The sequence below is a fragment of the Pseudomonas sp. NPDC012596 genome, assembly GCF_042902325.1.
In the GTDB taxonomy this organism is placed as follows: Bacteria; Pseudomonadota; Gammaproteobacteria; order Pseudomonadales; family Pseudomonadaceae; genus Aquipseudomonas.
The window spans coordinates 1-115343 of sequence record NZ_JBIBEB010000005.1; the positions used below are offsets into that span (position 1 = coordinate 1).

Annotated in this window: 95 protein-coding genes, 1 tRNA gene and 2 pseudogenes (1 of these 98 running past the window's edge); 61 read left to right on the forward strand and 37 right to left on the reverse strand. The window is 62.7% G+C overall.

Annotated features, from left to right (window positions below):
* Positions 1–70: 70 nt before the first annotated feature.
* Entirely contained in the window at positions 71–1024 is a 954-nt protein-coding gene (locus ACFY68_RS07885; protein WP_387525333.1) for an OmpA family protein, read from the reverse strand.
* Positions 1025–1154: 130 nt separating this feature from the next.
* Here ACFY68_RS07885 and pyrC point away from each other — a divergent pair, with 130 nt between their 5' ends.
* Complete coding sequence (gene pyrC, locus ACFY68_RS07890; protein ID WP_387525336.1) at positions 1155–2201, forward strand: dihydroorotase; 1047 nt, start codon at positions 1155–1157, stop codon at positions 2199–2201.
* Positions 2198–2872 (forward strand): ribonuclease T, encoded by a 675-nt coding sequence (rnt, locus tag ACFY68_RS07895; protein ID WP_346614432.1) that lies wholly within the window; start codon positions 2198–2200, stop codon positions 2870–2872. Before pyrC ends, rnt begins: the two co-directional genes overlap by 4 nt.
* A gap of 166 nt (positions 2873–3038) precedes the next feature.
* Here the strand turns inward: rnt and ACFY68_RS07900 are convergent, their stop codons facing one another.
* Positions 3039–3641, reverse strand: coding sequence for a peroxiredoxin (locus tag ACFY68_RS07900; RefSeq protein WP_033702669.1), 603 nt, complete (start codon positions 3639–3641; stop codon positions 3039–3041).
* A gap of 213 nt (positions 3642–3854) precedes the next feature.
* Between ACFY68_RS07900 and ACFY68_RS07905 the strand changes: the two genes are divergently transcribed.
* Together ACFY68_RS07905 and bfr are read left to right on the forward strand one after the other, a co-directional pair.
* Positions 3855–4076, forward strand: a complete 222-nt coding sequence (locus tag ACFY68_RS07905; RefSeq protein WP_346614433.1) for a bacterioferritin-associated ferredoxin — start codon at positions 3855–3857, stop codon at positions 4074–4076.
* 201 nt (positions 4077–4277) lie between these two features.
* Positions 4278–4751: a bacterioferritin gene (gene bfr, locus ACFY68_RS07910; protein WP_346614434.1), complete on the forward strand. Its 474-nt coding sequence runs from the start codon at positions 4278–4280 to the stop codon at positions 4749–4751.
* A 57-nt stretch (positions 4752–4808) separates the two neighbouring features.
* Here bfr and grxD read toward each other — a convergent pair whose 3' ends face one another.
* Together grxD and ACFY68_RS07920 are read right to left on the reverse strand one after the other, a co-directional pair.
* On the reverse strand, positions 4809–5144 hold the full coding sequence (gene grxD, locus ACFY68_RS07915) for a Grx4 family monothiol glutaredoxin (protein WP_387525340.1): 336 nt from the start codon (positions 5142–5144) through the stop codon (positions 4809–4811).
* Between the two features lie 91 nt (positions 5145–5235).
* Positions 5236–7341, reverse strand: coding sequence for a molybdopterin oxidoreductase family protein (locus ACFY68_RS07920; protein WP_387525343.1), 2106 nt, complete (start codon positions 7339–7341; stop codon positions 5236–5238).
* Between the two features lie 366 nt (positions 7342–7707).
* Between ACFY68_RS07920 and argF the strand changes: the two genes are divergently transcribed.
* Positions 7708–8628, forward strand: a complete 921-nt coding sequence (argF, locus tag ACFY68_RS07925) for an ornithine carbamoyltransferase (RefSeq protein WP_387525345.1) — start codon at positions 7708–7710, stop codon at positions 8626–8628.
* On the forward strand, positions 8625–9734 hold the full coding sequence (locus ACFY68_RS07930) for an ABC transporter ATP-binding protein (RefSeq protein ID WP_387525348.1): 1110 nt from the start codon (positions 8625–8627) through the stop codon (positions 9732–9734). Before argF ends, ACFY68_RS07930 begins: the two co-directional genes overlap by 4 nt.
* A gap of 93 nt (positions 9735–9827) precedes the next feature.
* Here ACFY68_RS07930 and ybaK read toward each other — a convergent pair whose 3' ends face one another.
* Positions 9828–10298: a Cys-tRNA(Pro) deacylase gene (ybaK, locus tag ACFY68_RS07935; protein WP_346614437.1), complete on the reverse strand. Its 471-nt coding sequence runs from the start codon at positions 10296–10298 to the stop codon at positions 9828–9830.
* 301 nt (positions 10299–10599) lie between these two features.
* Between ybaK and ACFY68_RS07940 the strand changes: the two genes are divergently transcribed.
* From ACFY68_RS07940 to glpD, 4 genes are all read left to right on the forward strand, one after another.
* Positions 10600–11451 carry an MIP/aquaporin family protein gene (locus ACFY68_RS07940; protein WP_346614438.1) on the forward strand — a complete coding sequence of 284 codons (852 nt, stop codon included), beginning with the start codon at positions 10600–10602 and terminating at the stop codon, positions 11449–11451.
* Between the two features lie 41 nt (positions 11452–11492).
* On the forward strand, positions 11493–12992 hold the full coding sequence (gene glpK, locus ACFY68_RS07945; RefSeq protein ID WP_346614439.1) for a glycerol kinase GlpK: 1500 nt from the start codon (positions 11493–11495) through the stop codon (positions 12990–12992).
* Positions 12993–13094: 102 nt separating this feature from the next.
* Positions 13095–13850 carry a DNA-binding transcriptional repressor GlpR gene (gene glpR, locus ACFY68_RS07950; RefSeq protein WP_233691111.1) on the forward strand — a complete coding sequence of 252 codons (756 nt, stop codon included), beginning with the start codon at positions 13095–13097 and terminating at the stop codon, positions 13848–13850.
* A 176-nt stretch (positions 13851–14026) separates the two neighbouring features.
* Complete coding sequence (glpD, locus tag ACFY68_RS07955) at positions 14027–15556, forward strand: glycerol-3-phosphate dehydrogenase (RefSeq protein ID WP_387525354.1); 1530 nt, start codon at positions 14027–14029, stop codon at positions 15554–15556.
* A 35-nt stretch (positions 15557–15591) separates the two neighbouring features.
* Here glpD and ACFY68_RS07960 read toward each other — a convergent pair whose 3' ends face one another.
* A complete protein-coding gene (locus ACFY68_RS07960; protein WP_387525356.1) occupies positions 15592–19719 on the reverse strand; it encodes an NEL-type E3 ubiquitin ligase domain-containing protein in 4128 nt (1375 codons plus the stop codon).
* Positions 19720–20058: 339 nt separating this feature from the next.
* On the opposite strand from ACFY68_RS07960, the gene ACFY68_RS07965 reads away from it, so the two are divergent.
* The 6 genes from ACFY68_RS07965 (at position 20059) to ACFY68_RS07990 (ending at position 26567) form a co-directional block, all read left to right on the forward strand.
* Entirely contained in the window at positions 20059–20976 is a 918-nt protein-coding gene (locus tag ACFY68_RS07965; RefSeq protein WP_387525358.1) for a glutamate/aspartate ABC transporter substrate-binding protein, read from the forward strand.
* Between the two features lie 142 nt (positions 20977–21118).
* Complete coding sequence (locus ACFY68_RS07970) at positions 21119–21865, forward strand: amino acid ABC transporter permease (RefSeq protein ID WP_346614443.1); 747 nt, start codon at positions 21119–21121, stop codon at positions 21863–21865.
* Positions 21866–22537: an ABC transporter permease subunit gene (locus ACFY68_RS07975; RefSeq protein WP_346614444.1), complete on the forward strand. Its 672-nt coding sequence runs from the start codon at positions 21866–21868 to the stop codon at positions 22535–22537.
* Positions 22534–23268 (forward strand): amino acid ABC transporter ATP-binding protein, encoded by a 735-nt coding sequence (locus ACFY68_RS07980; RefSeq protein ID WP_387525362.1) that lies wholly within the window; start codon positions 22534–22536, stop codon positions 23266–23268. The genes ACFY68_RS07975 and ACFY68_RS07980 overlap by 4 nt, the downstream gene beginning before the upstream one ends.
* 69 nt (positions 23269–23337) lie before the next feature.
* Positions 23338–25242 (forward strand): ATP-binding protein, encoded by a 1905-nt coding sequence (locus tag ACFY68_RS07985; RefSeq protein WP_387525365.1) that lies wholly within the window; start codon positions 23338–23340, stop codon positions 25240–25242.
* Positions 25239–26567: a sigma-54 dependent transcriptional regulator gene (locus ACFY68_RS07990; RefSeq protein ID WP_346614447.1), complete on the forward strand. Its 1329-nt coding sequence runs from the start codon at positions 25239–25241 to the stop codon at positions 26565–26567. The genes ACFY68_RS07985 and ACFY68_RS07990 overlap by 4 nt, the downstream gene beginning before the upstream one ends.
* 53 nt (positions 26568–26620) lie before the next feature.
* Here the strand turns inward: ACFY68_RS07990 and ACFY68_RS07995 are convergent, their stop codons facing one another.
* Entirely contained in the window at positions 26621–27616 is a 996-nt protein-coding gene (locus ACFY68_RS07995) for an alpha/beta fold hydrolase (RefSeq protein ID WP_387525368.1), read from the reverse strand.
* A 196-nt stretch (positions 27617–27812) separates the two neighbouring features.
* Between ACFY68_RS07995 and metR the strand changes: the two genes are divergently transcribed.
* Positions 27813–28730, forward strand: coding sequence for a transcriptional regulator MetR (metR, locus tag ACFY68_RS08000; protein ID WP_387525371.1), 918 nt, complete (start codon positions 27813–27815; stop codon positions 28728–28730).
* On the opposite strand, the gene ACFY68_RS08005 is transcribed toward metR, so the two are convergent.
* Positions 28714–29127, reverse strand: coding sequence for an NUDIX domain-containing protein (locus ACFY68_RS08005; protein ID WP_387525374.1), 414 nt, complete (start codon positions 29125–29127; stop codon positions 28714–28716). The two genes, metR and ACFY68_RS08005, sit on opposite strands and share 17 nt — an antisense overlap.
* Before the next feature lie 209 nt (positions 29128–29336).
* Between ACFY68_RS08005 and ACFY68_RS08010 the strand changes: the two genes are divergently transcribed.
* Positions 29337–33620, forward strand: coding sequence for a DEAD/DEAH box helicase (locus tag ACFY68_RS08010; RefSeq protein ID WP_387525377.1), 4284 nt, complete (start codon positions 29337–29339; stop codon positions 33618–33620).
* Positions 33621–33753: 133 nt separating this feature from the next.
* Positions 33754–35373: an FMN-binding glutamate synthase family protein gene (locus ACFY68_RS08015; RefSeq protein WP_346614452.1), complete on the forward strand. Its 1620-nt coding sequence runs from the start codon at positions 33754–33756 to the stop codon at positions 35371–35373.
* A 41-nt stretch (positions 35374–35414) separates the two neighbouring features.
* On the opposite strand, the gene ACFY68_RS08020 is transcribed toward ACFY68_RS08015, so the two are convergent.
* On the reverse strand, positions 35415–36833 hold the full coding sequence (locus ACFY68_RS08020; RefSeq protein WP_387525379.1) for an amino acid permease: 1419 nt from the start codon (positions 36831–36833) through the stop codon (positions 35415–35417).
* 391 nt (positions 36834–37224) lie between these two features.
* Here ACFY68_RS08020 and ACFY68_RS08025 point away from each other — a divergent pair, with 391 nt between their 5' ends.
* The 3 genes from ACFY68_RS08025 (at position 37225) to ACFY68_RS08035 (ending at position 41748) form a co-directional block, all read left to right on the forward strand.
* A complete protein-coding gene (locus ACFY68_RS08025; RefSeq protein ID WP_387525381.1) occupies positions 37225–40362 on the forward strand; it encodes a transglycosylase domain-containing protein in 3138 nt (1045 codons plus the stop codon).
* An 89-nt stretch (positions 40363–40451) separates the two neighbouring features.
* On the forward strand, positions 40452–40997 hold the full coding sequence (locus ACFY68_RS08030) for a PadR family transcriptional regulator (RefSeq protein WP_387525384.1): 546 nt from the start codon (positions 40452–40454) through the stop codon (positions 40995–40997).
* Positions 40990–41748: a siderophore-interacting protein gene (locus tag ACFY68_RS08035; protein ID WP_387525387.1), complete on the forward strand. Its 759-nt coding sequence runs from the start codon at positions 40990–40992 to the stop codon at positions 41746–41748. The genes ACFY68_RS08030 and ACFY68_RS08035 overlap by 8 nt, the downstream gene beginning before the upstream one ends.
* 101 nt (positions 41749–41849) lie before the next feature.
* Here ACFY68_RS08035 and ACFY68_RS08040 read toward each other — a convergent pair whose 3' ends face one another.
* Both ACFY68_RS08040 and ACFY68_RS08045 read right to left on the reverse strand, forming a co-directional pair.
* A complete protein-coding gene (locus ACFY68_RS08040; protein ID WP_387525390.1) occupies positions 41850–42491 on the reverse strand; it encodes a Pr6Pr family membrane protein in 642 nt (213 codons plus the stop codon).
* A 1-nt stretch (position 42492) separates the two neighbouring features.
* A complete protein-coding gene (locus ACFY68_RS08045) occupies positions 42493–42714 on the reverse strand; it encodes a VF530 family protein (RefSeq protein WP_346614458.1) in 222 nt (73 codons plus the stop codon).
* Positions 42715–42883: 169 nt separating this feature from the next.
* Here ACFY68_RS08045 and ACFY68_RS08050 point away from each other — a divergent pair, with 169 nt between their 5' ends.
* The 7 genes from ACFY68_RS08050 (at position 42884) to cmoB (ending at position 54006) form a co-directional block, all read left to right on the forward strand.
* Entirely contained in the window at positions 42884–44935 is a 2052-nt protein-coding gene (locus ACFY68_RS08050; RefSeq protein ID WP_387525393.1) for a TonB-dependent receptor, read from the forward strand.
* A 291-nt stretch (positions 44936–45226) separates the two neighbouring features.
* Positions 45227–46564 carry a carbohydrate porin gene (locus ACFY68_RS08055; RefSeq protein ID WP_387525396.1) on the forward strand — a complete coding sequence of 446 codons (1338 nt, stop codon included), beginning with the start codon at positions 45227–45229 and terminating at the stop codon, positions 46562–46564.
* Between the two features lie 27 nt (positions 46565–46591).
* Positions 46592–49003, forward strand: a complete 2412-nt coding sequence (locus ACFY68_RS08060) for a glucose/quinate/shikimate family membrane-bound PQQ-dependent dehydrogenase (protein ID WP_387525399.1) — start codon at positions 46592–46594, stop codon at positions 49001–49003.
* Between the two features lie 228 nt (positions 49004–49231).
* Complete coding sequence (gene lon / locus ACFY68_RS08065; protein ID WP_346614462.1) at positions 49232–51658, forward strand: endopeptidase La; 2427 nt, start codon at positions 49232–49234, stop codon at positions 51656–51658.
* Between the two features lie 169 nt (positions 51659–51827).
* Positions 51828–52220: a protease inhibitor I42 family protein gene (locus ACFY68_RS08070; RefSeq protein WP_387525402.1), complete on the forward strand. Its 393-nt coding sequence runs from the start codon at positions 51828–51830 to the stop codon at positions 52218–52220.
* Between the two features lie 89 nt (positions 52221–52309).
* Positions 52310–53053: a carboxy-S-adenosyl-L-methionine synthase CmoA gene (gene cmoA, locus ACFY68_RS08075; RefSeq protein ID WP_346614464.1), complete on the forward strand. Its 744-nt coding sequence runs from the start codon at positions 52310–52312 to the stop codon at positions 53051–53053.
* Complete coding sequence (gene cmoB / locus ACFY68_RS08080; protein WP_387525405.1) at positions 53050–54006, forward strand: tRNA 5-methoxyuridine(34)/uridine 5-oxyacetic acid(34) synthase CmoB; 957 nt, start codon at positions 53050–53052, stop codon at positions 54004–54006. Before cmoA ends, cmoB begins: the two co-directional genes overlap by 4 nt.
* A gap of 70 nt (positions 54007–54076) precedes the next feature.
* Here the strand turns inward: cmoB and ACFY68_RS08085 are convergent, their stop codons facing one another.
* Positions 54077–54280 carry a hypothetical protein gene (locus ACFY68_RS08085; RefSeq protein WP_387525408.1) on the reverse strand — a complete coding sequence of 68 codons (204 nt, stop codon included), beginning with the start codon at positions 54278–54280 and terminating at the stop codon, positions 54077–54079.
* A gap of 231 nt (positions 54281–54511) precedes the next feature.
* Here ACFY68_RS08085 and ACFY68_RS08090 point away from each other — a divergent pair, with 231 nt between their 5' ends.
* Positions 54512–55186, forward strand: coding sequence for a heavy metal response regulator transcription factor (locus tag ACFY68_RS08090; protein ID WP_387525411.1), 675 nt, complete (start codon positions 54512–54514; stop codon positions 55184–55186).
* Positions 55183–56565 carry a heavy metal sensor histidine kinase gene (locus ACFY68_RS08095; protein WP_387525414.1) on the forward strand — a complete coding sequence of 461 codons (1383 nt, stop codon included), beginning with the start codon at positions 55183–55185 and terminating at the stop codon, positions 56563–56565. Before ACFY68_RS08090 ends, ACFY68_RS08095 begins: the two co-directional genes overlap by 4 nt.
* Before the next feature lie 114 nt (positions 56566–56679).
* Here the strand turns inward: ACFY68_RS08095 and pdxJ are convergent, their stop codons facing one another.
* The 10 genes from pdxJ to rpoE all read right to left on the reverse strand — a co-directional run bounded on the left by pdxJ (position 56680) and on the right by rpoE (position 66584).
* Entirely contained in the window at positions 56680–57402 is a 723-nt protein-coding gene (gene pdxJ, locus ACFY68_RS08100; RefSeq protein ID WP_387525869.1) for a pyridoxine 5'-phosphate synthase, read from the reverse strand.
* A 60-nt stretch (positions 57403–57462) separates the two neighbouring features.
* Entirely contained in the window at positions 57463–58146 is a 684-nt protein-coding gene (gene recO / locus ACFY68_RS08105) for a DNA repair protein RecO (RefSeq protein ID WP_387525417.1), read from the reverse strand.
* Positions 58147–58197: 51 nt separating this feature from the next.
* Positions 58198–59100, reverse strand: coding sequence for a GTPase Era (gene era, locus ACFY68_RS08110; RefSeq protein WP_387525419.1), 903 nt, complete (start codon positions 59098–59100; stop codon positions 58198–58200).
* Complete coding sequence (gene rnc, locus ACFY68_RS08115; protein WP_346614472.1) at positions 59093–59782, reverse strand: ribonuclease III; 690 nt, start codon at positions 59780–59782, stop codon at positions 59093–59095. The genes era and rnc overlap by 8 nt, the downstream gene beginning before the upstream one ends.
* Positions 59783–59943: 161 nt before the next feature.
* Positions 59944–60798, reverse strand: coding sequence for a signal peptidase I (gene lepB, locus ACFY68_RS08120; RefSeq protein ID WP_346614473.1), 855 nt, complete (start codon positions 60796–60798; stop codon positions 59944–59946).
* Positions 60799–60803: 5 nt separating this feature from the next.
* Entirely contained in the window at positions 60804–62603 is a 1800-nt protein-coding gene (lepA, locus tag ACFY68_RS08125; protein ID WP_346614474.1) for a translation elongation factor 4, read from the reverse strand.
* Between the two features lie 183 nt (positions 62604–62786).
* Positions 62787–64226, reverse strand: coding sequence for a DegQ family serine endoprotease (locus ACFY68_RS08130; RefSeq protein ID WP_387525423.1), 1440 nt, complete (start codon positions 64224–64226; stop codon positions 62787–62789).
* A gap of 176 nt (positions 64227–64402) precedes the next feature.
* Positions 64403–65368, reverse strand: a complete 966-nt coding sequence (locus tag ACFY68_RS08135; RefSeq protein ID WP_387525426.1) for a MucB/RseB C-terminal domain-containing protein — start codon at positions 65366–65368, stop codon at positions 64403–64405.
* Between the two features lie 12 nt (positions 65369–65380).
* Positions 65381–65971, reverse strand: a complete 591-nt coding sequence (locus tag ACFY68_RS08140) for an RseA family anti-sigma factor (protein ID WP_346614477.1) — start codon at positions 65969–65971, stop codon at positions 65381–65383.
* Between the two features lie 31 nt (positions 65972–66002).
* Entirely contained in the window at positions 66003–66584 is a 582-nt protein-coding gene (gene rpoE / locus ACFY68_RS08145) for an RNA polymerase sigma factor RpoE (protein WP_003252049.1), read from the reverse strand.
* 436 nt (positions 66585–67020) lie between these two features.
* Between rpoE and nadB the strand changes: the two genes are divergently transcribed.
* Entirely contained in the window at positions 67021–68625 is a 1605-nt protein-coding gene (nadB, locus tag ACFY68_RS08150) for an L-aspartate oxidase (protein WP_346614478.1), read from the forward strand.
* Between the two features lie 73 nt (positions 68626–68698).
* On the opposite strand, the gene ACFY68_RS08155 is transcribed toward nadB, so the two are convergent.
* Both ACFY68_RS08155 and ACFY68_RS08160 read right to left on the reverse strand, forming a co-directional pair.
* A complete protein-coding gene (locus ACFY68_RS08155; RefSeq protein ID WP_387525438.1) occupies positions 68699–69157 on the reverse strand; it encodes a protein YgfX in 459 nt (152 codons plus the stop codon).
* Entirely contained in the window at positions 69141–69395 is a 255-nt protein-coding gene (locus tag ACFY68_RS08160) for a succinate dehydrogenase assembly factor 2 (RefSeq protein WP_346614480.1), read from the reverse strand. Before ACFY68_RS08160 ends, ACFY68_RS08155 begins: the two co-directional genes overlap by 17 nt.
* 133 nt (positions 69396–69528) lie before the next feature.
* Between ACFY68_RS08160 and ACFY68_RS08165 the strand changes: the two genes are divergently transcribed.
* Positions 69529–70470 carry a YgfZ/GcvT domain-containing protein gene (locus tag ACFY68_RS08165; protein WP_387525441.1) on the forward strand — a complete coding sequence of 314 codons (942 nt, stop codon included), beginning with the start codon at positions 69529–69531 and terminating at the stop codon, positions 70468–70470.
* A 31-nt stretch (positions 70471–70501) separates the two neighbouring features.
* A complete protein-coding gene (locus ACFY68_RS08170) occupies positions 70502–71308 on the forward strand; it encodes an HDOD domain-containing protein (RefSeq protein WP_387525444.1) in 807 nt (268 codons plus the stop codon).
* An 87-nt stretch (positions 71309–71395) separates the two neighbouring features.
* Here ACFY68_RS08170 and ACFY68_RS08175 read toward each other — a convergent pair whose 3' ends face one another.
* Complete coding sequence (locus ACFY68_RS08175) at positions 71396–72775, reverse strand: sensor histidine kinase N-terminal domain-containing protein (protein WP_346614483.1); 1380 nt, start codon at positions 72773–72775, stop codon at positions 71396–71398.
* Positions 72768–73439: a response regulator gene (locus ACFY68_RS08180; RefSeq protein ID WP_346614484.1), complete on the reverse strand. Its 672-nt coding sequence runs from the start codon at positions 73437–73439 to the stop codon at positions 72768–72770. Before ACFY68_RS08180 ends, ACFY68_RS08175 begins: the two co-directional genes overlap by 8 nt.
* A 199-nt stretch (positions 73440–73638) precedes the next feature.
* Between ACFY68_RS08180 and ACFY68_RS08185 the strand changes: the two genes are divergently transcribed.
* From ACFY68_RS08185 to ACFY68_RS08205, 5 genes are all read left to right on the forward strand, one after another.
* Positions 73639–74928 carry an OprD family porin gene (locus ACFY68_RS08185; RefSeq protein ID WP_387525449.1) on the forward strand — a complete coding sequence of 430 codons (1290 nt, stop codon included), beginning with the start codon at positions 73639–73641 and terminating at the stop codon, positions 74926–74928.
* 32 nt (positions 74929–74960) lie between these two features.
* A complete protein-coding gene (locus tag ACFY68_RS08190; RefSeq protein WP_387525452.1) occupies positions 74961–75941 on the forward strand; it encodes a Bug family tripartite tricarboxylate transporter substrate binding protein in 981 nt (326 codons plus the stop codon).
* A gap of 139 nt (positions 75942–76080) precedes the next feature.
* Positions 76081–76539 carry a tripartite tricarboxylate transporter TctB family protein gene (locus ACFY68_RS08195; protein WP_387525455.1) on the forward strand — a complete coding sequence of 153 codons (459 nt, stop codon included), beginning with the start codon at positions 76081–76083 and terminating at the stop codon, positions 76537–76539.
* Positions 76540–76542: 3 nt separating this feature from the next.
* Positions 76543–78057, forward strand: coding sequence for a tripartite tricarboxylate transporter permease (locus ACFY68_RS08200; RefSeq protein ID WP_387525458.1), 1515 nt, complete (start codon positions 76543–76545; stop codon positions 78055–78057).
* Positions 78050–79096 carry an AbrB family transcriptional regulator gene (locus ACFY68_RS08205; RefSeq protein WP_387525461.1) on the forward strand — a complete coding sequence of 349 codons (1047 nt, stop codon included), beginning with the start codon at positions 78050–78052 and terminating at the stop codon, positions 79094–79096. The genes ACFY68_RS08200 and ACFY68_RS08205 overlap by 8 nt, the downstream gene beginning before the upstream one ends.
* 2 nt (positions 79097–79098) lie before the next feature.
* Here ACFY68_RS08205 and ung read toward each other — a convergent pair whose 3' ends face one another.
* Positions 79099–79791, reverse strand: a complete 693-nt coding sequence (gene ung, locus ACFY68_RS08210; protein WP_387525464.1) for a uracil-DNA glycosylase — start codon at positions 79789–79791, stop codon at positions 79099–79101.
* A 126-nt stretch (positions 79792–79917) separates the two neighbouring features.
* Between ung and ACFY68_RS08215 the strand changes: the two genes are divergently transcribed.
* Entirely contained in the window at positions 79918–81024 is a 1107-nt protein-coding gene (locus tag ACFY68_RS08215; RefSeq protein ID WP_387525466.1) for an enoyl-CoA hydratase/isomerase family protein, read from the forward strand.
* Between the two features lie 30 nt (positions 81025–81054).
* Here ACFY68_RS08215 and ACFY68_RS08220 read toward each other — a convergent pair whose 3' ends face one another.
* Positions 81055–81495 carry a hypothetical protein gene (locus ACFY68_RS08220; protein WP_387525469.1) on the reverse strand — a complete coding sequence of 147 codons (441 nt, stop codon included), beginning with the start codon at positions 81493–81495 and terminating at the stop codon, positions 81055–81057.
* A gap of 211 nt (positions 81496–81706) precedes the next feature.
* Here ACFY68_RS08220 and ACFY68_RS08225 point away from each other — a divergent pair, with 211 nt between their 5' ends.
* The 5 genes from ACFY68_RS08225 to ACFY68_RS08245 all read left to right on the forward strand — a co-directional run bounded on the left by ACFY68_RS08225 (position 81707) and on the right by ACFY68_RS08245 (position 85576).
* Positions 81707–83197 carry a diguanylate cyclase gene (locus ACFY68_RS08225; protein WP_387525472.1) on the forward strand — a complete coding sequence of 497 codons (1491 nt, stop codon included), beginning with the start codon at positions 81707–81709 and terminating at the stop codon, positions 83195–83197.
* Entirely contained in the window at positions 83190–83420 is a 231-nt protein-coding gene (locus ACFY68_RS08230; protein WP_387525475.1) for a cysteine-rich CWC family protein, read from the forward strand. Before ACFY68_RS08225 ends, ACFY68_RS08230 begins: the two co-directional genes overlap by 8 nt.
* A 32-nt stretch (positions 83421–83452) precedes the next feature.
* On the forward strand, positions 83453–84145 hold the full coding sequence (locus tag ACFY68_RS08235; RefSeq protein ID WP_387525478.1) for a pseudouridine synthase: 693 nt from the start codon (positions 83453–83455) through the stop codon (positions 84143–84145).
* Between the two features lie 345 nt (positions 84146–84490).
* A complete protein-coding gene (locus ACFY68_RS08240; protein ID WP_387525481.1) occupies positions 84491–85381 on the forward strand; it encodes an alpha/beta fold hydrolase in 891 nt (296 codons plus the stop codon).
* 121 nt (positions 85382–85502) lie between these two features.
* Positions 85503–85576: transfer RNA gene (locus tag ACFY68_RS08245), tRNA-Gly, on the forward strand.
* Between the two features lie 112 nt (positions 85577–85688).
* Here the strand turns inward: ACFY68_RS08245 and ACFY68_RS08250 are convergent.
* Positions 85689–86756 carry a glycerophosphodiester phosphodiesterase gene (locus tag ACFY68_RS08250; RefSeq protein ID WP_387525484.1) on the reverse strand — a complete coding sequence of 356 codons (1068 nt, stop codon included), beginning with the start codon at positions 86754–86756 and terminating at the stop codon, positions 85689–85691.
* Between the two features lie 112 nt (positions 86757–86868).
* On the opposite strand from ACFY68_RS08250, the gene ACFY68_RS08255 reads away from it, so the two are divergent.
* From ACFY68_RS08255 to ACFY68_RS08270, 4 genes are all read left to right on the forward strand, one after another.
* Positions 86869–87879, forward strand: coding sequence for a DUF4917 family protein (locus tag ACFY68_RS08255; RefSeq protein ID WP_387525487.1), 1011 nt, complete (start codon positions 86869–86871; stop codon positions 87877–87879).
* Positions 87880–88549: 670 nt separating this feature from the next.
* Entirely contained in the window at positions 88550–89938 is a 1389-nt protein-coding gene (locus tag ACFY68_RS08260; protein WP_387525489.1) for a saccharopine dehydrogenase C-terminal domain-containing protein, read from the forward strand.
* A gap of 16 nt (positions 89939–89954) precedes the next feature.
* Complete coding sequence (locus ACFY68_RS08265; RefSeq protein WP_387525492.1) at positions 89955–90686, forward strand: hypothetical protein; 732 nt, start codon at positions 89955–89957, stop codon at positions 90684–90686.
* Entirely contained in the window at positions 90683–91594 is a 912-nt protein-coding gene (locus ACFY68_RS08270; RefSeq protein ID WP_387525494.1) for an EamA family transporter, read from the forward strand. Before ACFY68_RS08265 ends, ACFY68_RS08270 begins: the two co-directional genes overlap by 4 nt.
* 86 nt (positions 91595–91680) lie before the next feature.
* On the opposite strand, the gene ACFY68_RS08275 is transcribed toward ACFY68_RS08270, so the two are convergent.
* Complete coding sequence (locus ACFY68_RS08275) at positions 91681–92895, reverse strand: class I SAM-dependent methyltransferase (protein ID WP_387525497.1); 1215 nt, start codon at positions 92893–92895, stop codon at positions 91681–91683.
* 99 nt (positions 92896–92994) lie between these two features.
* Positions 92995–93611, reverse strand: a pseudogene (locus ACFY68_RS08280) (TPM domain-containing protein).
* Between the two features lie 187 nt (positions 93612–93798).
* On the opposite strand from ACFY68_RS08280, the gene bglX reads away from it, so the two are divergent.
* From bglX to ACFY68_RS08310, 6 genes are all read left to right on the forward strand, one after another.
* On the forward strand, positions 93799–96093 hold the full coding sequence (gene bglX / locus ACFY68_RS08285; RefSeq protein ID WP_387525500.1) for a beta-glucosidase BglX: 2295 nt from the start codon (positions 93799–93801) through the stop codon (positions 96091–96093).
* A 133-nt stretch (positions 96094–96226) separates the two neighbouring features.
* A complete protein-coding gene (locus ACFY68_RS08290; RefSeq protein ID WP_387525503.1) occupies positions 96227–97984 on the forward strand; it encodes an ATP-binding protein in 1758 nt (585 codons plus the stop codon).
* Positions 97978–99303: a sigma-54-dependent transcriptional regulator gene (locus tag ACFY68_RS08295; protein ID WP_387525506.1), complete on the forward strand. Its 1326-nt coding sequence runs from the start codon at positions 97978–97980 to the stop codon at positions 99301–99303. The genes ACFY68_RS08290 and ACFY68_RS08295 overlap by 7 nt, the downstream gene beginning before the upstream one ends.
* Before the next feature lie 225 nt (positions 99304–99528).
* The gene (locus tag ACFY68_RS08300; RefSeq protein ID WP_346614505.1) at positions 99529–100848 is read left to right on the forward strand and encodes an MFS transporter; all 1320 of its coding nucleotides are present in this window, start codon (positions 99529–99531) and stop codon (positions 100846–100848) included.
* Between the two features lie 422 nt (positions 100849–101270).
* Positions 101271–101597: a hypothetical protein gene (locus tag ACFY68_RS08305; RefSeq protein WP_387525509.1), complete on the forward strand. Its 327-nt coding sequence runs from the start codon at positions 101271–101273 to the stop codon at positions 101595–101597.
* Positions 101598–101715: 118 nt separating this feature from the next.
* Positions 101716–102321 carry a flavin reductase family protein gene (locus tag ACFY68_RS08310; protein WP_387525512.1) on the forward strand — a complete coding sequence of 202 codons (606 nt, stop codon included), beginning with the start codon at positions 101716–101718 and terminating at the stop codon, positions 102319–102321.
* Between the two features lie 12 nt (positions 102322–102333).
* Here ACFY68_RS08310 and ACFY68_RS08315 read toward each other — a convergent pair whose 3' ends face one another.
* The gene (locus tag ACFY68_RS08315) at positions 102334–102567 is read right to left on the reverse strand and encodes a hypothetical protein (protein ID WP_346614509.1); all 234 of its coding nucleotides are present in this window, start codon (positions 102565–102567) and stop codon (positions 102334–102336) included.
* A gap of 56 nt (positions 102568–102623) precedes the next feature.
* Entirely contained in the window at positions 102624–102917 is a 294-nt protein-coding gene (locus ACFY68_RS08320) for a putative quinol monooxygenase (protein WP_387525515.1), read from the reverse strand.
* A gap of 202 nt (positions 102918–103119) precedes the next feature.
* Between ACFY68_RS08320 and ACFY68_RS08325 the strand changes: the two genes are divergently transcribed.
* Positions 103120–104040 carry an AraC family transcriptional regulator gene (locus tag ACFY68_RS08325; RefSeq protein WP_346614511.1) on the forward strand — a complete coding sequence of 307 codons (921 nt, stop codon included), beginning with the start codon at positions 103120–103122 and terminating at the stop codon, positions 104038–104040.
* A gap of 6 nt (positions 104041–104046) precedes the next feature.
* Here the strand turns inward: ACFY68_RS08325 and ACFY68_RS08330 are convergent, their stop codons facing one another.
* The gene (locus ACFY68_RS08330; RefSeq protein WP_387525519.1) at positions 104047–105684 is read right to left on the reverse strand and encodes a 5-guanidino-2-oxopentanoate decarboxylase; all 1638 of its coding nucleotides are present in this window, start codon (positions 105682–105684) and stop codon (positions 104047–104049) included.
* 114 nt (positions 105685–105798) lie between these two features.
* On the opposite strand from ACFY68_RS08330, the gene ACFY68_RS08335 reads away from it, so the two are divergent.
* On the forward strand, positions 105799–106674 hold the full coding sequence (locus tag ACFY68_RS08335) for a LysR substrate-binding domain-containing protein (protein ID WP_387525522.1): 876 nt from the start codon (positions 105799–105801) through the stop codon (positions 106672–106674).
* A gap of 9 nt (positions 106675–106683) precedes the next feature.
* On the opposite strand, the pseudogene ACFY68_RS08340 reads toward ACFY68_RS08335, so the two are convergent.
* Positions 106684–107169 (reverse strand): annotated as a pseudogene (locus ACFY68_RS08340) (NAD(P)-dependent oxidoreductase); the annotation flags it as partial.
* 182 nt (positions 107170–107351) lie between these two features.
* On the opposite strand from ACFY68_RS08340, the gene ACFY68_RS08345 reads away from it, so the two are divergent.
* Complete coding sequence (locus tag ACFY68_RS08345) at positions 107352–107525, forward strand: hypothetical protein (protein ID WP_387525525.1); 174 nt, start codon at positions 107352–107354, stop codon at positions 107523–107525.
* A 20-nt stretch (positions 107526–107545) separates the two neighbouring features.
* Here ACFY68_RS08345 and ACFY68_RS08350 read toward each other — a convergent pair whose 3' ends face one another.
* A complete protein-coding gene (locus ACFY68_RS08350; protein ID WP_346614516.1) occupies positions 107546–108415 on the reverse strand; it encodes an oxaloacetate decarboxylase in 870 nt (289 codons plus the stop codon).
* Between the two features lie 454 nt (positions 108416–108869).
* Between ACFY68_RS08350 and ACFY68_RS08355 the strand changes: the two genes are divergently transcribed.
* Positions 108870–110333, forward strand: coding sequence for an MDR family MFS transporter (locus ACFY68_RS08355; protein WP_387525528.1), 1464 nt, complete (start codon positions 108870–108872; stop codon positions 110331–110333).
* 59 nt (positions 110334–110392) lie between these two features.
* On the opposite strand, the gene ttgR is transcribed toward ACFY68_RS08355, so the two are convergent.
* Positions 110393–111025 carry an efflux transport transcriptional regulator TtgR gene (ttgR, locus tag ACFY68_RS08360; protein WP_346614518.1) on the reverse strand — a complete coding sequence of 211 codons (633 nt, stop codon included), beginning with the start codon at positions 111023–111025 and terminating at the stop codon, positions 110393–110395.
* A 259-nt stretch (positions 111026–111284) separates the two neighbouring features.
* On the opposite strand from ttgR, the gene ttgA reads away from it, so the two are divergent.
* Together ttgA and ttgB are read left to right on the forward strand one after the other, a co-directional pair.
* On the forward strand, positions 111285–112439 hold the full coding sequence (gene ttgA / locus ACFY68_RS08365; RefSeq protein WP_387525532.1) for a toluene efflux RND transporter periplasmic adaptor subunit TtgA: 1155 nt from the start codon (positions 111285–111287) through the stop codon (positions 112437–112439).
* Positions 112440–112442: 3 nt separating this feature from the next.
* Positions 112443–115343, forward strand: the 5' portion of a protein-coding gene (gene ttgB / locus ACFY68_RS08370; protein WP_387525535.1) for a multidrug efflux RND transporter permease subunit TtgB. The gene runs 252 nt beyond the window's last position; 2901 of the gene's 3153 nt are visible here — the first part of the coding sequence; its start codon is at positions 112443–112445; its stop codon lies beyond the right edge, outside the window.

The window sequence follows — 115343 nt, forward strand, 5'->3', positions numbered from 1 at the left end:
GATCTCATAGGCGCCACACCCCTCAAGGCATGCACTTGGTGCCCCCTCGATCCCCGCTCCCCCCAAAAAATCAGGATGCTTTCACCCCTGGTGCCGCCGGTGCGGAAGCCGGACCAGCCCCAGCCCCAGCCCCACTCGCCGGCGCCGCAACCGGTGCCGGCTTCTCCACCGGCACCACACGATCCAGCTCGATATTGACCCGCCGGTTGCGTGCGCGGTTCGCGGCACTGTTGTTCTTCACCAGCGGATATCGCTCACCATGGAAGCGTACGGTGATCTGATCTTCAGCAATACCGTGGGCCTTGAAGTAATCAGCGACCGCCAGCGCACGGCGCCGCGACGTATCCCGGTTGGTCAGGCGGTTGCCACTGTTGTCGGAGTGACCATTGAGTTCGATGTGGTTGACCGTCGGATCAGCCTTGAGATAGTCGAGAATCACATCCAGCCGCGCACGGGCCGAAGCGTCCAGATCAATCCCGCCCCCGGGGAAACCGACCTGAGTCTGGCGAACCTGATCGTAATTCATCGCCAACATCTTGCCGGCACAGGCCTGATAGTCACTGTAGGCCTTGGCGAAGCTCACCGGCAGCACACGGACTTCCATCGGCCGCCCCGCTTCGCCGGTATAGCTTCGCACCACCGTACTGCGGCCATCGAGCAACCCATTGATCAGGCGGCTTGCCTGGCCTTGGGACGAACTGAACAGGACACCGCTGCGCGCCAGGCGCACCGCTCCCAGGTTGATGTCACCACGCCCGGGTTGCCACGGTGCGGCAGCGGCCAGCAGCGTGGCAGACCCGGCACCCAGCACATTACTGGTCGAACGCAGCTGGAACACCGGCTGCTCACCTGCCCTGCGCACGAATTCGCCACTGCCAAAACCGTCGATCGGCTGGATCAGGCGGCATTCGAACTGGTCACCCTCGACTTTCCAGGCGATGTTCTCCATGCGGGTCTGGAAGGTCAATGCACCAGCCGGCAGGCTGGCGATCAGGGTCAACAGGGCTAGGTAACGCTGGCGCACGGGCGGCTCCACTAATTCTGACGGCTTACAGGCAGGCTATCGGACGCATGCCGGAAAACTTGATAGCCGTGCTCGGCACGGGGTTTTCCGGTAGCATTGGGCCCTGAGTTCGACCCGCCTGGAATCCCCAATGTCCGATCGCCTGACCCTCCTGCGTCCCGACGACTGGCACATCCATCTGCGCGATGGTGCCGTCCTGCCCCACACCGTTGGCGATGTGGCGCGTACCTTCGCCCGTGCCATCATCATGCCCAACCTGGTTCCACCGGTACGCAATGCCGACGAAGCTACGGCCTACCGCGAGCGCATCCTTGCTGCACGCCCGGCCGGCAGCCGCTTCGAGCCGCTGATGGTGCTGTACCTCACCGACCGCACCAGCCCGGAGGACATCCGCGCGGCCAAGGCCAGCGGCATCGTCTACGCCGCCAAGCTGTACCCGGCCGGCGCGACCACCAACTCCGATTCCGGCGTCACCAGCATCGACAACATCTTCCCGGCTATCGAAGCGCTGGCAGAAGTCGGCATGCCGCTACTGGTGCACGGTGAAGTAACCCGCAGCGAGATCGACGTGTTCGACCGCGAAAAGCGCTTCATCGACGAGCACATGCGCCGCCTGGTCGAGCGCTTCCCGTCGTTGAAAGTAGTGTTCGAGCACATCACCACGGCCGATGCCGCGCAGTTCGTCACCGAGGCCTCGGCCAACGTCGGCGCGACCATCACTGCCCAGCACCTGCTGTACAACCGCAACCACATGCTGGTTGGCGGCATTCGCCCACACTTCTACTGCCTGCCGATCCTCAAGCGCAACACCCACCAGGTGGCGCTGCTGGACGCGGCTACCAGCGGCAACCCGAAGTTCTTCCTCGGCACCGATTCGGCCCCCCATGCCCGTCACGCCAAGGAAGCTGCCTGCGGTTGTGCCGGTTGCTACACCGCTTATGCGGCCATCGAGATGTACGCCGAAGCCTTCGAACAGCGCAATGCGCTGGACAAGCTGGAAGGTTTCGCCAGCCTGCACGGCCCGGCCTTCTACGGCCTGCCGGCAAACACCGACAGCATCACCCTGGTGCGCGAAGAGTGGACTGCCCCGGACAGCCTGCCGTTTGGCGAGCAGACCGTGATCCCGCTGCGCGCCGGTGAAAAACTGCGCTGGCGCCTGCTGGAGGACAACGCGTGAGCGAAGACCTCTACGAAGACGACCAGGAAGGCCAGGCCGGTAGCGGCTCGCGTCACCCAATGGCCGAGCGCTTCCGTGGCTACCTGCCAGTGGTGGTGGATGTCGAGACCGGCGGTTTCAACAGCGCCACCGACGCCCTGCTCGAGATCGCTGCCGTGACCATCGGCATGGACGAAAAAGGTTTTCTGTTCCCTGAACACACCTACTTCTACCGTGTCGAGCCATTTGAAGGCGCCAACATCGAGGCTGCCGCACTGGAGTTCACCGGCATCAAGCTGGACCACCCGCTGCGCATGGCGGTGAGCGAGGAAAGCGCGCTGACCGACATTTTCCGTGGCGTGCGCAAGGCACTGAAGGCCAATGGCTGCAAGCGGGCGATCCTGGTCGGCCACAACAGCAGCTTCGACCTGGGCTTCCTCAACGCCGCGGTGGCCCGCAACGATCTGAAGCGCAACCCGTTCCACCCGTTCTCCAGCTTCGACACCGCCACCCTGGCTGGCCTGGCGTACGGCCAGACCGTGCTGGCGCGTGCCTGCCAGAGTGCCGACATCGACTTCGATGGCCGTGAGGCGCATTCCGCGCGTTACGACACCGAGAAGACGGCCGAGCTGTTCTGCGGCATCGTCAACCGCTGGAAGGAAATGGGCGGCTGGCGCGACTTCAACGACTGAGTTGAGGCCCTCATGGCCGGCAAGCCGGCCCCACAGGTGCTGCGCAATGCTCGAGCCTGTGGAAGCCGGCTTGCCGGCGATGGGGCAAGAACAAGCACTGGGAAGCCTCGGCATCCAGGCATAAAAAAACCGGCCACGAAGGCCGGTTTTTTTATGCGCTTGGCAATTACAGCTTGCCAGCGTTCTCGCTCAGGTAAGCAGCAACGCCTTCTGGCGAAGCGTTCATGCCCTTGTCGCCTTTTTTCCAGTTGGCCGGGCAGACTTCGCCGTGCTCTTCGTGGAACTGCAGGGCATCGACCAGGCGCAGCAGCTCGTCCATGTTACGGCCCAGTGGCAGGTCGTTGACGATTTGCGAACGGACCACACCATTGGTGTCGATCAGGAAGGCGCCACGGAAGGCCACGCCGCCTTCGGACTCGACGTCGTAGGCTTTGCAGATTTCGTGGGTGATGTCGGCCGCCAGGGTGTACTTCACCTGGCCGATGCCGCCGTTGTTGACCGGGGTGTTACGCCAGGCGTTGTGGGTGAAGTGCGAGTCGATCGACACGCCGATCACTTCGACGTTGCGCGCCTGGAAGTCCGGGATGCGGTTGTCCAGGGCGATCAGCTCGGACGGGCAGACGAAGGTGAAGTCCAGCGGGTAGAAGAACACCAGGCCGTACTTGCCCTTGATGGCCGAGGCCAGGTTGAAGCTGTCGACGATTTCGCCGTTGCCCAGCACAGCCGGAACGGTGAAGTCGGGGGCTTGTTTGCCAACGAGTACGCTCATTGTAATCTCCTGATGAGGGTGAAAAACCGTTTGCCGGGCCAAGCGGGCTTGCCCGACATCCAACAAAGGCCGCCCATCATACACGGCTTCTGATGACAGGCCGAATCCAACCACCGGTCGCTCAAGCACGCGGGCTCCGACGAAGTGTTTTGACAAGCATTCTCATTACCATTACTCTCCCCACATCGACTCAACCAGCGATGGTCCGACTTTATGTATGTGTGTCTTTGTGTCGGCGTGACCGACGGACAGATCCGCGATGCGATCTATGAAGGATGCTGCAGCTACAAGGAAGTTCGAGCCGCGACCAACGTCGCCAGCCAATGTGGCAAGTGTGCCTGCCTGGCCAAGGAGGTGGTGCGTGAGACGCTCACCAAGCTTCAGGTCAGCCAGCAAGCCGCCCTGCCTTATCCGGTAGAATTTACTGCCGCTTGATAACGCCAATTTTGAAGAACCGGGCCTCGTGTCCGGTTTTTTTATGCCTAGAATTCAATAAGTTAGCTCTCCAACGCGGTTCACAAACATTCTTATTCCTATTAATTTTCACTTATTATTCAAGAACTTAGGTTTGACAGCCCTAAGTATCAGGCTCAAACTTCTCTGTATTGGCACACTTCTACAGGGCAGGAACCCGCAATGAAAGGCGACGTAAGCGTCATCCAGCATCTCAACAAGATCCTCGGAAACGAGCTGGTCGCGATCAACCAGTACTTCCTGCACGCCCGCATGTACGAAGATTGGGGCCTGAACAAGCTCGGCAAGCACGAGTACAAGGAATCCATCGATGAGATGAAGCACGCTGACAAACTGATCAAGCGTATTCTCTTCCTCGAGGGCATCCCTAACGTTCAGGACCTGGGCAAGCTGCTGATCGGCGAGCACACCAAGGAAATGCTCGAGTGCGACCTGAAGCTCGAACAGAAAGGCCTGGCCGACCTGAAAGCCGCCATTGCCCACTGCGAAACCGTCGGCGACTTCGGCTCGCGTGACATGCTCGAAGACATCCTCGAGTCCGAGGAAGAGCACATCGACTGGCTGGAAACTCAATTGAGCCTGATCGACAAGATCAGCATCGAGAACTACCTGCAGTCGCAGATGGGCGAAGAGTAAAATCAGCGCCCAATAAAAAACCCGCCATGAGCGGGTTTTTTTATGCCTGCCGGAAGGTCAGGCTTCGGAAGTTTTGGCCTTGGCGGCGGCTTCCTTGATCAGGGTCTGCAACTCGCCATTCTCGAACATCTCGAGAACGATGTCGCTACCGCCGACCAGTTCACCGGCGACCCAAAGCTGCGGGAAGGTAGGCCAGTTGGCGTACTTGGGCAGGTTGGCGCGGATTTCCGGGTTCTGCAGGATGTCGACGTAGGCGAACTTCTCGCCACACTGCATGACGGCCTGCGAGGCACGGGACGAGAAGCCACACTGCGGGGCATTCGGCGAGCCTTTCATGTAAAGCAGAATGGTGTTGTTGGCAATCTGCTCTTTGATGGTTTCGATGATATCCATGTAGCACCTCGGCTGAACTTTCCGACACGGTCGTCGGCACGGTGACGCATTGTATCGGAAACCCAAGCGCCGTGCTCGGCCTTGCCAAGCCTCAGGCGGCCTCCACTTGCACGGGCACGCCATTGAGCGCTGCGTTACCGGAAACGGCATCGCGCAAACACTCATCGGTCAGGTCATTGGCACTGACACCAGGCTGCGCCTGCGCGATCTGCATGTGCACGCCCTGGCGGCCATGGCCGAAACCATGCGGCAGGCTGACCACCCCTGGCATCATGTCCTCGCAAGCCTGCACCTCGACCTCCAGGCTACCGGTACGGGAGCGGATGCGTACTCGCTGGCCATCCTCCAACTGCCGCTGCAGCAAATCTTGCGGATGCATGAGCAACTGATGGCGCGGCTTGCCTTTGACCAGCCGATGGAAGTTGTGCATCCAGGAGTTGTTACTGCGCACATGCCGCCGACCGATCAGTAACAATTCGCCCGGCCCAGGTGGGGTTTGTTGGGAAAGCCGGCGCAAGTCATCCAGTACGGCCTGTGGGGCTGCTTCCACTGCCTTGCTCGCGGTCGCCAGGCGTGCCCCCAGATTGGCGCGCAACGGGCCCAGATCGAGGCCATGCGGGTGTTCATCCAACGCTTGGAGGGAAAGCTTCCAATCACTCTCCTCGCCATACCGCCCTTTACGCAACGCCAGGTCGATCATTTGCGCCGGTGCAAGGGTCGGCTTGAGTTCCAGCCCTGCGCGCTGGGCAAAGGCTTGTGCCAGGCCGACGAAGATTTCCCAGTCGTGCAGGGCGCCTTGCGGCTTGGCCAGGATCGCCCGGTTGAAGCGGGTGACATTACGCACCGCCAGCAGGTTGAAGGTGCTGTCGTAATGGTCGTTTTCAAGCGCCGACGTAGAGGGCAGGATCAGGTCGGCGTGGCGGGTCGTCTCGTTGATGTAGAGGTCGATGCTGAGCATGAACTCCAGCCCCTGCAAGGCCGCATCCAGCTGACGACCATTGGGCGTGGAGAGCACCGGGTTGCCAGCGACGGTCACCAGGGCCCGTACCTGCCCTTCACCAGGCGTCAGCATTTCTTCGGCCAGGGCGGCCACGGGCAATTCGCCAGCGTATTCGGGCAAGCCTGAAACCCGGCTCTGCCAGGCATTGAAATGGCCACCCGAGGTGCTCGCCACCAGGTCCACGGCGGGTTCAGTGCACAGCGCTCCGCCTTCGCGGTCGAGGTTGCCCGTCACCAGGTTGATCACTTGCACCAGCCAGTGGCACAGCGTGCCGAATGCCTGGGTCGACACGCCCATGCGGCCATAACAGACAGCTTTGTCGGCGGCGGCAAAATCGCGCGCCAGCTGGCGGATGCAGGAGGCGTCGATGCCGCAAAGCGCACTCATGGCCTCGGCGCTGAAAGGCGCAATCGCTGCCTGCACGTGCTGCAGCCCGTTGACCGGCAAATGCGAGCCGCGGGCCAAGCCCTCGTCGAACAGGGTGTTGAGCAGCCCGGACAGCAAAGCGGCATCGCCACCCGGGCGAATGAACAGGTGACGGTCCGCCATGGCCGCCGTTTCGCTACGCCGCGGGTCCACCACGACCAGCTGTCCGCCGCGTGCTTTGAGGGCTTTGAGGCGCTTTTCCACGTCTGGCACGGTCATGATGCTGCCGTTGGAGGCCAACGGGTTGCCGCCAAGAATCAGCATGAAATCGGTGTGGTCGATGTCCGGAACAGGCAGCAGCAGGCCGTGGCCGTACATCAGGTAGCTGGTCAGGTGCTGTGGCAGTTGGTCAACCGACGTGGCGGAAAAGCGGTTGCGCGTTTTCAGCAGGCCCAGGAAGTAGTTGCTGTGGGTCATCAACCCGTAGTTGTGCACGCTGGGGTTGCCCTGATAGACCGCCACGGCATTACGCCCATGGGCCTGCTGTATCGACCACAGCCTGTCGGCCGCCAGGGCGAAGGCTTGCTCCCAGCTGATGGCCTGCCACTGGTCGCCAACCCGCCGGTGCGGTTGACGCAAGCGGTCAGGGTCGTCCTGGATATCTTGCAGGGCCACTGCCTTGGGGCAGATGTGGCCGCGGCTGAACGGATCCAGCGGATCGCCCTTGATCGAATTGATACGCGCGCGGCCTTCGTCATGGCTGACATCGATGTTCAGCCCGCAGATCGCTTCGCACAGGTGACAGGCACGGTGATGCAGGGTCTTGGTCATGGCCGCCTCTGCCTTTAGTTGTTATCCGAAGCCGACTATGCGCCCTGCCCTTGCCCCCTGCCAGCGCGCTTCGTGGTGTGAATCCCCCGACATCAGGCACACGATTTGCGACAGCCATTTGCCAAATCGCCAGCAAGCCGTGTACAACCCCCTGTAGCAAATAAAAAACAGCGCAGGCTCAATGGGTAATTACACCCTTTGCAACAGAGCCGCTGTTTCCCCTCTTGGTTTCAGGCGACATTTAATTATAGTATTGCGCCTTTCCCTATTTCGTCCGCCCCGTGCGGCTTACGCCGCAGGTCACTCCCGTTGTCAAAAAAAACCATACGGTCGACCTGCATACCGTTGCAGATAAGGTAGTCAATCATGAGCGCTAGGCACTTTCTCTCCCTGCTGGATTTCACCACCGACGAATTGCTCGGGGTGATCCGCCGAGGCATCGAGCTGAAGGACCTGCGCAAGCGCGGCGTGTTGTTCGAACCCCTGAAAAACCGCGTTCTGGGCATGATCTTCGAAAAATCTTCGACCCGCACCCGGGTGTCGTTCGAGGCTGGCATGATCCAGCTCGGCGGCCAGGCGATCTTCCTGTCCCCGCGCGACACCCAGCTGGGCCGAGGCGAGCCGATCAGCGACAGCGCCATCGTGTTGTCGAGCATGGTCGATGCGGTGATGATCCGCACCCACGCCCACAGCACCCTCACCGAATTCGCCGCCAACTCGCGGGTGCCGCTGATCAACGGCCTGTCCGACGAGTCGCACCCGTGCCAGTTGCTGGCCGACATGCAGACCTTCCATGAACACCGCGGCTCGATCCAGGGCAAGACCGTGGCCTGGATCGGCGACGGTTTCAACATGTGCAACTCGTACATCGAAGCTGCCCAGCAGTTCGACTTCCAACTGCGCATCGCCTGCCCGGAAGGCTACGACCCCGATCCACGCTTCATGGCACTGGGCGGTGATCGCGTGCAGCTCATCCGTGACCCGCGTGAAGCCGTCCGCGGTGCGCACCTGGTGACCACCGATGTCTGGACTTCCATGGGTCAAGAGGAGGAAACTGCACGGCGCCTGGCGCATTTCGCGCCTTACCAGGTCACCCGCGCTCTGCTCGACCTGGCGGCATCCGACGCCCTGTTCATGCACTGCCTGCCCGCCCATCGCGGTGAGGAAATCAGCCATGACCTGCTCGACGACCCTCGTTCGGTCGCCTGGGACCAGGCTGAAAACCGCCTGCATGCACAGAAGGCCCTTCTCGAATTCCTTGTCGAACCGGCTTACCACCACGCATGAGTCAACCTCTACTGCTCAACCTGCGCGACCTCGCCTGCGGCTACGGCGACCAGCGCATCGTCCAGAACCTCAACCTGCACCTGAACGCAGGCGACATCGGTTGCCTGCTGGGCTCGTCGGGTTGCGGCAAGACCACCACCCTGCGTGCGATCGCCGGCTTCGAGCCGGTGCACGAGGGTGAGATCCAGCTGGCCGGCGAGGTCATTTCCCGCGCCGGTTTCACCCTGTCCCCGGAAAAACGCCGGATCGGCATGGTGTTTCAGGACTACGCACTGTTCCCGCACCTGACCGTGGCGCAGAACATCGCTTTCGGCATCGCCAAGCACCCGCAACAGGCGCAGGTGGTGGAAGAAATGCTCGAGCTGGTCAAGCTCGGTGGCCTGGGCGGGCGTTACCCGCACGAGCTTTCCGGTGGCCAGCAGCAGCGCGTTGCCCTGGCCCGGGCGCTGGCCCCCGAACCGCAACTGCTGCTGCTCGACGAGCCGTTCTCCAACCTCGATGTGGAGCTGCGCCGGCGCCTCAGCCATGAGGTCCGCGACATCCTGAAAAGCCGCGGCACCAGCGCGATCCTGGTCACCCATGACCAGGAAGAAGCCTTTGCGGTCAGCGACCACGTGGGCGTATTCAAGGAAGGCCGCCTGGAGCAGTGGGATACGCCCTACAACCTTTACCATGAGCCGCAAACCCCGTTCGTTGCGAGCTTCATCGGCCAGGGTTACTTCATCCGCGGCCAGATGAGCAGCCACGAATCGGTCAATACCGAACTCGGTGAGCTGCGCGGCAACCGCGCCTACATCATGGCACCGGGCAGCTCGGTGGACGTGCTGCTGCGCCCAGACGACATCGTGCCTGCCGCAGACAGCGCGCTTCGGGCGAACATCGTCGGCAAGAGTTTCCTCGGCGCATCGACCCTGTACCGCCTGCAGCTGCCCACCGGTAGCCAGTTGGAAGCGATATTCCCAAGCCATATTGACCACCAGGTCGGTGAAGCTGTCGGGATTGCCGTGAAGGCTGATCATCTGGTGCTGTTCCCGGTGCCGGGCAGTGTTGCGGCCCAATTGCCGCGCCAGGAGAACGGGGTTCGTCGGTACAGCTCGGCGACCTGATCATGTAACTGGGGCCGCTTTCGCGGCCCATCGCCGGCAAGCCGGCTCCCACTTGTACAGTGGTCTCCTTGAGAAAACGCACTCTTTGTGGAATCAGCCCCGGCCGATTCCGGCAAACGTGCCCTGGGTATGTGCGGCCAACACCGCAGCTGCCAACTCCACTTCCAATCCACGGCGCCCAGCGCTGACATGGATAGTTGCAAAGTTTTGCGCCGAATCATCGATGAAGGTGCGCAGGCGCTTCTTCTGCCCCAACGGGCTGATGCCCCCGACCAGGTAGCCTGTGGCCCGCTGCGCCGCTGCGGGGTCTGCCATCTCGCATTTCTTCACGCCCGCGGCATGCGCCAATGCCTTGAGGTCCAGCGTGCCCACTACCGGCACCACCGCCACCAGCAATTCGCCCTTTTCGCTGCTGGCCAGCAAGGTCTTGAACACCTGCTGTGGATCCAGCCCCAACTTCTCCGCTGCCTCCAGGCCATATGACGCCGATTTAGGGTCATGTTCGTAACTGTGCACGCGGTGCTCGGCGCGGGCTTTTTTCAGCAAATCGAGGGCGGGGGTCATGCAGGGCTCCGGTCTAGGACAGATCGGCGGCTACTTTAGGACAATTCCCACAACCCAGCCAATTTATGCCCTACGCGCCTCTCTAGCACGCGGACTCAGCAACGCAAATACCGTCCAGAACGTGACCGGCCGTTCACTTTCGACCTTTGACATAAGCGTTTCTTGTCTATATTTTTTCGTTTCTGAATAAATGGTGCACTTATAAGGTGCATTCCTACATCTGCCTGAGGTCAACAGGGATAGACACCAGGCTTTGCTGTCGAGCGCCCACGCGCCTCACAACAAAAAAAACGAGGTCACAATGACGACTGCTCTACGCGAACCCACGCTGTCCAGCCAATGCCTGGCCGAGTTCCTCGGCACGGCGCTGCTCATATTCTTCGGCACCGGTTGTGTCGCCGCGCTCAAGGTAGCGGGCGCCAGCTTTGGGCTGTGGGAGATCAGTATTATCTGGGGCGTCGGTGTGAGCATGGCGATCTACCTCACCGCCGGCATTTCCGGCGCGCACCTGAACCCGGCCGTGAGTATCGCACTAACGCTGTTTGCTGGTTTCGACAAGCGCAAACTGCCGTTCTACATGCTGGCCCAGGTGTGCGGCGCGTTCTGCGGCGCAGCGCTGGTCTACACCTTGTACAGCAGCCTCTTCTTCGATTTCGAACAAACCCACGCCATGCTGCGCGGCAGCACTGAAAGCCTTGAACTGGCCTCGGTGTTTTCCACGTATCCACACCCTTCCCTCACCACTGGCCAGGCCTTTCTGGTCGAAGTGGTGATCACCGCGATCCTGATGGCGGTGATCATGGCCCTGACCGACGACAATAACGGCTTGCCCCGCGGTGCCATGGCACCGCTGCTGATCGGCCTGCTGATCGCCGTGATTGGCAGTGCCATGGGCCCGCTGACCGGCTTTGCGATGAACCCGGCCCGTGATTTCGGGCCAAAACTGATGACCTTCCTGGCCGGCTGGGGCGAAATCGCCTTCACTGGCGGCCGGGACATCCCGTATTTCCTGGTTCCGGTGTGTGCACCGATACTGGGCGCTTGCCTGGGCGCCGCGACTTATCGCGGCCTGATCGCCCGCAACCTGCCAGTGGCGCAAAACGCGAACCCTGAGACAAACGACAATCGCCAGGGCGATACTCAAGCCAACTGATGCTTGTGCCCTGACCCCCTATTTTTGCAAGGCCTACGACCATGACAGACACCCAGGATAAGAACTACATCATCGCCCTGGACCAGGGCACCACCAGTTCGCGGGCGATCATTTTCGACCGCGACGCCAATGTGGTCGGCACCTCGCAGCGCGAATTCGCCCAGCACTATCCGCAAGCGGGCTGGGTCGAGCATGACCCGATGGAAATCTTCGCCACGCAGAGCGCGACCATGGTCGAGGCGCTCGCCCAGGCCGGCATCAGCCATGCCCAGGTGGCAGCCATCGGTATCACCAACCAGCGTGAAACGACCGTGGTGTGGGATAAAGAGACCGGCCGCCCGGTGTACAACGCCATCGTCTGGCAGTGCCGCCGCAGCACCGAAATCTGCGCCCAGCTCAAGCGTGACGGCCACGAAGCGTACATCCGCGAAACCACTGGCCTGGTCACCGACCCGTACTTCTCCGGCACCAAGCTCAAGTGGATCCTCGACAACGTCGAAGGCGCCCGTGAGCGCGCCGAGCGCGGCGAACTGCTGTTCGGCACCATCGATACCTGGCTGATCTGGAAGTTCTCCGGTGGCAAGGTGCATGTCACTGATTACACCAACGCCTCGCGTACGCTGATGTTCAACATCCACAGCCTGCAGTGGGACGAAAAGCTGCTGGAAATCCTCGGCATCCCACGCCAGATGCTGCCCGAGGTGCGTCCGTCTTCCGAAGTCTATGGCCACACCAAGAGCGGCATCGCCATCGCCGGTATCGCCGGTGACCAGCAGTCCGCGCTGTTCGGTCAGATGTGTGTGGAACCCGGCCAGGCCAAGAATACCTATGGCACCGGCTGCTTCCTGCTGATGAACACCGGCAACAAGGCGGTCAACTCGTCCCACGGCCTGCTCACCACCATTGCCTGCGGCCCGCGTGGCGAAGTGGCCTATGCCCTGGAAGGCGCGGTGTTCAATGGCGGCTCAACCGTGCAATGGCTGCGCGACGAACTGAAGATCGTCAACGACGCCCTCGACACCGAGTACTTCGCGAGCAAGGTCAAGGACAGCAACGGCGTCTATCTGGTACCTGCCTTCACCGGCCTCGGCGCCCCTTACTGGGACCCGTACGCCCGTGGCGCGCTGTTCGGCCTGACCCGTGGGGTCAAGGTCGACCACATCATCCGCGCCGCGCTGGAGTCGATCGCCTACCAGACCCGCGACGTGCTCGACGCCATGCAACAGGACTGCGGCCAACGCCTGTCCGAATTGCGCGTCGACGGTGGCGCGGTGGCCAACAACTTCCTCATGCAGTTCCAGGCCGATATCCTCGGCACATGCGTCGAACGCCCGCAAATGCGCGAAACTACAGCGCTGGGTGCTGCCTACCTCGCGGGCCTGGCCTGTGGTTTCTGGAGTGGCCTGGACGAGCTGCGCGACAAGGCGATCATCGAGCGCGAATTCAGCCCGCAGCTGGACGAAACGCAAAAAGAGAAGCTGTATGCCGGCTGGCGCAAAGCGGTCGACCGTACCCGTGACTGGGAAGATCACGACGCTTGATACATAGGCAGGGGCCGCCTGGCGGCCCCATCGTCTACTGGCCGTCATCCGCTTCCTGCGGCATCATTGCAGAATTTGTCCGGCAGCCCATAAGGACCGCCCATGAATCTGCCCCCACGCCAACAACAAATCCTCGAGCTGGTGCGCGAACGCGGCTACGTCAGCATCGAAGAAATGGCGCAGTTGTTCATCGTCACCCCGCAAACCATTCGCCGCGACATCAACCAGCTCGCCGAACTCAACCTGTTACGCCGCTACCACGGCGGCGCGGCCTATGACTCGAGCATCGAGAACACCGCCTATGCCATGCGCGCCGACCAGATGCGCGACGAAAAGCAACGCATCGCCGATGCCGTAGCGCGGCAGATCCCCGACCATGCCTCGCTGTTCATCAACATCGGCACCACTACCGAATCCATCGCCCGGGCTTTGCTCAACCACAGCCACCTCAAGGTGATCACCAACAACCTGCACGTGGCCGCAATTCTCGCTGCCAAGGATGATTTCGAAGTGTTGGTAGCCGGTGGCACGGTGCGCCGCGATGGGGGTGTGGTCGGCCAGGCGAGTGTCGACTTCATCAGCCAATTCAAGGTCGACTTTGCCCTGGTCGGTATCAGCGGCATCGATGAAGATGGCAGCCTGTTGGACTTCGACTACCAGGAAGTACGGGTATCCCAGGCCATCATTACCAACGCGCGCCAAGTCATTCTGGCTGCCGACTCCAGCAAGTTCGGGCGTAATGCCATGGTGCGCCTGGGTTCGATCAGCCTGGTCGACTGCCTGGTGACCGACCAGCCGCCCACGCCTGCTCTGCATCAATTGCTCAACCAGTACAAGATTCGGCTGGACGTGGTCTAAGTCGCAGACGGGCCGTTCAAGCGGCCCCGATATTTTCGAAATTGTTCACTTTGTTGCCATATGATCAGTTTTTTCTATGAAGACTGACTGGCGACTGGCTTTCTGTTGCGTTAGTATTTTCGAAAACGAACATCAATGTTCATATTCGATGTGAACAGCCCCAGGAGGCCTTGCCCGTGTCCCAGTCCGTTTCGTCCCAGCCACCACTCGCCGACTGCTATGACCTCGCCGTGATCGGCGGTGGCATCAATGGCGTGGGCATTGCTGCCGACGCCGCCGGGCGTGGGCTTAAAGTGTTCCTGTGTGAAAAGGACGACCTTGCACAACACACCTCGTCGGCCAGCAGCAAGCTGATCCACGGTGGCCTGCGCTACCTGGAGCACTATGAATTCCGCCTGGTGCGCGAGGCGTTGGCCGAGCGCGAGGTACTGCTGGCCAAGGCGCCGCATATCGTCAAGCCAATGCGCTTCGTGCTCCCGCATCGGCCGCACCTGCGCCCGGCCTGGATGATCCGTGCCGGCCTGTTCCTCTACGACCACCTGGGCAAGCGCAAGCGCCTGGGCGCCTCGCGCAGCCTGCGCTTTGGCCCGGGCTACCCGCTCAAACCGGCCATTACACGCGGCTTCGAATATGCCGACTGCGCCGTCGATGACGCCCGCCTGGTAGTACTCAACGCCATGGCCGCCCGCGAACACGGTGCTGACATTCTCACCCGCACCCGCTGCTTGCGTGCCGAACGAGTCGACGGCCTCTGGCAGGTCGACTTGCAACACGCCGATGGCAGCCTGCAGAGCATCCGTGCGCGCGCGCTCGTCAACGCCGCCGGGCCGTGGGTCGCCAGCTTCATCAAGGACGACCTCAAGCTCGACGCGCCGTACGGCATTCGCCTGATCCAGGGCAGCCACCTGATCGTGCCGCGCCTGTACGAAGGCGACCACGCCTATATCCTGCAGAACGAAGACCAACGCATCGTCTTTTGCATCCCGTATCTGGACCGTTTCACCCTGATCGGCACCACTGACCGCGAGTACAGCGGCGACCCGGCCAAGGTGGCGATTACCGAGCAAGAGACCGACTACCTGCTAAAGGTGGTCAACGCGCACTTCAATCATCAGCTGAGCCGCGGCGATATCCTGCACACCTACTCTGGCGTGCGGCCGCTGTGCAACGACGAGTCGGACAACCCGTCCGCGGTCACGCGTGACTACACCCTCGCGCTGTCCGCCGCACAAGGCGAGGCGCCGTTGCTGTCGGTGTTTGGCGGCAAACTGACCACGTACCGCAAGCTTGCCGAGTCGGCCATGGCAGAGCTCAAGCCGTTCTTCACCCAGATGGGCCAAAGCTGGACAGCCCACGCAGCGCTGCCCGGCGCTGAAGGCATGAGTACGCCCCAGGCACTGGTCGAAGAACTGCTCTCACGGCATCAGTGGCTGGCCCCGGACATCGCCAAGCGCTGGGCCGTAACCTACGGCAGCCGCACCTGGCAACTGCTCGAAGGGGTAACCGGCCCGGACGATCTGGGCCAGGCGATTGGCGGTGGCCTGTTCACCCGGGAAGTGGATTACCTGCGCGAAATCGAATGGGCCGTCAGCACCCAGGATATCCTCTGGCGCAGGACCAAACTGGGGCTATTTACCAGTGCAAGCGAACAGCGCGCGCTGGCCGATTACCTGGCTCAGCGTGACGCCCGCAGCAACGCTGCCTGAACCTTGCGCGGCGACCGCCTGGCGGTCGCCCGCGCTCACCCCTCCCGCTCGTATGCCTCCTTTGCCAACTCCAGGTAAAGAGCGCGTTCTTCGCCATTAAGCGCTTCCATCAAGGCTGCGGCGTGCTCGATGTACTGTTGTTCGCCCGTCTCCCCAGCCTGGCGCTCATAGGCCTCCAGCTGTTCATGAAACGGCGCAGCCAGGGCTTCGAAGCGCTCGGGGTAGCGATTGCGCACATAGCCTTGCCAGAACTCTCGTTGCGCCAGTGCCTGGCTCAGCACGTCGGTGTTCTCGCCGGCGAGGACAGTTGTGCCCGCACGCGTAATCTGCGTGGAACTCACACCGCTGTGCTCGATGTAATTCATGTGCCGCGGTTGGGCCGGCAGGCCGAGCCTGTCAGCCAGATAAACCCGGTAGGCCAGGTAAACCTCGATGTCATCCACGGCGGCGTAGGGGTTCTGGCGCATTTCCTGGATATGCCGAGCGGCAATGCTGTCCACCTCATCTAGGCGATAAAGCGAGCGCCCCAGCCTCAGCAATGTCGCTTCGGCCCGCCTGCCCCCTTCCCCTGCCGCATGCAAGGCAATATGGGCTCTGACTTCCAGTTGGCTGAGGATCAGCAACAGGCGGTCTTCACAGGTTCTGCGGCCCTGCGTCTGCCAGAACACCGCTTCGCGCACATCGGTGTTATCCGCGCACAGTTCGAGGATGCGCCATACCCTGGCGCGGTAGTAGCGCGAGTGATCGAGGAAGTCATCTGATCGTGCAAAATCCGCTAGAAAGCGAAACAGGTCCGTCGACTGCGACTCCTGGGACAACTGCGTCCAGATCTGCGTGCGCTGGGAGCGCATGGCATCGTCGGCGGCGCCCATCCATCGTTCCAGCAAGGTGCTGTCGGCAACAGCGTGGCGATAGGAGTCGTTGCGGTGGGTGGCCGCAACAGTGCTACTGCGGGCCACCAGTGCTTCACTGGCTTCGTCCAAGGGGTTGTCATGTACTGAGAGCCGCTGCAGGCGATTGCGCAGGCTGCGCAAATCCCCGTTCAGCTGGCGTATCTGGTTCTCGCGAACATCCACCAAGCCTCTCCAGGGCATCTGCGCCTCCTCTGGCAAGGCCTCCAGGCCGGTTGCACGCAGCGACACCTCGCGTAAATGAGGCAACCCAGCCAACTCGGGAACCTGGCCCAGCGGGTTATAGTTCATATCCAGTCGCTGAAGCATCGAAAGGCTTGCCAACCTTTGGTTGCCTGCAGCATCAACGGTAATCCGGTTACCCGCCAGTCGCAGCGAACGCAACTCGGTCAAACGCTCCAGGCCTACCGGCAAGGTGGTCAACTGATTGTCCCGCAAGTCCAGCTCGCGCAGGTGGGAGAACCTACGCAAAAAGTCTTCATCAATCTGCTCAAGGCTCATGTTGCGCAAGGTCAAGCGCCGAACATGGCCGAACTCGATGCCGGCCGGCAAGGTCGGCAAACTGCCCACCTGTTCGCCATCGATATGCACCACGAAGTCGTCACCGGCAATGCCAGCAGTCTTGCGCCGCCAAGCGCGGCGGATCTGGTTGGCCACGCGTCGCCGCCTGAGCCCATCCACGAAGCTCACACGCTGCCCCTGCCAGGTATCCAGCGCCCCACGCAGGTTTTCCAGCTGCTGCTGGAGACTGCTCAAGTGCTCCCAGAGCCCGATACGACGACGCGTCAGTTCGCGCAGGTAAGCGTCCAGCTGTGCGTCGGTCAAGGTCGGAAAGATGTCATGGATGCCGCGGCGAATCGCCTGGCGACTGCTCTCGCCGCCGCCACTCAATGCGTAGCCGCTGCGGCCGTCGGCCATTCGCTGCGGCGGTCGATAGCGCTCTGCGATAGGCTGCAAGCCCATTGATCTCGCGGTTTTTTCACGATCGACGCTGGCGTGTCGAGAGAGCCTTTGGCCAAGTTCAGTGGCCGTCAGTTGCGGACCGCCAAGCGCCACCTTCTGAGCGTCCTCAACGGTGAGCAGCAAACAGGGCAACAAGCCCGTGGCTGGGCCTGCAGGGGTGGGTTCACCCAAGTGATACCCCTGCTGAGTCTGGATGATGCTTGTGATTTGCGATGCGTCGTCGGCGCCCTTCGACGCCAGCAGACGACCGCCCGACTCCCCAAGGCGCAACTCAATCCGCACCGACGGCGGCCATGGCGCCAGTTCATCGATCAGTTCCAAAGCCAGGCGCTGGGTATCGGTATTGACCGCACCTTCGTACTCGAACCCCATCAGTGCGCGATCCAGCCGACTCTCGCGCAAGAACCAGCGTGCACGCTCGGCCATGGCCATTGGTACACGGCCACTGGCCAGCAGCGCCTCTATTTGCTCACCGCTTGCATGTTCGAGGATTTCTTCGGTGCCACGCACGGACAAGCCTGGGAATGCCCTGAGCAGTACGGCCCCGGCCGCAGAGGGCGTACCTTGCCAAGTCGCCAGCTCTCGTTCGAACGCGTCGCCACGCAGCAGCGGATTAACTGCATGGCATTCATAGCGTGCGTGGGCATCGAACAGCCGTGCAGGGGCTGGCAGCTCTTGCAGGTGCAGATGGCGCAGTTGATCGTGGTCGAGCCCGGTAATGCGAAGAAGCGTTTCCGCGGTCTGGTCGGAAGCTTGCGCGAAGTCCCCGCCAAATCTGCGCAGCAGCGGGCCGCCGCCATCGAGGTGATGGGCCGAGACCTGCCAGGCCGCCAACCTGGAGCGGCCTTCGCCCTCGTGCAAGGGCGTGAGCGCATCGACAAACGGCACCCGCTCGAGCACCCGGCCCACCCCCGCGACCCCGACACCCACCAGGGCTCCGACAGCAACGTTCTCGGCCACGCCAAACAGGTGGTCCAGTGCCCCTTGGCGGTCGCCAATCTGCCAATCGGCATAGCCTCTGTAGACTTCGCTGACCACGTCCACCGCAGCCACGGCGAACATCACCTCTCCTAGAACCGGAATGAACAGTGCAGCCAGGTTGAGCGCATCGAGCCCCGCGCTCTTGAGCGCTTCCAGCCGCTGATGGCGTTCGATGGCGGTTTCGTCAGCAGTGGGTACCGCAAGAATTCTTGCATCATCAAGCATCTTGTCCACCTGCAAGCCACGCAAATAGGCGAACAGCGGCGTTTCGATGGCGAAGTTGCGCCCATCCAGAACAGCTGGCGCTCGCACGCTGCTGGCTTCGATCAGGCGCTCCAGGGTGGCGGTGAAGGTCGCCCGATCACGCTCACTGATGAAACGACTGAAAAAGGATCGGTAGTGAGGCGCGCGGAGCTTTTTGGCCAACGACAGATAGAGGGCGTCCCACGAGGCGTGTTTGGCCACCGGGCGATGCGGGTCCTGCGGTACCCAGCAGATGATCCCCTCCAGCGGCCCCTCGGCGCTCTCGCGCAGCTCCAGGGTGACGAGCCCATGGATACGTTTGCCCAACAGGAACAACTGGCGAGGTGTGACGATACCGGGCACCGCCGGCACGATGGGTTTGCTTGCAATGACAGACAACAAGCGCAGGTAGTCGCCTTCGTCCAACTCGGCCTTGATCCTTGCCATGCGCACCGCGACGTCCAGCTTGGCACGCAGACTCTCTTCCAGCATGCGCTCCACCGCCACACGAGCGAAATCCTTCGGCGCCGTAGGCCTGCTCTTCGGAAACAGTTGCGCACGCAGCAGCTGCTGATACTGCCCACCGATATCCAGCGTTCTGCAGCACCGGGCAAACGCCTCGAACGCCATTGGCAGTCGCACCTTGTCAGCGTCTTGCAGATACGCTCGCCGATGCAGTGACGGCGAGGTCTCACTCTCGTGAAAGTTGTGCAGTGCTGCTGTCAGCAAGGGTTGCACGCTGTGCAGGGTTCTCCAGGGCGTATGCAGGCGCGGCGCGGCGCTGGGCATCGGCACATCTTGCTCGATGCACACCTGCATGGTGCGCACATTGACATCGGCCAGCCCCCCGTCACGCAATGCCTGCTCCAGCAGCGGCGTGGCAAATGCCTCCAGGCTGGGAATGCCTGCCAAGGCGTTTCTTACATTTTCCGCAGCAGCCTGCTGATGACGCAGCGCCCTGTGCAATGTCAGAAGAAGGTCGACATTGGCGCCTTTCAACCAATCTGCAAGCTGGCGGGCAATGAAGGCATCGACGGAATCGGAAGGGATGGGAATGACGGACACGATATGAGCTCCTGATGATGAGGCAGCAAGCTCAACATTTGCCGTTCATGCCAAGGTGTTACTTAAAGCTGACGCACAGGGCTACCGGGCAGACCTCATTCGGATTGCCGAACGAGAAAAACCCACGCATTCGGTGTTCCGACCACGGATCAAACTTCAAAAACCTTCATATAGGGTTCATGCCCAGGCTTTGCGGGGGGTTATGATCATTGGCAGAGCTTGGCACGAGTCATGCTCTACACTTGGAAGCCGAATGCACACCGCTTCATGCTGTATTCGTTGAACGAAAGAGTCCGCCAACGGCTCCATAAAAAAAACAAACACGTCGAGGAAAATTTGATGCGTATCGTTCGTCAATTGCTGGGCGCCGCCATCGCGGCTGCAGTCATCGCTTCGCCCGCCATGGCCGAAGAGCTGACCGGCACCCTGAAGAAGATCAAGGATTCGGGCACCATCACCCTGGGCCACCGCGACTCCTCCATTCCGTTTTCCTACCTGGCAGGCAAGCCGGAACCCGTGGGCTACTCCCACGATATCCAGCTGGCCGTGGTCGACGCCCTGAAGAAGCAACTGGGCACCGACATCAAGGTCAAGTACAACCTCGTCACCTCCCAGACCCGCATCCCGCTGGTGCAGAACGGCACCGTGGACCTTGAGTGCGGCTCCACCACCAACAACGTCGAGCGCCAGCAGCAGGTCGGCTTCTCCGTCGGTATCTTCGAAGTCGGCACGCGCCTGCTGACCAAGGTCAAAGATGGTCAGCCATCGTATAAAGACTTCCCGGACCTGGCCGGCAAGAACGTGGTGACCACCGCGGGTACTACCTCCGAGCGTATCCTCAAGGCGATGAACGCCGACAAGCAGATGAAGATGAACGTGATTTCCGCCAAGGACCACGGAGAAGCCTTCAACATGCTCGAAAGCGGCCGCGCCGTGGCCTTCATGATGGACGACGCCCTGCTGGCCGGTGAAATGGCCAAGGCGCGCAAGCCAGCGGACTGGGTCATCACCGGCACCCCTCAGTCGTACGAAATCTACGGCTGCATGGTGCGTAAGGAAGACGCTGCATTCAAGAAAGCGGTCGACGAAGCCATCATCGCCTACTTCAAGTCGGGCGAGGTCAACAAGAGCTACGACAAGTGGTTCATGCAGCCCATTCCACCTAAAGGCCTGAACCTGCAGTTCCAGATGAGCGATGAGCTGAAAAAACTGATCGCCGAGCCGACCGACAAGGCCGCGGACGAGAAGAAGTCCTGATCCTCAGATAGTGGCCTGGTGCGCAAGCGCACGAATCAATTCTACAGGCCACTCATTAGTGTCTAACCTTTCATCCGAGGGCGCATGCCGCCCTTGGATGCTCGAAGGTGCCCGTGAAACAACCGTCTGAGGGGAAATCCCGATGAATTACAACTGGGACTGGGGCGTGTTCTTCAAGTCCACCGGCGTGGGCAGCGAAACCTATCTGGACTGGTATATCACCGGCCTGGGCTGGACCATCGCCATCGCCATCACCGCCTGGATCATCGCGCTGCTGCTGGGGTCTGTCCTCGGGGTCATGCGTACCGTGCCCAACCGCTTGGTATCTGGCATCGCCACCGCTTACGTGGAGCTGTTCCGCAACGTGCCACTGCTGGTGCAGCTGTTCATCTGGTACTTCCTGGTACCCGACCTGCTGCCCGAAGGCCTGCAGGAATGGTTCAAGCAGGACCTCAACCCGACCACGTCGGCGTTGATCAGCGTGATCGTCTGCCTTGGCCTGTTCACCGCCGCCCGCGTCTGCGAACAGGTGCGCACTGGTATCCAGGCGCTGCCCAGGGGCCAGGAAGCCGCCGCACGTGCCATGGGCTTCAGCCTGCCGCAGATCTACAACAATGTGCTGCTGCCGCAGGCCTACCGGATCATCATCCCGCCGCTCACGTCGGAGTTTCTCAACGTCTTCAAGAATTCCTCGGTGGCGTCGTTGATCGGCCTGATGGAGCTGCTGGCGCAGACCAAACAGACCGCAGAATTTTCCGCCAACCTGTTCGAGGCGTTCACCCTGGCCACGCTCATCTACTTCACCCTGAACATGGGGCTGATGCTGCTCATGCGCGTGGTCGAGAAGAAAGTCGCGGTGCCGGGCCTGATTTCCGTGGGGGGCAAGTAAATGGAAATGGATTTCAGCGAAATCATCCCCGCCCTGCCCGCCCTCTGGGAAGGCATGGTAATGACCCTGAAGCTGATGGTCATGGGAGTGATCGGCGGTATCGCGCTGGGCACCATCCTGGCATTGATGCGCCTGTCGTCGAGCAAGCTGCTGTCGCGGGTAGCTGGCGCTTACGTCAACTATTTCCGCTCGATCCCGCTGCTGCTGGTGATCACCTGGTTTTACCTGGCGGTACCGTTCGTGCTGCGCTGGATCACCGGCGAAGACACCCCGGTGGGTGCCTTCACCTCTTGCGTGGTCGCCTTCATGATGTTCGAGGCGGCGTACTTCTGCGAGATCGTCCGTGCCGGCGTGCAGTCGATTTCCAAAGGGCAGATGGGCGCGGCGCAAGCGCTGGGCATGAACTACGCGCAGACCATGCGCCTGATCATCCTGCCCCAGGCCTTCCGCAAGATGACCCCGCTGCTGTTGCAGCAGAGCATCATCCTGTTCCAGGACACCTCGCTGGTATACACCGTGGGCCTGGTGGACTTCCTCAACTCGGCACGCTCCAACGGCGACATCATCGGGCGCTCCCATGAGTTCCTGATCTTCGCCGGGGTCGTCTACTTCCTCATCAGCTTCTCCGCTTCGTGGCTGGTCAAGCGCCTGCAAAAAAGGATCACCGTATGATTTCCATCAAGAACGTCAACAAGTGGTACGGCGACTTCCAGGTACTGACCGACTGCAGCACCGACGTCAAGAAGGGTGAAGTGGTAGTGGTGTGCGGCCCTTCGGGCTCGGGCAAGTCCACCCTGATCAAGTGCGTCAATGCGCTGGAGCCGTTCCAGAAGGGCGACGTCGTGGTCGATGGCACCTCGATTGCCGACCCGAAAACCAACCTGCCCAAGCTGCGTTCGCGGGTGGGCATGGTGTTTCAGCACTTCGAGCTGTTCCCGCACCTGACCATTACCGAAAACCTGACCATCGCCCAGCGCAAGGTGCTGGGCCGCAGTGAGGCGCAAGCCACCCAGAAAGGCCTGGCCCTGCTCGAGCGTGTCGGCCTCAGCGCGCACGCCAAGAAACACCCCGGCCAGCTTTCCGGTGGCCAGCAGCAGCGTGTGGCAATCGCCCGCGCGCTGGCAATGGACCCGATCGTCATGCTGTTCGACGAGCCCACCTCGGCGCTGGACCCGGAAATGGTCAGCGAAGTACTGGACGTGATGGTGCAGCTGGCCCACGAAGGCATGACCATGATGTGCGTGACCCACGAAATGGGCTTTGCCCGCAAGGTTGCCAACCGGGTTATCTTCATGGACAAAGGCAGCATCATCGAAGACTGCACCAAGGAAGAGTTCTTCGGTGACCAGAGTGCCCGCGACCAGCGCACCCAGCACTTCCTCAGCAAGATCCTGCAACACTAAGCCGGCCACAGTTTCCGCTGCCCCGGGTTGCTCCGGGCAGCGGATGCTGGTCGTGACAAGGCCACTGTGATGAAATGCGACCCCTCGCTACTTCTCCCTGCCAAGCCTGCCGTGAAATCCCGCCTGATCCGCCAATTGTTGCTACCGCCCCTGGTCATCCTGTTGATGGTCGGTTTGGGCCTGGCTGGTTATCTGATCAGCGAAAGCAACGGCATCCGCGCCCTCAGCGAAAACGGCGAACGCCAGCTGGAGCTGCACGCACGCACGGTCGAAAGCGAAATCAGCAAGTACACCTACTTGCCGAGCCTGCTGGAGCTGGAAGACAGCGTGTCGCTGTTGCTCACCAACCCTGATGGCGCCAACCGGCAGACCGTCAACGAATACCTCGAAGGCCTCAACCGCCGCAGCCGCAGCCGGGCGATCTTCGTCCTCGATACCAATGGCCGGGTGCAGGCCACCAGCAACTGGCGCGATGCCGACTCGTTCCTCGGTGAAGACCTGTCATTCCGTGCCTACTTCCAGACCGCCGTGCGTGGCGAACCGGGCCGCTTCTACGGCATCGGCAGCACCACCGGCGAAGCCGGCTACTACCTGGCCCATGGCCTGGAAGAACATGGCAAGATCATTGGCGTGGCGGTGATCAAAGTGCGCCTCGACACCCTTGAGGAGCGCTGGCAGCGCGCCCGCCTGGAAGCCTTCGTCAGCGACGAAAACGGCATCATCATCCTCTCCAGCGACCCTGCGCGGCGCTTGAAATCGGTACGCCCGCTGACGCCGCAAATCAAGGAGCGGCTGGCGCGTAGCCTGCAATATTACTGGTGGCCACTGAACGAGCTGCAGCCGCTGGCCCGCGAGACGCTGGCCGATGGCGTGGAGAAATTGACCTTCCCGGCCAACAGCGAAACCGCCCACGGCAAACCCCATGAGGTTGCGTACCTGGCGCAAACCCGGCGCCTGGTGGATACCCCCTGGCATTTCACCCTGCTCACCCCTTTGCAGGACTTGCGCCGCGAATCAATGGTGCAAGGCATTCTGGTCGGCGTGGCGTTCGCCCTGCTGGCCATACTTGGCATCGCCTGGAACGAGCGGCGCAAGGTGATCGCCACCCGCCTGGCCGCGCGCGAGGCGCTGGAAGAAGCCAACAGCCAGCTGGAGCGGCGCATCGCCGACCGCACCGCCGACCTGCGCGCCAGCAACGAACGGCTCAAGGGCCAGATTCGCGAGCGCCGCCACGCCGAACAGACACTGCGCCATGCCCAGGACGAGCTGGTACAGGCCGGCAAGCTGGCGGCCATCGGGCAGATGTCCACCAGCATTGCCCACGAGCTCAACCAACCGCTGGCGGCGCTGCGCACCTTGTCCGGCAATACCGTGCGTTTCCTCGAGCGCGGCGCGCTGGAAACCGCCAGCACCAACCTGCGCACCATGAACGACCTGATCGACCGCATGGGCCGCATCACCGCCAGCCTGCGCTCGTTCGCCCGGCGTGGCGACGACCGCGGCCAGGCCTCGCTGGCCAAGGCTGTCGAGGCCACCTTGCAGGTGTTGGCCAACCGCATCAGTGGTTGCCACCTGAAGCTGCACAGCCAGTTCGACGACCAGCAACTGGCCATCGACCAGACCCGCCTGGAGCAGATTCTGGTCAACCTGATGGGCAACGCCCTCGATGCCATGGCCACCCAGCCGCTGCCTGAGCTGTGGCTGGAAGGCGAGCTGCAAGGCGACAAATACCGCCTGCGGGTGCGCGACAATGGCCACGGCATCGATGCCGAAGCGCGCAAGCACCTGTTCGAACCGTTCTTCACCACCAAGCCGGGCGAACATGGCCTGGGCCTGGGCCTGACCCTGTCGGCGAGCCTTGCCGCCGCAGCCAAAGGCAGCCTCAACGTCGAACACCCAGCCAGCGGCGGAACGGCCTTCGTCCTCGCTCTGCCGCTGGTCTCCCCCCCTAACGAATCGGCAGAGCAACCATGAACCAAGCGCCTCTTACCGTCCTGATCGTCGAAGACGACCCGCATGTGCTGCTCGGTTGCCAGCAGGCGCTGGCCCTGGAAGACATCGCCTGCGAAGGTGTGGGCAGCGCCGAGCAGGCGCTGGAACGTATCGGTGATGACTTCGCCGGTATCGTCGTCAGCGACATCCGCCTGCCGGGCATCGACGGCCTCGAATTGCTCAACCGCCTCAAGGCGCGCGACCGCAGCCTGCCGGTGGTGCTGATCACAGGTCACGGTGATATCGACATGGCGGTGGGTGCCATGCGCAACGGCGCCTACGACTTCATGGAAAAGCCCTTCTCGCCAGAGCGCCTGGTCGATGTGGTGCGGCGCGCCCTCGAACAGCGCGGGTTGTCGCGTGAGGTGCTGGCCCTGCGCCGCCAGCTCGCCGAGCAGAGCAGCCTGGAGGGCCGCATCATTGGCCGCTCGCCAGCCATGGAACAGCTGCGTGAACTGATCGCCAACGTCGCCGACACCTCGGCCAACGTGCTGATCGAAGGCGAAACCGGTACAGGCAAAGAGCTGGTTGCCCGCTGCCTGCACGACTTCAGCCGCCGCCAGAGCCAGCCGTTCGTCGCACTGAACTGCGGCGGCCTGCCGGAAAACCTGTTCGAAAGCGAAATTTTCGGCCACGAGGCGAATGCCTTCACCGGTGCGGGCAAGCGCCGCATCGGCAAGATCGAGCACGCCAATGGCGGCACATTGTTCCTCGATGAAGTCGAGAGCATGCCGATCAACCTGCAGATCAAACTGCTGCGGGTATTGCAGGAGCGTACCTTGGAGCGCCTGGGCTCGAACCAGAGCATTGCGGTGGATTGCCGGGTGATTGCCGCCACCAAGGCTGACCTCGATGCCCTTGGCCAGAGCGGGCAGTTCCGCAGCGACCTGTACTACCGCCTGAACGTCGTGACCCTGGAACTGCCACCGCTGCGCGAGCGCCGCGAGGATATTCTGCAGTTGTTCGAGCACTTCCTGCAGCAGTCGGCGCTACGCTTCGATCGCGAAGCGCCGACCCTGGACAGCCAAACCCTGTCGCGCCTGATGGCCCACGACTGGCCAGGCAACGTGCGTGAACTGCGCAATGTTGCCGAGCGCTATGCCCTGGGCCTGCCGGCTTTCAAGAAAGGCCCTAGCGGCGGTGCCAGCCAAGGCCTGGGGTTCGCCGAGGCGGTTGAAGCGTTCGAGCGCAACCTGCTCAGCGATGCGTTGCAGCGCACGGGTGGCAACCTCAGCCAGGCCAGCCAGGATCTGGGCATGGCCAAGACCACGCTGTTCGACAAGGTGAAGAAGTACGGGCTTGGCTGAAAACAGGTGCCCTCTGCTTCGCGGGTAAAACCGCTAAAAGAGCGACGCTGATATCACAGGCCGGCAATGTGCGTAACGTCCTGGCGATGTGACTGCAGGTAAGGCAACACCGCCCCCAGCAACGGCGCCTTGAACGGCTCCTGGAAGCGGTGCGCCAACCCCGGTATCAGCCGCAACTGGCTGCCCTGGATATGAGCCGCCAGGTGCACACCATGCATCACCGGCAACAATGGATCGGCCGTGCCATGCACCACCAGGGTCGGTACGCGCAATGCGTTCAGCAACGCCACCCGGCTAGGTTCGGCGAGAATCGCCATGATCTGGCGCTTCGCGCCCTCGGGGTTGAACGCCCGGTCGTAAGCCACCGCAGCCTGCTCCAACAGCGCAGCCCGGTCATCGCGCACCTGCGGGCTACCCAGCGCCGCCAGCAGGTCGGCCTGCTGTTCGATCGCCACCTCGCGATTGGGCGCACTGCGCCGGGCCAGCAGCTGCACCAGTGCAGGGTCCGGCGCGGGCAGGCCTGCTGCGCCGGAGCTGGACATCACCAGGGTCAGGCTGCGCACCCGCTCCGGTGCCATCGCTGCCAGGTGTTGGGCGATCATTCCACCCATGCTCACACCCAGTACATGGAACTGGCGTATGCCCAATGCATCCATCAGGCGCAGCCCATCACCCGCCATGTCGGTCAACGTATAAGGTGCGGCAACTGGCAACCCAAGCTTGTAGCGCAGCAGCTCGACGGTCAGGTTGGCCGAAGGGGGCAGCTGGTTCCAGCGCGACAGGCCGACATCGCGATTGTCGTAGCGAAGCACCCGAAAGCCCTGGCGGCACAACGCCTCGACCACATCGTCCGGCCAGTGGATCAATTGCCCACCCAGCCCCATCACCAGCAATAACGCCGGGTCACGGGGCGCACCGACGCTCTGGTAAACAAGGCTCAGGTCACCCAGTTCGGCCCGTTGAACCGCTACGTGAGCATCACAGCGCTGATCGGCAAAGCTCGCCGGAACGCTGACCATAAAGAACAAAAACAGCAGTAAAGCCCGCATGAAAGAAACACCAGAATGCAGATCCCCAGTAGAGCGCGAGTCTGATGAATTTAATTCAGCCGCGCTGCCACAGTTCGGTGACAGTTTGATGAACCCTGCCAAGCGGTGCGGCCGAAGGTCCAGTCGACAGCACGCCCAACATGAGGGAAACTCAACTCATTCCTTGTTAACTCAAATTTTTCTCTCGGAGCCTGCCGTGCTGGAGATGCGCCACCTGAAAACCCTTCACGCCCTGCGCGAGGCCGACAGCCTGGTGGAGGCCGCTGAGCGCCTGCACCTGACCCAATCGGCGCTGTCGCACCAGTTCAAGGAGCTGGAAGAGCGCCTGGGCCTGCCGCTATTCGTGCGCAAGACCAAGCCGATCCGCTTCACCAGCGCCGGCCTGCGCCTGCTGCAGCTGGCCGATGCCACCCTGCCGCTGCTGCGCGGCGCCGAGCGTGATATCGCCCGCCTGGCCGGCGGTACAGCGGGGCGGCTGCACATGGCCATCGAATGCCATAGCTGCTTCCAGTGGCTGATGCCAACCATCGACCAGTTCCGCGATGCCTGGCCTGAAGTCGAGCTGGACCTGGCCTCGGGGTTTGCCTTCGCCCCTCTGCCTGCCTTGGCCCGCGGCGACCTGGACCTGGTGGTGACTTCCGATCCGCTGGACCTGCCCAGCATCACCTATGTGCCACTGTTCACCTACGAAGCCATGATTGCCGTGGCCAACCAGCACCCGCTCGCCAGCAAGCCGTTCATCGTGCCCCAGGACCTGCTCGACCAGACCCTCATCACCTACCCGGTGGAACGCGACCGCCTGGACATCTTCACCCGCTTCCTGGAGCCGGCCGACATCGAGCCGGCCGCCGTGCGCACCTCGGAGCTGACAGTGATGATGATGCAGCTGGTAGCCAGCGGGCGCGGGGTATGCGGGATGCCGCATTGGGCGCTGCACGAATACAGCTCGCGCGGCTACGTCAAAGGCAAGCGCCTGGGCGAGAAAGGCCTGTTTGCCACGCTTTATGCGGCGGTGCGCACCGACATGCTTGATGCGCCGTACATGCGCGACTTCCTGCTGACCGCCAAGGACACGTCGTTCGCCACCCTCGATGGGGTCAGCGCGGTACGCTGACGGCCTGGCGGTACAACGGCAGTATCAGGTCGCGGGTCAGCGGCGCCAGCGCCACTGCCAGCGCCTGGTCTGCAGCCACCCAGACCACCTCTTCGATTTCTGCTGCCGGCACCACGGCCTCGGCAGTGTCGACGCGAAAAAGCTCAGCGTGCACTTCAAAGCCCGGCTCGTTGGCAGCCGGTGCGCTGAAGGCGCCCATATGTGCGGCCTGCGCAGGATCGATGCGCAGGCCAAGCTCCTCATGCAGTTCACGCACCAGCGCCTCTACCGGCGACTCGCCCGCATCGATCTTGCCACCCGGCTGCATGAAGGCCTGGGTGCCGCGCTTGCGCACCAGCAGGGTGCGACCTTGAGGGTCGATGAGCAGGGCCGCGGCGATACGGATGATGTTGGGCATGGGTGGGCTCGCTGGAAAATGGCGGAGGGAGGATCCCATGGGCTTGTGGGCCTGACAAGGCAGGCCCTATCGCGGGTAAACCCGCTCCTACAGATTCTTCGCAATCCCTGTAGGAGCGGGTTTACCCGCGATAGGGCCTGCGCAGACAGAAAAATCTCACAGACGAACGGCCCCTTGCCAAGCCGCCGCCGAGCCGCCATAACCATGACATGAACCTGCCCGCCCATCAGCACCCGGTGCTGGAGCTGTTCCACCCCGCCGTCGGCACCTGGTTCCGTCGCCATTTCGCCACGGTCACCGACGCCCAGGCCCGTGCCTGGCCATTGATCCACGCCGGGCAGTCGATGCTGCTGGCCGCACCGACCGGCTCGGGCAAGACCTTGAGTGCCTTTCTCGCGGTGCTCGACGAATTGTTCCGCCAAGGCCTCGAACACGGCGGCGAATTGCCCGCGCAAACCCAGGTCGTCTACGTTTCGCCGCTCAAGGCGCTGTCCAACGACATTCGCCTGAACCTGCAGACGCCACTGGAAGGCATCAGCCAGGCGCTCGAAGATCAGGGCCTCAAGGCGCCGCGCATCAGCACCGCGGTGCGTACCGGCGACACGCCTCAGAAAGACCGCGCGGCCATGCGCAAACTGGCGCCGCATATCCTGGTGACCACGCCGGAGTCGCTCTATGTGCTGATGGGCTCGGCCTCGGGCCGCGCCGGCCTGGCCAGCGTGCACACGGTGATCATCGACGAGATCCATGCCCTCGCCGGCAACAAGCGCGGCGCTCACCTGGCGCTGACGCTGGAGCGCCTGCAGGTGCTGTCGGGGCGGCCACTAAGGCGCGTGGGTCTGTCCGCTACCCAGCGCCCGGTCGAGCGCGTGGCGCAGTTTCTGGTCGGCCATCAACGGCCCTGCGCGATCGTCGATATCGGCCATGCCCGCCAGCGCGACCTGGCCCTTGAAGTGCCGCCAGTGCCCTTGGGCGCAGTCATGGCCACGGACGTCTGGAACCTGGTTTACGACCGCCTGGCAACCCTCGCCCGCGAGCACCGCACCACGCTGGTGTTCGTCAACACCCGGCGCCTGGCCGAACGCATCACTCGCCACCTCGGCGACCGCCTGGGCAAGGAGGCCGTGGCCGCGCACCACGGCAGCCTGGCCAAGGAGCTGCGCCTGGACGCCGAGCAACGCCTGAAGCGCGGCCAGTTACAGGTGCTGGTGGCCACTGCGTCACTGGAGTTGGGCATCGATATCGGCGATGTCGACCTGGTCTGCCAGATCGCTTCACCAGGGTCGATTGCCGGCTTCCTGCAGCGGGTCGGCCGCTCCGGCCACCAGGTGGAGGGCATCCCCAAAGGGCGCTTGTTCCCCACCTCGCGCGATGACCTGATCGAATGCACGGCCCTGCTCGACTGCGTGCGCCAGGGCGAACTTGACCGGTTGCATATCCCCAAGGCCCCGCTGGACGTGCTGGCCCAGCAAATCGTCGCCGAAACCAGCAACCAGCCCTGGCAGGAACAGGCGCTGTTCGACTGCCTGCGCCAGGCTACGCCCTATGCCGAACTCGACGTCACCCATTACCAGGCGCTGCTGCGCATGCTCGCCGAGGGCTACAACGGCCGCCTGGGCGTGCGCAGCGCCTACCTGCACCGCGATGCAGTCACCGGCACCTTGCGCGGGCGCCGGGGTAGCCAGCTGACCGCGCTGACCAGTGGCGGCACCATCCCCGAGACCGCCGACTATGCCGTGCTGCTGGAGCCGCAGGCGCTGAACATCGGCAGCGTCAACGAAGACTTTGCGGTGGAGAGCATCGCCGGCGATATTTTCCAGCTGGGCAATGCCTCCTACCGCATCGTGCGGGTCGAACCCGGCCGGGTGCGGGTGGAGGACGCCCATGGCCTGCCGCCGACCATTCCGTTCTGGCTGGGCGAGGCACCGGGGCGCAGTGATGAATTATCCGCTGCGGTGGCCCGCCTGCAGGCACGCATCGATGAACAATTGCGGCTGAGCGGCGGCGATCCCGCCCCCGTGCTGGCGTGGTTGCAAAGCGCTTTAGCGCTGGACCAGGCCTGTGCCAGCCAACTGCTCGACTATCTTGGGCGCACCCGTGAAGTGCTAGGCGCCCTGCCCTCGCAACAGACCTTGATCATGGAGCGTTTTTTCGACGAGTCTGGCGGCACCCAGCTGATCATCCATTCGCCCTATGGCAGCCGCATCAACCGCGCCTGGGGGCTGGCGCTGCGCAAACGCTTCTGCCGCACGTTCAATTTCGAGCTGCAGGCTGCGGCCAGCGAGGACGCCATCGTGTTGTCGCTTTCCACCAGCCACAGCTTCGATCTGGACGAGGTCTGGCGCTACCTGTCCAGCCGCAACGCCGAAGCGACGCTGGTCCAGGCACTGCTCGACGCCCCCTTGTTCGGCGTACGCTGGCGCTGGAATGCGGCGGTAGCGATGGCGCTGCCGCGCTTCGTCGGCGGGCGCAAGGTTGCCCCGCAGATCCAGCGCATGAAGAGCGAAGACCTGATCGCCGCCGTGTTCCCCGACCAGATCGCTTGCCTGGAAAACATCGCCGGGGAACGGCAGATCCCTGATCACCCGCTGGTCGAGCAGACGCTCGACGACTGCCTGCACGAAGCCATGGACAGCGAAGGCTGGCTAGCCCTGCTACGGCGCATGGAAAACGGCGAAGTGCGCCTGCTGTGCCGCGACTTGCCTGCGCCATCGCCTCTGGCCTCGGCCATTCTCAATGCCAGGCCCTACGCCTTCCTCGACGATGCCCCACTGGAAGAACGGCGCACCCAGGCGGTGCTCAACCGGCGCTGGAACGAGGTGCACAGCGGCGATGACTTGGGTGCGCTGGATGCCGACGCCATCAGCGCCGTAGAGGCTGAAGCCTGGCCGCAGCCCGGTGGCACCGACGAGATGCACGAAGCGTTGATGAGCCTCGGCGCCATCAGCCAGCGCGAAGTGCAGGCCAACCCGACCTGGGCGCTGCTGCTCAGGCAGTTGGCCAAGGCCGGCCGGGCGCTGCGCCTGCCCGCTGAACAGTTGTGGCTGGCCCGTGAGCGCGTGAACCTGCTGCAAGCGCTGTATCCCCACGCCCGCCATGAGCCCGACCTGGACATGCTGCCCGGGTTCGATCAGGCCCTCGACCCGGACAGCGCGTTGATCGAGTTGCTGCGCTCGCGCCTGAGCGGCCATGGCCCGCTGACCCTGGCGCAGATCGCCGAACCGCTCGGCAAGCCTGCAGCGGCCGTCGAACAGGCCTTGGCCCGGCTCGAAGCTGAAGGGTACGTGCTGCGTGGCCACTTCAGCCCTGGCCAAACTCAGCCGCAATGGTGCGAACGCCACCTGCTCGCGCGCATCCATCGCTACACGGTGAAGCGCCTGCGCCGGGAAATCGAGCCGGTCAGCCTGCAGGACTTCATGCGCTTTCTGTTCGACTGGCAGCACCTGGCAAATGACGAACGACTTCGCGGGCCGCTGGCGGTAGCCGAAGTGCTCGAGCAGTTGCAAGGCTTCCCGGGCGCCGCTGGCGCCTGGGAGGCGGAGCTGCTGCCAGCGCGGATCAAGGACTACAGCCGGCACTGGCTCGACGATGCCTGCCGCAGCGGGCAGTTTGCCTGGAGCCGGCTGGCAACAACGGTTTCCAGCAATACCTTGGCGAGCACGCCGCTGGTGCTGCTGCCCCGGGAACACTTGGCGCTCTGGCGCAGCCTCGCCCCCCTACCTGCACTGGAGGGGCTGGGCCCGCGTGCCCAACGCGTGCATGAAGTGCTGCAAGCGCATGGCGCACTGTTCTTCGACGAGCTGACACAGGAGGCCCACCTGCTGCCCAGCGAGCTGGAGGCAGCCTTGCAGGAGCTGGTCGGCTCCGGCCTGGTGGGCGCCGACAGTTTCACCGGGCTGCGCAGCCTGATCACCCCGGCGGCGAAACGCACATCGCGCAACAGCAGGCGTGGCCACCCGCCGATGTCCAGCAGCATGGCCCACGCCGGGCGTTGGGCGTTGTTGCGCAGGGGCAGTGCCGCGCTGGATGAAAGCCAGCGCCTGGAACACATCGCCCGCAGCCTGCTGCGTCGTTATGGGGTGATCTGCTGGCGGCTGCTGGAGCGCGAAAGCGATGTACTGCCCGCTTGGCGCGATCTGCTGCGCTGCTATCACCGGCTGGAGGCACGCGGTGAGATTCGGGGTGGGCGCTTCATCGCGGGGTTGGCCGGGGAACAGTTTGCCTTGCCGGAGGCCGTCGGGTTGTTGCGCCAGGTGCGCCGGCGAGCGCTGGACGGCGCGCTGGTGCTGGTCAGTGCCAGCGACCCGCTGAACCTGGTCGGGTCTTTGTTGCCTGGGGCGAAAGTGCCGGCTGTCAGCGGCAACCGCTTGCTGTACCGCGATGGCGTGCCGGTGGCGGTGCGGGTGGCCGGGCGGTACGCGTTCCTGGCGGATGGGCCGGCGCATGAGCAACAAGCGTGGCGGCAGAAGTTGCTGCGCGATACATCGGAGTGAGGCCGCCAGTAGCAGGCAGCCGGCGCGAATGATTTTCGATACCCCGAATTTAATTTTCAGCGTGGCCCAACCGGGCTATGGTCGGGGTTTGCCCCAGGCCCTGAGCCTGACCGCGCCATCGTAAGGACCCCGTATGAGCCTGTCACTTCTCAGTCGCTATGCAGTGTTTGCCGCGTGTGTGTTGTTCACCCTGGCCAGCCTGCCTTTCCTCCACCACGAATGGCTGTGGCCGTTCACCCTGACCACCGCCGTGCTCAGCCTGATCGGCTTGTTTGACCTGCTGCAGCAGCGCCACGCGGTGCGCCGCAACTACCCGATCCTGGGCAACATCCGCTACCTGGTCGAGGGCATCCGCCCGGAAATCCGCCAGTACCTGCTGGAGGCCGACAGCGACGCCCTGCCCTTCTCCCGGGCGCAACGTTCGCTGGTGTATGCGCGGGCCAAGAACGAAGCCTCGGACAAACCGTTCGGTACCCTGATCGACGTCTACGAGTCCGGTTTCGAATTCATCGGCCACTCCATGCGCCCGGCACCGCTGGCCGACCCTGCGAGCTTTCGCATCATCGTCGGCGGGCCACAGTGCAGCCAGCCGTATTCGGCGTCGATCTTCAACATTTCCGCCATGAGCTTCGGCTCGCTCAGCGCCAATGCCATCCGCGCCCTCAACCAGGGCGCCAAGCTGGGCAACTTCCACCATGACACTGGCGAAGGCAGCATCAGCCCCTACCACCGCGAACACGGCGGCGATCTGGTCTGGGAACTGGGCAGCGGCTACTTCGGTTGCCGCACGGCAGACGGCCGTTTCGACCCCGAGCGCTTTGCCGCCCAGGCGCGCAGCCCACAGGTGCGGATGATCGAGATCAAGATGAGCCAGGGCGCCAAGCCCGGCCACGGCGGCATCCTGCCCAAGCACAAGGTGACCGAGGAAATTGCCGAAACCCGCGGCATCCTCATGGGCGAGGACTGCATTTCGCCGTCGCGCCACAGCGCCTTCTCCACGCCCATCGAGATGATGCAGTTCATCGCCCAGCTGCGCGAGCTGTCCGGCGGCAAACCGGTGGGCTTCAAGTTCTGCCTGGGCCACCCGTGGGAATTCATGGGCATCGCCAAAGCCATGCTGGAAACCGGCATCCTGCCTGACTTCATCGTCGTCGACGGCAAGGAGGGCGGCACCGGCGCGGCGCCGGTGGAGTTCACCGACCATATCGGCGTACCGCTGCGCGAAGGCCTGCTGTTCGTGCACAACACCCTGGTCGGCCTGAACCTGCGCGACAAGATCAAGCTCGGCGCCAGTGGCAAGATCGTCAGTGCCTTCGACATCGCCAGCGTGCTTGCCATCGGCGCCGACTGGGCCAACTCGGCGCGCGGTTTCATGTTCGCCATCGGCTGCATCCAGTCGCAAAGCTGCCACACCAACAAATGCCCGACCGGCGTTGCCACCCAGGACCCGCTGCGCCAGCGTGCGCTGGTGGTGCCGGACAAAGCCCAGCGGGTGCTGAACTTCCACCACAATACCCTGCGCGCGCTGGCAGAGATGCTTGCCGCAGCGGGCCTGGAACATCCGGCGCAGCTGGAAGCCAAGCACCTGGTGCGGCGTGTTTCGGCCACCGAGATCAAGCTGTTCTCGCAGATGCACGTGTTCCTCAAGCCGGGCGAGTTGCTGACGGGCGAAGTGGACGGGCAGTTCTATTCGCGGATGTGGCAACTGGCCCGGGCGGACAGCTTCGAGCCCAACAGCGAAGTGGCAGCCTGAAAACCATGGGGGCCGCTTTGTGCGGCCCCCGTGGCTTCAGATCAGGAGGCGGTGCGGGCTACCGCTTGGTGATCCTTCGGCGCCAGGCGGAAGGTGTAGTACAAGGCCGTCAGCAACACCAGGAACGCCGGGCCGATATACAGCGCCACGCGGGTATCCTCGAAGTACGCCATCAACCCCACCACCAGCACCAGGAAGGCCAGGGCCAGGTAGGAGCTCAGCGGCCACAGCCACATGCGGTATTTCAAGGCCTTGCTCTGGGCGGTAGAGAGCCCGGCGCGGAACTTGATCTGCGCCAGCAGGATCATCACCCAGGTCCAGATCGCCCCGAAGGTGGCTATCGAGGTCACCCAGACGAATACCTTCTCCGGCACCAGGTAATTGGCCAGCACGCCCAGCAGCAAGGCACCGATCGACAGCAGCAGCGCATTGCGCGGTACCCCGCTTTTAGAGGTGCGGGCGAACGTGGCCGGCGCCTGGCCGTTCTGCGCAAGGCTGTAGAGCATGCGGCCGGTGCTGAAGATACCGCCGTTGCAGGACGACAGTGCGGCGGTAATGACGACGAAGTTGATGATGCCGGCGGCAGTCTTGATCCCCAGGCGCTCGAAGGTCATGACGAACGGGCTGCCTTGGCTGCCGATCTCGTTCCACGGGTAGATCGACAGGATCACGAACAGGGCGCCGACGTAGAACAGCAGGATGCGCCAGAACACCGAGCCGATGGCCTGGGGGATGGTTTTCTGCGGGTTGCGCGCTTCGCCGGCGGTGAGGCCGATCATTTCAACGCCCAGGTAGGCGAACATCACCATCTGCAGCGACATCAGCACGCCGGTCACGCCATTGGGCATGAAGCCGCCATTGCCCCACAGGTTGGAGATACCGACCGCAACACCGTCGTTACCAAAGCCGAAGGCGATGATGCCGATGCCTCCCAGGACCATGGCGATGATGGTGACGATCTTGATCAGGGCGAACCAGAACTCGAACTCGCCAAACGCCTTGACCGCGATCAGGTTGACCGCACCCATGCTTCCCAGCGCCGCCAGCGCCCAGATCCAGCGTGGCACGTCGGGGAACCAGATGCCCATGTAGATGGCCACGGCGGTGATTTCGGCGACACAGGTCACCAGCCACAGGAACCAGTAGTTCCAACCGGTCAGAAAGCCCGCCAACGGGCCAAGGTAGTCCTGGGCATAGCGGCTGAACGACCCGGCAACCGGGTTGTGCACGGCCATCTCGCCAAGGGCGCGCATGATCACCAGGATCGCCAGGCCGCCAATAATGTAGGAAAGCATGATCGCCGGGCCGGCCATTTCAATCGCTTTGGCCGAACCAAGGAAAAGACCGACGCCGATACAGGCGCCCAGTGCCATCAAGCGAATGTGACGTTCGCCCAGTTCACGCTTTAGCGGGCCGCCTTGTGCGGTCTCGCCATGGGCAGGGTGGTTGCCGACTGGCATAGCAATACAACCTCATTTTGTTATTGGATTTGACCTTCGTGCAGCAGCGGCCATGCCGGTAGGCGTGGCGGTGGCTTGCCAGGCTGGCCTTGTGGGCCGGCCCGTATACCGGAATAGAGCGGCCGGCAAGGCGAAGGGGCCGAGCAGTATAGGAAGCCCGCCGTAGGGCTTTTCACTGTTAATTCGTAGAAATTTGGCGAGAAACCGGGGCCAGCTGGCCTGCCTCACGCCTGTAGCAGCCACCCTAGCAATATCGCTGTATGAAGAAACCCACACCAAAGCCGCATATCCCACATTGCATTTCTGCAGTTCTTACAAAATTTTCACCTCCTGCCGTCAACGTCTAAGCTTCAGACAAGCAAGACGAAAATACCTGGCCGGATTGAAGACTATGGGCGCACTGTGGCAATCGGAACCAACCAGAACGGAAGCAGCCGAACCTCCTCTGGACCAGACGCCACAGCCGAAGTCCCCCCGTCAGCGCCGGCTGTGGTGGCGGCTGATACTGCTGATCCTGGTGGTGGGCATCATTGCCATCGGCTTCGCCGCCTATGACGAATTCCGCACGTCCGACCTGCAATCGCGGGAATTCAGCAGGCTGGCCACCACCCTGACCTATTCGCTGCAGCCCGGGCCCAGCGATGCCATCGTCTACCCGGGTGAAGGGCCGTTCGACAAACGCCTGGGTTACAGCGCGCTGGGCGAGTTCTTGCCGCGCCTGCTCAAACGCGACTACCTGATCAGCGAGCAGGTAAAGTTCTCGCCGGCGTTGATGAACTACGTCGATCACGGTTTGTTCGCACCCTATATCGAGAAAATTCAGGCTGGCCTGTCGATCACCGATTGCCGTGGCGACACGCTGTATCAGTACAACTACCCGCAACACCTGTACCCGGACTTCGCCGCCATCCCGCCGGTAATGGTCAACAGCCTGCTGTTCATCGAGAACCGCGACCTGCTCGACCCGAAAGACCCGAAGAACAACCCGGCGGTCGACTGGCCACGCTTTGCCAAGGCTGCCTACAGCCAGGTCGCCAAGTACCTGGCGCTGCCCGGCCAGTCCGCCGGCGGCAGCACCCTGGCCACGCAGCTGGAGAAGTACCGCCATTCGCCGGATGGCCTGACCGTCTCCGGCGCCGAGAAGATCCGCCAGATGATTTCCGCCAGCGTGCGCGCCTACCAAGGTGGCCCTGATACTACCGAGGCCCGCCAGCGCATCGTGCGCGACTACCTCAACAGCGTGCCGCTGTCGGCGGTGCCGGGCCACGGCGAGGTGCACGGCATGGCCGAGGGGCTGCGGGTGTGGTACGGCGCTGATTTCGACCAGGTCAACCAGGCGCTCACCTCGACCGCGACCGACGCCGACAGCATGGCCGCCCGCGGCCTGGCGCTGCGCCAGGTGCTGTCGCTGATGATCGCCCAGCGTCGCCCTTCGCATTACCTGTCAAAGGGCCGGGTGGAGCTTGCCGAGCTCACCGACTCGCACATCCGCGTGCTCGCTGCCAACGCCATCATCGACCGCCCATTGGCCGACGCGGCCCTGGCCAGCAAGGCGGTCTATCGCGACTGGGTAGCACAGCCGACTATCGTGCCAATCATCACCAACAAAGGCATCAGCCTGGCGCGCAACCGGCTGGCGGCGATGCTCAACCGCCCGTTGTACGACCTCGACCGCCTCGACGTCTCGGCCACCAGCACCTTGCAGGCCGACCTGCAGTTGCAGGCCAGCCAGTACCTGAAGAACCTTTCCGACCCGGTATTCGCCGCGCAGATGGGCCTGATCGGCGAGCGCCTGCTGACCACCAAGACCACCGACCAGGTGCGCTACAGCTTCACCCTGTTCGAGCGCACCGCTGATGGCTCGCGGGTACGGGTGCAGACCGACAGCACCGACCAGCCCTTCGACATCAACGAGGGCAGTAAGCTGGAACTGGGCTCGACGGCCAAGCTGCGGGTACTCACCACCTACCTGGAGATCATTGCCGAACTGCACGACAAGTACGCCGGCAAACCCGCTGCCGAATTGAAGAAAGTCGACGTTGCAGAACTGGACCGCATCTCCCAGTGGTCGCTGGAATGGCTGGCGCAGAACAGCAAGAACCAGAGCCTGGACGCCATGCTCGACGCCGCCCTGGAGCGCAAGTATTCGGCCAACACTGGCGAGGCCTTCTTCACCGGCGGCGGCATGCACGTGTTCAACAACTTCCGCAAGGAAGACAACAGCCGCAACCCGACCCTCAAGGATGCCCTGCGCGAGTCGATCAACCTGCCGTTCATCCGCCTGATGCGCGACCTGGTGCGCTACGTCACCTACCAGCAGCCGTACAACCGGGTACCGCTGCTCAAGGACGACTCCGACCCGCGCCGCCAGGAATACCTCGCACGCTTTGCCGACAAGGAGGGCACCAACTACCTGATGCGCTTCTGGAGGAAGTACCAGCGCAAGACCTCGCAGCAACGCCTGGACACCTTCCTCGACAGCATGCGCGTCACCCCGCAACGCCTGGCGGCGGTGCACCGTTATCTGTTCCCTGAAGCCGGCCAGGAAACCTTCAACGCCTTTGTCCGCGCCCACAGCAAGGGTGACAAGATCGCCCTGGGCAAGCTCACCGACGGCCGCCTGGCGGAGATGTACGAAGGCTACGGCCCCGGCAAATACGACCTGCCCGACCAGGGCTATATCGCCAAGGTCCATCCACTGGACCTGTGGTTGCTCGGTTACCTGCTGAAGAACCCGAGTTCCACGCTGACCGAAATGGTCAACGCCAGCCGTTTCGAGCGCCAGGAAGTCTATGGCTGGCTGTTCAAGAGCCGCTACCAGGGCGCCCGTGACAGCCGCATCCGCACCATGGTCGAAATCGAAGCCTTTACCGACATCCATCAACGCTGGAAACGCGTGGGCTACCCGTTCGACCACCTGGTGCCGTCGCTGGCCACCGCCATTGGTAGCTCCGGCGACCGCCCGGCAGCGCTTTCAGAGCTGGTGGGCATTATCCAGAACGACGGCGTGCGCCTGCCCACCCTGCGTATCGACACCCTGCACTTCGCCGCCGACACCCCGTACGAAACCAAGCTGAACAGCGACCCCGACCGTGGCCAGCGGATACTCCCGGTGGAAGTGGCCAGGGCGCTAAAAGGGGCAATGTCGCAGGTGGTCGACGCAGGTACCGCGCGGCGTATCTCCGGCAGCTTCAAGCTGCATGACGGCACCCCGTTGGTGATGGGCGGCAAGACCGGCACCGGCGACAACCGCATCGAAAGCTTCGGTGCCGGCGGCCGGCTGATCGGCTCGCGCTCGCTTAACCGGACCGCCACGTTCGTGTTCTTCCTGGGCGACAACCACTTCGGCACGCTGACGGCCTTCGTCCCGGGGCGCTCGGCCGAAGCGTTCAAATTCACCTCGGCGCTGCCCGTACAGGTGCTCAAGGGCATGGCACCGATCCTCATGCCGTACCTGGAGCCAGGCAACCCCAACGAGTGCAAACCGCCGCAGGTGGCAATGCACGCGCCCCACTCATCGAACATTTAGATGATAATCATCTGCATTTGACGGCTTGTGTTTAGATATATCTTGAGTAATATCTTGCGATATATCTAAACACACGGAGCCCGTCTTCGATGCGCGACCATTCCACCCACGACCCCTTCGAGCGTCGCCCCGGCCGCGGTGAACGCGGCCCGCGGGTATTCGCCCCGGGCGACCTGAAATTACTGATGCTGTCGCTGCTGGCCGAGCAGCCTGGCCATGGCTATGACCTTATCCGCCAGATCGAGAACCTGTTCGACGGCAGCTACACGCCCAGCCCCGGGGTCATTTACCCCACCCTCAACTTTCTCGAAGAGGCCGAGCTGATCAGTGGCGAGGTGCAGGGCAGCAAACGCCTTTACGCCATCACCGTAGCCGGCCGCACGGCCCTCACCGGCCAGGCCGTGGCCCTCGACGGCGTGCGCATGCGCATCGAAGTCAGCAAGCGCGCCCTGCGCGGCCACGACCGCCCGCCCGAGATTCATGAAGCGGTCGGCAACCTGCGCCATGCCCTGCACATGCACAGCGGCCGCTGGAGCCCGGACGAGATCGAACGGGTCCGCACGCTGCTCAACGATACCGCCAAGGCCATCGCCTCCGGGCCGGCCGAACCTGCCATGGAGAACGCCCATGAGTGACACCATTCACCGCGTCAACCACGAAATCCGCCAGCGTCGCCTGCAGGTGCTGCGGGTTACCGACCTGACCCCGCGCATGCGCCGCATCACCCTCGGCGGCCCCGAACTGCAGGGCTTCACCAGCCTGGGTAGCGACGACCACATCAAGTTGCTGTTCGCCGAAACCGCCGAGCAACAGCAGGCCATCGACGCCCGCAACCTGGGCCGCGACGGCGGTGCCCGGCCGACCATGCGCGAGTACACCCCACGGCGTATCGACCTCGTCGCCCATGAACTGGACATCGACTTCGTATTGCACGGCGATGGCCCCGCTTCAACCTGGGCCGCGCAGGCGGCACCGGGGCAGACGCTGAACATTGCCGGCCCCCGTGCTTCGATGGTGGTGCCGGATATCTTCGACAGCTACCTGCTGATTGGCGATGAAACGGCCATTCCGGCGATCGGGCGACGCCTTGAGGAACTGCCAGCCGGGCGACGTGTGGTGGCGGTGGTCCAGATCGAGGATGAGCAGGAACGCCAGCCGCTGCCGAGCAAGGCTGAGGTGGAAATCATCTGGGTCAAGCGCGAGGAAGACTTGCTGGCGGTGCTGCAGGGGCTGAGCTTGCCTGAAGGGAAACTCTACAGCTGGGTGGCATTGGAGAAGTCGCTGACGCGGCAGGTCAAAGCGCTGCTGCTGGAAAAGGGTGCTGCTGAAGATGCGCTCAAGGCAGCTGCCTACTGGCGAGCTGATGGGACTGCAGACGACGAATAGTCTGTCGCGCCGGTACTGGCCTCATCGCGGGCAAGCCCGCTCCTACAGGTTCTGTGGAGATCCTGTAGGAGCGGGCTTGCCCGCGATGAGGCCGGCACAAGCTAAGCAATATCACGCAACCGCCACCCACGCCACCGATCCAGCCCCAGCAACACCAGCGAAATCACCCAGAACCCCGCCAGCATGCCAAGCGCATTGAGCATCACCTGCCCATACCCCAGGGTCGCCACATCGATGAACGGGTACGGGTAAACCCCGATCTCGCTGCCACGCCACAGCGCATAACCAAAATAAACAGCCGGATACAGCGCCCAAAGCGCCAGGTGCCAAAGGCGCAGATGCCCTTTGGGCACCTCGAACCACCAGTACAGGACGTACAGCGCAGGCATCACATCGTGCAGCAACTCATCCGCCAGCCACTGCCAACCTTGCGGTTGCCACAGGTGCCTCAGTAGCACGCTGTAGGCCAGCGCCACCAGCACGATACTGGCAGCGACCGCAGAGCTCACCGAGGGCGAAAGGAAGAAACGCTTCGCGCCACACTCGCGCCCGAAGGCCGCATAGCTGAGCACCGTCGCCACCAGGGTATTGGTCAGCACCGTGAAATAGCCGAACACATTGATCAGCCCGCCAATCAGGCTGGCCTGCTCCTGCCAGCGCGCCAGCAGCACCAGGTATACCTGCACGGTCAGGCCCAGCCAGCCGAGCACAGCGGCCAGGGTCAGCCACGGACGACGCGGCATCTCAGGCGTTGCGCTGCAGCTTCACGTACAACTGCTCGACTTTCTCACGCGCCCAGGGCGTCTTGCGCAGGAAAGCCAGGCTCGACTTGATGCTCGGGTTGCTCTTGAAGCAACGCACATCCACGCGCTCGGCCAAGCCCTGCCATTGGTAGTGCGCCACCAGCTCGTTGAGGATCTGTTCGAGGGTCTTGCCGTGCAGCGCGTTGTGTTGGGCCGTGCTCATGCCAGTGCTCCAGCGTTGGAAAGATGCGCACCTTACACGAGTGTAGTGGCGAAGGGCATGCAGCAGATGCCAATGCAAAAACAGCTGGCAAACGGCGAAACCTCTGTGCTGAAATAGTGATGTTATATTGTAACAACAAACAAGCATCTGCCAAGGACCGTCACTTTCCATGTTGTGCTCTCCCCTACGCCTCTCACCCCTCGCCGTCGCCCTCTGGCTCGCTTCATCACCCAGCCAGGCCGTGGAACTCGAACCCCAGGTGATCACCGCCAACCCGCTGGGCAACCGCCAGCTAGCCGCCCCCAGCACTGTGCTCGAAGGTGACGACCTGCTGCAGCAACAGCACGGCAGCCTCGGCGAAACCCTCAACAAACAGCCGGGTGTCGCCTCTACCTGGTTTGGCCCTGGCGCCAGCCGCCCGGTGATCCGTGGCCTGGACGGCGACCGCATCCGCATCCTGCGTAACGGCGTCGGCGCCCTGGATGCCTCGGCACTGTCCTACGACCACGCGGTGCCGCTGGACCCGGTCACCGTCGAGCGCGTCGAAATCGTCCGTGGCCCGGCCGCCCTGCTGTATGGCGGCAACGCCATCGGTGGCGTGGTCAACACCTTCGACAATCGCATCCCCGACTCGCCGATCGACGGCATCCATGGCGCCGGCGAGCTGCGTTACGGCGGCGCCGACACCACCCGCAGCAGCGCCGGCAAGCTGGAAGCGGGCGACGGCACCTTCGCCCTGCACCTGGATGCCAATAGCCGCCAGTTCAACGACCTGCGCATCCCCGGCTACGCCCGCAGCTCGAAGGTGCGCGACGCTGACGAACCCGGTAGCAAGCACCGCCTGGAGAACAGCGACGGGCGCCAGGATGGCGGCGCAATGGGTGGTTCCTATCACTGGGATCACGGCTATGCGGGCTTGTCTTACAGCCGTTACGACAGTAACTACGGCTCGGTCGCAGAACCCGGCGTGCGCCTGGACATGAAGCAGGACCACTACGCGTTCGCCTCCGAACTGCGGGACCTGGAGGGCCCGTTCAGTTCGGTCAAGGTCGATGCCGGCTACACCGACTACGAACACAGCGAAATCGAACAAGGCGAGGTGCACACCACCTTCAAGAACAAGGGCTACGAGGCACGTATCGAGGCCCGTCACCAACCGCTCGGCCCGCTTGAAGGGGTGATTGGTGCCCAAGTAAGCCGCAACGAGTTCTCGGCGCTGGGTGAAGAAGCCTTCGTGCCGCACACCGATACCGACAGCCTGGCGCTGTTCATGCTCGAGCAATGGCAGGCCACCGAGCGCCTCAACCTCAGCCTCGGCGCGCGCCTTGAACATACTCGCGTCGACCCGGACGCCAAGGGCAACGAGAACTTCGTCGACGCGGACAGCGCCAGCAGCTTCAACGCCTTCAGCCTGTCGTCTGGCGCGGTGTACCAGCTCGACCCGGTCTGGGCACTGGCCGCCAACCTTGGCTACACCGAACGCGCCCCGACGTTCTACGAGCTGTATGCCAATGGCGCCCACGTCGCCACCGGCGCCTATGAGGTCGGTGATGCCAGCCTGAACAAGGAGAAGGCGATCTCCGCCGACCTTGCCCTGCGCTTCGACAACGGCACCCACAAGGGCAGTGTCGGGGTGTTCTACAGCCATTTTCGCAACTACATCGGCTTGATCGGCACGGGCAATGTGCGTGAAGGGCATGATCACGACCACGGCGAGGACGATCATGACCACGATCACGATCACGACGACGGTGGGTTCCCGGAGTATCGGTATCAGGGCGTGCGGGCGCGCTTCTATGGTATCGAGGCCCAGGACCGCTGGCAGTTGCTCGAAAACCGCTACGGCAGCTTTGCGCTGGAGCTGTCAGGCGATTACACCCGGGCCAAGAACCTCGACAGCGGCGAGCCGTTGCCACGCATTGCACCGCTGCGCCTGAACAGCGGCCTGGTCTGGGAACTGGACCGGTGGCAGGCACGGGTGGATGTGCAGCATGCAACGGCGCAGCACCGCAAACCGGCCAATGAAACCAGCACCGATGGCTACACCACACTGGGGGCCAGCGTCGGTTATCGCTTCGATATCGGGCAGAGCCAGTGGCTGGCGTTTGTGCGCGGTGAGAACCTGACAGATCAGACGGTGCGTTACGCCAGCTCGATTCTGCGGGACATCGCCCCGGCGCCGGGGCGCAGTGTGGAGGTGGGTTTGCGTACAACCTTCTGATTGCATGGGGCCCTTCGCGGGGCGAACCCGCTCCCACAGGATCTTCGCCGCACCTTAACTGTGGGAGCCGGCTTGCCGGCGATGGGCTGCAAAGCAGCCCCAAATCATTACTGTTACCAAACCAGCAACAATCAACTGCGACAATTTGTCTTTTTTTCTTACAACTTCCCCTATATCCTCCCCGCCGCAAGCTGAATCGCTTCACTTCCTAATCTGTCGCCATATCCATCGAAGAGCCCGCTCATCGGTGCGCTTGCCATTTTTTAAATAATCAAAAGATAGCGCTATCTCATGCCTGACAACCGCTACATCGGCCCAGTTTTTCTCGCCCTCGCCGCCAGCCTGTCGCCCAGCGTCAGCGCCAGCGAAATGTTCGCCAGCGACTCCCCATGGATGCTCGGGGACTGGGGCGGCACGCGCAGCGAGCTGCTCGAACAAGGCTACGACTTCACCCTTGGCTACACCGGCGAGATGGGCAGCAACCTGCACGGCGGCTACGACCACGACCGCACCGCGCGCTACAGCGACCAGTTCACGTTCGGTAGCCATCTGGACCTGGAGAAGATCCTCGGCTGGCAAGACACTGAACTGCAGCTGACCATCACCGAACGCCACGGCGACAACATCAGCAACGACCGCATCAACGACCCGCGCGTCGGCGGCTTCACCTCGGCTCAGGAAGTCTGGGGCCGTGGCGAAACCTGGCGGCTGACCCAGATGTGGATCAAGCAGAAGTACTTCGATGGCGCACTGGACGTCAAATTCGGCCGCTTCGGCGAAGGCGAAGACTTCAACAGCTTCCCCTGCGATTTCCAGAACCTGGCCTTCTGCGGCTCGCAGGTGGGCAACTGGGTGGGCGGCATCTGGTACAACTGGCCGGTCAGCCAGTGGGCCCTGCGCGTGCGCTACAACCTGAACGAAGCGCTCTACGCCCAGGTCGGAGTGTTCGAGCAGAACCCTTCCAACCTCGAATCCGGCAACGGCTTCAAGCTCAGCGGCAGCGGCACCCAGGGCGCCGTGATACCGGTCGAACTGGTCTGGAGCCCACGGCTGAATGGCCTGAAAGGGGAATATCGCGCTGGGTACTACTACAGTAATGCCAAGGCACAGGATGTTCTAAAGGACAGCAACGGCCAGCCGGCCGCCATCAGTGGCGCCGCCTACCGCAGCAGTTCGAGCAAGCACGGCCTGTGGATCGGTGCCCAGCAGCAAGTCACTTCGCTGGCCTCCGACCAGTCGCGCGGCCTGAGCCTGTTCGCCAACGCCACGGTGCACGACAAGAAGACCAATGCCATCGACAACTATGTGCAGGCAGGACTGGTATACAAGGGCCCCTTCGACGCCCGCGCCAAGGACGACATCGGTTTCGCCCTCGCACGCGTGCACGTCAACCCTGCCTACCGCAAGAACGCCCGCCTGGCCAACCAGGCTGCCGGCGTTTACGACTATGACAACCCAGGTTTCCTGCCTGTGCAGGACACCGAATACAGCGCTGAACTCTATTACGGCATTCACCTGGCCGACTGGCTCACGGTGCGTCCGAACCTGCAATACATCCGCCATCCAGGCGGGGTATCGCAGGTTGACGACGCCCTGATCGGCGGCCTGAAGATCCAAAGCACTTTCTGACAACCTTCACCTAACGGAGAACATACGATGAGCACTGACGGTGCCAAGAATGGAAGCCGCTGGCTACCGCGCCTGATGGGCGTGCTGCTGTTGCTGATGGGCCTGGCCCTGCTCGCGGGCGGCATCAAGCTGAGCCAGCTGGGCGGGTCGCTGTATTACCTGATCGCCGGTATCGGCTTCGCCCTGTCGGGCGTCCTGCTGCTGGCCCAGCGCCGCCTGGGCCTGGGCCTTTACGGCCTGGTGCTGCTGGGCAGCACGGTATGGGCATTGCTGGAAGTCGGCCTGGACTGGTGGCAGTTGGTGCCGCGCCTGGCCATCTGGTTCGCCATCGGCGTGGTGCTGCTGCTGCCATGGGCACGCCGCCCGCTGATTGGCCCGGCCAACAAGGCCAACGTCGCCGTGCTCAGCGTCGCGGTGCTGGCCTCCGGCGCCTGCGCGCTGGGCAGCCAGTTCACCCACCCGGGCGAAGTGTTCGGCGAGCTGGGCCGCGACAACAGCGAAATGGGCAGCGCCGCGCCGGCCATGCCTGACGGCGACTGGCAGGCCTATGGCCGCACCGAGCATGGCGACCGCTATTCGCCGCTGCGCCAGATCACCGCACAGAATGCCTACCGCCTGGAAGAAGCCTGGCGCATCCGCACCGGTGACCTGCCTACCGACAACGACCCGGTCGAGCTGACCAACGAGAACACGCCGCTCAAAGCCAACGGCATGCTCTACGCCTGCACTGCCCACAGCAAGGTGCTGGCCCTGGACCCGGACACCGGTGCCGAGATCTGGCGCTACGACCCGCAGATCAAGACCCCGGTCGGCACCTTCAAGGGCTTCGCCCACATGACCTGCCGTGGCGTCTCGTACTATGACGAGAACAGCTACGTCAGCCGCGATGGCAGCCCCGCACCGAAAGTCTCGGACGCCGGCCAGGCCGTCGCCCAGGCCTGCCCACGCCGCCTCTACCTGCCCACCGCCGATGCCCGCCTGATCGCCATCAACGCCGACAACGGCAAGGTCTGCGAAGGCTTCGCCAACCAGGGCGCGATCGACCTGACCACCGGTATCGGCCCGTTCACCGCCGGCGGCTACTACTCCACCTCGCCGGTGGCAGTCACCCGCAGCCTGGTGATCATCGGTGGCCACGTCACCGACAACGAGTCGACCAACGAGCCGTCCGGTGTGATCCGTGCCTATGACGTGCACGATGGCCGCCTGGTCTGGAACTGGGACAGCAACAACCCGGACGACACCAAGCCACTGGCCCCGGGCAAGACCTACAGCCGCAACTCGGCCAACATGTGGTCGCTGGCCAGCGTCGATGAAGACCTGGGCATGGTCTACCTGCCGCTGGGCAACCAGACCCCCGACCAGTACGGCGCCAACCGCACCCCAGGCGCCGAGAAGTACAGCGCCGGCGTGGTCGCCCTGGACCTGGCCACCGGCAAGGCGCGCTGGAACTACCAGTTCACTCACCACGACCTGTGGGACATGGACGTTGGCAGCCAGCCGACCCTGGTGCACCTGAAGACCAAGGACGACGTGAAACCCGCGATCATCGTGCCGACCAAGCAGGGCAGCCTGTACGTGCTCGACCGCCGCGACGGTACGCCGATCGTGCCGGTTCGCGAGATCCCGGTACCGCAGGGCGCTGTCAAAGGCGACCACACCGCGCCCACCCAGGCCCGCTCCGACCTCAACCTGCTCGGCCCGGACCTGACCGAACAGGCCATGTGGGGCGCCACGCCGTTCGACCAGATGCTGTGCCGTATCCAGTTCCGCGAACTGCGCTACGAAGGCCAGTACACCCCGCCGTCCGAGCAGGGCTCGCTGATCTACCCGGGCAACGTTGGCGTGTTCAACTGGGGCGGCGTCTCGGTCGACCCGGTGCGCCAGCTGTTGTTCACCTCGCCCAACTACATGGCCTTCGTGTCGAAAATGGTCCCGCGTGAGCAGGTTGCCGCCGGCAGCAAGCGCGAAAGCGAGACCAGCGGCGTGCAGCCGAACACTGGCGCACCTTACGCGGTGATCATGCACCCGTTCATGTCGCCGCTGGGCGTGCCCTGCCAGGCGCCAGCCTGGGGCTATGTGGCGGCCATCGACCTGTTCACCAACAAGGTGGTGTGGAAGCGCAAGAACGGCACCACCCGCGACAGCACCCCGGTACCGATCGGCATGCCGGTGGGTGTGCCGAGCATGGGCGGCTCGATCGTCACCGCCGGTGGCGTTGGCTTCCTCAGCGGCACCCTCGACCAGTACCTGCGCGCCTATGACGTGAACAACGGCAAGGAGCTGTGGAAAGCCCGCCTGCCAGCGGGTGGCCAGGCCACGCCGATGACCTACACCGGCAAGGACGGCAAGCAGTATGTGCTGATCGTCGCCGGCGGCCACGGCTCGCTGGGCACCAAGATGGGCGATTACATCATCGCTTACAAACTCGCTGAGTAATCTTCAGCTGCGGCGGTGACCTTACCGCCGCATTCGCCGGCAAGCCGGCTCCCACAGGTACGGCGCTGTATTCAAGCGCTGCGCCGTACTTGTGGGAGCCGGCTTGCCGGCGATGAGGCCGGCGCAGGCCAGCGAAGATGAAACCCCTCCCCTCCTCCCTTCGTCTACCATTGAAACCCATCCCCCCGCGCCCCATCTAAGCACCATAGTCATTCACGCAGGTGCACCATGAGCGACCAGCAGGATTTCCCGGAACAACCTGACGAACACAGCGAAATCGAACACCTCGATGCCCAGGCCGAAACCGGCCATGGCCACGCCCTCGCCCTGCCCGGCCAACGTTTGCCGGACAAGGTGCATGTGATCCCGATCCACAACCGCCCGTTCTTCCCGGCCCAAGTGCTGCCGGTTATCGTCAACGAAGAGCCCTGGGCCGAAACCCTCGACCTGGTTGCCAAGTCACAGGACCACTGCCTGGCCCTGTTCTTCATGGACACCCCGCCAGAAGACCACCGCCATTTCGACACTTCGGCTTTGCCGGAGTACGGCACCCTGGTCAAAGTGCACCACGCCAGCCGTGAAAACGGCAAACTGCAGTTCGTCGCCCAGGGCCTGACCCGGGTGCGCATCCGCACCTGGCTCAAGCACCATCGCCCGCCCTACCTGGTCGAGGTCGAATACCCGCGCCAGCCGAGCGAGCCGACCGACGAGGTCAAGGCCTACGGCATGGCCCTGATCAACGCGATCAAGGAACTGCTGCCGCTCAACCCGCTGTACAGCGAGGAGTTGAAGAACTACCTCAACCGCTTCAGCCCCAATGACCCGTCGCCGCTCACCGACTTTGCAGCAGCGCTCACCTCGGCCACCGGCAACCAGCTGCAGGAAGTGCTCGACTGCGTGCCCATGCTCAAGCGCATGGAGAAGGTCTTGCCGATGCTGCGCAAGGAAGTCGAGGTCGCACGCCTGCAGAACGAGATCTCCGCAGAGGTCAACCGGCAGATCGGCGAGCACCAGCGTGAGTTCTTCCTCAAGGAACAGCTCAAGGTCATCCAGCAGGAGCTGGGCCTGACCAAGGACGACCGCAGCGCCGACCTGGAGCAGTTCGAGCAGCGCCTGCAAGGCAAGACGCTGCCGGAGCAGGCCAGGAAGCGTATCGACGAAGAAATGGCCAAGCTGGCCATCCTCGAAACCGGCTCCCCCGAATACGCCGTCACCCGCAACTACCTGGAGTGGGCCAGCGCCCTGCCCTGGGGCGTGTATGGCAAGGACAAACTTGACCTCAAGCATGCGCGCAAGGTGCTCGACCAGCACCACGCCGGCCTGGATGACATCAAGGAACGTATTCTCGAGTTTCTCGCCGTTGGCGCCTGGAAGGGCGAGATCAGCGGCTCGATCGTACTGCTAGTGGGCCCACCCGGCGTGGGCAAGACCAGCATCGGCAAGTCTATCGCCGAATCGCTCGGCCGCCCGTTCTATCGCTTTAGCGTCGGAGGCATGCGCGATGAAGCCGAGATCAAGGGCCACCGCCGCACCTACATCGGCGCCCAGCCGGGCAAGCTGGTGCAGGCGCTGAAGGACGTCGAGGTGATGAACCCGGTGATCATGCTCGACGAGATCGACAAGATGGGTCAGAGCTACCAGGGCGACCCGGCCTCGGCCCTGCTGGAAACCCTCGACCCCGAGCAGAACGTCGATTTCCTCGACCACTACCTGGACCTGCGCCTGGACCTGTCCAAGGTGCTGTTCGTGTGCACCGCCAACACCCTGGACTCGATCCCCGGCCCGCTGCTCGACCGCATGGAAGTGATCCGCCTGTCCGGCTACATCACTGAAGAAAAGCTGGCCATCGCCAAGCGCCACCTATGGCCCAAGCAGCTGGCAAAGGCCGGCGTGTCGAAAAACAGCCTGAGCATCAGCGACAGTGCCCTGCGCCTGGTAATCGAGGGTTACGCCCGCGAAGCCGGCGTGCGCCAGCTGGAAAAACAGCTCGGCAAGCTCGTGCGCAAGGCTGTGGTCAGGCTGCTGGAAGACCCGGATGCCAAGCTAAAGATCGGCACCAAGGACCTGGAGGCCGCGCTCGGCATGCCAGTGTTCCGCAGTGAGCAGGTGCTGGCTGGCAAAGGCGTGATTACCGGCCTTGCCTGGACCAGCATGGGTGGCGCGACCCTGCCGATCGAGGCAACCCGCATCCATACGCTGAACCGCGGCTTCAAGCTCACCGGCAAGCTGGGTGACGTGATGAAGGAATCTGCCGAAATCGCCTACAGCTATGTCAGCTCCAACCTCAAGCAGTTTGGCGGTGACCCGAGCTTCTTCAACGAGGCGTTCATTCACCTGCATGTACCTGAAGGCGCTACCCCCAAGGATGGCCCGAGTGCGGGTATCACCATGGCCAGCGCACTGCTGTCGCTGGCCCGCGACCAAGCGCCGAAAAAAGGCGTAGCGATGACCGGCGAGTTGACCCTCACCGGCCAGGTGCTGCCGATTGGCGGCGTGCGCGAGAAGGTGATCGCGGCGCGGCGTCAGAAAATCTTCGAGCTGATCCTGCCGGAGCCAAACCGTGGTGACTTCGAAGAATTGCCGGAGTACCTGCGTGAAGGCCTGACCGTCCACTTCGCCAAGCGCTTTGCCGACGTGGCGAAAATATTGTTCTAACCTCACTGGCCTCATCGCCGGCAAGCCGGCTCCCACAGGTACAGCGCTGCCCTTGAGCGTGGCGCCGTACCTGTAGGAGCCGGCTTGCCGGCGATGAGGCCAGAAGTGCCAGCACAAAACTGCACCTGCTTCGGTTATCCTCAGGCCATCGACAGCCTTCGGAGCCACCATGACTACTGCTCGTCTGCTCGTTCCCCTGAGCCTTGCCCTGCTGACCGCCTGCGCCCATCAACCCAGGCAGCCGGTAGAACTCGATGCCGAAAGCGAATGCCCACAGCGCCTGCAGGTAGGCCAGAGCCTGACGCTGACCCTGCCCAGCAACCCCACAACCGGCTACCGCTGGCTGGTGCAGAACCCGGCCTCGAACGTCTTGCGCAGCCTTGGCCCCGAGGTGTACAGCGCCCCTGAGGACGCAGGGATCGTCGGCAGCGCGGGTATCTCCACCTGGCGCTTCGAAGCCCGTGCCGCCGGTGAGGGTCACCTGGTGCTGGTCTACCAGCAGCCCTGGGCCCCGGAAGTTCGCCCGGTGCAGACCTTCGATTGCGCCGTGCAGGTCTACTGATCGCACAGCGCTGGTCAGCCAACCATGCATCCTTGTCGCGGTTTGGCTAGAATGCCGGCCCTGCCTCTTGTCAGCCGCCTGGATTCACCGTGAGCAAACAGCCCGACCGCCTTTTCGCCCAGCCTTTGGAGCAAGTCCCCGACTTCGTGTTCAACGAAGACGTGGTGCGCGTGTTTCCGGACATGATCAAGCGCTCGGTGCCCGGTTACCCCACCATCGTCGAGAACCTCGGCGTACTCGCGGCGCGCTTCGCCCAGCCGAACACCGCCTTGTATGACCTCGGCGCGTCGCTGGGCGCCGTCACCCAATCGTTGCGCCGCCACGTGCGCAGCGAAGGCTGCCGGGTGATTGCCGTGGACAACTCGGCGGCCATGGTCGAACGCTGCCGCCAATACCTCACCGCCCAGGACTCGATGTTCCAGGAGCTGCTGCCGGTGCAGGTGCTGGAAGCGGACATCCTCGCCCTGCCCTTCGAGCCCGCCTCGGTGGTGGCCATGAACTTCACCCTGCAGTTCATCGCCCCCGAGCAACGCCTGGCGCTGCTCGCCGGTATCCGCCAGGCCCTGCTGCCCGGCGGTGCGCTGATCCTCTCGGAGAAACTGCGGTTTGCCGATGACGAGGAGCAGACCCTGCTCAACGACCTGCATCTGGACTTCAAACGGGCCAATGGCTACAGCGAACTGGAAATTGCCCAGAAGCGCAGCGCCATCGAGAACGTGATGAGGCCCGATACCCTGCAAGCCCATACCGAGCGCCTGCGCGCTGCGGGCTTCAGCAAGGTGGTGCCGTGGTTCCAATGCCTTAACTTCGCCTCGCTGATAGCCCTGCCATGATTGATCTGTCCCCACTCGTCCGCCGCCTGGCGGGCACGCCGCTGGCTTGCTGGTCGCAAGGCCTGCAAGCACAACTGCAAGCCAAACTGGAAAAAGGCCACGGCGACCTCGACCGCTGGCGCGGTGCACTGGATGCCCTGCCGGCCGTGAAGCCAAGCGAAATCGACCTGGTCAACGGCCTGCGCCTGGACTGCGAGTGTGACGACGCCACGCGCATGCAGATGCGTGAAGCCCTGATGGGCCTGTCGCCCTGGCGCAAAGGGCCGTTCGACCTGTTCGGCGTGCATGTGGACACCGAGTGGCGCTCGGACTGGAAGTGGTCGCGTGTCGGCCCGCACCTGGACCTCAGGGGCAAACGCGTGCTCGATGTCGGCTGCGGCAACGGTTACTACCAGTGGCGCATGCTCGGTGCCGGCGCCGACATGGTCATCGGCGTCGACCCTAACTGGCTGTTCTTCTGCCAGTTCCAGGCCGTGCAGCAATACCTGCCCGACCTGCCCGCCTGGCACCTGCCCTTTGCACTGGAAGAGTTGCCGGCCAACCTCGAAGGCTTCGACACGGTGTTTTCCATGGGCGTGTTCTACCACCGCCGCTCGCCCATCGAGCACTTGCTGGCGCTGAAGGACTGCCTGGTCAAAGGCGGCGAACTGGTGCTGGAAACCCTGGTTATCGAAGGCGACGAGCAGCAGGTGCTGGTGCCCGAAGACCGTTATGCGCAGATGCGCAACGTCTGGTTCCTGCCTTCGGTGCCTGCGCTGGAGCGGTGGTTGCGCCGCGCCGGCTTCAGCGATGTGCGCTGCGTGGATGTCAGCGTGACCAGCGTCGAGGAGCAGCGCAGCACCGACTGGATGCGCTACCAGTCGCTGGGCGACTTCCTCGACCCGAACGACCACAGCAAAACCATCGAAGGCCTCCCGGCCCCGCGCCGCGCCACACTGGTGGCGCGCAAATAAAAAAGGCGCCGATCCGGGCGCCTGAACACACCTGTGCCGAGGAGCAGACGCGGCACAGGGTGGTGCCGTACTAGTCCTTCGCTACCTCGCGGGCTTTTTCCTGCGCCTTGCGCTCGCGCTCGGCCACTGCCTGCTGCTTGTCGCCGTGCAGGCGTTGCTGATCTTCGCGGAAGGCTTGCCAGAACTGGCGGGAGCGTTCGGCACCGCCTTCGGCGTAGGCGCTGGCGCTGCCCAGGGCGAGGATTGCCAGCAGCAGGTATTTGCTCAGGTTCATCGTGGTTGCCTCGTGATAACCGATCAGATGGGGTAATGCTAGCGAGGCGTAGGTAACGGCAAGGTGAGGCGGGTATTACAGTCCTGCAATGTGGAACAGCCCGATAACACACGGGTTACAAATCTGTTATCTGCGTCACTCGGCCGTTCTCATGCCGTAACATCCTGCCGCTTGACCCTGATCCTGCTACAGGGTGAAGAATCGCCCCCCTTTTACCACCCTGAGCCCGCCATGCGCCTATTGATCATCGAGGACGAACTGCGTACCGCCGACTACCTGCAGCAAGGCCTGCGCGAAAACGGCTATGTGGTTGACTGCGCCCACACCGGCATCGACGGCCTGCACCTGGCACGCCAACAGCCCTATGACCTGGTCATTATCGACGTCAACCTGCCCGAACTCGATGGCTGGACCGTACTGCAGCGCCTGCGCGCCGAATCGGCCACGCGCATCATGATGCTCACCGCCCACGGCCGCCTGGCCGATCGGGTCAAGGGGCTAGACCTGGGTGCCGACGACTACCTGCTCAAGCCGTTCGAGTTTCCCGAACTGCTGGCGCGCATCCGCAGCCTGCTACGCCGTAACGATCAGCAACTGCAGCCCAGCACCCTGCGCGTTGCCGACCTGGAACTCGACCCCGGCCGCCACCGCGCCTACCGCGCCGGGCAACGCATCGACCTGACGGCCAAGGAGTTCGCCCTGCTGCACCTGTTGATGCGTCAGAGCGGTGAGGTGCTGTCGCGTACCCAGATCATTTCGCTGGTGTGGGACATGAATTTCGACTGCGACACCAACGTGGTCGAGGTGTCGATCCGCCGCCTGCGGGCGAAGATCGACGACCCGTTCGAAGACAAGCTGATCCACACCCTGCGCGGCGTTGGCTACGTGCTGGAAGCGCGCGCGTGAAGCAGGCCAGCCTGTCCGTGCGCCTTGGCCTGAGCGTTACCCTAATGGGCGCTGCGCTCGTTCTGCTGCTGGCCTGCCTGGCGGTCTTTGCCCTCGACCATGAACTGGACAGCCGCGCGCGCAAGGACCTGGCCCGCAAGATGCTGCAGGTGGAGCACAATTTGCGGGTCGACCTGCGCAGTGAAGACCTCGGCACCCGCGCTCACCCGCTGCTCGACCTGGTGATGGGCCACGACAACCTCAGCCTCACCGTACGGGCACTCGATGGCCGCCACCCGCACCTGCTCAGCCTCGGCCCGGCGCTGGAAGCGCGCGTGGGCGAACTGCGCGCCGAGGCGCGCCTGAGCTACCACGAATGGCGCGACAGCACCGGCAAGCAGCTGCTGACCGCGACCCGCCTGATGCGCCTGCGCGACGACACGCCGGTGCGGGTGATGATGACACTCGACCGCGCCGACGACAGCGACCTGCTGCAGGCCTACCTGCGCTCTACCCTGCTCGCCCTGCCGCTGCTGCTGGTGCTGATTGGCGCTGGCGCGTGGTGGCTGATGCAGCGTGGCCTCAAGCCGCTGCGCAAGTTCCGGCGAATTGCCGGGCAGGTGTCCGCGCACGATCTGCAGCACCGCCTGCCCGACAACGGGTTGCCATTGGAGCTTGCCGAGCTGGCCCACGGCATCAACGTGATGCTCGACCGCCTGGACCAAGGTGTAAGCCAGCTATCGCAGTTCTCCGATGACCTCGCCCATGAACTGCGTACGCCGTTGAGCAATTTGATGGGCAAGGCCCAGGTAACCCTGGCCCGCGAGCGGGACAGCGAAAACTACCGCGAAGTGCTCGAAGACAGCGTCGAGGAACTGACCCGGCTCAACCGCATCATCAACGATATGTTGTTCCTCGCCCAGGTCAGCCAGCCGCAGGCGCGGGTGGCGCTCAAGCCGCTGGCGTTGGCGGATGAGGCTGAACAGGTGATGGAGCTGTTTGCCTTCAGCGCCGAACACAAACGGCTGACGCTGCGGCTGCAGGGTTGGGGCACAGCGCTGGCGGACAGGTTGATGTTCCAGCGAGCGCTGTCAAACCTGTTGAGCAATGCGATTCGGCACAGCCCTGAAGACCATGAAGTAAACCTGGGCATCGAACGCCATGGCGAAGAGGTCTGGCTATGGGTGGCCAACCAGGGGCTGGGGATTGCCGATGAACATCAACTGCGGCTGTTCGAGCGGTTCTACCGCGCGGGGTCGGGGCGTTCACGGCTGGAGGGCGGAACCGGGCTGGGGCTGGCGATCGTAAAGTCGATCATGCAGCTGCATGGGGGGCGCGTTGAGGTGATCAGCAGTCCCACAGGACCTACCCGGTTTTCGCTGGTGTTTCGAACCGAATAGGTTGTTGTCAGTTCAGGCCTCATCGCCGGCAAGCCGGCTCCCACAGGTAACGCGCCGCGCTCAAGGTGTGGGAGCCGGCTTGCCGGCGATAGGGCCGGTACTGACAAAATGAATTCAGCGCGAAGCTGCCACTATCAGTGCCTTCATCTCCGCCACCGCCGCCTTGAAGCCGACGAACAGCGCATGGGCCACCAGCGCATGGCCGATGTTCAGTTCATTGATGCCCTTGATCGCCGCCACTGCCTCCACGTTGTGGTAGTGCAGGCCATGGCCGGCATTGACGATCAGCCCCTGGCCAACGCCAAAGGCGACGCCATCGGCAATACGCTTGAGCTCTTCAGCCACGTCGGTGGGGGTTTCAGCGTCGGCATAACGGCCGGTGTGCAGCTCGATGGCAGGTGCACCAACGCGGCGCGAGGCTTCGATCTGCCGCTCGTCGGCATCGATGAACAGCGATACTTCAGCGCCGGTGCGCGCCAGGCGCTCCACCGCAGCCTTGATCCGTGCCTCCTGACCCGCCACGTCCAGCCCGCCTTCGGTGGTCAGCTCCTGACGGGTTTCGGGTACCAGGCAGATATGCGCCGGGCGGATCTTTTCGGCGAACAGCATCATCTCTTCAGTGACGCCCATCTCGAAGTTCATGCGCGTTTGCAGCACGTCCTTGAGCACCAGCACGTCGCGCTCCTGGATATGCCGACGGTCTTCGCGCAGGTGCACGGTAATGCCGTCGGCACCCGCTTCCTCGGCGTCCAGCGCCGCTTTGACAGGGTCCGGGTAACGTGTGCCGCGGGCCTGGCGCAAAGTTGCCACGTGGTCGATGTTGACGCCGAGAAGCATGCGGTTGCTGTGAGTCACGAAAGCTCTCCTGAAGATTTAGCCCCACAGCATACGATGTGCTCAGCGCTTGCGAAACAGTTCCCGGCTGACCAGTGGTTTTGGCCCCAGGTGCACGGCCAGTGCCTGGCGCATCAGGCGCTTGGCCGCGAGCAAGGCGCCGGGGGCCTCCCAGTCGGCCTGGGCCAGGGCCAACAGCTCGACGCCGTTGAACAGGCCCGGCTGTAGCAAGTGCACGCGTTCCAGGCCGGCATCGACCCGCAGGCGGTACAGGCCTTCGGCTTCTATGGGCGCGTCATTGACGTCATGGTCCAGGGCGAAGGCATAGCCCAGATCTTCCAGCAGGCGCCATTCGAAAGAGCGCAACAGCGGCTCGAGCGCACGCCCGGCCGCCAGCGCCTGCAGGGTCAGGGCGTAATGCTCGAACAATTCGGGTTGGGGTGCTTCGGCAGGCAGCAGGCGCATCAACAATTCGTTCAGGTACAGCCCGCTGAACAGCGCATCACCATGCAACCAGGCGGCTATACCGACGCTATCCAGGCGCCCGACGTTCTTCAGCTCGCCACGCCCGCGCAGCTCCACTTCCAGCGGCACGAACGGCCGTACCAGGCTGCCACCCTTGCCCCGAGCGCGGCGCAACACCGCGCGCAGGCGGCCCTGCGGTGTAAAGAAGTCCACCAGTGCGCTGGTTTCCTTGTAGGCACGGCTGTGCAGCACGTAGGCCGGCTGGCCGACAGGTTGTTCCATGGGATTGGCCTGAAAGCAGAAGCCCGGATAAATCCGGGCCACTGATGGGGGTTACAGGTCGCCGTAGCCCAGCGAACGCAGGGCGCGCTCGTCGTCGGACCACCCGCCTTTGACCTTGACCCAGAGGTTGAGCATGACCTTGGCGTCGAACAGGGTTTCCATGTCCTTGCGCGCGTCGGAACCGATGCGTTTGATGCGCTCGCCCTTGTCGCCAATGATGATCTTCTTCTGCCCGTCACGCTCCACCAGGATCAGAGCGTGGATATGCAGCACATGGCCCTGCTGCTTGAACTCTTCGATCTCCACGGTGATCTGGTACGGAAGCTCCGCACCCAGCTGACGCATGATCTTCTCGCGCACCAGCTCGGCGGCCAGGAAGCGGCTGCTACGGTCGGTGATCTGGTCTTCCGGGAAGAAGTGGTCGTTTTCCGGCAGGTGCTTGGCGATCAGGGCTTCGAGCGATTCGAGGTTGTGACCCTGCTGAGCGGAAATCGGCACGACCTCGGCATTCGGCAGTTGCTCCTGCAGCCACTGAAGATGCGGGATGAGGTCGGCCTTTTCGTCCATGCGGTCGGTCTTGTTGACCGCAATGATCAACGGGCCGGTCACGTACTGGACGCGTTCGAGCACCAGCTGGTCTTCGTCGGTCCAGCGCGTACGGTCAACCACGAAAATCACCACGTCGACGTCTTTCAACGCGGCCGAGGCATTGCGGTTCATGTAGCGGTTCAAGGCCTTGTCGTTAGCCTTGTGCATGCCCGGGGTATCGACGTAGATCGCCTGCACATCACCCTCGGTCTTGATGCCGAGCATGTTGTGACGGGTGGTCTGCGGCTTGCGCGAGGTGATCGCCAGCTTCTGCCCGAGGATGTGGTTGAGCAAGGTCGATTTGCCCACGTTGGGGCGGCCGACGATGGCCACGTAGCCGCAGCGGGTCGGATTGTTCTCAGTCATTGCCATTCTCCACGCCCAGGGCGATCAATGCAGCGGCGGCGGCGACTTGCTCGGCAATACGCCGGCTCACGCCCTGGCCACGGCTCTTGTTGTTCAGCAGCACCACTTCGCATTCGACGAAGAAGGTACGGCAGTGCGGTTCGCCCTGGATGTCCACGACCTCGTAACGAGGCAGCTCACAGCTACGCGACTGCAGAAATTCCTGCAGGCGGGTTTTCGGGTCTTTGTTGGTGTCGACCAGGGTCAGGCTGTCGAACTCGTCGGTCAACCAGGCCAGCACGCGCTCGCGAGCGGTCTGCATGTCGGCATCCAGGTAGATGGCACCGATCAGGGCTTCGAGGGCATCCGCCAGGATCGACTCGCGACGGAAACCGCCGCTCTTGAGCTCACCGGAGCCCAGACGCAAGTACTCACCCAGGTCGAAGCCCCGGGCCAGGCGGGCCAGGGTCTCGCCCTTGACCAGCCGCGCGCGCAGGCGCGACAGCTGGCCTTCGCGGGCCTGCGGGAAGCGCTCGAACAGCGCCTCGCCGGCGACGAAGTTGAGAATGGCATCGCCAAGAAACTCCAGGCGCTCATTGTTGCGCCCGGCATAGCTGCGATGGGTCAGGGCCAGCACCATCTGGTCCTGGTCTTTGAAGGTGTAACCGAGCTTGCGCTCGAGACGGGCAAGGGAAGCACTCATGCAGCCACCCGTTGGTTGTTCAACGCGTTGTTCAAATCAACTTCCTGAAAGACTGTTTGGCTGTGGCCCGTCGCGGCGAGCAACGAAACTCTCGATCCCTGAGAACACAGCCTATGTCAGAAATGCATTCGGCGCTGTCTGCTGGACAGCGCCGATGGGTATCAATGGATCAGGCCGACCCGCGACAGGTTGGGCAAGTGGCTGAGTTTGGGCTCTGGCCAGCTCATCCAGACCGCGAAGGCCTTGCCGACGATGTTCCGGTCCGGAACCATGCCGTGCAGTTCCTTGGGAATGTTCGGGTCATCCCAGTAACGGCTGTCGTTGGAGTTGTCGCGGTTGTCGCCCATCATGAAGTAATGGCCGGCTGGCACGGTCCATTGCTGGTCCGGCGGCATGCGATAACGGGTCATTTCCTTGCGGATCAGGTGTTCGGCCTCGCCCAGTTTTTCCTTGTACAGCTCGGCGCTGCCCAGGGTGCCTGGCTCGGCGCCGACCAGTTGCTCGGCGATCGGCTGACCATTGACGTACAACCGCTTGTCGTTGGTATAGCGGATCTGGTCGCCCGGCAGGCCAACCACACGCTTGATGTAGTTGACGTTAGGGTCGCTTGGGTAGCGGAACACCATCACATCGCCGCGCTGCGGGTCACCGACTTCGATGACTTTCTTGTCGATCACCGGCAGGCGAATACCGTAGGAGAATTTGTTCACCAGGATGAAATCGCCCACTTCCAGGGTCGGCTTCATCGACCCGGAAGGGATCTGGAACGGCTCGACCAGGAACGAACGCAACACCAGCACGATGAACAGCACCGGGAAGAACGACTTGCCGTACTCGACCAGCAACGGTTCCTTGTTCAGGCGCTCGACCACGGCCATTTCTGGCTGGGTGACGCTACCCTGGTAGTTGGCGATCGCTGCCCGCCGGCGCGGGGCCAGGAACAGCAGATCGATCAAACCCAACAGACCGCAAACGGCTACGGCGATGACGAGCAACAGCGGGAAATTTAGCGACATAGGACCTAGCTATCCAACCTGAGCACGGCGAGGAAGGCTTCTTGTGGAATCTCCACGTTGCCCACCTGTTTCATGCGTTTCTTACCGGCCTTCTGCTTCTCCAGCAGCTTTTTCTTACGGCTGACGTCACCACCGTAGCACTTGGCCAGTACGTTCTTTCTGAGCGCCTTGACGGTTGTCCGCGCAATGATCTGGCCGCCGATAGCTGCCTGGATCGCCACATCGAACATCTGCCGAGGGATCAGCTCCTTCATCTTCTCGGTCAACGCACGGCCTTTATAGGCCGCGTTGTCGCGGTGCACGATCAATGCCAGGGCATCGACCTTGTCGCCGTTGATCAGTACATCCAGCTTGACCAGGTTGGCCGACTGGTAACGATCGAAATGATAGTCCAGCGAAGCATAGCCGCGGCTGGTGGACTTGAGGCGGTCGAAGAAGTCCAGCACTACCTCGTTCATCGGCATGTCGTAACGCACTTGCACCTGGCTGCCGAGGAACTGCATGTCGCGCTGTACGCCACGTTTCTCGATGCACAGGGTGATGACGTTGCCCAGGTGTTCCTGCGGCACCAGAATGGTCGCGGTGACGATCGGCTCGCGGAAATCGGTGACGGACGAGACATCAGGCAGCTTCGACGGGTTGTCGACGATGATGGTTTCGCCGGTCTTGAGCTCCAGCTCGTAGATCACGCTCGGGGCGGTGGTGATCAGGTCCAGGTCGTATTCGCGCTCCAGGCGCTCCTGGATGATCTCCATGTGCAGCATGCCCAGGAAGCCGCAGCGGAAGCCAAAGCCCAGTGCGTCGGAGCTTTCCGGCATGTACTGCAGCGACGAGTCGTTCAGGGTCAGCTTCTGCAGGGCGTCGCGGAAGTCCTCGAAGTCGTCGGAGCTGACCGGGAACAGGCCGGCATAGACCTGTGGCTGGATCTTCTTGAAGCCTGACAGCACTTCGACCTCGGGGGTCGAGGACAGGGTCAGGGTGTCACCGACCGGTGCACCGTGAATGTCCTTGATGCTGGCGATGATGAAGCCTACTTCACCGGCTTTCAGATCAGCGGTCTGGGTATGCTTGGGCGTGAAGACACCGACGCTGTCGACCAGGTGCACCTTGCCGGTGGACTTGACCAGGATCTTGTCACCCTTCTTGACGCGGCCCTGGCGCACACGCACCAGCGAGACCACGCCCAGGTAGTTGTCGAACCAGGAGTCGATGATCAGCGCTTGCAGCGGTGCATCGATCTCGCCTTCGGGCGCGGGAATGGTGTGCACCAGGCGCTCGAGCACCTCGTCCACGCCCATGCCGCTCTTGGCGCTGCAGGCCACGGCGTCGGTGGCGTCGATACCGATGATCTTCTCGATCTCGTCCTTGACGCGGTCCGGGTCGGCCTGGGGCAGGTCCATCTTGTTCAGCACCGGCATCACTTCGAGGCCTTGCTCGATGGCGGTGTAGCAGTTGGCGACGGACTGGGCTTCAACGCCCTGGCCGGCATCCACCACCAGCAGTGCGCCTTCACAGGCAGCCAGCGAGCGCGAAACTTCATAGGTGAAGTCAACGTGGCCAGGCGTGTCGATGAAGTTCAGCTGGTAGGTCTTGCCGTCCAGTGCCTTGTAGTGAAGCGTGACGCTGTGGGCTTTGATGGTGATCCCGCGCTCGCGCTCCAGGTCCATGGAATCGAGGACCTGCGCTTCCATTTCGCGCGCCGACAGGCCGCCGCACATCTGGATGAAACGGTCGGCCAGCGTCGACTTGCCATGGTCGATGTGGGCGATGATGGAGAAATTGCGGATATGACTCAAATCACTCACGGGTCAACACTCGGAAAAGGCTGCGAGCCGGACGCCCGCCGAAAAATAGCCGGGAATTGTACCTCAACCAGCAGGGATATGGGAGATTCCTCTGACGCACGATACAGGCCGACTCCGGCAAATAATTGTGAAGACTCATGAAAAAGGGCAGCCGAAGCTGCCCTTTCCTACCTGCAGACCAGCTTATTCCGCTAGCTTGAAGGTGATGAAGCTCGCCCGCCCCTGGCGTAGCACACGCATGGAAACCGAGCGGTTCTTCGGCAGGTCCTTGGCGATTTCGGTGAACTGCTTGGCCGAAGCGATCGCCTGGTTGTTCAGGTGGCTGATGACATCACCCGGACGCAGGCCGATCATCGCTGCCGGGCCGTCCTGAACCTCTTTGATCACAACGCCGCCTTTGAGCTCCAGCGATTTCTTCTGCTCGGCGGTCAGGTCCGAGACAGACACACCAAGGCGGTTGCTGCTGCGCTCGGCGCTGCCGTCGGCGCCGGTCCCGGTGGCGATATCGGCATCATCATCTGGCATCGCGCCAATGGTCACATCCAGATTCTGGCGCTTGCCATTGCGAATGATCTCCAGCTTGGCCTTGGCGCCATCCTTGAGGGTACCGACCAGGTGCGGCAGGTCAGCCGACATGACGATCGGCTGGCCGTTCATGCTCAGGATCACATCACCCACCTGCAGGCCGCTCTTGGCGGCCGGGCCGTCTTCCAGCACCTGCGCCACCAGGGCACCGGCCGGTTTGTCGAGGCCGAAGGATTCCGCCAGGTCCTTGTTGACCTCCTGGATCACCACACCCAGCCAGCCACGGCTGACCTTGCCGTCTTTCTTCAGCTGATCGGAGACATCGATGGCCACGTCGATCGGAATGGCGAACGACAAGCCCATGAAGCCGCCCGAACGGGTAAAGATCTGCGAGTTGATACCCACCACCTCACCATTCATGTTGAACAGCGGGCCGCCAGAGTTACCCGGGTTGATCGCCACGTCGGTCTGGATGAACGGCACATAGGTGTCATTGGGCAGGGTACGCCCCTTGGCACTGACGATACCCTTGGTTACCGAATGGTCGAAGCCGAACGGCGAACCGATGGCTAGCACCCACTCACCCACCTTGAGCTTCTCGGAGTCGCCCAGTTTCACCGTTGGCAGGTTCTTGCCCTCGACCTTCAGCAGCGCCACGTCGGTGCGCGGGTCGGTGCCGACCAGCTTGGCCTGCATTTCGCTGCGGTCAGAAAGGCGGACGATGATTTCATCGGCATCGGCGACCACATGGTTGTTGGTCAGCACATAGCCATCGCTGGAAATGATGAAACCCGAGCCCAGCGACTGCGCCTCGCGCTGGCGATCACCCCGCGGCGAACGCGGCTGCTGCGGTATGTTGCGCTCGAAGAACTCGCGGAACATCGGCGGCAGGCCTTCGAGGTCCGGCATCTGCCCGGCGGCAATGCGGCGGTCCGGCAGCTTCTGCTTGGTACTGATGTTGACCACGGCCGGCGAGGCCTGCTCGACCAGGGTGGTGAAGTCCGGCAGGGCTTCCGCGGCCTGGGCGGTGAGCGCCTGACCGAGCATGAGCACGGCGGCGAACATCGATAGGTAGGGTTTCAAGCGTGGTATTGACATACGGCTCCCGTCACAACGAGCGTAGTTAACGTAAGACCCCTGCAGAAGCAGGAAAGGCCAGACTTCAAGAAGCCTGACCTATAGAAAATTTGGAGAGGGATTGCAAATGACAATGCTTTAATTTCATTTCAGCCGCATGTCCGTACGCCTTCGAATGGGCCGAAAAAAACGCGCCATCACTGGCGCGCCTGAGCATCCTGGGGCCGCATCGACAGCGCAATGCGCTCTGCAGTACCCAGTGGAATTTCGCCAACCACGGTGACCATCACCTTGCCCTTGGGCGTATTCAGGCGACGCGAAACCGCCGAGGTAGGGCCAAGCTGAGTACGCACATCGGCGCTGGCATCTTCCTTCACCGGCTCGAGGAACACCGAGAAGCGTGCCAGACCGTCGTCGTACATCAGGCTGCTGACGGCGCTGTCACGGGTGGGGTCACGGCGTACCGTGCTGTTGATCAACTCGAAACCTGGCGGCAGCCAGTCCGATCGCCAACCTGCAACGGCTTCGGTCTTGGCGCTGGCGACACGCTCCACCGGCTTGCAGGCAGCACTGGCATGCAACTGCGCATCAGTCGGCAGGTTGTCGGTATCAAGGCTGGTCATCTGGAAGCGTTCGAGCAACTGCCCCTTTTCGTTGAGCATCAACGAGCGCAGTGGCAGGCCGGTTTTACGATCCAGATGCAACTCGAACCCATAACGATGCTGGTCACGCGGGCTGAGCGAGACAATCACCGCATCGCGCCCGGCGACGCGCGACTTGCCCTGCACACTCAAGTCGTACCAACTCATCAACTTCAAGGGATCGAGCATGCGCGGCGCAGCGTCAGGCAGGCTGCTCACTCCACTGGCCAGGGCACCGCTGACGCACTGCACCTTGCCATCAACCCGCACGATTTCCTGGGCGGTGCCATCGAGCTGCAGAAGCCGCTCGCTGACTTTGCCGTCCTGAACTCGATGCCAGATATCGTGGGAAGAGAAGCTGCCGTTTCGTTCGTAGACGAAGGAGCCCTGATAACTCTGCTTTTGCTCGGCCTGTGCCAGCTTGTTCAACCACTCGCTCGCCTCGGGCGACGAGTTGGCTGCCAACGCTGGCACCGTCATGCAGCTGCCTATCAGCAGCGACAAGAGAGGTAGCGCGCGCATGATCCTCCTTACTTAGCGGTTTTCCAGGCTGGCGGCGCGGGCATACGGCAGGGCAGTTTCAGTGCCCTTGAGCGCGGATTCCTGCGCATGCTGACGCAGATAGCCTGGCAGACGCTGGTCCCAGCCGGCCTGGTTCTGCAGCACGCCGTTGGCCATTGGCCCGGTCGGTTGCTCACTGCTTTCACTATAGCCTGCCAAAACAGCCGGGCCCTGAGTTTGTGGCATGCTCAGGCCTTGCTGGACAGGTTGCTGCGAAGCCAGTTCGGCACCGGTGATTTCGTCCTGGTTGTACATCCGTACGCCAGCCAGCACCGCAACGGTGACCGAGGCGGCAACGGCCAGGCGGCCAAGGCTGCGCCATGGGCCTTTGTTGACTTTGGCCGGCACGGCCTCGTCAGCCAGCGCTGCAGACACCGCCGAGGCGATATCCAGTTGGGGCAGCAGCAGCTCCTTGTGCATCGCTGCGCGGGCTACCTGGTAACGCGACCAGGTGGCACGGGTTTCGGCATCATCGACGGCGTTCAACACCCGTCGTAATTCCAGTTCGTCCGCTTCGTTATCCATTACCGCGGACAGCGATTCCTGCAAAGCTTCACGACTCATGGCGGTTCCTCTCTTGGCTGTCGCCGCTGTCTCAGGTTTCCTGCAACAACGGCTGCAGGGCTTTATCTATGGCCTCCCGAGCGCGGAAGATTCGAGAGCGCACGGTACCCACCGGACATTGCATGACACTGGCAATGTCTTCGTAACTCAACCCATCGAACTCACGCAGGGTCAGGGCCGTGCGCAGATCTTCGGGCAGTTGCTGGATGGTGCGATGGACAGTGCCTTCGATTTCATCCCGCAACAGGGAGCGTTCTGGGGACTCGAGATCCTTGAGACCATGATCGCCGTCGTAAAACTCCGCATCCTCGGAGCTCACATCACTGTCTGGCGGCCGTCTTCCACGGGACACCAGGTAGTTCTTCGCCGTGTTGATGGCGATGCGGTACAGCCAGGTATAAAACGCACTGTCTCCGCGGAAATTGCCAAGCGCACGGTAAGCCTTGATAAAGGCTTCCTGCGCCACATCCTGGGCCTCGTGGGTATCGTGAACGAACCGCACGATCAACCCGAGAATCTTGTGCTGATACTTCAGCACCAACAGATCGAACGCTCGCCTGTCGCCGCGCTGCACGCGCTCGACAAGCTGCTGATCCTCTTCCTGGGTTAGCATGAACACTCCTCAGTGAACTCGAAGGAGCGTTGCAAAAGCCATCGTTCAGGCTTGCAAACATAGACTCGGGCTTTTCGCAAAAGTTCTCTCCTCCAAGCAAGTTTCCTGCGGCCCTTGGTCTGGCCCGCACGGAAGACGCGGCGCGGGCACGGCCGGCTGCGTCGATAATCAGGTTTCGGATACGCAGGTGTCAGCCCGGATAGAGCCGCCGCCACGCGTCGCCGCGCGAATTTCTGGCGCACGGGCAGCCTTCATAGGATTTCCAGCCATGTAGGAAAGTTCCCACGAAGATCGCCGTAACGTCGCAGGTGGCATGGAAATTGGCCACCGCAGGCTGCTATAAAGGCTGCCCGGCCACCTTTCACGATAGTTTCACAATGCCATCTGCGCGTGACTATTGTGCCGTGCCCTTTCCAAAGATTACTAGTGTCCCGACATGAGCCAACAATTCCAACATGATGTCCTGGTGATCGGCAGCGGCGCTGCCGGTCTCAGCTTGGCACTTAACCTTCCCAGCCACCTGCGCATTGCCGTGCTGAGCAAGGGCGACCTGGCCAACGGTTCGACGTTCTGGGCCCAGGGTGGTGTCGCCGCAGTACTGGACGACACCGATACCGTGCAGTCCCATGTCGAGGACACGCTCAATGCTGGCGGTGGCCTGTGCCACGAGGATGCGGTGCGTTTCACCGTCGAACACAGCCGTGAAGCCATCCAGTGGCTTATCGAACAGGGCGTGCCCTTTACCCGCGACGATCGGCACAGTGTCGACGACGGCGGTTTCGAATTTCACCTCACCCGCGAAGGCGGGCATAGCCACCGGCGCATCATCCACGCCGCCGATGCCACGGGCGCGGCCATTTTCACCACGCTGCTGGAACAGGCCCGCAAGCGCGCGAACATCGAGCTGCTCGAGCAGCGTGTAGCGGTCGACCTGATCACCGAGCGCCGCCTGGGCCTGCCCGGCGATCGCTGCCTGGGTGCCTATGTGCTGAATCGCAACAGCGGTGAGGTGGACACCTTTGGTGCGCGCTTCACCGTGCTGGCCACCGGCGGCGCGGCCAAGGTCTACCTGTACACCAGCAACCCCGACGGTGCCTGCGGTGATGGAATCGCCATGGCCTGGCGCGCCGGCTGCCGGGTAGCCAACCTTGAGTTCAACCAGTTCCACCCGACCTGCCTGTACCACCCGCAGGCCAAGAGCTTCCTGGTCACCGAGGCCTTGCGCGGCGAAGGCGCCCTGCTGCGCCTGCCCAACGGTGAGCGCTTCATGCCGCGTTTCGACCCGCGCGAAGAACTGGCCCCACGCGATATCGTCGCGCGCGCCATCGACCACGAAATGAAGCGCCTGGGCGTGGACTGCGTGTACCTGGACATCACCCACAAACCGGCTGACTTCATCAAGAGCCACTTCCCGACCGTCTACGAACGCTGCCTGACGTACGGTATCGACATCACCCGTCAGCCGATCCCGGTGGTGCCGGCTGCCCACTACACCTGTGGCGGGGTGGTGGTCGACGATCGTGGGCACACTGACGTGCCAGGCCTGTATGCCATCGGCGAGACCAGCTTCACCGGCCTGCACGGCGCCAACCGCATGGCCAGCAATTCGCTGCTCGAATGCTTCGTCTATGGCCGCGCCGCTGCCGCGGACATCCAGGCGCACCTGGACCAGGTCGCGATGCCCAAGGCTCTGCCCTGCTGGGACGCCAGCCAGGTCACCGACTCGGATGAGGACGTGATCATTGCGCACAATTGGGATGAGTTGCGCCGCTTCATGTGGGACTACGTGGGGATCGTGCGCACCAGCAAGCGCCTGCAACGTGCCGAGCACCGCGTTCGCCTGCTGCTCGACGAGATCGACGAGTTCTACAGCAACTACAAGGTCAGCCGCGATCTGATCGAGCTGCGCAACCTGGCCCAGGTGGCGGAACTGATGATTCGCTCGGCCATGCAGCGCAAGGAAAGCCGCGGCTTGCATTACACCCTGGATTACCCGTCGATGCTGCCCGAGGCCAAGGACACCATTCTGAGCCCGACCTGAAGGTCGGCGTCGCCTTTTTCGCGGGCAAGCCCGTTCGCACAGTTACCCGCGAAGAAGCCGACACTGAATATCGCTAATGCCCAGCAACCTCAGCCCACCGGCGCCGGCTGAACTTCAGCCTTAGCCGCAAGCGCCGGTGCTGTTCGGCCTCCAGGGCATCGCGGACAATGCATTGGCTTTCACCAAACCAGTGCCCCGGCCGCACGAACCGCAACACCACCAAACCCGGCAGCGCTACGCTATCCCGACACAAGCGCACGGCCTGCCAACCCTCGGCACGGCAGAACAGCCGCCAGCCAAGCGCATCACGCCGCAGGCCGGTGACGGCGCGAGCATGGGTCAGCAGGATACGTCGAGGGATGGCCCAGCAAGCATGGGCAAGGCAAAGGGCTACAGCAGGAAGGCAAAGCCACCAGGGTGTCGTACTCAGCCACAAGGCAGACTGTGCCAGCCCCTGGCAGATCAGATAGGCCGTCAGCAACAGGCGTGAGCCTTGCCAACGGCACTCGAAACACTCACTTGGGCTGGACACGGTCCAGGATGATGCGGACCATGCGCTGCAGCTCCGGGTCTTCGGACTCGGTGCGCTCCATGAACCAGCCGAACATGTCCTGATCTTCACAGCTCAACAGGCGCACATAGAGTTCGCGGTCGGCATCGCTCAGGGTCGCATAGACCTCCTGGGTGAAAGGCACCAGCAGTACGTCGAGTTCCAACATGCCACGGCGGCTGTGCCAGAAAAGCCGGTTGAGTTCAGTTTGTTCGACCATGGGGCCCTCCTCAAATGGGCCGCCAGTATACAGCCCGGCGCACGAAGCGGCACGAGGCGTTGGTCTAGTCACCTACCTATTTTGTTACTGGCGTTCTATGATGGCCGCCAGTCTTTAGCCACCGCGATCCCCCATGGCCGATTCCGCTTTCTTCAGCCCCTTGTCCCACGAGGGCATCCTCGCCGTCCGCGGCTCCGACGCCGGCAAGTTCCTGCAGGGCCAGCTGACCTGCAACATCAACTACCTCAGCCTGGAGCACGCCAGCCTTGGCGCCCGCTGCATGGTCAAAGGGCGCATGCAGTCGAGCTTCCGTATCCTGCCCGAAGGCAACGGCTACCTGCTGGCCATGGCCAGCGAACTGCTCGAGGCGCAACTGGCCGACCTGAAGAAGTACGCCGTGTTCTCCAAGGCCACGCTCAGCGACGAAAGTGCCGCCTGGGCGCGGTTCGGCCTGCAGGGCGGTGACGCGGCGCTGCAGGCGCTGGGTTTGAGCATGCCGACCGGCGCCGGCACCACCGTGCGCCATGAAGGCCTGATCGCCATTGCCGTGTCCGAAGGCCGCGCCGAGCTCTGGGTGCCCGCAGACGCTGCTGCCAGCGTGCGCGAAAAACTCAGTGCGGTATTGCCCGAAGGCAGCCTCAACGACTGGCTGCTGGGCCAGATCCGCGCAGGGATTGGCCAGGTCATGGGCCCGACCCGCGAGCTGTTCATCCCGCAGATGATCAACCTGCAGGCCGTCGATGGCGTGAGTTTCAAGAAAGGTTGCTACACCGGCCAGGAAATCGTCGCCCGCATGCAGTACCTGGGCAAGCTCAAGCGCCGTCAGTACCGCCTGCTGCTCGACCAACAGGACATCCCTGCGCCGGGCGCCGAAATCTTCTCGCCTACCCACGGCTCGTCTGTGGGTGAAGTGGTGCTTGCGGCCAGCACTGGCCAGGGCTGCGAACTGCTTGCGGTGCTGACTGCCGAGGCAGTGGCGGACAACAACCTGCACCTGGGCAGCCTTGAAGGCCCACGCCTGCATGTGTCGAGCTTGCCTTACGAACTGGACCGCGACCGGGAAATCCAGCGCTGACCAGCCCGCCACCCCTGCGGTAGAGAAGTACATGAACAAGCTGGCCGAGATGGTTCAAGCACAGTTGCTCGCGGCCATCGCCAACGATGACCTGGTCTTGCCGACCCTCCCGGAAGTGGCCTTGAGCATCCGCGAGGCGGCGGAGGACACCGAGATCAGCGTTGCCGCACTGAGCAAGGTGATCGGCCGCGATGCCGCCCTCTCGGCACGCCTGATCAAGGTGGTCAATAGCCCGCTGTTGCGCGCGGCGGTCGAGGTCACCGACCTGCACACCGCCATCACGCGACTGGGCATCAACTACAGCTGCAACTTGGCGATCGGCCTGGTGATCGAGCAGATCTTCCATGCCCGCTCGTCTGCGGTGGAGCAGAAGCTCAGGGATATCTGGGCGAACAGCCTCGAAGTAGCGGGCATCAGCTACGAACTTTGTCGTCGTTTCACCCAGTTGAAACCTGACCAGGCGACCCTTGGCGGCCTGGTCCATCAGATCGGCGCGCTGCCGGTGCTGATCTATGCCGAAGAGCACAACGAACTGCTCTCCGACCCGGTCTGCCTGCACTACGTGATCGAGCAGATCCAACCGGTGCTGGGCGACAAGATACTGTCCTCATGGGAATTTCCCGAGCAGTTGGTGCAACTGCCTAGCCAGGTGCAGGACCTGGACCGGCAAACCGACAAGGTCGACTACATCGACGTGGTGCAGATTGCCCGGTGCATCAGCCAACGCGGGCGTAGCCGGCCGCTGGCGGCGCTGCCGGCCTATCGGCACCTGGGGTTGCCATTTGGCACCGAGCTGGAAATAGGCGAGCTGCTGGAAGCGCGGAGCCTGTTGCGCTGACCTGGGCTGCCCGGGCCAGCCTTTTCGCGGGGCAAGCCCACACCCAAAGGTGGACTGCATCAGCGAAGGGGGCGGGACTGGGCCCCATCAATCCGCGATAAAACTCACCCGCACCTTCAACCCGCCGTTCTCGCCATCGTGCAGGCTGATCTGCGCCAGATGTGCGCGGCAGATCTCACCGACGATTGCCAGGCCCAACCCGCTCCCCTGCGCACTGCGCCGGTAGAAGCGCTCGAACACCCGTTCGCGCTCATCCTCGGGGATGCCGGGCCCATCGTCCTCGACCTCCAGCACCGCCGGCGCCATCACCCGCAAGATCACGTTACCGCCCGCAGGCGTGTGGGCCAAGGCGTTGTCCACCAGGTTGCTCAGCAGTTCGTTCAACAACGTGGGTTCGCCCTTGAGCCACACCGGTGCCTCGGCCTCCAACGCGAGCGCCACGCCGCGTTTGTGCGCGAGCGGCGCCATGGCCATGCCCAGCTCACGGGCCAGCTGGCTGAGGTCCAGGCGCTGGGCGCCCCCTTCGGCAATCGCCCGAGCGCCATTTTCAACCCGTGCCAACGACAGCAGCTGGTTGGCCAGGTGGGTCAGCCGATCGGTGCCTTGCGCAGCGGCCTCCAGGGTCTGGCGCCACTCCTCGGGCTGTTGCGAACGCAAGCCGAGTTCGACCCGCGCCTTGAGCGCCGCCAGCGGTGTACGCAGCTCGTGGGCGGCCTCGGCGATGAACTGCGCCTGGCGTTCGAACTGCTCGCGCAGCCGTTCAGTGAAGTGGTTCAACGCGCGCACCAGCGGGCTTAGTTCGCGCTGCACCTGCACCAGCGGCAGTGCGCGCAGGTCATCCGGCTGGCGCTCCTCCACGGCCGTGCGCAGGCGCTCAAGCGGGCGCAACGCCGCGCTGATCGCAAACCAGACCATCACCAACGCACCCAACGCGAGCATGCCCAGGCGCAGCAAGGTGTCGGCCATCAGCCCACGGGCCATGCTGACCCGCGCTTCCTCTGTCTCGGCCACACGGATTTCTGCCATGCCGTTCATGTTGGGCTCACTCACTGCCTTGAGCAGGCTGACCACACGCACGTCCTGGCCGAGGTAGGTGGCGTTGTAGAAACGCGCAAGCGCCGGATAATCGTCGGTGCGCGGTGTGCCGGGCGGTGGCGGCGGCAGTTTCTCGTAGCCCGAGATCAGCTTCTGGTTGATGTCCAGCACCTGGTAGTAGATGCGCCCGGCGCTGTCATAGGCAAAGGTGTCCAGCGCCACATAGGGCACATCGGCGCTCAGGGTACCGTCACGCTGGGACAGGCCGGCGGCGATGGTGCGCGCCGAGGCCAGCAAGGTGCGGTCGTAGGCGGTGTCGGCAGCTTCGCGGCCATTCCAGTAGGCACTCAGGCCGCTGGCCAGCATCAACACCACCAGCAACAGCGCCAGGTTGCCCAGCAAGCGCCCGCGCAGGCTGCCGTCGTCACGCATCACGGTGCTCAAGCAGATAACCCAGGCCGCGGAAGGTGACGATAGCCACCTGCTGGCCGTCGAGCTTCTTGCGCAGGCGGTGGATGTAGATTTCGATGGCGTCGGGGCTGGCTTCCTCGTCCAGGCCGAACACCTGGGCGGCCAGCTGCTCCTTGCTCATCACTCGGCCCGGGCGGGCGATCAACGCTTCCAGCACGCTCTGCTCGCGCGAAGTCAGGGTCAGGTTGTCCTCGCCCAGGCTGAAGCGCCGGGTATCGAGGTCATACACCAGCGGCCCGCAGCGCTGCTGGCGTTCGCCACCGAGCACGCTGCGCCGCAGCAGCGCTTTGACTCGGGCTTCCAGCTCGGTCAGTTCGAAGGGTTTGGCCAGGTAATCATCGGCCCCCAGGTTCAGGCCATGCACACGGTCTTTCACGTCGCTGCGGGCGGTCAGCATCAGCACCGGCAGGGTCTTGCCACGGCCGCGCAGACGCGCCAGCACCTCGAAGCCATCCATGCGCGGCAGGCCCACGTCGAGGACGGCAACGGCATATTCCTCGCTGGCCAGGGCCAGGTCGGCGGCCACGCCATCGTGCAATACATCCACGGTCAAACCGTGGCTCTTGAGGGCCTGGGCCACGCTTTCGGCCAGTTGCAGATGGTCTTCGACCAGCAGCACACGCATCGGATTCTCCCTGCTCGGGTGGGGCGGTGGCGCGGAGTGTACCGCTGTCACCCCGTCTGTGAAGCCCCATGTGACAAACCTTTCAGGCTGAAAGGTTAGCGAAAGGTTCGTTACCTAGCATCGCACCACGGTCGCCCCGCGCGCCGAAAAAAGCACCAGCAAGGTGCAACGAATAAGAACAATAACGGAGCCATCCTCGATGCTGTCATCGCAGCCGCAGGCGTACGCGCCTACCCGTTCCCTGTCCGCACGCCCGCCCGCCTATGCCTGCGCACTTGCGCTTGCCGGCGTTGCCCCGACCAGCCAGGCCGCCTTCTTCGAAGACAGCACGGCGACCTTCGAAACCCGCAACATGTACTTCAACCGCGACTTCCGCGACGGCACCAGCGCGCAGCAATCCAAGCGCGACGAATGGGCCCAGGGCTTCATGCTCAACTTCGAGTCCGGCTACACCGATGGCCCCGTAGGCTTTGGCCTGGACGCGCTGGGCATGCTCGGTATCAAGCTCGACTCCAGCCCCGACCGCACCGACACCGGCCTGCTGCCGACCCACGATGATGGCAGGGCCGCCGATGAGTACTCCAAGCTCGGCCTGACCGGCAAAGTGAAGGTGTCGAAGACCGAACTGAAAGTCGGCACGCTGATCCCCGAATTGCCGACCCTGCAGCCCAACGACGGGCGCATCCTGCCGCAAACCTTCGAAGGCGGCCTGCTCACCTCGCAGGAAGTCAAAGGCCTGACCTTCACCGGCGGGCGCCTGGACAAGGCCAAGGACCGCAATGACACCAACTGGGAAGACCTGGCCCTGAACAACAAGAACGGCCGCTTTGGCGGCACGTTCAGCGCCGACAACCTCGACCTGGCCGGCCTCGACTACACGTTCACCGACCGTATCACCGGCAGCTACCACTTCGCCCAGCTCGATGACATCTACCGCCAGCACTTCATCGGCATGCTCGCCACCCAGCCCTGGGGCCCGGGCACCTTCGGCGCCGATCTGCGCCTGGCGATCAGCGATGACGCAGGCGCAGCCAAGGCCGGGCGCATCGAAAACACCACGTTCAACGGCATGCTCAGCTACAGCCTGGGCGGGCACAAGGTCAGTGGCGCCTGGCAGCAGCTGTCCGGTGACAGCGCCTTCCCCTACATCGATGGTGCCGACCCTTACCTGGTCAACTTCGTCCAGATCAACGACTTCGCCGGTGCCGACGAACGCTCCTGGCAGGCCCGCTACGACTACAACTTCGCCGCCCTGGGTATCCCTGGGCTGACCTTCATGACCCGCTACATCAACGGTGACAACGTCAGCCGCGCCGCCGGTGGCGAGGGCAAGGAGTGGGAGCGCAACACCGAGTTCAAGTACGTGGTACAAAGCGGCCCGTTGAAAAACGTCGCCGTGCGCCTGCGCAACGCCACCTTCCGTTCCAACTTCGCCCGCGATGCCGACGAAGTGCGGCTGCTGGTGAGCTACAGCGTGGCCCTGTGGTAACCCAATAACAACAATGCTCACGGAGATAGACGATGACCTTTTCACTGCGCCGCCTCGTCCTGGCTACCGGTTGCCTGCTGCTGGCCGGCAATGCCCTCGCTGCCGAACCGAAACGCCCTGAATGCATCGCCCCGGCCTCGCCCGGCGGCGGTTTCGACCTGACCTGCAAGCTGGTGCAAAGTGCCCTGGTGCAGGAGAAGATCCTCAGCAAACCGATGCGCGTTACCTACATGCCCGGCGGTGTCGGCGCGGTGGCGTACAACGCTGTGGTTGCCCAGCGGCCGGGCGATGCCGGCACGCTGGTGGCGTGGTCCAGCGGCTCCCTGCTGAACCTGGCCCAGGGCAAGTTCGGCCGCTTTGACGAGAACGCCGTGAAATGGCTGGCGGCGGTCGGCACCAGCTACGGCGCCATCGCGGTGAAAAGCGATTCGCCCTACAAGACCCTCGACGACCTGGTCGCGGCGTTGAAGAAAGACCCGAGCAAGGTGGTGATCGGTTCCGGTGGCACCGTCGGCAGCCAGGACTGGATGCAGACTGCGCTGATCGCCAAGGCCGCCGGCATCAACCCGCGCGACCTGCGCTACGTGGCGCTGGAAGGCGGCGGCGAAATCGCCACGGCACTGCTGGGTGGCCACATCCAGGTCGGTTCCACCGACATTTCCGACTCCATGCCGCACATCCAGAGCGGCAACATGCGCATCCTCGCCGTGTTCTCGGAAAACCGCCTGGACGAGCCGGAAATGAAGGCCATCCCGACCGCCAAGGAACAGGGCTACGACATCGTCTGGCCGGTGGTGCGCGGCTTCTACCTGGGGCCGAAGGTGAGCGATGAAGACTACGCCTGGTGGAAACAGTCGTTCGACAAGATGCTCGCCTCCGAGGATTTCGCCCAGCTGCGTGACCAGCGCGAGCTGTTCCCGTTTGCCATGACCGGTGAAGAGCTGGACGGCTATGTGAAGAAACAGGTGGCGGACTACAAGGCGCTGGCCAAGGAATTTGGCCTGATTCAGTAAATCGCCGATTACCTGAACCGATCCCTGTGGGGGCGGGCTTGCCCCGCGAAACTGACACCGCGCTGCATGGCATCGGCTTTGCCGGTGTTGGCGGGGCATGCCAGCTCCCACAAAGTCCGCGCCCAATGAGGATTTACTCATGATCCTGCAACGTATCTTCGCCCTGGCTCTGCTGGCGGTGTGCGCCGCCCTGGCCGTGATGGCCTGGCCCTACCAGGCGGCGTTTTCCTACGAACCGGTCGGCCCCCGCGCCTACCCGCTGCTGATGCTCGGCCTGATGGGCCTGGGCCTGCTGTACCTCGCCATCCGTCCTACGCCGATCGTGCGCAAGGATGACGAGCCAGCGCTGGACCGCGAAACCCTGATCAAGATCGCCGCCTGCGTCGGCCTGCTGATCGTCTTCGCCGCTACCTTCGAGGCCCTGGGCTTCATCCTCAGCGCCATGCTGGTCGGTATCCCCATGGCCCGGCTGTATGGCGGCCGCTGGCTGCACAGCGCCATCGTGGTGGTGGGCATGAGCCTGTTCCTCTACTGGCTGTTCGACCGCGTGATGGACGTCCCCCTACCCCTTGGCCTGCTGAGCGCACTGGAGAACTGACACATGGATACCTTGAGCTACCTGGGCCAGGGCTTCGGCGTCGCGCTGAGCCCGTACAACCTGGTCACCGCCCTGTCGGGCACGTTGATCGGCACCGTAGTCGGCCTGCTGCCAGGCCTGGGCCCGATCAACGGCGTGGCGCTGCTGATCCCGATCGCCTTTGCCCTCGGCCTGCCACCGGAGTCTGCGCTGATCCTGCTGGCTGCGGTGTACCTGGGCTGCGAATACGGCGGGCGGATCAGCTCGATCCTGCTGAACATCCCCGGCGAAGCCTCGACCGTGATGACCACCCTCGATGGCTACCCGATGGCCCGCAAGGGCCTGGCCGGCGTGGCCTTGTCGTTGTCGGCGTGGAGTTCGTTCATCGGCGCCTTCATCGCCACCTGCGGCATGGTGCTGTTCGCCCCGCTGCTGGCGAAATGGGCGATAGCCTTCGGCCCGGCAGAGTATTTCGTGCTGATGGTGTTCGCCATCGTCTGCCTAGGCGGCATGGCCGGCGACAAACCGTTGAAGACCTTCATTGCCGCGCTGATCGGCCTGTTCCTTTCGGCAGTCGGCATCGATGCCAACAGCGGCGTGTACCGCTTCACCGGTGACAGCGTGCACCTGGCCGACGGTATTCAGTTCGTGGTGCTGGTGCTGGGGCTGTTCTCGATCAGCGAAATTCTCCTGCTGCTGGAGAAGACTCACCATGGCCACCAGGCGGTCAAGGCCACCGGGCGCATGTTGTTCAACGTCAAGGAAGCCGCGTCGGTGTTCGCGGTCAACATCCGCTGCGGCCTGCTCGGTTTCATCATGGGCGTGCTGCCGGGCGCCGGCGCAACGCTGGCCAGCGCCGTGGCCTACATGACCGAAAAACGCATTGCCGGTACCAAGGGCAACTTCGGCAAGGGTGATGCACGCGGCCTTGCCGCGCCGGAAACCGCCATCGGTGCCTCCTGCTGCGGCGCCCTGGTGCCCATGCTGACCTTGGGCGTGCCTGGCTCGGGTACCACGGCAGTAATGATCGGCGCACTGACGCTGTACAACATCACCCCGGGCCCGCTGCTGTTCGAACAGCAACCAGACATCGTCTGGGGCCTGATCGCGTCGCTGTTCATCGCCAACATCATGCTGGTGATCCTGAACATCCCGATGATCCGCATCTTCACCCGCATCCTCGCCGTGCCGAACTGGGCGCTGGTGCCGGTGATCGCGATCATCACCGCGATCGGTGTATACGCCGTGCATGCCACCACCTTCGACCTGTTCCTGATGGTCGGCATCGGCATCATGGGTTACATCCTGCGCAAGCTGGACTTCCCGCTGTCGCCGATTCTGCTGGGGTTCATCCTCGGCGGCCTGATGGAGCAGAACCTGCGCCGCGCGCTGTCGATTTCCAACGGTGAGCTGGGCATTCTCTGGTCGAGCCCGATCAGCATGTCGGTATGGGTATTGACCATTTGCATGCTGACCCTGCCGCTGCTGCGCATCTGGCGCAAGCGCGCCCAGCAGCGCCGGGCGATGGCCGATGCCTGACCGGTCGTTGCCGCTGTTCTGGGCGACGGGGCTGGTCGGCCTGGCGGGCGGGTATCTCGCCAGTCTGGTCGGCTGGCCGCTGCCCTGGATGGTCGGCTCGTTGCTGGCGATCATCCTGGTGCGTTGCCTGACGCCGTGGCAGTTGTCGGAAATCCCCAACGGCCGTAAATGCGGGCAATGCATCATCGGCCTGGGGATTGGCCTGCATTTCACCCCGGCGGTGATCGAACAGGTGGCCAGCCATTTCGTGCTGATCTTCTTTGCTGCGCTGTTCACCACCGTTTCCAGCGTGGTCGGCGTGTGGTTGCTGCGGCGCACCGGCGAGGACCGGGCCACGGCATTTTTCGCCAGCATGCCTGGCGGCTCCGGGGAGATGGTCAACCTGGGTGCGCGCAATGGCGCGGTGCTCAGCCAGGTGGCCGCCGCGCAGAGCCTGCGCGTGCTGGCGGTGGTGCTGTGCGTGCCGGCGCTGTTCAAGTTCCTCATCGGTGATGGCGTGCCGCTCAATCATGCCGGCAGCGTAAGCTGGGGCTGGCTGGCATTGATCGCACCGCTGGGGGTGGCGGTCGGTTTCGTCTGGCAGCGCTTGCGCCAGCCTAACCCTTGGCTGTTCGGGCCCTTGCTGGTGGCCGCGACAGCAAGCCTGGCGGGCGATCTGCAGATAGCCTTGCCCAACGGCGCCAGCCAGATCGGCCAATGGCTGATCGGCAGTGGCCTGGCCTGCCACTTCAACCGCGCGTTTTTCCGTCGCGCACCCTCGTTTCTGGGGCGCACCTTGCTGGCCACAGCGCTTTGCATGCTGATTGCCGGCAGTGCCGCGTGGGGGTTGAGCGTGCTGACTGCGCTGGACCTGCGTTCGCTGACCCTGGGGATGATGCCCGGCGGGATTGCCGAGATGAGCCTGACGGCGGAAACCTTGCAGTTGTCAGTGCCGCTGGTGACGGCGTTGCAGGTGATGCGGTTGTTGTTCGTGCTGTTTCTGGCGGAGCCGCTGTTCAGGGTGTGGAACGCTGATCAGCGGCAACCGCGAAAAAGCTGAATCTACAAGGGCGGCAACGCCCAGTCGATCGGCGCTAGCCCACGCTGTTGAAGGAAGCCGTTGGTCCGGCTGAAGTGCCCGCAGCCGAGGAACCCACGATAGGCCGACAACGGCGACGGGTGCACCGACTTCAGCACCAGATGCTTGGTGCCGTCGATCAGCTTCTGCTTGCTCTGAGCGTGCGCGCCCCACAACAGGAACACCACGTTCGAGCAACGCTCGCTGACGACCTGGATGATACGGTCAGTGAAGAATTCCCAACCTTTCTTGGCATGCGAAGCAGCGTTGGCGCGCTCGACGGTCATGGTCGTGTTCAGCAGCAGTACGCCCTGCTCGGCCCAGCTCTGCAGGTAACCGTGGTTGGCGATGGGTATGTTCAGGTCGCGCTGCAGCTCCTTGTAGATGTTCACAAGCGACGGCGGCGTGGGTACGCCTGGCTGCACCGAGAAGCACAGGCCGTGGGCCTGACCGGGGCCGTGGTACGGGTCCTGGCCGAGGATCACCACCTTCACCTGCTCCAGCGGCGTGGAGTTGAGCGCGTTGAAAATCAGCGGCCCTGGCGGGTAGATTTCCTTGCCGGCAGCGTATTCCTGGCGCAGGAATTCACGCAGCTGGTGCATGTAGGGCTGGTCGAATTCGGCACGCAGTGCGTCTTTCCAGCCGGGCTCGAGTTTGATGCGATCGTCGTCAGTCATGGGGGCGTCCGTAATCAATGGCGCGACACTAGGTAAGCCATCCCCCCTTGTCAATCGGTCCGACCGACGACCGGCGTGATCGGCCAGGCAGGCCATACTAGGGGGACGACTGGAGCGAGGTAGTCCATGGCCATTCACTGCGAGGTACTCACCGGCGTCGACGGCGCCCGAATCGGCATTGCCACCCTGGATGCGCCCAAGGCGCTCAATGCCCTCAACCTGCCGATGATCGAGGTGCTCGGCGAACAGTTGCATGAGTGGGCCCGCGACCCGGGCGTGGTCTGCGTATTGCTGCGTGGCAATGGCGCCAAGGCGTTTTGCGCGGGTGGCGACGTCCGTGCGCTGGCCCAGGCCTGCCGCAAACACCCAGGCAGCGTGCCCCCCCTGGCGGCGTCGTTCTTTGCCGCCGAGTATCGCCTCGACTATCTCATCCACACCTACCCCAAACCGCTGCTGTGCTGGGGCCATGGCCATGTGCTGGGCGGCGGCATGGGGCTGCTGCAGGGTGCCAGGGTCCGCATCGTCACGCCCAGCAGCCGACTGGCAATGCCGGAGATCAGCATAGGCCTCTACCCCGACGTGGGTGCCAGCTGGTTCCTTGGCCGCCTGCCGGGCAAGCTGGGGCTGTTCCTCGGGCTGACTGGCGCGCCCATCAATGCCCGAGACGCCCTCGACCTGGGCCTGGCTGACCGGTTCCTTGGCGAGCATCAGCAAGAAGGCCTGATCGACGAGTTGCTGCAGATGAACTGGCAAGAGCAGACCGATTTGCAACTCAACAGCCTGCTCAAGTCAGAGCAGCACCGTGCCTTTGCCGAACTGCCCAAGGCGCAATGGCTGCCGCGGCGCCAGGCGATCGATGCGCTGCTGGATGTCGCGGACCCTGCGGCCGCATGGCGGGCACTCGAAGGGCTTAACCACCATGAAGACCCGCTGCTGGCCGAGGCAGGCCAACGCTTGCATCAGGGCTGCCCACTGACGGCACACCTGGTGTGGGAGCAGATACGCCGCGCCCGGCACCTGTCATTGGCGCAGGTGTTCCAGATGGAGTACAGCATGAGCCTCAATTGTTGCCGTCACCCCGAGTTCAGCGAAGGGGTGCGCGCCCGCTTGCTGGACAAGGACAACCAGCCGCGCTGGCACTGGCCGGATGTGGCGCAGGTGCCCGCCGCGGTGGTCGAGGCGCATTTCGTCAAGATATGGGAGGGGCGACATCCGCTGGCTGACCTGGCATGAACAAGGGCCGCAGCAGCGGCCCCTTCATGCTCAGCGTTGCCAGTTGCGATCACCGCCGCGCCTGCCATCAGGCCGGCGGTCACGATCACCCCGGCCGTTGGAATGCCAGCGGTCGTTCTGATACCGCCGGCTGTCATTGCGGTAGTCATGCCGGTCGCGATCGCGCCCGTAGTCATAGCGCTGACGGTTGCCATAGTCATAGCGCGGGTTGCCATGCCACTGGTTCAAACCCGGCTGCGGATGCGGCCGGTAGTGCGGCACGGGTGCCGGCCGGTAGTAACGCGGCGCCGGCTGATAGTAATAGCGCGGTTGTGGCGTTACATAGTAGCGGTCATGGCGATAGTAACCCGGCGACACATAGCGGTCGGTAGTGTAGTAATCGGAGCGGTAGTAGCTGCCCCCCTGGTAGTAGGGTACGCAGGCGGTTGTCATCAGACCCAACAGGGCGATCAACAGAATTCGATAGGACATGGCGGCCTCCTGGACCGCTGGGGTGCCCGAACAGCGGCGCTGGCGAGCGTCGACCGCAAAGCGTTCATCGACACTGAATAAGACATTGCGGCCAACGTGCAGTGCCATTTCTGCAACAATTTGAAACAGCACGGATACCCACAAAAAACCTGCAGTCTTTTTCCGGTCATGTCACTAGAATGATCGCCTCGGCACACATCACGGGACGATCATGCCTTCACGCTCCGCATTGTTTTCGCAGCGCTCGTTGATCCTCACCCTGCTGATGCTGCTGGCCTGTGGCTTTCTCGCCACCTCGCTGCTCAGCTACTTCGCTTCACGCAGCGCGATCCGCGATGGCATCGTCAACACCGAGTTGCCGCTGACCTCCGATACCGTCTATTCGGAGATTCAAAAAGACCTCATCCGCCCGGTGCTGATCGCCTCGATGATGGCCCAGGACACGTTCCTGCGCGACTGGGTGCTCGCCGGCGAACAGGACCCCCAACGCGTCACGCGCTTCCTCGGCGAAGTGATGGGCAAGCAGGACACCTTCACCTCCTTTTTCGTCTCAGACCGCAGCCTGACCTACTACCAGGCCAAGGGGGTACTCAAGCATGTCGAGGCAGGTACCTGGCGTGACGCCTGGTACTTCCGCCTGCGCGCGCTCAAGGCGCCTTACGAAATCAACGTCGACCTGGACATGGCCAACCACGACAGCCTCACGGTCTTCATCAACTACAAGGTGCTGGACTACCAGCAGCGCTTCATCGGCGCTACCGGGGTGGGCCTTAGCGTGGACGCGGTGGTCAAACTGATCGACACCTACCAGCGGCGTTACCAGCGCTCGGTGTTCTTCACCGATGCCAAGGGCAAGGTCTTGCTCAGCGGTTCTGATGGCGGCCCACATGGCCTGCGGGCCGGCCAGCCACTGCGCGACAACCCCGGCCTGGACGAGCTGCTGGAGCAGGGGCCGGTACCCGCCGAAGGCAGCCATGAATACACGGACAGCGAGGGCCACAGCCATTTCCTGAATGTGCGGCATTTGCCGGAGCTTGACTGGTACTTGCTGGTGGACAAGCGCGAGACTGGTGCCCTGGATCGGGTACGCCACTCGCTGTATCTGAACCTTGCGATCTGCGCGATGATCACGCTGGTGGTGCTGTCGCTGTTGCATGCCATGCTCAGGCGTCATCAGGCCAGCATCGAGGCCCTGGCCACCCTCGACAGCCTTACCGGGCTGCCCAACCGGCGCAGCTTCGACCTGCTGGCGGCCCAGGCCCTGCAGGAGGCCCAGCGTGATTGCGCGCCGCTGGTGGCGCTGCTGATCGACCTCGACCATTTCAAGGCGCTAAACGATACCCACGGCCACCTGGCCGGCGACGAAGTGCTGCGCCAGTTCGCCAATGTGCTGCAAGGCAGCCTGCGCCAGTCGGATATACTCTGCCGCTGGGGCGGCGAGGAATTCATTGTGCTGCTGCGCGAAATCGAAGGCCGGCAAGCGCTCGACGTGGCGGAAAAGATCCGTCGGCGCACCGAGCAGCTGACCTTCAGCTACGACGAACAGCCGCTGCGCCTGACCACCAGCATCGGCCTCAGTGGCCTGCAGCCAGGCGACACCCTGCACGCCCTGCTGACCCGCGCCGACCGCGCGCTTTATCGTGCCAAGCAGGCCGGCCGCAACCGTGTATGCAGTGAAACACCCGGACTCGTTTATGAATGAAAACCAGCGCTGCCCCGCTTGCGGCGCCCTCAACCAGTGCACCCTGGCCGACCCACGCACCGCCACTGAACCGTGCTGGTGCTTTGCGGTGGCCATCGACCCGGCGGTGCTGCAGGCGTTGCCCGAAGAGCTGCGTGACCAATCGTGCCTGTGCCCGCGCTGCGCGGCGGGCGCCAGCCTGCCGGCGAACACCGCCACCCCGATCGACAGTGAAAAGCGCTAGACTGCGCGGCCTTTTGCCTACGCTCGTGCCCCATGCGCCTTGACCGCTTCCTCGCCAACCTGCCCAGCTATAACCGCCAGCAAGTGCGCCTGCTGCTGGTGCAGCGGCGTGTGCGTGTGGATGGTGCGGCCGTCGCCGACCCGCGCACCGAAGTGCGCGAATTCAGCCGTATCGAGGTGGATGACCAGGTACTGCAGGCCGGCCGCCCGGCACGTTACCTGATGCTGCACAAACCGGCCGGTTACGTCAGCGCTACCCAAGACCCTCAGCACCGCACCGTGCTTGACCTGCTGCCCGCCGAATTGCGCGACGATCTGCACATCGCCGGCCGGCTGGACTACAACACCACCGGGCTGCTGATCCTGACCAACGATGGCCAATGGTCGCGCCGCCTGACCCAGCCAGCGACCAAACTGCCCAAACACTACCTGGTGCAGACCGAGGACGAAATCGGTGGCCATTACGTCGACAAATTTCGTGCAGGGTTCTACTTCGCCTTCGAAGACCTCACCACCCTCCCCGCGCAACTGGACATACTTGGCCCGCGCAATGCAAGGCTGGCAATCGTCGAAGGCCGCTACCACCAGGTCAAGCGCATGTTCGGGCATTTCGACAACAAGGTGGTAGGGCTGCACCGGGAAAGCATGGGTTCGATACGCCTCGACCCAGGTTTGGCGCCGGGTGAATTCCGGGTGCTGACGGCCGAGGAAATCGCCGCGGTCTAGCCCGGCACAGGCGCCGCGCAGCGGTCATACGACCGCCCAGCGGCAAAAGTCACAAATTTCCCCAGGGGACCCTTGCGGGATCCCCAACCCACTGCTTGAATCCTACCTTGTCGGTCCGCACGTGACTCACGAGTCACAAACGCGGACCAGGACACTTTTTGCCGGCCACCCAAGGCCTCGATGCTTTGGGGCACGGCAAATTGCCCGCCAAAAACAATACCGTCGACACGTGTGCCAAGGATCGACACAGGGCCCCGGTAATTTCTTCAGGCAAATGCCTACCTGTCATATTGAACGTGCACCCTAGGTGACGCGAATACCCTTTTTGCGCCAGGAGTCGATGACATGAGGCCAGAAATCGCTGTACTTGATATCCAAGGTCAGTATCGGGTTTACACGGAGTTCCATCGCGCCGATGCCGCCGAGAAGACGATCATCCTGATCAACGGCTCGCTGGCTACCACGGCCTCGTTCGCCCAGACGGTGCGAAACCTGCACCCGCAATTCAACGTGGTGCTGTACGACCAGCCGTACTCCGGCAAGTCCAAACCGCACAACCGCCAAGAGCGCCTGATCAGCAAAGAGGACGAAGCGCATATCCTGCTGGAGCTGATCGAGCACTTCCGCGCCGATCACGTGATGTCGTTTTCCTGGGGCGGTGCCTGCACCCTGCTGGCGCTGGCGCACCAGCCGCGGCTGGTGAAAAAGGCAGTGGTCAGTTCGTTCTCGCCGGTGATCAATGAACCGATGCGCGACTACCTCGACCGCGGCTGCCAGTACCTGGCCGCCTGCGATCGCTATCAGGTCGGCAACCTGGTCAACGACACCATCGGCAAGCACCTACCCTCGCTGTTCAAGCGTTTCAACTATCGGCACGTCAGCAGCCTGGACACGCACGAGTACGCGCAGATGCACTACCACATCAACCAGGTGCTGCAGCATGATCTGGACCGGGCGCTGAAGGGTGCGCGCAACATCGATATCCCGGTGCTGTTCATCAACGGCGACCGTGATGAATACACTACCGCCGAAGACGCCCGACAGTTCGGCAACCATGTCGGCAAGAGCCACTTCACGGTGATCCGTGATGCCGGCCACTTCCTCGACATGGAAAACAAGACTGCTTGCGAAGCCACGCGCAGCGCCCTGCTTGGCTTCCTCAAGCCGACCGTGCGCGAATCCCGGGCACGTAACCTTTACAGCAACACCCAAGGGCAGCATGCATGGGCGATCTGAGTGCATCGGCGTCCTGTAGCCATGACCCGCAGGCTATGGGCGCCGACAGCTTTTTTTAGGCCTGGTTTATAACTGGGGCTTCTAATTCGAGGAGCGTTCTGGTACAAAGTCGATCGCAGACGCGGGTATAGTTTAGTGGCAAAACGAAAGCTTCCCAAGCTTTAGTTGAGGGTTCGATTCCCTCTACCCGCTCCACACCGCATTCCCGCATGGCGTTCCAGCAACGTCATCGCTGTCAAAAGGAGCCTTGGCTCCTTTTTTCGTTTCTGTGCTTTGGTTGACCTCCCCAAGGCAAAAACCGGCTCGCTCAATAACCTGACCTTTCCAGTAACGCCGACTCGTTTTCGGTGGGGCGCTGATAGAACCGCAGCAATTGCGCGGCCCGGTTGGTGAAAATCCCGTCAACCCCAGCCTGCATGGCGTTGGCGTAGTCCTGCGCCTCATCGAGCGTGTAAACATGCACCAGCAGCCCGCGCTCATGGCTGGCCTGGTTCATCCACGGCTGAATCAGGTCGGCATAGCTCTGTTCACCCAGCTGGCTGCGCTTGGCCGAGGGGCCGGTGCCGATCGCCCCGCCCTGCTTGGCAATGTTCAGCCAACGCAGGAATTGCGCCCGATCTTTCGGTTGCTGTCGCGCGTAAAAGGCGGCCTTGTCGCTTTCGCCTGAATCAGCGAAATCCTGGCCAGAGGCGGGTGCGATGGCCTTGGTTCCCACCCACAGCAGTAGAATCTTCGGCACCTGCGGCATGGCCTCGTGTAGCAGCGCCAGGCTGTTGCGATCGAATGTCTGCAGTACCACACGCCCAGGCCGGTTCAGCCAGCCACGGGCCTCGAGCCGCTGCTTGAGCTGCTTTTCAATCCCCGGGAACTGGTTAGGCACCTTGGTCTCGATATACAAGCCCGGTTGACGCTTGGGGTTGCCTTCGGCGATGTCGATGACTTCGTCCAGGGTAAGGATGGGCAGTTTGGTGAACGACGGCCGGGCACGCTCGGGATACGCCTTGTTGAACCAACTGCCCGCGTCCAGGGTTTTGAGCTCGGCCAAGGTGAACGCGCTGACCGGGCTGAGCTTACGCTCGGGAAAGCGCTCGGCGACATCGCTGGTGCGTGACAGCTCATCGTCATGGACCACCACCAGTACGCCGTCACGCGTGCGTTGCAGGTCGAGCTCCAGGTAGTCAGCACCCAGATCGCGCGCCAGCAGGTACGCGGGCGTGGTTGATTCCGGGGCATCATAAGAGGCGCCGCGGTGAGCGATCACCGCGGGGTATGGAATACCCTGAGCCGCAGCCAGGCTTTTGCCCTCCATTGCCCAGCCCGCCGAGGCCGAACCCAGGGCCGCCAAGGCCAGCATTGCAATCAAGCTTTTGCGCATGGTGAAGTCCTCTTTCATCCCGCCAACTGTGTCGTACCTGAGCCAACCCTCGCACACCTTGCATGACATGCTAAAGTCGCCACCGTTTTCCGCTCCAGCGAATGGACCCATCATGCCCGCACTAGACGCCCACCTCGCCACCTGGCAGGAACTCGCCCAACGCCACCCCTGCGACGCCCTGCTGCTGGGCAACGGCGCCAGCCGTGCACTGTGGAAGCCGTTCGGCTACTTCTCGCTGTTCGAGGAAGCCCAGCGCGCCGGGCGCAAGAAAGGCCTGGCGATCAGCGACCAGGCCTTGTTCAAGTCGCTGGGCACCGAGCTGTTCGAGCCAGTGCTGAGCACCCTCAACCACACCGTGCGCGCCAACGCCGCCCTGGCGATCAACTCCACCGCGCCGCTGAACCGCTATTACTCGATCAAGGAAGCACTGATCCACGCCATGCGCACCGTGCACGTGCCGTGGCCGCTGATGCCTGCATCCACCCTTGCAGCGATCAACCAGGCGTTGCGCAGCTACCGCAGTGTCTATACCAGCAACTACGACCTGATCCTGCCGTGGGCCGTGCAGCACGACCCACAGGGCTTTGCCGCCCTGTTCGATGAGGAAGGCTTCTTCGACGTGCGCCGCACGCAAAGTGCAGGGACACGCGTGCTGCACCTGCACGGCGGGCTGCACCTGCTCAAGCTGCCCGACGGCGCCACCCGCCAGCGCAGCGCCGAAAGCGCTGAATTGCTCGATGGCTTTGCCGTGAACATCCCGGGTGAAGTGCCCTTGTTCGTCAACGAAGACCGCAGCGACGAGAAACTGCGTGCGATCCGCAACTCGGATTACCTGGGCTGGTGCCTGGGGCAGCTGGCGCATGAAAGCCAAGGCCTCTGCCTGTTCGGGCAGCACCTGGACAGCAGTGACCAACACCTGCTCGAAGCGATTCGCCAAGCGCGGCCGGCGCATCTTTCAATTGCCATCAGGGCGCTGGGCGAGGCCTCGGTGTTGAATCAGAAGCGGCATTTTGTGGAGCGGTTTGGCGACCTGGCGGGGACTGCGCTGCATTTCTTCGATGCAGGTACCCATCCGCTGGGGGCGGTGGCGATGCCGATCGAGGTGTCGGGCAGTCGTCGTTGATAAGCTCGTCAGGTTACGGTAGGGACTGCAAGTGCTAGCCGAGCGCTTAACGTTGCTATTGAGATCGAGCACTGCGCGGGCGGCGCTTCACGGGTAAATCGGATCGCCGCACCGCGGCTCCTGCATTAGTTGCAAAGCGCCACGGCCTGATAGGTCATAGTCGTCAGCCTTGGGCCAATCACGCGAGGTTTCGGCCTCTTTGCAGCTGGTCTTCCTCTTGAATATATGAGGCGCCTCCAACTCTCTGTTATGGCGTGACAGAGGCAAAAATCAGGCTCTCGCCAACGTGGAGTTTTTAAGGTACCAACAAGGGCACGCCACGCTTCGGTAGCTGAACTACGCAACTAAAAGAAAACTCCTACGCCAGTCACAGTCATCTCTGTAGTCCGCCTCTGAAAAAACAGTTATTTACGAGAACCCCCTTGACCCGCTATCAATACAGTTATTGTATTGAGCGTGCGCACCTCCACCACAATACAAAATGAGGCGTGATGGACATAAATCTCGAACTGACTTTCCGCTTGCTTTTACACCCTAAGCAACCAAGAAAGTAAACCCATGACGGCACATCCACAAATACGCGCTGACTAATAAAAGCTCAACAGGCACCAGCCACACCAAAAGCAGCTTTCGATTCCTGTACCACAACAAGAGCAACCAGGATTAGCATATGAAATTCATCATTATTGGTTACGGAGCTGTATCCTCAGCAGTACTCCCGCTTTTGATACATGAGCTACGCAGCGAGATGAGATCTCTGAAAATCATCGCCCCCTGCGTCAAGTGTGAGCAAGAACTGGATGAAGGTATCCACATCACTTGGACTGATCAAGCCTTGACTAAAAACAACTACAAATCCGCCCTTGATGATCTAGATCAGGAGAGCTTCCTTATCAACCTTTCGGTCGAAGTTTCATCCTTGGATCTAATCTCACTTTGCCATGAAAAAAAAGCCATGTATTTGGATACCTGCATTGAACCCTGGGCGGGGCACTACACTAATTGTAGCGTCCCGCCTGCGGACAGAACAAATTACTCACTTCGAGAGAGCATGCTCGCATTGAAGCGGGTACTCAATGGCGGCCCGACGGCTGTTATTGCGCACGGTGCCAACCCCGGGCTGGTGTCCCATTTCGCTAAACAGGCTCTCCTCAACATCCGTCAGGATCTAGGTACGTCCCAGGACAAAATCCCCACCACTCGCCAGGCATGGGCGCGATTAGCCTGGCAGTTGAATATCAAGACGATTCACGTAGCGGAACACGATACTCAGATTGCTGGCAAACCCAAAACCCCTGGGGAGTTCATAAACACGTGGTCTGTCGATGGATTTATCGGAGAAGGATGCCAGCCTTCAGAGCTAGGCTGGGGAACTCACGAACAGTGCTTACCGGACGGAGGACACTTCCATGCTGCTTCCGACCACAAGTCAATTTATCTGAACCGCCCAGGCGCATCGGTACGCGTAAAAACCTGGACACCTGCACACGGCCCGTGCCTAGGATTACTGGTTACCCATAACGAATCATTGTCATTGTCTGACTACTTGACCTATGAAGATGACAGTCAAGGCATCTACAGGCCCACAGTGCACTATGCCTATCACCCGTGCAATGACGCAATTCTTTCCCTTCACGAACTCAGTGGTAATTTATGGCAGCCGCAACCGCTTAAAAGAGTACTCCGTGGAGACGAAATCACTCACGGTTCCGACTACCTCGGCGTGCTTCTCATGGGGCATGACAAAAATGCTTACTGGTACGGTTCGGTACTCAAAAATTCCACCGCTCAGCATCTCAACCCCTTGAGCTCTGCCACCACCTTGCAAGTGGCTGCTGGGGTGCTAGCAGGCGTTAAATGGGCGATTGCAAACCCTAGGCGAGGGCTTGTAGAAGCTGAAGAAATGGATTTTAAGTTTGTGCTGGATGTCGCTCAGCGTTATTTGGGAGATATGGTCGGCGCTTACACTGACTGGACCCCGTCCAGCAAAACTAAGGAGCTCTTCCCCAGCGAGCGGACCGGCGTCGACACCTGGCAGTTTGCAAGCTTCCTAGAATAACACAAGGGGTGCGACAATGAATTACAAAAAAACAGCTATTGGGCTTAAAACTTACGACTGGTCATCTGTAGAATTATTAAATGATCTGTCTTTGGACTGTATTACTGGATGCAAAGAGAAAATCAAAAACCGAGAGAAGCATCTCTGGCATGACATGAGCTCTGAGTTTGACTCAAAACACTTCCTGACCTACCTCTTAAAACGGACTGACCTGCAACTCAGCGACGAGTTCCTAGAGTTTGTCTGCCTTTGGCACCTGGATGAGCAGAATCATTACCGAGGTCTGCGAAAAATCAACAGCGTGCTGTACGGACAAAGTGAGGCTAGTATAGACGATACAATCAGATCAAGAACACCTGACTTTGAATCAATCGCGCCTTTTCTTATCGATGAGTTCAGCATCTTGCTTTCTATCGCATTCGATGAAATCACGAGCACGCGGGCTTACAAGCAAGATTTTAGTCTTTTTGATAGCTTGGGACCTCACTGCCTTTCAACTTGGATAAGAAATGCAGCACGGGATGAGGCTGCGCATTATGGAAACGCTATAAAACTCTTAAAGCTCAATCACTCCTCGAGGTTCGAAGAGGCCAAGTGCCTGCTGGACAGCATCGTCTTATTCGAGACCTCCCAGGCATTTACATATCGGAACACCTTCATCTTCGACCATGACACCGATGACTTTTCGACGGCACTGTTAAACCATAGCCGCGCTACAATCCTTGAAGTCCTAGGAAGATCACTATGAGCTGGTTGTATCTTTCACTCATGGCGCCGCTTCTGTGGAGCCTCTCCAACATGGTGGATAAGTTTGCAATCAACAACATTACATCACACTATGTCTCATTCACCTTCCTCCTAAGCATTGGCAATATATTTTTCGCTACAGCCATTTACCTTATCCTCCGACCAACCGACATAGACCCCTTAACGGCGAGTATTAATATGCTGTCTGGGCTTGCAATATTTTTACAATATTTTGCATACAGCTACTCACTGGAAGACATGGATGTCTCCGTTGTCATACCCATACATCAATCCGAACCACTTTTCGTCCTCATCGCCTCAGTCCTTTTATTCAATTCAATCCCAACGTACTGGCAGGCAAGTGGATTTCTCCTTATCAGCGGCGGCATTCTACTGCTCTGTATATCTCGTAAAACGGTGAACGGGCTAGGTCACAGACGGCACATACTAATGATTCTAGTTTCGGCCTTATTCGGCGCGGCATCCACCATCATTTCAGACGAAATACTTAAAGTAAAAAGCCTGGAATCAGTATTAATCTTTAACTTTTCAGGTTACGCGCTGGGAGGAATACTACTGTTAGGAATCCCCAACTGGCGAAGGCTGATCACACGCGACTTAAAAAGACTCGATACCAAATCGTATTGCATTTTCGGCGCCACGAACACACTTGATGTAGGTGGATATATCTTCTTTATGGCCGCACTGTCCGCCGGTGGGGGTGCTGCGCTGGTATCCGTCGTCGTCAGCATACATCCACTATTTGTTCTTCTGTTCGGATACGTAGCCACACGGTATTTTCCGAATCTGCTGACCGAAGATATCGCTCCGACAAGCTTAATACGCAAAGGTGCTTCTATCGTGGTAATCGTGGCTGGAGTCGCGGTGATATCATTTCATGCAGGCTGATAGGAATACCAGCCCTGGACATGGCTTATCGCCTCCAGGGCTGGAGCGGACCTACAACATTCGACCGGCCCGCTAGCGCGGCTCGTTTAAATCAACCCATCCTCCCGCAACAACGTTTCCAGGCAATGCTCCTGCACCCCATAAAACGCTTTCAGCTGCGCGATCTTCTCCAGCAACGCCCCCGCTTCCACCGGCTGCTTACGCTTTACTGCAAGGATCATCTTGTTCTTGTTGGTGTGCTCCAACGAGATGAACTCGAACACCTTGGTCTCGTAACCACAAGCCTCCAGGTACAAGGCACGCAAGCTGTCGGTCAGCATCTCCGCCTGCTGGCCCAGGTGCAGCCCGTATTGCAGCATCGGCTGCAGCAGCTCCGGGCTGTGCAGTTGCGGGCGGATCTGTTTGTGGCAGCACGGTGAGCACATGATGATCGCGGCATTGCAGCGTATGCCGGTATGGATCGCGTAATCGGTGGCGATGTCGCAGGCATGCAGGGCGATCATCACCTCGATGGCCTCGGGCACCACGCTGCGCACGTCACCGCACTGGAACTCCAGGCCCGGGTGCTCCAGGCGCGAAGCTGCGGCGTTGCACAGGTCGACCATGTCCTGGCGCAACTCCACGCCCGTCACCTGAGCTTCACGACCCAGTGTGTTGCGCAGGTAGTCATGCATGGCAAAGGTCAGGTAACCCTTGCCGGAGCCGAAGTCGGCCACCCGCAACGCCTGCTCTGCAGGCACAGGCGCATTGGCCAGGGCATGTTCGAAGACTTCGATGAACTTGTTGATCTGCTTCCACTTGCGCGACATGGCGGGGATCAGCGCGCCTTGCGCATCGGTTACCCCAAGGTCACGCAGGAAGGGCCGTGACAACTCCAGGTGGCGTTTTTTCTCACGGTCGTGGCCAGTGCTGGTGGCCGCCTCGCGGGGCGCCTGGGCACCGTGACGCTGGAGCATCGGCTTGCCCTTCTTGCTGAAAGTCAGCTGCTGCTCCCCCTCGGCATCGAACAGGTGGGCATTGCGAAAGCTTGCCGGCAGCAGTTCGGCGACCAGCGCCAGGGCTTGGTCCAGCGGCAGGTTGCGGGTGATGTCGCGGGTCTGGTGGCGGTACACCAGCGACAGGTTCGGCTGCCCCTTCACCTGCACCGGTTTGGCGATGATCCGCTGCAAGGTCGGGTCGGCACCAATGTGGCGCGCCAGCACCAGTTTGACCAAGGTGTTGCCGTACAAGGCAGCGCTCAGCAGGTCGAGAAACTGGGCGCGCGCATCCGGCGCGGAAGAAGCGGAAGGATTGGCGGACATGGAAAACAGGTGCCTCGGGTAGCGGGGAGCGCGTTGCGCAATGCCGCGCATTCTACGTCGATGGCCGCCTCAGGCGAAGGTTTTCGCGATGGGTGTGGCTCAGTCGAGCACTACCAGGCGGTTGGGCAACTCGTTGCGCGCATGGGTGCGCGGTACGTGCTCGCACAGCCGCTCACCGCAGGCCTCGATACACTCGACAAAGCCCTGCAAGGTGCGGCCCTGGCGTACCTGCTCGGCAAAACGGGCAACGATGACCGCACGGGCCTTGGCATCCAGATGGCGATCGATGCCTTGATCGACGAGAATCTCCACATGCCGTTCAGCTTCGGCGACAAAGATCAGCACCCCGGTGCCGGCGGCAGTGCGCTGCAGGTTCTGTTCGCGAAACTGTTGCCGGGCCAGGCGCGATGCCCGCCAGCGGCGCAGCGCGCGCGGGATCAGCCAGCGGCCAGGCGCGGGTTGCGCAGCAGCACACACAAGCCAAAGAACAGCAACACATTCGCCACCAGCAGGCCGCGCACACCCGGCCAGCCCAGCAGCAGGTGACACAGCCCTGGCACGGCCAGGGCCAGCACGGCGGCCCAGAGCAGCGGCAGGTAGGCATAGTCATCGGCGCGGCGCGCCAGCACGGTCACCAGCTCGGCATCGGTGCGCCGCTCCACGCGGGCAATGGCCTCGGCGATCTGGCGTTGCTGGTATTCGTTGAGGGGGGTCATGCCTTCGGTCTCTCGATCGTTCTTATTGTTGTTGTCCCGGCGTTCGGGTGTTCCTCAGCGAGCGACATATTCAGGCATAATCCGCCGCTGGAATTAATGCCCGTGAATCGTACAACAATAGCCGCCTGAAAACTTCGGCCGCGCACGTATCACCGTGGATACGGCACAGGCCCCGACAACGGAATTCATGATGAAACTGTCTTTGCTGGGCCTGGCCATGATGGGCCTTGCCAGTCAGGCGGCCCTTGCCGCCCAAACCGCGCCGCCCCTGCAAGACAAGCAGGCGTTCATCGAGCACCTGATCAGCCAGATGACCGAAGCCGAAAAGATCGGCCAGCTGCGCCTGATCAGCATCGGCCCGGAGATGCCGCACGAGAAGATCCAAGAAGAAATCGCCGCCGGGCGTATCGGCGGCACCTTCAACTCGCGCACCGCCCCCGAGAACCGGCCGATGCAGGACGCCGCCATGCGCAGCCGCCTGAAGATCCCGATGTTCTTCGCCTACGACACCATCCACGGCGAACGCACCATCTTCCCGATCGGCCTGGGGCTGGCCGCTACCTGGGACATGGACGCCATTGCCAAGGTCGGCCGCACCTCGGCCATCGAGGCCTCCGCCGACGCCCTGGACATGACCTTTGCGCCGATGGTCGACATCGCCCGCGACCCACGCTGGGGCCGCACCAGCGAGGGCTTTGGCGAGGACACTTACCTCACCTCGAAGATCGGCCAGGTAATGGTCCGCTCGTTCCAGGGCAGCAGCCCGGCCAACGCCGACAGCATCATGGCCATCGTCAAGCACTTCGCCCTGTATGGCGCAGTGGAAGGCGGGCGCGACTACAACACGGTCGATATGAGCCTGCCGAAGATGTACAACGACTACCTGCCGCCTTATCGCGCCGCGCTGGACGCCGGTGCCGGCGGGGTGATGGTGGCGCTGAACTCGATCAACGGCGTGCCGGCCACCTCCAACACCTGGCTGATGAACGACCTGCTGCGCAAGGAGTGGGGCTTCAAGGGCGTGACCATCAGCGACCACGGCGCCATTCAGGAGCTGATCCGTCATGGCGTCGCGCGCGACGGCCGCGAGGCCGCCAAGCTGGCGATCAAGGCCGGCATCGACATGAGCATGAACGACACGCTGTATGGCGAAGAGCTGCCAGGGCTGCTCAAGTCCGGCGAAGTGACCCAGGGTGAACTGGACCAGGCCGTGCGCGAAGTGCTGGGGGCCAAGTACGAGATGGGCCTGTTCAAGGACCCCTACGTGCGCATCGGCAAGGCCGAAACCGATCTGAAGGATTACTACAGCGAAGACCGCCTGCACCGTGATGCCGCCCGCGACGTGGCCCGCCGCAGCCTGGTGCTGCTGGAAAACCGCCAGCAGACCCTGCCGCTGAAGAAAGCCGGCACCATCGCCCTGGTCGGCCCGCTGGCCGATGCACCGATCGACATGATGGGCAGCTGGGCTGCTGACGGTAAGCCGATGCACTCGGTCACCGTACGTGAAGGCCTGCGCCGCGCTGTCGAGGGCAAGGCCAAGCTGGTCTACGCCAAAGGTTCCAACGTCACCGGCGACAAGGCGATTCTCGATTACCTGAACTTCCTCAATTTCGATGCCCCGGAAATCGTCGATGACCCGCGCCCGGCAGCGGTGCTGATCGACGAAGCGGTCAAGGCTGCGAAACAGTCCGACGTGGTGGTGGCCGTGGTGGGTGAGTCCCGCGGTATGTCCCACGAGTCGTCCAGCCGCACCACGCTGGAGATCCCGGCCAGCCAGCGCGAGCTGATCAAGGCCTTGAAGGCCACCGGCAAGCCGCTGGTGCTGGTATTGATGAACGGCCGACCGCTGTCGATTGCCTGGGAGCGTGAGCAGGCTGACGCCATCCTCGAGACCTGGTTCGCCGGTACCGAGGGCGGCAACGCTATCGCCGACGTGCTGTTCGGCGACTACAACCCGTCGGGCAAGCTGGCCATCACCTTCCCGCGCTCAGTCGGGCAGATTCCGATGTACTACAACCACACGCGCATCGGCCGGCCGTTCACGCCGGGCAAGCCAGGCAACTACACCTCGCAGTATTTCGAGGAGCCAAACGGCCCGCTGTACCCGTTCGGTTATGGCCTGAGCTACAGCAGCTTCGAGCTGTCGGGGTTGACCCTGTCGGGCAAGGACCTCAAGCGCGGTAACACGCTGGAGGCCAAGGTGACTGTGAAGAACACCGGCAAGCTCGATGGCGAGACCGTGGTGCAGTTGTACCTGCAGGATGTCGCGGGCTCCATGAGCCGCCCGGTCAAGGAACTGAAAAACTTCCAGAAACTGCTGCTCAAGGCTGGCGAGTCGCGAACCGTGACCTTCCGCATCAGCGAGGACGACCTGAAGTTCTACAATGGGCAGCTGCAGCGGGTCGCCGAGCCAGGCGAGTTCAATGTTCAGGTCGGGCTGGATTCCGAAGCTGTACAGCAGCAGAGCTTCGAATTGTTGTAAGCCGCACTGGCCCTATCGCCGGCAAGCCGGCCCCCACAGGACTCCCACTGCGTGATGGCCCAGCGCAGTACCTGTAGGAGCCGGCTTGCAGGCGGTAGGCCCTACCCGCCACTCAATCATCCGGATCTGCCCCATGCCCTTTTCCTTTCGCGCCCTGCGTCTGGGGCTGATCATCCTGCTGATTGTGGCCGGCACTGCGCTCAGCGCGGGCTGGGCCATGCATCAGGCAAAGCGCCAGGCCATGGAGGACGACGCCCGCCGCGCCAGCCAGCAGCTGGGGTTGTACGCCACGGCCTTGCATACCTTGATCGACCGCTACCGCGCCCTGCCCGCCGTGCTGGCCTTGGACCCCGAGCTGATCCAGGCCCTGCGTGGGCCGGTCGACGACGCCATGCAGGACGCCCTCAACCGCAAACTCGAGCGCATCAATGGCGCGGCCAATTCCTCCACCCTCGAATTGCTCGACCGTACCGGCCTGGCCATCGCCGCCAGCAACTGGCGCCTACCCACTACCTACGTGGGTTCAAACTACGGCTTTCGCCCCTACTTCAAGCAAACCCGCAGCCAGGGCAGCGGCCGCTTCTATGCGGTCGGCGTGACCAGCGGCGTACCGGGTTACTTCCTGTCCAGCGCCGTCACCGACGAACAGGGGCGCTTCCTGGGGGCCATGGTGGTCAAGCTGGAGTTCCCCGAACTGGAGCGTGAGTGGCGCCAGGGCAGTGATGTGTTGCTGGTCAGCGACGCGCGCGGCATCACCTTCATCGCCAACCAGGACGGCTGGCGTTACCGCGAGCTGCAACCGCTGAGCGGCGCCGACCGCGCCGAACTAGCCGAAACGCGTCAATACGACAAGCAACCGCTGGTGCCCCTGCAGCATCAGGTTCTCACCCGCTTTGCCGAAAACAGCCACCTGAGCCGGGTGCAAGGCCCGGCCGGCACTGCCGAGTACCTGTGGGAGAGCCTCCCGCTCGCGGGTGAGGCCTGGACCCTGCATCTGTTGCGTAAACCGCAGGTCAGTGCTGCCGGGCGCAACGCTGGCCTGGGCGCCGCCGCCGTCTGGCTGAGCCTGGTATTCGCCGCGCTGTTCGTCAGCCAGCGCCTGCGCCTCGCCCGCCTGCGCCAGCGCAGCCGTGAAGAACTCAAACGCCAGGTCGAGGAGCGCACCCGCGAACTGCGCACTGCGCAGGAAGGCCTGGTGCAGTCGGCCAAGTTGGCTGCGCTTGGGCAAATGTCTGCGGCCATGGCCCACGAGATCAACCAGCCGCTGACCACCCAGCGCATGCAGCTGGAAACACTGCGCCTGCTACTCGACCACGGCCGCTACGACGAAGCGCGCCTGGCACTGGAGCCGCTGGAGCAGATGCTCACACGCATGGCCGCGCTTACCAGCCACCTGAAGACGTTCGCGCGCAACAGCCCGGTCGGCCTGCGCGAACGGCTAGACCTGGCGACCGTAGTAGATCAGGCCCTGCACCTGCTGGATACGCGCTTGCGCAGCGACGAAGTCGAAGTGGCCCTGTACCTGGCGCGCCCCGCCTGGGTGCGGGGCGATGCGATCCGTCTGGAGCAAGTGCTGATCAACCTGCTGCGCAACGCCCTCGACGCCATGGCCGACAAACGCTACAAACGCCTGGAAATCCGCATCGAGCTCGAACAGGATCAATGGCGCCTTAGCGTCCTCGACTCTGGCGGGGGGATTGCCGACACCAATCTGGCCAAGGTCTTCGACCCCTTCTTTACAACCAAGCCGGTGGGTGAAGGGCTCGGTCTGGGCCTGGCAATTTCCTATGGCATCATTCACGAGGCCGGCGGCCAGCTGCAGGCAGAGAACCTGCCAGGCGGCGCACGCCTGAGCTTTACCCTCCCCCGTGACCTGGAGCCTGTATGCTGAATTCAGTGATCGTCGTCGATGATGAGGCGAGCATCCGCAGTGCAGTCGAGCAATGGCTGAACCTGTCCGGGTTCAGCGTGCAGTTGTTCGCGCGCGCCGAGGAATGCCTGGCTCACCTGCCCCGGCACTTTCCAGGCGTCGTCATCAGCGATGTGCGCATGCCGGGCATGGGTGGCATGCAGTTGCTGGAGCGCCTGCAGGCCGATGACCCGGACCTGCCGGTAATCCTGCTAACCGGCCATGGCGATGTGCCGATGGCCGTCGAGGCCATGCGTAACGGCGCCTATGACTTTCTCGAAAAGCCCTTCACGCCGCAGCATCTGCTGGGCAGCCTGCGCCGTGCCCTGGAGAAACGCCAACTGGTGCTGGAGAACCGCCGCCTGCATGAGCAGGCTGACCTGAAGTCACGCCTGGAAGCCGCGCTGCTGGGCATGTCGCAAGGCCTGCAGCAACTGCGCCGGCAGGTGCTCGACCTGGCCAGCCTGCCGGTCAATGTGCTGATCCGCGGCGAAACCGGCAGTGGCAAAGAGCGTGTGGCGCGCTGCCTGCACGACTTCGGCCCGCGCGCGGGCAAACCCTTCGTCGCGCTCAACTGCGCAGCGATCCCGGAATCGCTGTTCGAAGCCGAGCTGTTCGGCCACGAGAGCGGCGCCTTTACCGGGGCCCAGGGCAAGCGCATCGGCAAGCTGGAGTATGCCAACGGCGGTACGGTGTTCCTCGACGAAATCGAAAGCATGCCGCTGGCCCAACAGGCCAAGCTGCTGCGGGTGATCCAGGAGCAGAAGCTGGAACGGCTGGGGGCCAACCAGAGCATCAGTGTCGACCTGCGGATCATCGCCGCCACCAAGCCAGACCTGCTCGAAGAAGCCCGCGCCGGGCGTTTTCGCGAAGACCTGGCCTATAGGCTGAATGTCGCGGAATTGCGCTTGGCGCCGCTGCGCGAACGGCGTGAAGACATCCCGTTGCTGTTCGAGCATTTCGCCCACGCTGCAGCCGAGAAGCTGAGCCGCACAGCCCCGCCGCTGTCGGCTACGCAGTTGGCGCAATTGCTGACCCATGACTGGCCTGGCAACGTACGTGAGCTTGCCAACGCGGCCGAGCGCCATGCCTTGGGCCTGGGATCACCCAGCATCGAGGCAGCACCGGCCGGGCAATCGCTGGGCGACCAGATGGAGGCGTTCGAGGCCCAGTGCCTGCGGGCAGCCTTGCGCCAGCATGCTGGCGAGATCAAGGCGGTGATGGAGGCGTTGCAGCTACCCAGGCGTACGCTGAATGAGAAGATGCAGCGGCACGGCCTGGTGCGTGAGGACTTTCTCTGATGAGCGGATTATTGCCGATCAAAACCAGTCGATAAGCGGAAATCCGCTCACCGAGGTCATCACGACACGATAAGCCGCTGACTAGGCAATCACCGGAACGCCAGCGGCCGCACGCTCTACGCCCCCATTTGGATCATCCTGCACCCATTTGGCACACCTTCTGCAATCGTCCTGGCAAGCAGCGCCTCAGGCGCGCTCCACAAAAACAACGAGAAGGTATCCCTGATGGATAACGCCACCTCCCTGCCAACCGGGGCGGCCGTCGCGCCCGCCGCAGAAAAAACCACCGCCAGCCGCCTCAAGTCGATTTTCAGTGGTTCCATCGGCAACATGGTCGAATGGTACGACTGGTACGTCTACGCCGCATTCTCGCTGTACTTCGCCAAAGCGTTCTTCCCCGCTGGCGACTCCACCGCACAACTGCTCAACACCGCCGCCATCTTTGCCGTGGGCTTTCTCATGCGCCCGATCGGTGGCTGGCTGATGGGCCTGTACGCCGACCGCAAGGGGCGCAAGGCCGCACTGATGGCCTCGGTCCTGCTGATGTGCGCCGGCTCCCTCGTCATCGCCCTGACCCCGGGTTATGAAACCATCGGCGTCGCCGCGCCGGTCCTGCTGGTGGTCGCCCGCCTGCTGCAGGGCCTGTCGGTGGGTGGTGAATACGGCACCTCGGCCACCTACCTGAGCGAGATGGCCAGCAAGGAGCGTCGCGGCTTCTTCTCCAGCTTCCAGTATGTGACCCTGATCTCCGGCCAGCTCATCGCCCTGGCGGTGCTGATTGTCCTGCAGCAGACGCTGACCACCGAGCAGCTGTATGCCTGGGGCTGGCGTGTACCGTTCGTGATCGGCGCGCTGTGCGCAGTGGTTGCCCTGTACCTGCGCCGTGGCATGGAAGAAACCGCCTCGTTCACCAAGAAGGAAAAGGCCAAGGAAAGCCTGATGCGCACCCTGCTGCGCCACCCCAAGGAACTGATGACCGTGGTCGGCCTGACCATGGGCGGCACCCTGGCCTTCTACACCTACACCACCTACATGCAGAAGTACCTGGTCAACACCGTGGGCATGAGCATCAGTGACTCCACCACCATCTCGGCGGCCACGTTGTTCCTGTTCATGTGCCTGCAGCCGATCATCGGCGGCCTGTCGGACAAGATCGGCCGTCGCCCGATCCTTATCGCCTTCGGTGTACTCGGCACGCTGTTCACCGTACCGATCCTCACCACCCTGCACACCATCCAGACCTGGTGGGGCGCATTCTTCCTGATCATGGCAGCGCTGATCATCGTCAGCGGCTACACCTCGATCAACGCCGTAGTCAAAGCCGAACTGTTCCCAACCGAAATCCGCGCACTGGGGGTTGGCCTGCCGTACGCGCTGACCGTTTCGATCTTCGGCGGTACCGCGGAATACGTGGCCCTGTGGTTCAAGAGCGCAGGCATGGAGAGCGGCTTCTACTGGTACGTCACTGCGTGCATCGCGTGTTCGCTGTTGGTGTACGCGACCATGAAAGATACCAAGCAGCATTCGCGGATTACGACTGACTGACAGTCAGCCTGCAGTCTTCAACAAAGGCGCCCCTTCACGGGCGCCTTTTTTGTTCAGGCCCGATAACCACAATGAATCGGCTCACGAGCATCTTGATGCTCTGGTCCCATCAAGAACCGCACGAGCGGGCTTCTCTAACGGGTACTAATCCGGTTCTCCAAAACGCTCGGTTTCATTTCCAACTCTTAACCCCCGATTAATTCAGCTTCTGCATCCTGCAAAGGCTGGCAAGGCATTCAGCACCCGAGGCTTGTATCTAAACCAGGTACCAAAAACGGATGCTGAATGGCGACGCTCACGCCATTATGCATCTATAAATTCGATTCTTAAGCGCTATTTTTTGCGCTTTTTAATCAAATTAATTGGCGTAGCATTGAATCCATAGAAACAAACAACTTCTCGCATCCAACGGAGCAACGACCATGAAAAACAAACTGATCCTCACCCTGGCCCTTTCGGTTTTCGCGGCTGGCGCCTTCGCCGAAGATGGCTTCGACCGCACCAACGCCCACAGCTTCACTGCGGTGCAAACGCAAACCGCCACTTACGCTGAAGATGGGTTTGACCGCACGGGTGCACAACGCTTCGCCGAAGACGGCTTTGACCGCACCGGTGGCCAACGCTTTGCCGAAGATGGCTTCGATCGCACCGGCGGCCAACGCTTCGCCGAGGATGGCTTCGACCGCACCGGCGGCCAACGCTTCGCCGAGGATGGCTTCGACCGCACCAACGCCCACCGCATCAGTTGATAACTGATGCGTGCAACCAGCCCGGCCTTGGCCGGGCTTGATCATTTGCAGGCGGCCGCAGACTTGGCACACTAGGCGCCTCGTCCAACCAGAGGTAGGGCCAGCAAGCCCAACGCAGATGTATTACTACGAACCCGCCAAAGGCCACGGCCTGCCCCACGACCCGTTCAATGCCATCGTCGGCCCGCGCCCGATCGGCTGGATCTCCTCGCAGAGCAGCGAAGGCCAACTGAACCTCGCGCCCTACTCCTTCTTCAACGCGTTCAACTACATCCCCCCGATCATCGGGTTCTGCAGTGTCGGGCGTAAAGACAGCCTGAACAACATCGAGCAGACCGGTGAGTTCGTCTGGAACCTCGCCACCCGCCCGCTGGCGGAGCAAATGAACCAGAGCTGCGCTGCAGTGCCCGCCGATGTGAATGAGTTCCAGCTGAGCGGCCTGACTGCCGCGCCGTCGAGCATCGTCCAGGTGCCACGTGTGGGCGAAAGCCCCGTGGCATTCGAATGCAAGGTGAGCCAGATCGTCCAGCTCAAGCGGGCGGACCAAGAGCTGGTGCCAAGCTGGCTGATCCTTGGTGAAGTGGTGGCGGTGCACATTGCCGAGCACCTGCTCAAGGACGGCATCTACGACACCGCCGCCGCCGAGCCGATTCTGCGTGGCGGTGGGCCGGCGGATTATTTCGAGCTGGGCAACCTGTTCAAGATGCGCAGGCCGCAGGTCTGATCGACGGGCGGGTTACCAGATCAGCTCGCCGTCTTCAGCCACGCCCTGAAGGCGCTCGAGCTCGGCGCAGGCGGCCTCATCGGCCGCAATGGCGCCTTTGAACACCTGGCCTTCCAGCACCTTGTGAAAGCGCGGCGCACCGCCCATGCCCAAGGCCTTGACTGCGATGGCGGCGTTGTAGCCACCGCCGTCTACCGGGACCATCGCCGAAACCGCTTCAAAATGCGGGAACTCTCTACGTGCCATGTCGCTATCCGCGTGATTGATCGAGGGGCGGCATTCTAACCCGTGTTGCGTGCCATTCAATCGAAGGTATGCAAATCCAGGCTGCTGACCACCTGGGCCTGCACCAGCTCGCCAAACACCTGCAGGGTCGGCGAGGCGAAATAACCGCTCATTGCCTGCTGGTCACGCCAGCTGCCGCTGAGCAGCCACAGGTCGGCATCAGCCTGCGAGCGCTGTACGGTGAAACTCAGGCAGCCGGGCGTGCGCAACGACGGCTCGAGCAGGTCACGCAGGCGCGCGCCAAGCTCCGCCGAACGACCGCTGCTGGCACGGATGAAAGCCAAGTGGGTGACCGGTTGGGAAAGGGCCATTGCACAATCTCCTTGAAGCAGGCGGACGGAAAAACCAGGCTGCCAAGGTTAGGGCCGCGCCCGCGCGGCGCGTTAGGCCAATACTGCACGTCGATTGCCTGATCCTGCTGCGGTGCAGGATCAGGCAATCGACGTGCAGCTTTCGACTAGCGCCCGCCATTGCCCAAACCTATGCTGCGTCGGTCAGTAGAGGAAAGCCATCATGACCACCACTCCGTCCATCGACCCGACCCTGGAAGTGCAGCGCCAAGAGCTGGCCGAGCTGATCGGCCGCCATGCCAGCGACGTCCACGGCCCGGCGTCTGCCATCGACGACCTGTACCTGGTGCGCTATACCGAGAATGTCCGCTCTGTGCCTACCTTGGCCCAACCCGCGCTGTGCATCCTGGCCCAGGGCAGCAAAAGCTTGTTCCTCGGCGACGAACAGTACGCTTACGACCCTTTGCACTACATGGTGGTGTCGGTGACTCTGCCGCTGAGCGGCGCGAGGCTCGACGCCAGCCCGGAAAACCCGAGCCTCGGCTTGCGCCTGGACCTCGACCCGGCCGAGATCAGCCAGCTGATTGCCGAAAGCGGGCCGATGCTGGTGCCCAACCTGCCTTCCGGCCGCGGCCTGTATGTGGAAAGGACTGACCCGCAACTGCTCGACGCCTTGCTGCGGTTGATTCGCCTGCTGGACTCGCCGCGTGACATCGCCATGCTGGCGCCGCTGATCCGTCGGGAAATTCTCTACCGACTGCTGCGCGGCCCCCAGGGCTACCGCCTGTACGAGATTGCCCTGGCCAACAGCCAGACTCACCGGGTATGCCAGGCCATCACCTGGCTCAACCAGAACTTCCAGCAACCGCTGCGCATCGAGGACTTGGCGCGGGAGGTCAACCTCAGCACCTCGACCCTGCACCATAGGTTCAAGGCCGTCACCTCCATGAGCCCGTTGCAGTACCAGAAGCAGTTGCGCCTGCAGGAGGCGCGCCGGCTGATGCTCAACGATGGCCTGGAGGCGGCGGTGGCGGGGTATCGGGTAGGGTATGAAAGCCCGTCCCAGTTCAGCCGCGAGTACAGCCGGTTGTATGGCGCGCCACCGATCCGCGATGTTGCACGGTTGCGGGCCAGTACCGGCTGATTAGCCTCAGCCCAGTACGGCTGCCTGCCACCGGTTCTGATCAACCTGGATCAGGGTCGGCCCCTTGCGCTCCACGGCCCGGCCAAGGGCAGCGTGCAATTGCGCCACATCGCCGACATCTTCGGCCTCAGCGCCCAAGGCACGGGCCACGCCGATGAAGTCCGGAGTATGGATGTCCACCCCGACCGGCTCGATGGCGCGATTGACCATGTACTTCTTGATTTCCTCGTAGCCCTGGTTATTCCATAGCAGCACGATCAATGGCACCTGGGCCTCCACCGCGCTGGCCAGTTCCGGCAGGGTGAATTGCAGCCCACCATCGCCAATCAGGCAAACCGCCGGTGCACGCGCGGCCGGTTGCTCGGCGCTGCCCAGCCAGGCCCCCATCGCCGCGGGCAGTGCATAGCCCAAAGTGCCGTAGCCGGTCGAGGCATTGAACCAGCGACGTGGCTGATCCATGTCCAGCGTCAGGTTGCCGGTGTACACCGGCTGCGTCGAATCGCCGACCAGGATGGCATTGGGCAGACGCTCCAGGATGCTGGTCAGCAGGCGGGTCTGGCTGAGGGCCGGCTGATCCCAGCCAGCATTCAGCGCATCACGCAGGTGCCGAACACGTGCAGCCCCCCAGCTACCGTCGCGGACCGGTTGCGGCAGCGCCTGCAAGCAGTCGAGCAACGCCTGCGCCGCCAACGCTGCATCGGCAACCAGCGCCAGCTCCGGCAGGTAATTGCGCACGGTCTGGTCCGGGTCGATATCGATGCGCAGCAGGCTGCCAGGGATTTCGAAGCCGCCCTTGAATGTCACGTCGTAGTCGGTTTCGGCCAGCTCGGTACCGATCGCCAGCACCACGTCGGCCTCCGCCACCAGCGCGCGGGTGGCGACCAGCGACTGGGTCGAACCGATCTGCAGTGGGTGGCTGGAAGGCAGCAGGCCCTTGGCATTGATGGTCAGCGCCACCGGGGCTTGCAGATGTTCGGCCAGGCCCGCCAGCGCAGCACCTGCATCCAGCGCACCACCCCCTGCGAGGATCAACGGCTTGCGCGCCTTTGCCAGGCGTTCGGCCATCTGCGCCGCGGCCTGTGGCGCGGCACCTGCGCGGCTGCTGCGCACCGGCCGGCCCGGCAGCAGGTGGTCGGCAGGCTCAACCAGTACATCCAGCGGGATTTCGATATGCACCGGCCGCGGGCGGGCGCCGTCGAATACGGCAAAGGCACGGGCCAGCACTTGCGGCAGGTCGTCGGCGCTCATCAGCGTCTGCGAAAACGCCGCCACACCGGCCACCAACGCGCTCTGGTTGGGCAGCTCGTGCAGCTTGCCACGGCCACCGCCCAGCTGGTCACGCGACTGCACGCTGGAAATCACCAGCATCGGGATCGAGTCGGCGTAGGCCTGGCCCATGGCGGTGGTGATGTTGGTCATCCCGGGGCCGGTGATGATGAAACACACCCCGGGCTTGCCGCGTGTGCGCGAGTAGCCGTCAGCCATGAAACCAGCACCTTGCTCGTGGCGTGGCGTGATATGGCGGATCGACGAGCCCGCCAGCCCTCGGTAGAGCTCCACGGTGTGTACGCCCGGGATACCGAAAACATGGGCAACGCCATAGCCTTCGAGGAGTTTGACCAGTACTTCGCCGCAAGTTGCCATCGGGTTTCACCTTGAATCTTGTTGAAATCTGTGCGCATTGGACCCAACGTGCAGCTATCGCCACAAGGCAAAAAAACACATACTAGCCATGTCCCTTAATCATGGCTCGCGACGATGAAACGCCTTCCGCCCCTCCCCGCCCTGCACACCTTCCTCATCACCGCGCAGCATTGCAATTTCACCCGTGCCGCTCAGCAGTTGCATATCACCCAAGGCGCCGTCAGCCGGCAGATCGCTGGGTTGGAAGAACACCTGGGTTACGCCCTGTTTCAGCGCCAGGCCCGCGGCTTGACCCTGACGCGTGAGGGGCAGGACTGGTTGCCACGCGTGCAGCAGGTATTCGCCCTGATCGAACAAGGCGTGCGTGAGGTGGGTGGGCGCAGCACTACCCTGCAGCTCAAGGCGCCAACCTGTGTGATGCGCTGGCTGTTGCCGCGGCTGATGGAATGGCAGGCCCTGCGCCCGGACGTACCCGTGGAGCTGACCACCACCGTGCAGCATGGCGTGGACTTTCGCCGTGAAGGGTTCGATGCGGCGGTGGTCTATGGCAGCTTGCCCAATCACGGGCTGCGGGCGCTCAAGCTGTTCGATGAGCAGCTGACGCCCGTGTGTGCACCCTCGCTGCTGGCAGGCCCTGTACCGTTGAAGCAGGTTGAAGACCTGGCGCGCCATATGCTGTTGCACCCCTCACGGGATGGGCACGACTGGCGCCTGTGGCTGCAGGCGGCCGGCGCGTCGTTCGAGCTGCACGGCCCTAAGCAGCATTTCGAGACCCTGGACATGGCCATGGCGATGGCGTCCCAAGGCACAGGGGTGGCCATTGGCGACTGGGCGCTGATTGGCGATGACCTGCGCGGCGGGCGCTTGTGCATGCCATTCGGCTTGAAGGTAAGCACCGGCAAGGGCTACTACCTGGTCAGCCAGGCCAAGAGCCTGCCAGCAGGGCTGGTCGAGCTGATGGACTGGCTGGCCGGGCGTGCCGAACAGTGACCGGGCGGGTCAGTAACCGACGGTGAAGCGTTGCCGCGAATGCGCCGGCTTCTCCAGCTCATCGATCATGGCGATGGCAAAGTCGGCAAAGGTGATCCAACTCTTGCCATCGGCACCAATCAGCAGATGGTCCTTGCCCAAGGTGTAGTGCCCGGTGCGTTCCCCTTCGACGAATTCTGCCGACGGCGACAGGAAGGTCCAGTCCAGGTTCTGCTCCTGGCGCAGCGCCTCGAGAAAACGCCCACCCGCGCTGGCTTCGGCCTTGTAAGCCTCGGGGAAATCCGGGCTGTCGATGACCCGATGCCCGGAAGGCAGCAACAGGCTACCGGCGCCGCCGACCACCAACAGGCGCTTCACGCCCGCACGCTTGACCGGTTCGATGATCGCGTGCGGCGCGATGGTCGAAAAATGCGCCGCACTCAGCACCGCATCCACGCCCGCGACGGCCCTTTGCAGCGCCGCGCTGTCGGTGACATCAAGCGCCTGCACGGTAACCGCATAGGCCGGCGACCTTGCGCAGCATGCTCGATTTTCTGGCGCAGCGGTTCACCGACGAACCAGCGTGGGATGAGGATTTGTTGTGAACCGGCGCGCAAGCAGGCCTTGGCGGCAAGCGCCCGCCTGCAGTTGACCTATGCTTGAGGTATCACCTGTTTTTGCAACAGGAGGTGAGCACCATGGGTATCACGTCCAGAAGAGTCGCCCTTGTCATGGCCTTGACCGCCGTTGCCGGGCTTTACGGCTCCGCCTGCTGGCGCGCCGAGCTGCTACGCAGCCAGCCTAACGCGGCGGCGAGTTGCGAGCAGGCGCATTGCGTGCCGCACACTGCCACCTTGAGCGCCGTCCGTTGAGCTGAACGGCGCCAAGCCGGTCACTCATCGACGCTCATGTACTCCTTGGCCCAGCGGATATAGTCCTCAGGCTGGGTGTAGGTGTGCGAGAGCTCGGTGGCGGTGAGGTTCTCCGACTTGTTCTGCTGGCCGCGTTGCAGCCGCAGGCAGTCGTAAGTGGCCTTGATCGCAGCGAAGTACGCGGCGTGGCCATCGACCACGATACGCACGCCCAGACGCGCCAGGCGCTCGTCGTCACGCAGGTTGGGGTTGGCGTAAGTCACCAGCATCAAGGGCACGGTCAGGTGCTCGGCAATCTGCTCCAGCTGTTCGAAGTCCTTTACACCCACCATGCAGATACCGTCGGCACCGGCCTTCTGGTAGCTCTGCGTGCGCACGATGATCTCTTCGGTGCTGAGCACCCCGGCGTTGGTGCGGGCAATGATCGACAGCGACGAGTCAACGCGTGCTTCCAGGGCTGCACGGATCTTGCCGACACCTTCGTCGACCGGGATCAGGTCGGTGGACTTGCGCCCGAACTGGGCCGGCAGCAGGGTGTCTTCGATGGTCAGCGCAGCCACGCCGGCGCGCTCCAGCTCGATGACCGTGCGCATCACATTCAGCGCATTGCCGTAACCATGGTCGGCATCGGCGAGCACCGGCAATTGGGCCACGCGGCCGATGCGGGTAGCCTGTTCGACGAATTCGCTCAGGGTGATCAAGGCGAAGTCCGGCGCAGCCAGCACCTGCAACGAAGCGACCGAGCCGCCGAGAATTCCAACCTCGAAACCCAGGTCGGCGGCAATACGCGCCGACATCGGGTCGAACACAGACGCTGTGTGGTAGCAGGAACCTGAAGCGAGTAGCTCGCGGAATGCAAAACGCAAATCTTGGTGGGAAGCCCTGGGCATGATCACTCCGCTTATACGTGAAATTGAACGGTTGCTACCGACCCCTGAATCGGGTCTACCTGACCTGTTCCAACCGTCGCCATCTGGGCGGTCATGCTCGACATGCAGGCAGAGGAATAAAAGGTGTGGGATACAGCGGCACCGAAATCCTGCGACATCTTGCTGCACCAAGCTGGTGCAAGCCCCGGATTTCAGCCCCTGCGGCCCATGCACGATATCACGCGGCCATGCACCACTGGATGAATGCGCCAATGCCGATCTTGCATAGGGGATGCAGATAGTACATAGGAAGCTACCTAAGTCGGGTTACAATCCGGCTATTCATGTCGGCCCCTTTGCGGGTAAAACCGCTGCCACAGGCTCGCCACTGTTCTTACGGCCAGTGCTGAACCTGCGGCAGCGGCTTTACCCGTGAAGGGGCCGGAAAAGTCACCGCCATTAGACAAGGTGCTCCGTGACAGCTGCCCTGCCCCCCACCGCCCTGCGCAACGTACTCACTGCGTTGATGCTGGCCATCTTCCTTGGTGCCCTCGACCAGACCATCGTCGCCGTTTCCCTGCCCGCCATCTCCGCGCAGTTCAATGACGTCGGCCTGCTGGCGTGGGTGATCTCCGGGTACATGGTGGCGATGACCGTGGCGGTGCCAATCTACGGCAAGCTGGGTGATCTGTACGGGCGTCGGCGCATGATCCTTACCGGTATCAGCCTGTTCACCCTGGCTTCAATCGCCTGCGCCCTGGCCCAGGACATGCAGCAGCTGGTGCTGGCGCGCGTACTGCAGGGGGTTGGCGCGGGCGGTATGGTCTCGGTCAGCCAGGCGATCATCGGTGGCTTCGTACCACCCCGCGAGCGGGGCCGCTACCAGGGCTATTTCAGCAGCATGTACGCCGCGGCAAGCGTTGCCGGGCCCGTGCTGGGCGGTTGGCTGACCGAATATCTGTCATGGCGCTGGGTATTCTGGATCAACCTGCCGCTGGGCCTGGTTGCATTGTGGGCGATCCACCGTGCCTTGGGTGGCCTGCCGGTGCAACGCCGCGAAGCCCGGGTGGACTACCTGGGCGCCGTGTTGCTGATCGTTGGCCTGGGCAGCCTGTTGCTGGGCATTACCCTGGTCGGCCAAGGCCAGGCCTGGAATGCGCCCGCCGTCATGGGCCTGTTTGCCTGCGCTGGGCTTGGCACGGCCGTGTTCGTCGCCCACGAGCGCCGCTGCCAGGAACCGTTGCTGCCCCTAGGCCTGTTCGGTAACCGGGTTGCCGTGCTGTGCTGGGGGGTGATTTTCTTCGCCAGCTTCCAGTCTATTTCACTGACCATGCTGATGCCTTTGCGCTACCAGGGCATCACCGGCGCCGGCGCCGACAGTGCAGCACTGCACCTGCTGCCCTTGGCCATTGGCCTGCCCATAGGGGCCTTTACCGGCGGGCGCATGACCAGCATCACGGGCCGCTTCAAACCGCAGATCCTCGCCGGCGCGCTGCTGATGCCGGTCGCGGTCTTCGCCATGGCCATCACCCCGCCACAGTCGGCCCTGCTCAGCGCCGTGTTCATGTTGCTGACCGGCATCGCCTGCGGCCTGCAGTTCCCGACCTCGCTGGTGGGCACGCAGAGTGCGGTGGGCAGCAAGGACATCGGCGTGGCCACCAGCACCACCAACCTGTTCCGCTCACTGGGCGGGGCCATGGGCGTGGCGTGCATGTCCAGCCTGCTGCTGGCGCTGTTGCACCAAGGCGGTTTCGAGTTGCAGGGTAACCCGTTGCTGGGCAGCCTGCAGGCCGGCGAAGCAGACACGGCAACCCAGGCGCGTTTGCTGGCAACCTTCCGGCATCTGTTACTGGGCAGTGCGGCGGTGGCGTTGCTCGGCCTGCTGGCGGCCCTGGCATTACCGGACCGGCAATTGCGCGGGCGTGAGGGAGCAGCCTGAGGTATTAATCCCCCCTTAACATCAGGAGGAAACACTCCCTCACAATCCTTAACAAAGTGTCATTTGCGCAGGGCCGGGCTCAAGCGCAGCATATCCAGCCCGGTGTCGACCCATTTTTCGGCATCGCGCAGCAGCTCGAAGCTGTCCGGCAGCAGCAACCAACGCCCGATCAGGCCATCGACATAGGCAAACAGGGCCACGGCTGCGCGCTCTACATCCAGCTCGGCCGGCAATTGTTCGCGGCGTACGGCATTGGCCAGCGCCAGGTTGATGCCCACGTGGCAATCCAGTACAGCGCTCTGGCGCTGCTGGCGAATTTCACACATGTCATCGGTGAACTCGCACTTGTGATGCAGGATTTCGTTGATACGACGGGTACGGGCGTCCAGCACCAGCTCGTTGAACACTTGCAGCAGCAGCTTGCGCATGCACCCAAGCGGGTCGACTTCGTCCTCGCTTTCACTGGCACGCGCCAAGTGGTCATGGGTTTCGTGCAGGCTGTCGAGCAACGCCTGCACCAGCTCTGCCTTATTATTGAAATGCCAGTAGATCGCACCCCGAGTCACGCCCGCCAGCTCGGCGATGTCCGCCAGGGTGGTGCGCGCAACCCCGCGCTTGTAGAAGGCCTTTTCCGCTGCCTCGATGATTTGCGTGCGGGTTTCCTGGGCTTCTTCTTTGGTTCGACGGACCATGGCAGTACAACCTCATCTGGGCCCGCAGGCGCGTCGCGTGCAGGGAATCCGCCGGGGCCACACCTCTGCAGGGTGCTTCCCGGATTGGCTAATAAAAGGGCTGGGGTAGTAGCCAAGTACCACCCAACGGTATTTACAAACAACCATGAATGTAAGTATATTCGTTAGTAAGCTATTTATCCACCTGGTAGCATTTTTTCCGTCAAGACTCTTCCATTACCCTTGAGCATCTCCCAGCTCTAGCGATCCGAGGATCCTCATGCAATTCAAGCCAGCCGTTACCGCTCTGGTTTCCGCCGTCGCCCTGGCAACCCTGCTCAGTGGCTGCAAGAAAGAAGAAGCCGCGCCCGCAGCACAGGCTCCTCAGGTCGGCGTAGTGACCATCCAGCCCCAAGCCTTCACCTTGACCTCGGAACTGCCGGGGCGCACCAGCGCATTCCGCGTCGCTGAAGTCCGCCCACAGGTCAATGGCATCATCCTCAAGCGCCTGTTCAAGGAAGGCAGCGAGGTCAAAGAAGGCCAGCAGCTGTACCAGATCGACCCTGCCGTGTACGAGGCCAACCTGGCCAACGCCCAGGCTAACCTGCAAGCTACCCGCTCGCTGGCCGAGCGCTACAAGCAGCTGATCGACGAACAGGCGGTGTCCAAGCAGGAATACGACGACGCCAATGCCAAACGATTGCAGGCCGATGCGTCGCTCAAAAGCGCCCAGATCGACCTGCGCTACACCAAGGTGCTGGCGCCGATCAGCGGTCGCATCGGTCGCTCGTCGTTCACCGAAGGCGCGCTGGTGAGCAATGGCCAGACCAACGCCATGGCCACCATCCAGCAGCTCGACCCGATCTACGTCGACGTCACGCAGTCCACCGCCGAGCTGCTCAAGCTGCGCCGTGAGCTGGAAAGCGGCCAACTGCAGAAGTCCGGCGCCAATACCGCATCGGTTCAGCTGGTGCTGGAAGACGGCAGCCTGTTCAAGCAGGAAGGTCGCCTGGAGTTCTCCGAAGTCGCGGTCGACGAGACCACCGGTTCGGTGACGCTGCGCGCCATCTTCCCCAACCCGGACCACACCCTGCTGCCAGGCATGTTCGTGCATGCGCGGCTCAAGGCCGGGGTCAACAGCCAAGCTATCCTGGCCCCGCAGCAAGGCGTTACCCGTGACCTCAAGGGTGCACCGACCGCGCTGGTGGTCAACCAGGAGAACAAGGTCGAACTGCGCCAGCTCAAGGCCAGCCGCACCCTGGGCAGCGACTGGCTGATCGAGGAAGGCTTGAACCCGGGCGACCGCCTGATCACCGAAGGCCTGCAGTACGTGCGCCCTGGCGTCGAGGTCAAGGTCAGCGATGCCACCAACGTCAAGAAGCCAGGCAGCCCTGATCAGGCCAACGCGGCCAAAGCAGACGCCAAAGCGGAGTAAACCATGTCGAAGTTCTTTATCGATCGCCCGATCTTCGCCTGGGTGATCGCCTTGGTGATCATGCTGGTCGGCGCCTTGTCGATCCTGAAGCTGCCGATCAACCAGTACCCAAGCATCGCGCCGCCGGCCATCGCCATCGCCGTGACCTACCCGGGCGCTTCGGCGCAGACCGTGCAGGACACCGTTGTGCAGGTGATCGAGCAGCAGCTCAACGGTATCGACAACCTGCGCTATGTGTCTTCGGAGAGTAACTCCGACGGCAGCATGACCATCACGGCCACCTTCGAGCAAGGTACCAATGCCGACACCGCGCAGGTACAGGTGCAGAACAAGCTGAACCTGGCCACCCCGCTGCTGCCGCAAGAGGTGCAGCAGCAAGGTATCCGCGTCACCAAGGCAGTGAAGAACTTCCTGCTGGTGATCGGCCTGGTGTCCGAAGACGGCAGCATGACCAAGGACGACTTGGCAAACTACATCGTCTCCAACATGCAGGACCCGATCTCGCGGACCGCCGGTGTAGGTGACTTCCAGGTGTTCGGTGCGCAGTACGCCATGCGTATCTGGCTGGATCCGGCCAAGCTGAACAAGTTCCAGCTGACGCCGGTCGACGTCAAGACCGCGGTCGCCGCGCAGAACGTGCAGGTATCGTCCGGCCAGCTCGGCGGCCTGCCTGCCCTGCCGGGTACCCAGCTCAACGCGACCATCATCGGCAAGACCCGCCTGCAGACCGCTGAGCAGTTCGAGAAAATTCTGCTCAAGGTCAACACGGACGGTTCACAGGTACGACTGGGTGATGTCGCCCAGGTCGGCCTGGGCGGTGAGAACTACGCCATCAGCGCCCAGTTCAACGGCAAGCCGGCCTCGGGCCTGGCGGTCAAGCTGGCGACCGGCGCCAACGCCCTGGACACCGCCAAGGCACTGCGTCAGACCATCAGCGACCTGGAACCGTTCTTCCCGCCTGGGGTAAAAGCGGTGTTCCCGTATGACACCACGCCGGTGGTCACCGAATCGATCAGCGGGGTAATCCACACCCTGATCGAAGCCGTGGTCCTGGTGTTCCTGGTGATGTACCTGTTCCTGCAGAACTTCCGCGCCACCATCATTACCACCATGACCGTACCGGTGGTACTGCTGGGTACCTTCGGCATCCTCGCCGCCGCGGGCTTCAGCATCAACACCCTGACCATGTTCGCCATGGTCCTGGCCATCGGCTTGCTGGTGGACGACGCCATCGTCGTGGTGGAAAACGTCGAACGGGTGATGTCCGAGGAAGGCTTGCCGCCCAAGGAGGCGACCAAGCGCTCCATGGAGCAGATCCAGGGTGCCCTGGTGGGTATCGCCCTGGTGCTGTCGGCGGTACTGCTGCCAATGGCCTTCTTCGGCGGCTCCACGGGTGTGATCTACCGTCAGTTCTCCATCACCATCGTCTCGGCCATGGGCCTGTCGGTGCTGGTGGCGCTGATCTTCACCCCGGCACTGTGCGCCACCATGCTCAAGCCACTGAAGAAGGGCGAGCACCATGAGGCCAAGGGTGGTTTCTTCGGCTGGTTCAACCGCAACTTCGACCGCAGCGTAAACGGCTACGAGCGTAGCGTCGGGACCATCTTGCGCAACAAGGTGCCGTTCCTGCTCGCCTACGCCCTGATCGTGGTCGGCATGATCTGGCTGTTCGCTCGTATTCCAACGGCGTTCCTGCCTGAGGAAGACCAAGGCGTACTGTTCGCCCAGGTGCAAACCCCGGCAGGCTCCAGTGCCGAGCGCACTCAGGTGGTGGTCGACCAGATGCGTGAGTACCTGCTCAAAGAAGAAGCAGACACCGTGTCGTCGGTGTTCACCGTCAACGGCTTCAACTTCGCCGGCCGCGGCCAGAGCTCCGGTATGGCGTTCATCATGCTCAAACCGTGGGACGAACGCTCCAAGGAGAACAGTGTGTTCGCCCTGGCCGAGCGCGCCCAGCAGCACTTCTTTACCTTCCGCGACGCGATGGTGTTCGCCTTCGCACCGCCTGCGGTACTCGAACTGGGTAACGCCACCGGCTTCGACGTGTTCCTGCAGGACCGCGGCGGTGTCGGCCATGCCAAACTCATGGAAGCACGCAACCAGTTCCTGGCCAAAGCGGCACAAAGCAAGGTGCTCAGTGCCGTGCGCCCGAACGGCCTGAACGATGAACCGCAGTACCAGCTGACCATCGATGACGAACGTGCCAGCGCCTTGGGCGTGACCATCGCCGACATCAACAACACCCTGTCGATTGCCCTGGGTGCCAGCTACGTCAACGACTTCATCGACCGCGGCCGGGTCAAGAAGGTATACATCCAGGGTGAACCAAACGCCCGGATGAGCCCCGAAGACCTGCAGAAGTGGTACGTGCGCAACGGCGCAGGCGAGATGGTGCCGTTCTCCTCGTTTGCCAAAGGCGAGTGGACCTACGGTTCGCCCAAACTGTCCCGTTACAACGGCGTCGAGGCGATGGAAATCCTTGGTGCACCGGCCCCGGGCTACAGTACCGGTGATGCCATGGCCGAGGTGGAGCGTATCGCTGGCGAGTTGCCGGACGGTATCGGCTTCTCCTGGACCGGCATGTCCTACGAGGAAAAACTCTCCGGCTCGCAAATGCCGGCGCTGTTCGCCCTCTCGGTACTGTTCGTGTTCCTCTGCCTGGCAGCACTGTATGAAAGCTGGTCGATCCCGATCGCCGTCGTGCTGGTAGTACCGCTGGGTATCATCGGTGCGCTGATCGCTACCAGCCTGCGCGGGTTGTCCAACGACACCTACTTCCTGGTCGGCCTGTTGACCACTATTGGCCTGGCGGCGAAGAACGCGATCCTGATCGTCGAATTCGCCAAGGAACTGCATGAGCAGGGCCGTAGCCTGTACGACGCGGCGATCGAGGCGTGCCGCATG

Bases quoted from the DNA above. Each gene is read 5' to 3' on its own strand.
- ACFY68_RS08295 (WP_387525506.1), top strand. From the start codon at position 97,978: ATGCTGAATTCAGTGATCGTCGTCGATGATGAGGCGAGCATCCGCAGT.
- glpK (WP_346614439.1), top strand. From the start codon at position 11,493: ATGACAGACACCCAGGATAAGAACTACATCATCGCCCTGGACCAGGGC.
- ACFY68_RS08255 (WP_387525487.1), top strand. From the start codon at position 86,869: ATGCCCGCACTAGACGCCCACCTCGCCACCTGGCAGGAACTCGCCCAA.
- ACFY68_RS07995 (WP_387525368.1), bottom strand. From the start codon at position 27,616: ATGCGGGCTTTACTGCTGTTTTTGTTCTTTATGGTCAGCGTTCCGGCG.
- ACFY68_RS08185 (WP_387525449.1), top strand. From the start codon at position 73,639: ATGCTGTCATCGCAGCCGCAGGCGTACGCGCCTACCCGTTCCCTGTCC.
- ttgR (WP_346614518.1), bottom strand. From the start codon at position 111,025: ATGGTCCGTCGAACCAAAGAAGAAGCCCAGGAAACCCGCACGCAAATC.
- ung (WP_387525464.1), bottom strand. From the start codon at position 79,791: ATGACTGACGACGATCGCATCAAACTCGAGCCCGGCTGGAAAGACGCA.
- ACFY68_RS08070 (WP_387525402.1), top strand. From the start codon at position 51,828: ATGACTACTGCTCGTCTGCTCGTTCCCCTGAGCCTTGCCCTGCTGACC.
- ACFY68_RS08240 (WP_387525481.1), top strand. From the start codon at position 84,491: ATGAGGCCAGAAATCGCTGTACTTGATATCCAAGGTCAGTATCGGGTT.
- ACFY68_RS08320 (WP_387525515.1), bottom strand. From the start codon at position 102,917: ATGGCCCTTTCCCAACCGGTCACCCACTTGGCTTTCATCCGTGCCAGC.
- ACFY68_RS08060 (WP_387525399.1), top strand. From the start codon at position 46,592: ATGAGCACTGACGGTGCCAAGAATGGAAGCCGCTGGCTACCGCGCCTG.
- bglX (WP_387525500.1), top strand. From the start codon at position 93,799: ATGATGAAACTGTCTTTGCTGGGCCTGGCCATGATGGGCCTTGCCAGT.
- ACFY68_RS07980 (WP_387525362.1), top strand. From the start codon at position 22,534: ATGATTTCCATCAAGAACGTCAACAAGTGGTACGGCGACTTCCAGGTA.
- ACFY68_RS08090 (WP_387525411.1), top strand. From the start codon at position 54,512: ATGCGCCTATTGATCATCGAGGACGAACTGCGTACCGCCGACTACCTG.
- ACFY68_RS08050 (WP_387525393.1), top strand. From the start codon at position 42,884: ATGTTGTGCTCTCCCCTACGCCTCTCACCCCTCGCCGTCGCCCTCTGG.
- ACFY68_RS08260 (WP_387525489.1), top strand. From the start codon at position 88,550: ATGAAATTCATCATTATTGGTTACGGAGCTGTATCCTCAGCAGTACTC.
- ACFY68_RS08180 (WP_346614484.1), bottom strand. From the start codon at position 73,439: ATGCGTGTGCTGCTGGTCGAAGACCATCTGCAACTGGCCGAAAGCGTG.
- ACFY68_RS08025 (WP_387525381.1), top strand. From the start codon at position 37,225: ATGGGCGCACTGTGGCAATCGGAACCAACCAGAACGGAAGCAGCCGAA.
- lon (WP_346614462.1), top strand. From the start codon at position 49,232: ATGAGCGACCAGCAGGATTTCCCGGAACAACCTGACGAACACAGCGAA.
- ACFY68_RS08350 (WP_346614516.1), bottom strand. From the start codon at position 108,415: ATGCCCAGGGCTTCCCACCAAGATTTGCGTTTTGCATTCCGCGAGCTA.
- rpoE (WP_003252049.1), bottom strand. From the start codon at position 66,584: ATGCTAACCCAGGAAGAGGATCAGCAGCTTGTCGAGCGCGTGCAGCGC.
- ACFY68_RS08085 (WP_387525408.1), bottom strand. From the start codon at position 54,280: ATGAACCTGAGCAAATACCTGCTGCTGGCAATCCTCGCCCTGGGCAGC.
- ACFY68_RS07990 (WP_346614447.1), top strand. From the start codon at position 25,239: ATGAACCAAGCGCCTCTTACCGTCCTGATCGTCGAAGACGACCCGCAT.
- glpR (WP_233691111.1), top strand. From the start codon at position 13,095: ATGAATCTGCCCCCACGCCAACAACAAATCCTCGAGCTGGTGCGCGAA.
- grxD (WP_387525340.1), bottom strand. From the start codon at position 5,144: ATGGATATCATCGAAACCATCAAAGAGCAGATTGCCAACAACACCATT.
- ACFY68_RS08045 (WP_346614458.1), bottom strand. From the start codon at position 42,714: ATGAGCACGGCCCAACACAACGCGCTGCACGGCAAGACCCTCGAACAG.
- rnc (WP_346614472.1), bottom strand. From the start codon at position 59,782: ATGAGTGCTTCCCTTGCCCGTCTCGAGCGCAAGCTCGGTTACACCTTC.
- ybaK (WP_346614437.1), bottom strand. From the start codon at position 10,298: ATGACCCCCGCCCTCGATTTGCTGAAAAAAGCCCGCGCCGAGCACCGC.
- ACFY68_RS08250 (WP_387525484.1), bottom strand. From the start codon at position 86,756: ATGCGCAAAAGCTTGATTGCAATGCTGGCCTTGGCGGCCCTGGGTTCG.
- ACFY68_RS08335 (WP_387525522.1), top strand. From the start codon at position 105,799: ATGAAACGCCTTCCGCCCCTCCCCGCCCTGCACACCTTCCTCATCACC.
- ACFY68_RS08205 (WP_387525461.1), top strand. From the start codon at position 78,050: ATGCCTGACCGGTCGTTGCCGCTGTTCTGGGCGACGGGGCTGGTCGGC.
- ACFY68_RS07905 (WP_346614433.1), top strand. From the start codon at position 3,855: ATGTATGTGTGTCTTTGTGTCGGCGTGACCGACGGACAGATCCGCGAT.
- ACFY68_RS07940 (WP_346614438.1), top strand. From the start codon at position 10,600: ATGACGACTGCTCTACGCGAACCCACGCTGTCCAGCCAATGCCTGGCC.
- lepB (WP_346614473.1), bottom strand. From the start codon at position 60,798: ATGTCGCTAAATTTCCCGCTGTTGCTCGTCATCGCCGTAGCCGTTTGC.
- ACFY68_RS08055 (WP_387525396.1), top strand. From the start codon at position 45,227: ATGCCTGACAACCGCTACATCGGCCCAGTTTTTCTCGCCCTCGCCGCC.
- ACFY68_RS08200 (WP_387525458.1), top strand. From the start codon at position 76,543: ATGGATACCTTGAGCTACCTGGGCCAGGGCTTCGGCGTCGCGCTGAGC.
- ACFY68_RS08140 (WP_346614477.1), bottom strand. From the start codon at position 65,971: ATGAGTCGTGAAGCTTTGCAGGAATCGCTGTCCGCGGTAATGGATAAC.
- pyrC (WP_387525336.1), top strand. From the start codon at position 1,155: ATGTCCGATCGCCTGACCCTCCTGCGTCCCGACGACTGGCACATCCAT.
- ACFY68_RS08315 (WP_346614509.1), bottom strand. From the start codon at position 102,567: ATGGCACGTAGAGAGTTCCCGCATTTTGAAGCGGTTTCGGCGATGGTC.
- ACFY68_RS07970 (WP_346614443.1), top strand. From the start codon at position 21,119: ATGAATTACAACTGGGACTGGGGCGTGTTCTTCAAGTCCACCGGCGTG.
- cmoB (WP_387525405.1), top strand. From the start codon at position 53,050: ATGATTGATCTGTCCCCACTCGTCCGCCGCCTGGCGGGCACGCCGCTG.
- ACFY68_RS08135 (WP_387525426.1), bottom strand. From the start codon at position 65,368: ATGCGCGCGCTACCTCTCTTGTCGCTGCTGATAGGCAGCTGCATGACG.
- ACFY68_RS08310 (WP_387525512.1), top strand. From the start codon at position 101,716: ATGTATTACTACGAACCCGCCAAAGGCCACGGCCTGCCCCACGACCCG.
- ACFY68_RS07930 (WP_387525348.1), top strand. From the start codon at position 8,625: ATGAGTCAACCTCTACTGCTCAACCTGCGCGACCTCGCCTGCGGCTAC.
- ACFY68_RS08005 (WP_387525374.1), bottom strand. From the start codon at position 29,127: ATGCCCAACATCATCCGTATCGCCGCGGCCCTGCTCATCGACCCTCAA.
- ACFY68_RS08015 (WP_346614452.1), top strand. From the start codon at position 33,754: ATGAGCCTGTCACTTCTCAGTCGCTATGCAGTGTTTGCCGCGTGTGTG.
- ACFY68_RS08035 (WP_387525387.1), top strand. From the start codon at position 40,990: ATGAGTGACACCATTCACCGCGTCAACCACGAAATCCGCCAGCGTCGC.
- ACFY68_RS08300 (WP_346614505.1), top strand. From the start codon at position 99,529: ATGGATAACGCCACCTCCCTGCCAACCGGGGCGGCCGTCGCGCCCGCC.
- ACFY68_RS08230 (WP_387525475.1), top strand. From the start codon at position 83,190: ATGAATGAAAACCAGCGCTGCCCCGCTTGCGGCGCCCTCAACCAGTGC.
- ACFY68_RS08325 (WP_346614511.1), top strand. From the start codon at position 103,120: ATGACCACCACTCCGTCCATCGACCCGACCCTGGAAGTGCAGCGCCAA.
- nadB (WP_346614478.1), top strand. From the start codon at position 67,021: ATGAGCCAACAATTCCAACATGATGTCCTGGTGATCGGCAGCGGCGCT.
- ACFY68_RS07975 (WP_346614444.1), top strand. From the start codon at position 21,866: ATGGAAATGGATTTCAGCGAAATCATCCCCGCCCTGCCCGCCCTCTGG.
- ACFY68_RS08160 (WP_346614480.1), bottom strand. From the start codon at position 69,395: ATGGTCGAACAAACTGAACTCAACCGGCTTTTCTGGCACAGCCGCCGT.
- ACFY68_RS08030 (WP_387525384.1), top strand. From the start codon at position 40,452: ATGCGCGACCATTCCACCCACGACCCCTTCGAGCGTCGCCCCGGCCGC.
- recO (WP_387525417.1), bottom strand. From the start codon at position 58,146: ATGGAACAACCTGTCGGCCAGCCGGCCTACGTGCTGCACAGCCGTGCC.
- ACFY68_RS08020 (WP_387525379.1), bottom strand. From the start codon at position 36,833: ATGCCAGTCGGCAACCACCCTGCCCATGGCGAGACCGCACAAGGCGGC.
- ACFY68_RS08040 (WP_387525390.1), bottom strand. From the start codon at position 42,491: ATGCCGCGTCGTCCGTGGCTGACCCTGGCCGCTGTGCTCGGCTGGCTG.
- ACFY68_RS08235 (WP_387525478.1), top strand. From the start codon at position 83,453: ATGCGCCTTGACCGCTTCCTCGCCAACCTGCCCAGCTATAACCGCCAG.
- bfr (WP_346614434.1), top strand. From the start codon at position 4,278: ATGAAAGGCGACGTAAGCGTCATCCAGCATCTCAACAAGATCCTCGGA.
- ACFY68_RS08190 (WP_387525452.1), top strand. From the start codon at position 74,961: ATGACCTTTTCACTGCGCCGCCTCGTCCTGGCTACCGGTTGCCTGCTG.
- ACFY68_RS08220 (WP_387525469.1), bottom strand. From the start codon at position 81,495: ATGTCCTATCGAATTCTGTTGATCGCCCTGTTGGGTCTGATGACAACC.
- ACFY68_RS07985 (WP_387525365.1), top strand. From the start codon at position 23,338: ATGAAATGCGACCCCTCGCTACTTCTCCCTGCCAAGCCTGCCGTGAAA.
- ttgA (WP_387525532.1), top strand. From the start codon at position 111,285: ATGCAATTCAAGCCAGCCGTTACCGCTCTGGTTTCCGCCGTCGCCCTG.
- ACFY68_RS08010 (WP_387525377.1), top strand. From the start codon at position 29,337: ATGAACCTGCCCGCCCATCAGCACCCGGTGCTGGAGCTGTTCCACCCC.
- ACFY68_RS08165 (WP_387525441.1), top strand. From the start codon at position 69,529: ATGGCCGATTCCGCTTTCTTCAGCCCCTTGTCCCACGAGGGCATCCTC.
- ACFY68_RS08170 (WP_387525444.1), top strand. From the start codon at position 70,502: ATGAACAAGCTGGCCGAGATGGTTCAAGCACAGTTGCTCGCGGCCATC.
- ACFY68_RS08175 (WP_346614483.1), bottom strand. From the start codon at position 72,775: ATGCGTGACGACGGCAGCCTGCGCGGGCGCTTGCTGGGCAACCTGGCG.
- ACFY68_RS08330 (WP_387525519.1), bottom strand. From the start codon at position 105,684: ATGGCAACTTGCGGCGAAGTACTGGTCAAACTCCTCGAAGGCTATGGC.
- ACFY68_RS07920 (WP_387525343.1), bottom strand. From the start codon at position 7,341: ATGACCAAGACCCTGCATCACCGTGCCTGTCACCTGTGCGAAGCGATC.
- ACFY68_RS08270 (WP_387525494.1), top strand. From the start codon at position 90,683: ATGAGCTGGTTGTATCTTTCACTCATGGCGCCGCTTCTGTGGAGCCTC.
- ACFY68_RS07965 (WP_387525358.1), top strand. From the start codon at position 20,059: ATGCGTATCGTTCGTCAATTGCTGGGCGCCGCCATCGCGGCTGCAGTC.
- ACFY68_RS08215 (WP_387525466.1), top strand. From the start codon at position 79,918: ATGGCCATTCACTGCGAGGTACTCACCGGCGTCGACGGCGCCCGAATC.
- ACFY68_RS08195 (WP_387525455.1), top strand. From the start codon at position 76,081: ATGATCCTGCAACGTATCTTCGCCCTGGCTCTGCTGGCGGTGTGCGCC.
- ACFY68_RS08305 (WP_387525509.1), top strand. From the start codon at position 101,271: ATGAAAAACAAACTGATCCTCACCCTGGCCCTTTCGGTTTTCGCGGCT.
- ACFY68_RS08265 (WP_387525492.1), top strand. From the start codon at position 89,955: ATGAATTACAAAAAAACAGCTATTGGGCTTAAAACTTACGACTGGTCA.
- ACFY68_RS07900 (WP_033702669.1), bottom strand. From the start codon at position 3,641: ATGAGCGTACTCGTTGGCAAACAAGCCCCCGACTTCACCGTTCCGGCT.
- ACFY68_RS08345 (WP_387525525.1), top strand. From the start codon at position 107,352: ATGGGTATCACGTCCAGAAGAGTCGCCCTTGTCATGGCCTTGACCGCC.
- argF (WP_387525345.1), top strand. From the start codon at position 7,708: ATGAGCGCTAGGCACTTTCTCTCCCTGCTGGATTTCACCACCGACGAA.
- ACFY68_RS08275 (WP_387525497.1), bottom strand. From the start codon at position 92,895: ATGTCCGCCAATCCTTCCGCTTCTTCCGCGCCGGATGCGCGCGCCCAG.
- era (WP_387525419.1), bottom strand. From the start codon at position 59,100: ATGACTGAGAACAATCCGACCCGCTGCGGCTACGTGGCCATCGTCGGC.
- pdxJ (WP_387525869.1), bottom strand. From the start codon at position 57,402: ATGCTTCTCGGCGTCAACATCGACCACGTGGCAACTTTGCGCCAGGCC.
- ACFY68_RS08225 (WP_387525472.1), top strand. From the start codon at position 81,707: ATGCCTTCACGCTCCGCATTGTTTTCGCAGCGCTCGTTGATCCTCACC.
- ACFY68_RS08130 (WP_387525423.1), bottom strand. From the start codon at position 64,226: ATGTCAATACCACGCTTGAAACCCTACCTATCGATGTTCGCCGCCGTG.
- ACFY68_RS08290 (WP_387525503.1), top strand. From the start codon at position 96,227: ATGCCCTTTTCCTTTCGCGCCCTGCGTCTGGGGCTGATCATCCTGCTG.